Consider the following 99,219-nt stretch of genomic DNA (forward strand, 5'->3'; position numbering starts at 1 on the left):
GGGTCAGACCGCCCCACCCCCGGCGCCCCCGTCGCCGTCACCGGTGTACGCGCCCGCGCCGGGCGAACCGCAGCCGAAGGCCGGTGAACGATGACCCGCCGCAACGCCCGAATCGGCCTGGCCGCGTTGCTGGCGCTCGGCTTGCTCGCCGGCGTCGCGACGCTCTGGCACTCGTCGGCCGCGAGCCGCCGGACGACGGTCGTGGCCTACTTCACCAACAGCAACGGCATCTTCGTGGGCGACGAGGTGCGCATCCTGGGGGTTGCCGTCGGCCACATCAAGCAGATCGAGCCGCAACCGCGGCAGGTGAAGATCACCTTCTGGTACGAGTCCAGGTACCAGGTGCCCGCCGATGCCAAGGCCGTGATCCTGTCGCCATCGCTGGTCACCGCGCGGGCGATCCAGCTGACCCCGGCCTACACCGGTGGGCCACAGTTGCACGACGGCGCCGTGATCCCGCAGGCGCGCACCGCGGTCCCGGTGGAGTGGGACGATCTGCGTCAGGACCTGGAAAAGCTCACCGAGATGCTGCAGCCCACCCACGGCGGCCTGAGCCCGCTCGGCTCGCTCGTGACGACCGCCGCGAACAACCTGCGCGGCCAGGGGCCGAGTGTCCGCGACACCATTGTGAAGCTCTCCCAAGCGGTTTCAGCGCTGAGCGACCACGGCAACGACCTCTTCAGCACCGTGAAGAACCTGTCCATCCTGGTTTCGGCGCTGCAGAGCAGCGGTGACCTGGTCAGGCAGCTGAATCAGAATCTGGCCTCGGTCACCGGCCTGCTGACCAACGATCCCAACGAGGTCGCCGGCGCGGTCACCGCGCTGGCCGACGTCGTCGGCGACGTCCGGACCTTCGTGGCCGACAACCGCGAAGCGCTGGGCACGAGCTCGGACAGGCTCGCGTCGGTGTCGACGGCGCTGAACGCCGGCCTCGACGACATCAAGCAGGCCCTGCACATCGCCCCCACCGAACTGCAGAACTTCATGAACATCTACCAGCCCGCGCAGGGCACGCTGAGCGGCGCGCCGGCGTTCGCCAACTTCGCCAACCCGGTCGCCTTCCTGTGCGGGGCGATACAGGCGGCCTCGCGCCTGGGCTGGGACCAGTCGGCGAAGCTGTGCGTTCAGTACTTGGCGCCCATCATCAAGAACCGCCAGTACAACTTCCCGCCGCTGGGCGAGAACCTGGTGGTCGGCGCCACGGCACGCCCGAACGAGGTGACCTACAGCGAGGACTGGATGCGGCCGGATTACATTGCGCCGCAGCAGAATCCGACCGCTGCTCCGGGCCTGCCCGCGCCGCGCGAGGTGCGCTCAGTCAATCCCGCCGACGGCCTGCGCGGCCTGATGTTGCCGTCCGGGGGCGGATCGTGACGCGGCGCGCCGTGGCCGGCCTGTTGGCGGCCCTGGCGATCGCCACGGCCGGCTGCGGCTGGCGCGGCCTGAACTCGGTCGCCCTGCCGGGGACCGCGGGACGCGGACCCGGGTCGTTCACCATTCACGCGCAGCTGCCCGACGTGGGCACCCTGGAACAGAACTCACGAGTCCAGGTCGGCGACGTCACGGTGGGCAACGTCACCAGGATCGAGCGACAGGGCTGGCACGCGCTGCTGACGATCCGGCTCGACGGCGATGTCGAGCTGCCGGCCAATGCGACCGCAACCATCGGCCAATCGAGCCTGCTGGGTTCCCTGCATGTCGAGCTGGCCGCGCCCGCGGGCACCCCACCTCGGGGCAGGCTGAAGGAGGGGTCGCTGATCCCGCTGTCATCGGCCGGAAACTACCCCACGACGGAGCAGACACTGGCCGCAATCTCGTTGCTGCTCAACGGCGGCGGGATCGGGCAGATCCAAGACATCACCCAGTCGCTGAGCGCCGCGCTGGCCGGGCGAGCCGACGACCTGCGCAACCTGATCGCTCAGCTCGACATTTTCACCGGCCATGTCGGCGAACAAACGGGTGACATCATCGCCGCCACCGAGAGCCTCAACAACCTGGTCGGCCAGTTCGCCGACCAGAAGCCGGTGGTCGACAGGGCGCTGACGGCCATTCCGGCCGCGCTGCGAACCCTGGCCGACGAGCGGCAGACCCTGGTGGAGGCACTCGATCAGTTCGGCAAATTCAGTGCACTGGTTGCCGATTCGGCACGCCAGACCAAGGACACCCTGGTCAAGGAGCTCAACGACTTGGCGCCGGTGCTGGAATCGCTGGCCGACGCCGGCCCCGCCATGACCCGCGCGTTGAGCCTGCTCGCCACGTACCCCTTTCCGAAGGAGACCATCGGCAAGTGGGCTCGCGGCGACTACGCCAACCTGACCGCCATCATCGACCTGACCCTGAGCCGGCTCGACGCGTCGTTCCTGACCGGGACCCGGTTCGAGGGCAATCTGACCGAGCTGGAGCTGCAGTGGGGCCGCACGATCGGTCAGATGCCGAGCCCGTACACGGCCGGCAATCCGCTTGTCGCGCCGTATCACTGGGATCAGGGGCGCTGACATGCCGCCCCTGTCGAGGCGAATCCTCATCCAGCTGGCCGTCTTCGTGATCGTCGCGTTGGCCGGTGGCGCGGTGATGGCGTTCGGCTACATCCAGCTGCCGGCCATGTTCGGGGTCGGACGCTATCGAGTGACCGTCGAGCTGCCGCAGGCCGCCGGTTTGTACCCCAGCGGCAATGTCACCTATCGCGGAACCGAGGTCGGCCGGGTCGATAGTGTGCGGCTCACCGATACCGGTGTCGCGGCAGTGCTTTCGCTGAAATCGGGGATCGACATCCCGTCGGATCTCGATGCGCAGGTGCACAGCCAGTCGGCGGTGGGAGAGCAATACGTTGCGCTGCTGCCGCGCGCCGATTCACCGCCGCTGCGCGACGGCGACGTGATCCGCTCCGATCGCGTCTCGGTGCCGCCCGACCTGGACACCATGTTGGATGCCGCGAACCGGGGCTTGCAGTCGGTTCCACGCGAGGACCTCAAGACCGTCGTCGACGAGGCCTCCACCGCCTTCGGCGGGCTGGGGCCTGATCTCTCCCGGCTCGTGGCCGGCGCCACTTCGCTGTCCACCGATGCCCGGAAGAATCTCGGTGCGCTGCTCACCCTGATCGACGGTGCCAGGCCGGTGCTCGATGCGCAGTCCGGCGCACCGGACGCCGTACAGTCGTGGGCCGCGCACCTGGCCGACCTCACCGGCGGGGTGCGGAGGAGCGACACCGCCGTCCGGGCCGTGCTGGAGCAAGGCGGCCCCGCCGTCGGCGAAGTTCGTGAGCTCATGGACCGCGTCAATCCGACGCTGCCCGTCGTGCTGGCCAACCTGATCGGTGTCGGGCAGGTGGCGCTGACGTATCACGCCGGCCTCGAGCAGTTGCTGGTGCTGCTGCCCCAGGCGGTGGCGACGATTCAGGCGATCAACGTCCCGAACCGGAACACCAAGCAGGGTTACAAGGGCGCCTTCCTGAGCTTCAACCTGCGACTGAATTTGCCGCCGCCGTGTCTCACCGGGTTCCTGCCCGCCCAGCAGCAGCGGGTGCCGTCATGGGAGGACTACCCGGACCGGCCGGCGGGCGACCTGTACTGCCGGGTACCGCAGGACTCCGCGCAGAACGTCCGCGGCGTCCGCAACACCCCGTGCGTGGGCCGGCCGGGCAAACGCGCGCCGACGGTGCAGATGTGCGACGGCGACGAAAGCTACATACCGCTCAACGACGGATACAACTGGAAGGGCGACCCGAACGCCACGCTGTCGGGTCAGCCCGTCCCGCAGCCGCGCGCGCCGGCCAAGCCCGCGCCGCCCCCGGCACCGCCGCTGGCGGCCGCCGAGTACGACCCGGCCACCGGCACCTACGTCGGCCCGGACGGGCATGTCTACACGCAATCCGACCTGGCCGGTGGAAAGGAACGCACATGGCAGACGATGGTGCTACCGCCGAATTGACCGGTCGCTGCGCGGATGTCGACGACGCGTCCAAAGATCGGCCGCCGCTCGCTCCGGTCCGGCCGGCGCTGGTTACCGGGCTTGTCATCGTGGCCGCGCTGGCCGGGCTGGCCGGCTGGGCCGGTCTGCGCGCGTATCGGGCGCATGAAGCGCAGGAGCAGCGCGCGCTTTTCCTGCAGGCCGGTCGCCAGGGTGCGCTGAACCTCACCACCGTTGACTTCCGGGAAGCCGACGCGGACGTGCGGCGCATTCTGGCCGGGGCGACGGGCCAGCTCTACGACAATTTCTCTCAGCGCTCGCAGCCGTTCGTCGACGTGCTGCTGCGGACGCAGTCGAAGTCGGTCGGGACCGTGACGGAAGCGGGCATCGAATCGCAGGCCGGCGATCGGGCGGAAGTCCTTGTGGCGGTCACTGTTCGCACGTCGAACGCGGCGGCGGCCCAACAGGAGCCGCGCGCGTGGCGGATGCGGCTCTCGGTGCGGAAGGTCGACGGCGTGGTGAAGGTGTCGAACGTGGAGTTCGTGCCGTGACGAACAGACAGCTCCGCATCGCCCACCGCTTCAACTGGTCCCGGGTGCTGGCGTACGGTCTGATACCCGGGCTGGCGTTGTCGCTTGCGTCGGCGGCCGGCTTCCTGAAGTGGCAGGCTTCGTCGGTCGCCGATGCCGACCGGGGTCGCATCGAGGCTACGCAAGCGGCGCGGGAGGGTACGGCCGCCCTGCTGACCTACCGACCCGACACGGTCGAGCGCGACCTCGCCGCCGCGCGTGACCGGCTGACCGGGCGGTTCAAGGACGCCTACACGTCACTGACCCGCGACGTGGTCATCCCCGGTTCCCGGCAGCAGCACATCTGGGCGGTGGCGACCGTCCGGTCCGCGGCGTCGGTGTCGGCGGGACCCGACCACGGTGTCTTCCTGCTGTTCGTCAACCAGACGACGGTCGTCGGCGACGCCGCGCCCGCGTACACGGCGTCCAGCGTGCGGGTCACCATGGACAGGGTCGGCGGCCGCTGGCTGATATCGGGGTTCGACCCGGTCTGAGCCCGTCAATCCTTGTTCGCGGCAACCGTTCTGGCCGCATCCCACTGTCGCTGTACCGCGCGTTCGCTGACCGTGGGGACAAGTCCCGACGGCGCGAAGAACTTCGACGGCACCGGCTCGTCCTCGGTCAAGGGACGGCCGCCGCCGCGAATGGCGCGGTAGGCCACGGCGATTCCCACGATCACCATGATGACGACGACGAGTGCGAACACCACCGACAGGGTGCCCTGGATGAAGGTGTTCCTGATGACGTCGTCGAGCTGATGGGCGGTCCTGGCCGAACCGAACGACGTCTTGCCGGCGTTTCTGGCCGCGAGATACTGGAAGTGCTGCGTCCAGTAGCCGACATTGGGGTCCGCCGAGAAGACTTTCTGCCACGACGCGGTGAGCGTGACCGCCAGGTCCCACAGCAGCGGCAGCCCCGGAATCCACGCCCACTTCAGCAGGCCCTTCTTGATGACGATCACCGTGATGACGGTCAGCGCGACCGCCGCGAGCAGCTGGTTGGCGATCCCGAACAGCGGGAAGAGCGTGTTGATCCCGCCCAGCGGATCCGTCACGCCCATCAGCAGGATGCTGCCCCAGGCCGCGGCGACGGCCAGGCTGCAGAGCCAGACCCCCGGGCGCCAGCTCGGGTTGCGCAGCCTGGCCAGCGGGCCGCCGAGGTTGCCGAGCGCGTCGGACAGCATGAACCGCGCGACGCGGGTGCCCGCGTCGACGGCGGTCAGGATGAACAGCGCCTCGAACATGATCGCGAAGTGGTACCAGAACGCCTTGAGGCCCGCCCCGCCGAAGGCGCGCTGCAGCACCTCCGACATGCCGAACGCCAGGGTGGGCGCTCCGCCGGTGCGCGAGACGATGGACTTCTCGCCGACCCCGCGGGCGGCCGCGGTGAGTCGGTCGGCGGTCGTGGGGGTCCCCGACAGCCCGAGCCGGTTGACGTAGTCGGCGGCGGTGGCGGCGGTGCCGCCGGTTCGGGCGGGCGGGGCGTTGAGGACGAAGTACAGGTGCTGGTCCAGGATCGACGCGCTGATCAGGGCCATCACGGCGACGAACGATTCGGTGAGCATGCCGCCGTAGCCGATCAGCCGCATCTGGCTTTCCTTTTCCAGCAGCTTGGGCGTGGTCCCCGACGAGATCAGCGCGTGGAACCCCGACAGCGCGCCGCACGCGATCGTGATGAACAGGAACGGGAACAGCGAGCCAGGGAACACCGGCCCGTCCCCGCCGGCGGCGAACCGCGAGATCGCGGGCGCCTGCATGAGCGGCCGGGCCACGCAGATGCCGACCGCGAGCAGGGCGATGGCCCCGACCTTCATGAACGTGGAGAGATAGTCACGCGGCGCCAGCAGCAGCCACACCGGCAGCACCGACGCCACGAAACCGTAGCCGATGATCAGCCAGCACACCGTCACCGGTGAGATGTTCAACCACGTTGCGCCCCAGGACGTTTCACCGACCCAGTTGCCGGATGCCACCGCCGCCAGCAAGAGCGCGAAGCCGATGATCGACACCTCGGCCACCCGCCCCGGCCGCAGGAATCGCAGGTAACACCCCATGAACACCGCGATGGGGATGGTCATCGCGATGGAGAACACGCCCCACGGGCTCTGCGCCAGGCCGCGCACCACGACCAGCGCCAGCACCGCGATGATGATCACCATGATCACGAACGCCCCGACGAGGGCGGCCGCCCCGCCCGTCACGCCGAGTTCGTCGCGCGCCATCTGGCCCAGGGAGCGCCCCCGCCGCCGGGTGGAGATCCACAAGACCAGGTAATCCTGGACGCCGCCGGCGAACACGGCGCCGATGACGATCCAGATGCTGCAGGGCAGGTACCCCATCTGGGTGGCCAGCACCGGCCCGACCAGCGGTCCGGCCCCGGCGATAGCGGCGAAGTGATGACCGAACAGCACGCGCCGGTCGGTGGGCACGTAGTCGGTGCCGTCCTCGAACACCTCGGCCGGGGTGGCGTGGTCGTCGCGCGGGCGGACGATCTTCATCTCGATCAGCCGTGCGTAGAACCGGAAACCGATGACGTAGGTGCAGACCGCCGCGACCACGAACCAGACCGCGTTCACCGTCTCGCCGCGGGCGAAGGCGATGATGGCCCACGCGGCGGCACCGATCACGGCGACGACCGCGAAGACGATCTTGTGCCGGGCGGTGATGGGGGAGCGGTCGACGATCGCGACGGGCGGCAGCGCCTCGTCGGTGTGGATGTAGCTGACGTCCTCGCCGTGCCCGTGCAGTGTCACGGCCGAAAACCCTACGCGCGGGAACCGAACTCCGCCCGACTCAATACAGCGCGCGGACGGCGTCGATGGTGTCGGCCTCGGCCGGGCTCTTGTCGTCGCGGTAGCGCAGCACCCGCGCGAAGCGCAGCGCCACGCCACCGGGGTAGCGCGACGACTTCTGCACGCCGTCCAGGGCCACCTCGACCACCTGCTCGGGCCGGACCCGCACCACGTGGCCGTCCGTCCCGCCGACGGCGAGCTCGGTGAAGCGCACGGTCTGCCAGTCCAGCATGGCGTCGGTCATGCCCTTGAAAGTCTTTCCCACCATCACGAATTCGCCGGTGGCGGGATCGCGCGCGCCGAGGTGGATGTTGGACAGCTTGCCGCGCCGGCGGCCCGATCCCCACTCCACCGCGAGGACAACCAGGTCCAGCGTGTGCACCGGCTTGACCTTGAGCCAGCCCGCTCCGCGGCGGCCCGCATGGTATGGGGCCCCCGGAGCCTTGGCCAGCACGCCTTCGTGGCCGGCGGCGAGGGTCGCCTCCAGGAAACCCGTGGCGGCCGCGCGATCGGACGTGAGCAGCCGATCGACCCGCTGCGCAGGCGGCACCAGCGCGTCCAGGGCGGCCAGCCGCTCGGTGGTCGGCGCGTCCAGCAGGTCAGTGCCGTCGCGGTGCAGGATGTCGAAGAAGAACACCGAAAGTGGTTGCGTCGCACGGGCCGCCGCGACGTCGACCGATCGGCCGAAACGCGACGCGGTGACCTGAAAGCGGTGGGGTGAGTTATCCGGCCGCAGCGCGATCGCCTCGCCGTCGGCGATGAGGTCGCGCACCGGCAGGGCCAGCGCCGCGTCCACCACCTCGGGCAGGCGCGCGGTGACGTCGTCGAGGCTGCGGGTATAGACGGTGACCTCGTCCCCGGACCGGTGGATCTGCACCCGGGCGCCGTCCAGCTTCGCCTCGAAAATCGTTGTCCCGCCGTGCCGCTCCAGCGCATCGTGCACGCCGGGCGCCGTCTGGGCCAGCATCGGGCCGACCGGCCGGCCGACCCGCAGGGCGAAGGCGTCGAGCGCCGCGGTCCCGCCCAGGACGGCGGCCGCCACGGCAGGCAGGTCGCCGCCCAGCATCGCGGCCCGCTGCACCGACGCGACGGGGATGCCGGCGGCCCTGGCCACCGCGTCGGCCATGATCCCGGCCAGCGCCCCCTGCCGCAGCTCCCCGCCGAGCAGGCGCAGCAGGAAGGCCTGTTCCGTCTCGGTCGCGGCGGCGAACAGGCCCGTCACCAGCTCGGCGCGCCGCGCCTGTGACCCCTTGCCGGACACCGCCCCGATCGCCGAGAACCGGGCGTCCACGCCCGCGACGGTCAGGGTCGGGCGCGACGCCGGGGGCGGGCGCGACCGCAGCGATGCCCAGCCCACCCCGATCTGGCGCTGGCGCAGCTCACCGGAGAGCCAGGAGACCACGATCGCGACACCGTCGGGGTCGGCCGCCGCCCGGCCCAGCAGGGCGGCGATGTGGGCGACCTTGCTCAGCCGCGACGACGTGGCGGCCACGTCAAGCGAGGTGGTCGCCACGTCGAGAAGGAGCACGAAATCAGCTTGGCATGGCTCGCCGACAAGCCTCGGAAACCGACGCGCTAGCGTGCCTACGTAACGTTACAGATTGCAAGGGATCTGATAACCCAAAAGGAGAGGCCGGATGGAGATCAACGGAAAGAAGGTCGTCGTTATCGGCGGCGCATCGGGGATGGGTCGTGCCTCCGCGGAGCTGCTGGCCGAGCGCGGGGCCCAGGTGGCAATCTTCGACCGCGAGGGCTCCGACGGCAAGCAGGTGGCCGAGGGCATAGGCGGGACGTTCTATCCGGTCGACGTCACCGACTTCAAGGGCACCGAGGAGACGTTGCAGGCGGCGGTCGACAAGCTGGGCGGCCTGCACGTCACCGTCACCACCGCCGGCGGTGGCATCGCCAAGCGGACGCTGACCAAGTCCGGTCCCCACGACCTGGAATCGTTCCAATCGGTGATCGACCTGAACCTGATCGCCACGTTCAACATCAGCCGGCTGGCCGCCGCGCACATGGCCAAGAACGAGCCCGAGGACGAAGAGCGCGGCGTCATCATCAACACCGCATCGATCGCGGCCTTCGAGGGGCAGATCGGGCAGGTCGCCTACACCGCGGCCAAGGCGGCGATCGCCGGCATGTGCCTGACCATGGCCCGCGACCTGGGCTCGATGGGCATCCGGGTGCTGGCCATCGCCCCCAGCCTGTTCCTGACCGGGTTGACCTCGATGGTTCCCGACGAGATGGCCAACCAGCTGGTCAAGGACGCCGCCTTCCCCAAGCGGATGGGCCGGCCGATCGAGTACGCCAAGCTGGTGGCCGCGATCGTGGAGAACCCGATGCTCAACGGGCAGTGCCTGCGGCTGGACGCCGGGCAGCGGTTCGCGCCCAAGTAGCCACCCCCACGGGCCGCCCTCCTCGCATTAAGTACACTCTTTAGGCAGCCGCCCCGCTTCCCCTCGAAGCGGGGCAGGCTACCCAGCCGGTAGCGAGGAGGGCCCCTCATGGGTATCGCACTGACCGACGACCACCGCGAACTCGCCGAAGTCGCGCGCGGGTTCCTGACCTCGCAGAAGGCCCGCTGGGCGGCGCGGTCCCTGCTCGACGCGGCCGAGGAATCCCGGCCGCCGTTCTGGCAGAACCTGGTCGAGCTCGGCTGGCTCGGCCTGCACGTCGACGAAGAGCACGGTGGTTCCGGGTTTGGGCTGCCCGAGCTCGTGGTGGTGGTCGAGGAGCTCGGCCGCGCCGTGGCGCCGGGGCCGTTCGTGCCGACCGTGATCGCGTCGGCGGTGATCGCCAAAGACGGCAGCGCCGAACAGAAGTCGCGGCTGCTGCCCGGACTGATCGACGGCACCGTCACCGCGGGCATCGGCCTGGACGGCCAGGTGCGGCTCGAGGGCGGGGTCGCCGACGGTGACGCCGGAATCGTGCTGGGCGCCGGGCTGGCCGAGCTGCTGCTGATCGCTGCCGGCGAGGATGTGCTGCTGCTGGAGCGCGGCCGCGCCGGGGTGTCGGTTGAGGTGCCCAACAACTTCGACCCGACCCGGCGCTCCGGGCGGGTGCGCCTCGACAACGTCAGCGTCAGCGCCGACGACGTCCTGACGGGTGCGCGGGCGGCGGCGCTGGCCCGGGCGCGGACCCTGCTCGCCGCCGAGGCGGTGGGCGGAGCGACCGATTGCGTCGAGGCCGCCGTCGACTACGCCAAGGTGCGCCAGCAGTTCGGCCGGACCATCGCGACTTTCCAAGCGGTGAAACATCATTGCGCGAACATGCTGGTGGCTGCCGAGGCCGGGGTCGCCGCGGTATGGGACGCCTCGCGCGCGGCCGCCGAGGACGAGGACCAGTTCCAGCTGGCCGCCGCCGTGGCCGCGACCCTGGCGTTCCCGGCTTACGCGCGCAACGCCGAGCTGAACATTCAGGTGCACGGCGGCATCGGCTTCACCTGGGAGCACGACGCGCATCTGCACCTGCGCCGGGCGCTGGTGATCGCGGCGCTGTTCGGCGGTGACGGCCCGGCGCACGACGTCTTCGCGCGCACCGCCGCCGGCGGCAAACGGGAGAACAGTCTGGACCTGCCGCCCGAGGCCGAAGAACTGCGCACCCGGATCCGCGCGGACGCCGCCGAGATCGCCGCCCTGGACAAGGACGCGCAACGCGACAAGCTGATCGAGACGGGCTACGTCATGCCGCACTGGCCCAAGCCGTGGGGCCGCGCCGCCGACGCGGTGGAGCAGTTGGTGATCGAGGAGGAGTTCCGCGCGGCGGGCATCAAACGCCCCGACTACTCGATCACCGGGTGGGTCATCCTGACCCTGATCCAGCACGGAACCGATTGGCAGATCGAGAGATTCGTGGAGAAGGCGCTGCGCCAGGAGGAGATCTGGTGCCAGCTGTTCTCCGAGCCCGAGGCCGGCTCCGACGCGGCGTCGGTCAAGACCCGCGCCATCCGGGTGGACGGCGGCTGGAAGATCAACGGGCAGAAGGTCTGGACCAGCGGGGCGCAGTACTGCGCGCGGGGCCTGGCCACCGTGCGGACCGATCCCGAGGCCCCCAAGCACGCCGGCATCACCACCGTCATCATCGACATGAAGGGCCCGGGCGTCGAGGTGCGGCCGCTGCGGCAGATCACCGGCGGCTCGGAGTTCAACGAGGTGTTCTTCAACGACGTGTTCGTTCCCGACGAGGACGTCGTCGGCGCGCCCAACTCGGGGTGGACGGTCGCCCGCGCGACGCTGGGCAACGAGCGGGTCAGCATCGGAGGCAGCGGATCGTTTTACGAAGCCCTCGCGCCCACGCTGGTGCAGCTCGCTCAGCAGTCAGATCGCTTGGGCGGGGCGCCGGTTCGGATCGGGTCCTTCCTCGCCGACGACCACGCGCTGCGGTTGCTGAATCTGCGCCGCGCCGCGCGCAGCGTCGAGGGGGCGGGGCCCGGCCCGGAGGGCAACATCACCAAACTCAAGCTGGCCGAGCACATGGTGGACGGGGCCGCGATCTGGGCGGCGCTCGCGGGCCCGGAGGTCGCGCTGATGGACGGGCCCGGCGCGATCGTGGGCCGGCTGGCGATGGGGGCCCGCGGCATGGCGATCGCCGGCGGCACCTCGGAGGTCACCCGCAATCAGATCGCGGAGCGGATCCTCGGTATGCCGCGCGATCCGCTGATCAATTAGCGCACCGCGGCTCCGCGAGCAGACGCAAAATCGCACGAAGTCTCGGACTTCGATGCGATTTTGCGTCTGCTCGCGAGAGGCGCTCGCGAGAGGGTCAGGCGGGCGCGAATTGTGGCGCGCCGCCGCTGCCCCTTTCCGGGCGGATCTCGACGGGCATCCCGCAACTGACCGAATCGGGCTCGCAGCCGACGATATTGGCGGCCACCCGGAGGCCCTGCTGCTCGGCCAGCTCCACGATGGCGATCACGTACGGAATGGGGATCTCCGGGTTGTAGGGATGGTGGTTGACGGTGTAGGTGAACACCGTGCCCCGCCCCGACACCGGCCGCGCGACCAGCTTGCCGCAGCACGCCCGGCATTCGCCCGTCGCGGGATGCACCCAGCGCGCACAGTCGTCGCAGTATTCGATGAGCAGCGGCTCCTCCGGCACGACGAATACAGTACACTCAATTGGTTCAATGCGGGGCTGTGGGCTGACGGGCGGTGTGCATGACGCATTTCGAGAAGGACGCGATCCTGTCCGGCATCGGGATCTCCCGAATCGGGCGCCGCACCGGCATCGCGGGCCTGGACCTGACCATGGAGGCGGTGCGCGCCGCCATCGAGGACGCCGGGCTGGTCGCCTCCGACATCGACGGCATCGCGACGCTGGGCGACACCCCCGCCGGCGACGTCAATGCCCAACTGCGGATCGAGGCGGCCGACTGCGGATCGGGGTTCGGGACCGGCGGCCTGCTCAGCCCCGTGATGTCGGCGTGCCGAGCGGTCGCGGAGCGGCGCGCCCGCCACGTGCTGGTGTACCGGACCATCCAGATGCTGGGCGGCACCGTCCCGGTCAAGCCGCAGGAGAACGCGCCCGCGCCGCCGCTGGCGCGGATGTTCGAGGCGCCGGAGGGCGCCGAACGTCCCGCCGTCGGCGCGATGGACGACGTCAACGACCTGGTCGCGGCCAACGCGTACTCCGCCGCCAATTGGCTCGCGCTCAACTGCCGCCGTCATATGGAGCTGTACGGCACCACCAAAGAGCAGCTGGGCTGGGTGGCCCTCAACGGCAGGCGCAATGCCGCGCTCAATCCGCGCGCCGTGTACCGCGACCCGATGACGATGGCCGATTACCTCGGCGCGCGGCCGGTGTCCACCCCGTTCGGCCTGCTGGACTGCGACGTCCCGATCGACGGCTCGATCGCGGTGGTGGTCTCGCACGCCGAGTACGCCGGTGACTGCCCGCACCGCGCGGTGGCGGTGGAGGCGATCGGCGGGTCCGACGGCGCCGGCGGCTGGTTCCATCGCGACGACTACCCGAAGATGGCGATGTCGGACGCGGCCGCACAGATGTGGTCGCGCACGGACCTCAAACCGTCGGATCTCCAGGTCGCCGAGCTCTACGACGGTTTCACCTACCTGACCATCGCGTGGCTGGAGGCCCTGGGGGTCTGCGGCGACGGCGAGGCCGGGCCCTACGTCGAAGGCGGCGCCCGGATCGCCCGGGACGGTGCGCTTCCGCTGAACACCTACGGCGGTCAGCTGTCGGCCGGGCGGATGCACGGCTATTGGGCGCTGCACGAGGGCTGCCTGCAGCTGCGCGGCGAGGCGGGGGAGCGGCAGGTCTCGCGGCGCCCGGACGTCGGCGTCGTTTCCGTGGGCGGCGGGCCCGTCGCCGGCTGCATGCTGCTCACATGCTGAAAGCGCTTGCCGGACAGCATTCTTGGGCCTGACATGAGCACCGGGCCGCAGAACAAGCTGGCTGCCAGGATCGCGCGGGACCTCGAGGCTGAGATCGTCCGCCGCGGCTGGGCCACCGGCGAATCGCTGGGCTCCGAACCCGCGCTGCAAGAGCGCTTCGGGGTGAGCCGCTCGGTGCTGCGCGAGGCCGTACGGCTCGTCGAACACCATCAGGTGGCCCGGATGCGCCGCGGGCCGGGCGGCGGGCTGATCATCTGCGAGCCCGACGCGGGCCCCGCCACCCGCGCCGTCGTCATCTATCTCGAATACCTGGGCACGACGCTCGGCGACCTGCTCAACGCGCGCCTGGTGCTGGAACCGCTGGCGGCGTCGCTGGCCGCGGAACGGATCGACGAGGCGGGCATCGCTTCGCTGCGGGCGGTGCTGCGGGGCGAAGAACAGTGGAAGCCCGGACTGCCGACGCCGCGGGACGAGTTTCACATCGCCCTGGCGGAACAATCGAAAAACCCTGTGCTGCAACTGTTTATCGATGTCCTGATCCGGCTCACCGCCCGCTACGCCTTACAGTCGCGGACGGACACGGCCATCGAGGCCATCGAGGCCGTCGACCGCATGCACGTCGACCACTCCGAGATCGTCGCGGCCGTAACGTCCGGCGACTCGGCGCGGGCCAAGACGCTCAGCGAGCGGCACGTGGAGGCGGTGACCGCCTGGCTGCAGCATCACCACCCGGGCAACGTCATCCGGCGGCGCAAGCCGCGACCGCTCACCGTCGAGGCGCCCCGAGGCAAGCTGGCGGAGATGCTGGCGGCCACGATCGGCGACGACATCGCGGCCAGCGGCTGGCAGGTCGGTTCGGTCTTCGGCACCGAGACGGCCCTGCTGGAGCGGTACCGGGTGAGCCGCGCGGTATTCCGCGAAGCGGTGCGGCTGCTCGAATACCACTCGATCGCGCACATGCGCCGCGGGCCCGGCGGCGGCCTTGTCATCGCCAGACCCCAGGCGCAGGCGAGCATCGACACCATCGCGTTGTACCTGCAGTACCGCGACCCCAGCCGCGAAGACCTCCGTTGCGTGCGGGACGCCATCGAGATCGACAACGTCGCCAAGGTGGTCAAGCGGCGCGGCGAAGCCGAGGTGGCCGCCTTCCTGGCCGCCCACCGGTCCGAGGTCTCCGACGCGCCCCGCGACGTGGCCGACGCGGCCGTCGAGGAGTTCCGCTTCCACGTCGGCCTGGCCCGGTTGGCCGGCAACACGCTGCTCGACTTGTTCCTGCGCATCATCGTCGAGTTGTTCCGGCGGCACTGGACGAGCACCGGGCAGGAGCCGCCGAGCTGGGCGGATGTGCTGGCCGTCCACCACGCCCACCTGCGGATCGTGGACGCGATCAAGGCGGGCGACGAGAGCCTGGCCCGCTATCGCGTTCGTCGCCACCTCGACGCCGCCGCCTCCTGGTGGCTGTAGTTCTCAGATGTGATCTGCAGCGCGGTATAGCGGAGGCCCGCGGGGGGTACTGGGGAGGGAGGAAGTGAACGGCCGGTCCAGCAGGGGGTTGGCATTAGTGATTGAGAGCGAGAGTGCTGGAGTGACGGCGGGCACCGACATCGGACGGCTCGGCTTCGTTCACTCGGCACTCATCTACCAATCCCAGCAGGAGTACCTGGAGTCCGTGACGCGCTTCGTCAGCGACGGGCTGGCGATGGACGAGGCGGTGATGGTCGCCGTGCCGCCCGACAAGTTGGCGCTACTTCACGACGCGCTGGGCGCCGGCGGCGAGTCGCCGGAACGTCTGTGGATGGTGGACATCACCGAGGCCGCCCGCAACCCGAGCCGATTCATGGCGATGGAGGGTTGCTTCGTGGACGATCACCCCGAGCGGCGGGTGCGGGTCGTCAGCCAACTCGCCTGGCCCGGGCGCACCGAAGAAGAGTTGGTCGCTTGCGTGGAGCACGAGGCCTTGATCAACGGGGCGATGGACGGCTACCAGGTGACCGGCCTGTGCCTCTACGACGGAAGCCGGCTCGGCGAGGACATGCTGGCCGACGCCCGGGCGACGCACCCGCTGCTGTGGAACGACGACGCGCTGCGACGCAGCGCCGACTACGCGCCCGATGCCGCCCTGCAGCGTTGCAACCGGCCGCTGCCCGCCAACCCCGGGGCCGTCACCTATCTGGTCAAGAAGTCGACGGACCTCAGCCCGGCGCGGTCGTTCGCCACTAACTACGCCGGCTGGGTCGGGTTGTCCCCGGACGGGATCGAAGACCTGCAATTGGTCGCCACCGAGCTGGCGAGCAACAGCCTGATGTACACCGACGGCGCGTGCCAGCTCGCGTTCTGGCGCGACGACGGTTACCTGGTGTGCGAGGCGCGTGACACCGGATGCTTCGAGGATCCATTGGTGGGCCGCATGGACCCGGGGCCGTGCGGCCCCGCCAGCCGAGGCCTCTATCTGGTGAACGCCATCTCGGATCTCGTGCGCACCCACACCACGCCCAGCGGTACGACGATTCAGGCGTACCTGCGATTCGATCCGTCGGCCGGGCCGACGGGATAAACGCGAGCGACCCCCGGAACCGTCCCCACACTGCGGTCCCGAGGGTCGCTGTTCGCGGTCGGTTAGACGCAGATCCCAAGCGCGCTGACGACACAACCGCCGCCGGCAGCCCCGCCACCGACGAGTCCGCCGCTTCCGGCGGCGGATGAAGCGCATCCGGTGGGCAGTAACAACACCGCGGTCACCCCCGTAGCCGCCGCGGCAACTTTGAGGGTTTTCATGGTGCGTTCCTTCATGATGAGCCTTCTTTCATCATCTTCCGAGGGGTTGTTGCACAGCCGTTGAATGCTGTTGCCCTCGCCCCATACCCACTGTTAAACACGGGTAAACCACAATTCGGAAAAATTTCGCGACCGATCGGCTCGTAATGCCATCATGGCCCGAACTTGCACGTCAGGGCGGTATCCGGCTAGAGTCGGCGCTCGTGCCTCTTCTCGAACGAGCCGTAGTAGCTAGCACCCGCAGCGGGGTCTGACCTAGACCGACCCCCCGCTGTGGGTCGGAAGCTACTGCCGTCGGTCACTCCTTTCGACCGAAGAAGACCGGCAGCACCATGACTCTTCCCGAGCGCACCCTTCCCGAGCGGCTCGATCCGTCCAGCACCCCCGCCACGGCGTGGTTCGCCGAGCGGTTCGGCATCCCGTTGCCCCGGGGTCTGCGGGAGCGGGCCGCCGCGATGTCCTGGCAGCACTTCGCCGCGACCTACGCCCACTCGACCGGCCCCGTGCGCCTGCGCAACTGGGCGTGCACCGACGCCGACCGGCGGCTCGGGCAACAGGCCCGCGGCTTCCGGGCCACGATCGCCGTCGGCGACCGCATCAGCAGCTCAACCGTCGCTGCGGGCGGCCCGATCGCGGCGCTCAGCGCGATGCTGCACGACCACGGAGTCCCGGTGGAAATCCTCGAGTTCCATCAGCTGCGATCGGGCGGGGCCACCGCCACGTTCGTCCGCGGCACCAACGGCGCCCGCGACGAGTGGGCGATGGGGTGGTCGGACGATTCGACGCAGTCGGCGCTGCGCGCGGTGATCGCCTGCGCCAACCGGCTGATCGCCTAATTCAGGGTGCCGAGCAGACACAAAATCGCACGCCGAGCCACCGTACGACGCGATTTTGTGTCTGCTCGCGAGGAGTCAGAGGGGGCGCAACACGATCGGCATGCCATCCATCGGGATCGGCATGCCGCCGTAGTCCCAGTGCGGCGCATAGCCCGGCCGGGTCAGCTCCAGCCGGTAGCGGCGCAGCAGTCGGTGCACGACGGTCTTGACCTCCAGCTGGCCGAACACCATGCCGATGCACTTGTGCGCGCCGCCGCCGAACGGGGCGAAGGCGTACCGATGCTTCTTGTGTTCGGAGCGGGGCTCGGCGAAGCGTTCGGGGTCGAATTTGTCCGGGTCCGTCCACAATTCGGGCAGCCGGTGGTTCATGCCGGGCCAGATGGTGATGTTGGTTCCCGCGGGGATGTAGTGGCCGAGGAGCTCGGTGTCGCGAACGGCCTGCCGCATGTTGAACGGCAGCGGCGTCACCATGCGCAGCGACTCGTTCATGATCAATTCGAGCGTTTCCAGCTTCTCCAGCGCCTCGATGTCCAGCGGCCCGTCGCCGAGCCGGGCCGACTCCTCGCGCGCCCGCTCCTGCCAGTCCGGGTTGGCGGCCATGTTGTAGACCATCGTGGTGGTCGTCGACGTGGAGGTGTCGTGGGCGGCCATCATCAGGAAGATCATGTGGTTGACGATGTCCTCGTCGGTGAAGCTGTTGCCGTCGTCGTCCTCGGTGTGGCAGAGCACCGTAAGCATGTCGGTGCCGGTGGCGTTGCGGCGCTCCCGGACGCGCTCGATGAAGTAGTCCTCGAGCAGCTTGCGGGCCCGCAGCCCCCGCCACCACTTGAACGGCGGAACCGGTTGCCGGATGATCGCGCCGCCCGCGCGGGTCGTGATGGTGAACGCCTGATTGACCTTGGTGACCAGGTCGTGGTCGGTACCCGGCTCGTGCCCCATGAACACCAGGGACGCGATATCCAGCGTGAGTTCCTTCATCGCCGGGTGGAACAAGAACCGCGCGTCGTTCGTCGGCCAGTGCGCGACGATGTCGCTCGCCACCCGGTCGATGTGCTCGACGTAGCCCGTCAAACGGGTGCGTGTGAAGGCCTCCTGCATGATCCGCCGGTGGTACATGTGCTCGTCGAAGTCCAGCATCATCAGGCCGCGGTTGAAGAACGGCCCGATCACCGGGTGCCAGCCCCGCTGGGAGAAGTCTTTGTTCTTGTTCGAGAACACCGCCTGGGTGGCGTCGGGCCCCAGCGCGGTGACCGCCGGCATGATCGGCGAGTCGAGGAAGTGCAGGGGGCCGCGGGTGCGGTACAGGTGCAGCGCGTAATCCGGCCCGCCGCGGAACATCTCGATGATGTGCCCGAGAATCGGGAGGCCGGCATCGCCCAACACCGGCTTGAGGCCGCTGCCGGCGGGGGGGGCGGCCAGCACTTTGGTGTCCCAGTCGTGGGTGAGCAGACGCTTCTCGACCGCGCCCATCCCCGGGATCGTGTTCAGCGTCGGGGTGAACCGGCGCCGCGCCTGGTCCAGCAGGTATTGCGGGGTGCTGATCGTGGCGGTCATAGACGCTCCTTTGCGTGCCCTCCGAGGTGACAGCCGTCACTGTCTTATAACCTTCGGAAAAAACTTGACGGCTGTCAAGTTTGCTTTTTGACGGGCGTGGTGCAAGGTCAGGGAATGAGCAGCCACCCCGCCACCCCCGAGCCCGGCGGGCAGCGGCGCGGCGACAAACAGCGCCAGGCGATCCTGCAGGCGGTGCGGGAACTGCTGCAGGAGAAGCCCTTCGCGGAGCTTTCGGTCAGCACCATCAGCCTCCGGGCCGGGGTGGCCCGCTCCGGCTTCTACTTCTACTTCGACTCCAAGTACGCCGTACTGGCCCAGCTCATGGCCGAGGCCGCTCGGGAACTCGAAGAGCTGACCCAGGACTTCGCCCCGCGCCAGCCGGGCGAGTCGCCGGAGCAGTTCGCGCAACGCATGGTCGGCAGCGCGGCCGCCGTCTACGCGCACAACGACCCGGTGATGACCGCCTGCAACGAGGCCCGCAACACCGACGTCGAGATCCGCAACCTGATGGACCAGCAGTTCGAGGTGGTGCTGGGCCAGATCGTCGCCATCGTGGAGGCCGAGATGAAGGCCGGGACCGCCCACCCGATCAGCGACGACCTGCCCACCCTGATCCGCACCCTGGCCGGCACCACCGCCCTGATGCTGACCGGCGATCCGATCCTGGCCGGGCGTGACAGCGATCTCGACCGCCGCGTGCGCGTGCTGGAGCGGTTGTGGCTGCACGCGCTGTGGGGCGGACAAAGCTAGGGCGTTACCGCCGGTATCGTCACCGCAATGGGGCAGCAGGGGTACTACGCAGGCAAACGGTGTCTGGTCACCGGCGCGGCCAGCGGCATCGGCCGCGCCACCGCGTTGCGGCTGGCCGCCGACGGCGCCGAGCTCTATCTGACCGACCGCGACCGCGGCGGCCTCGAACTGACCGTGGCCGACGCCCGCGCGCTGGGCGCCCGGGTGCCCGCACATCGGGCCCTCGACATCGCCGACTACGACGCGGTGGCGGCCTTCGCCGCCGACATCCACCGCGACCATCCGAGCATGGACGTCGTGCTCAACATCGCCGGAGTCTCCGCCTGGGGCACCGTCGACCGGCTGACCCACGAGCAGTGGAACAAGATGATCGCGATCAACCTGATGGGTCCGATCCACGTCATCGAGACGTTCGTCCCGCCGATGGTGGCGGCCCGCAACGGCGGGCACCTGGTCAACGTGTCGTCGGCGGCCGGCCTGGTCGCGCTGCCCTGGCACGCGGCTTACAGCGCAAGCAAATACGGCCTGCGCGGGCTGTCCGAGGTGTTGCGCTTCGACCTGGCCCGGCACCGCATCGGGGTTTCGGTGGTGGTGCCGGGCGCGGTGAACACCCCGCTGGTGCAAACCGTCGAGATCGCCGGGGTGGACCGTGAAGACCCCAAGGTCGCGCGCTGGGTGAACCGGTTCAGCGGCCACGCCGTCTCGCCGGAGAAGGCGGCCGCGAAGATCTTGGCCGGGGTGGCCAAGAACCGCTACCTGATCTACACGTCGCCGGACATCCGCGCGCTGTACGCGTTCAAGCGGCTGGCCTGGTGGCCCTACAGCGTGGCGATGCGTCAGGTCAACGTCATCTTCACGCGCGCTCTGCGGCCGGCCCCGGCGCCGCTAGTCGCCCATGGCCAGTTCGAGCCGCACGCCGAGCAGCCGGACCGGACGGTCGAGCTCGAATAACCCCAGCACGCGCAGCGCCGCCTTGACGATGGTGTCCCGATCGGTGGTCGGTGCTTCCAGCTTGCGGATCTTGGTGCGCGTGTAGAAGGTCGCGGTCCGCACCGTGACCGCGACCCGCGTCACGATCCGGCCCGACGCGAGCACGTCGGCCAGCGCCTGCTCGGCCAATTGAGTTACCGACGAATCCATCTCGGCGCGGTCGGTGAGGTCGCGCGGGAACGTGACGACGTGGCTGCGGGAGCGCGGGATCCACGGCTCGGCGCTGACTTGCGCGTCGCCGCCCCCCTTGGCCAGCAGCAACAGCCACAGGCCGGTGCGCGGGCCGAACGCCGACGTCAGCAGCTCGGCTTCGCTGTGCGCGAGCTCCCGCACCGTCGTGATGCCCAGCGCGGCAAGCTTTTTCGTCGTCTTGGGGCCCACGCCCCACAGCGCGTCGACCGGGCGGTCGGCCATCAGGGTCATCCAGTTCGCGTCGGTGAGCGTGAAAATGCCCGCCGGCTTGGCGAAGCCGGTCGCGACCTTAGCGCGCTGTTTGTTGTCGCTGATGCCGACCGAGCAGGACAGCCCGGTTTCCGACGCGATGACCGTCCGGATCTCTTCGGCCACCCCGGTCGGATCGCCCGCCGCGACCCCGAGGTACGCCTCGTCCCAGCCCCACACCTCGACGGGGTGCCCCAAATCGCGCAACAAGCCCATCACCTGTTCGGACGCCGCGTCGTAGGCGGCGGAGTCCGACGGCAGAAACGTCGCCTCGGGGCAGCGCCGCGCGGCGGCCCGCAACGGCATGCCGGCGTGCACGCCGAACTCCCGGGCCTCATACGAGGCGCAGGTGACCACCTTGCGCGGTTCGGTCGGGTCGCCGTTGCCGCCGACGATCACCGGCAGCCCGGCCAGCTCCGGGTGGCGGCGCAACTCCACCGACGCCAGAAACTGGTCGAGATCGACGTGCAGCACCCAGGCGCTCATCACCGCCCACAAAGCTTGCGCGCCACGCTTTCCCACGCGTCACCCAACGTCTGCAGGGTGTGGCCGCGTTCGTTGAGTTGGTGTTCGACATAGTTCACGTGGAGGAGGGCCAGCAGGGCGTCGGTCTGAGCGTCGAGGTCGCCGGTCGTGTCCGCCGCCTGGAGCAAGACCCGGATGTGGGTGTGGTGCACCAATATGGGCGCGCTGTAGCGCGTCTGCGGATCGCGGTGGGCTTCCGAGAGCAGCTCGTGGTGGGCGTGGGCGAAACAGATGCGCTCCCGGCCGAACGCCACCAGGCGATACAGCGGGGGAGCATCGGGGCCCAGCGGCGGGGGGCCGAACAGGAACGCCTGCTGGCTGGCTCGCTCGTCCTCGTCCAGCAGCACCATCATCAGCCCGGCGCGGCTGCCGAACCGTCGGAACAGTGTGCCCTTGCCGACACCGGCGGCGGCGGCGACGTCGTCCATCGTGACCGCGTCCGCGCCGCGCTCCGCGATCAGGTTTCGGGCGGCCTGGAGCAAGAGCGCCCGGTTGCGCGCCGCATCGCCCCGCTCGTGGGGGACGACCTGCGGCGCCCACACCGGCAACGCGTCCAACCGCTCGCTCATGACTGCACTTTAGCGCCGCCGGAATAATTCGGACTGCAGTCCGGTTAGGCATGCCAGGAGGATGTAGACCAACGACCGAAGGGGACTTCAACAGTGGCAATCACAATCGTGGCGTTCGTGGGGAGCCTGCGGGCGGCGTCGGTGAACCGACAGATCGCCGAGCTGGCGGGCGAGGTCGCGCCGGACGACGTCACCGTCAGGATCTTCGAAGGGCTCAACGACCTGCCGTTCTACAACGAGGAGATCGATGACGCCATGGCCCCCGGGGCCGCGCCGCTGGAGCCGGTGGTTGCGCTGCGCTCCGCGGCGGCCGACGCCGACGCGGCGCTGGTGGTCACGCCCGAATACAACGGCAGCATCCCGGCCGTCATCAAGAATGCGATCGACTGGCTGTCCCGGCCGTTCGGCGACGGTGCGCTGAAGGGCAAGCCGCTGGCGGTCATCGGGGGCTCGTTCGGCCAGTACGGCGGGGTCTGGGCACACGACGAGACCCGGAAGTCGTTCGGGATCGCCGGGGCGCGGGTGGTCGAGTCGATCAAGCTCTCGGTGCCGTTCAAAACCCTGGAGGGCAAGGCCCCCGCGGAGCACGCGGAGCTCTCGGAGAACGTGCGCGACGTCGTCGAGAAGCTGGTGGCCGAGGTCGGCTGATTGGCGGAAGTGAACAAGCCCCTCGCCGGGTGACCAGCGAGGTTTGCAGTAACCGGCTAGCAGAAGCCGCCAGCCCCCGGCTGGCGGCTTTGCTGGTTGCCTACCCGGGCCGCCGTAGCGCCCCGCTCCGACCGGAGTTGTCGGTGGCCGGTGATACAACCATGCGCCTGGGCGGCTGCGGCGAAGAATGTGACCTGCGACACGCCGGGCGCGTGTCGTCCGGAGGGCTTACGACCAGCGAATTTCAGAAATGTTATTCCGAACATCTTGTATCTGGTCATGTTGTCAGCCACTAGGTGTAGTGTTTCGAGCACCGGCAGATCCCAGGTTCACCAGCCCGACCGGGGCCTGGTTCACCACCCGAAATCGGCTCGATGGGTCATCGACCCCCGACGGCCGCACGACGGGAATGTGGGAGCTTGGCGGGCCGCTGAACCACAGCGAAGACGTAGTACCGAGTAGTTGCCAGTCCGTAACAAGTCCCACCTTCCGCAAAGGAGCGGCTTTCATGAGCATCACCGTGTACACCAAGCCGGCATGCGTGCAGTGCAGCGCCACGTTCAAGGCCCTGGACAAGCAGGGCATCGGCTACGAGAAGGTCGACATCTCGCTGGACAACGAGGCGCGCGACTACGTGATGGCGCTGGGCTACCTGCAGGCCCCCGTGGTGGTGGCGGGCAACGACCACTGGTCGGGCTTCCGGCCGGACCGCATCAAGGCCCTCGCGGAATCGGCGCTCAGCGCGTAGAAGGACGTTAGCTAAGAAGGAGGTTGCGGTGCAGTCGCGCAGCCCAAGTTGGATGAGTGGCGACCCGCTTCGCCCGGCTTCGCCGCGTTTGCGATCGCCACTGGTCTATTTCTCCTCCGTGTCGGAAAACACTCATCGCTTCGTGGAGAAGCTGGGTGTTCCCGCCACGCGGATACCGCTGCACGGCCGCATCGAGGTGGACGAGCCGTACGTGCTGATCCTGCCCACGTACGGCGGCGGCCGGGCCACCCCGGACCTCAACGCCGGGGGCTATGTCCCCAAGCAGGTCATCGCATTCCTCAACAACGAGCACAACCGGTCGCTGATCCGCGGCGTCATCGCCGCGGGCAACAACAACTTCGGCGCCGAATTCGCCTACGCGGGCAACGTGATCGCACGCAAATGCGGCGTGCCCTACCTTTACCGCTTCGAACTGATGGGAACCCCGGACGACGTGGAAGCCGTCCGCGCGGGCTTGGAAGAATTCTGGAAGGAACAGACGTGCCACCAACCGTCACTGCAGAGCCTGTAACGTCCGGCGCCCACGCGTTGCCCGGTGAAACGGACTACCACGCGCTGAACGCCATGCTGAACCTGTACGACGCGGACGGCAAGATTCAGTTCGACAAGGACGTGCTGGCCGCGCGCCAGTACTTTCTGCAGCACGTCAACCAGAACACGGTCTTCTTCCACAATCAGGACGAGAAGCTCGACTACCTGATCCGCGAGAACTATTACGAGCGTGAGGTTCTCGACCAGTATTCGCGCAACTTCGTCAAGGAGCTGCTGGACCGCGCCTACGCCAAGAAGTTCCGGTTCCCGACGTTCCTGGGCGCGTTCAAGTACTACACCTCGTACACGCTGAAGACGTTCGACGGTAAGCGCTACCTGGAGCGCTTCGAGGACCGCGTGGTCATGGTGGCGCTGACCCTGGCCGCCGGCGACACCGCACTGGCCGAGAAGCTGGTCGACGAGATCATCGACGGCCGCTTCCAGCCCGCCACCCCCACATTCTTGAACTCGGGCAAGAAGCAGCGCGGCGAACCGGTGAGCTGCTTTCTGCTGCGCATCGAGGACAACATGGAGTCGATCGGGCGGTCGATCAACTCCGCCCTGCAGCTGTCCAAGCGCGGCGGGGGAGTTGCGTTGCTGCTGAGCAACATTCGCGAGCATGGCGCGCCGATCAAGAACATCGAGAACCAGTCCTCGGGCGTCATCCCGATCATGAAGCTGCTCGAGGACTCCTTCTCCTACGCCAACCAGCTGGGCGCGCGCCAGGGCGCCGGCGCCGTGTACCTGCACGCGCATCACCCCGACATCTACCGCTTCCTGGACACCAAGCGGGAGAACGCCGACGAGAAGATCCGGATCAAGACGCTGAGCCTGGGCGTGGTCATCCCCGACATCACCTTCGAGTTGGCCAAGAAGAACGAGGACATGTACCTGTTCTCGCCGTACGACGTCGAGCGGGTCTACAGCCTGCCGTTCGCCGACATCTCGGTGACCGAGAAGTACTACGAGATGGTCGACGACGCGCGCATCCGCAAGACCAAGATCAAGGCGCGGGAGTTCTTCCAGACGCTGGCCGAGCTGCAGTTCGAGTCCGGCTACCCCTACATCATGTTCGAGGACACGGTGAACCGGGCCAATCCCATCGAGGGCAAGATCACGCACTCGAACCTGTGCTCGGAGATCCTGCAAGTGTCCACGCCGTCGCTGTTCAACGACGACCTGTCGTATGCCAAAGTGGGCAAGGACATTTCGTGCAACCTGGGGTCGCTGAACATCGCCAAGACGATGGACTCGCCCGACTTCGCCCAGACGATCGAGGTGGCCATCCGCGCGCTGACCGCGGTGAGCGACCAGACCCACATCACCTCGGTGCCGTCAATCGAGCAGGGCAACAACGATTCCCACGCGATCGGGCTGGGACAGATGAACCTGCACGGCTACCTCGCCCGGGAGCACATCTTCTATGGCTCCGAGGAAGGCGTCGACTTCACCAACATCTACTTCTACACGGTGCTCTACCACGCGCTGCGGGCGTCCAACCGCATCGCCATCGAACGCGGTAGGGCGTTCGGCGGTTTCGAGCGGTCGAAGTACGCCTCGGGGGAGTTCTTCGACAAGTACACCGAGCAGGTGTGGGAACCGCAGACCGAGAAGGTGCGTCAGCTCTTCGCCGACGCGGACATCCGGATCCCGACCCAGGACGACTGGAAGCGGCTCAAAGAATCGGTGCGGGCGCACGGCATCTACAACCAGAACCTGCAGGCCGTTCCGCCGACGGGGTCGATCTCCTACATCAACCACTCGACCAGCTCGATCCACCCGATCGCCAGCAAGGTCGAGATCCGCAAGGAAGGCAAGATCGGCCGCGTCTACTACCCGGCGCCCTACATGACCAACGACAACCTGGAGTACTTCCAAGACGCGTACGAGATCGGCTACGAGAAGGTCATCGACACCTACGCCGCAGCCACCCAGCACGTGGACCAGGGGCTGAGCCTGACGTTGTTCTTCAAGGACACCGCCACCACCCGCGACGTCAACAAGGCGCAGATCTACGCCTGGCGCAAGGGCATCAAGACGCTCTACTACATCCGGCTGCGGCAGATGGCGCTGGAGGGAACCGAAGTCGAGGGCTGCGTGTCCTGCATGCTCTAGGACTTCGGGCCCTCACAGGTTGTCGGCGCCCCATTCGGCCAGCCGGCGTTCGCGCTCGGTGGCGTCGACGTCTTCGACCCGCGTCATGATCGACCATCGCTGCCCGAACGGGTCGGTGATGGACCCAAAGCGGTCGCCGGTGACGAAAGTCTGGGCCGCCTCCCGCAGCGTGGCGCCGGCTTTCGCCGCCCGCTCCAGCACGTCGTCGACGTCCGCGCAATACAACACGATGGAGTGGGTCACGCCCTGGGTGCGGCCGGGGGCCTCCAGCTGATAGCGAGGGTTGGGATCGGACAGCTGCAGCCTGCCGTGCCCGAAGTCCAGTTCGGCGTGGGCGACCGTGTCATCGGGCCCGGGCATCTTCTCGACGAGCACCGCACCGAAGACATCGGTGTAGAACTCGATGGCGGCCGCAGCGCCGTCGACGACCAGAAACGGGGTCAAACTCGTGTAGCCCATGGGGATCGGTTCGGGGATCATGTCGTTCAGCTTGGCTAGATTCGTCGCGTGGAGGCTTGGAAAAACGCGCCACCGTCAGCTGTGCCGGAGCCCGGAGTGGTCGGGCGCGCCACCACGGGGGCGGTGTTCGAGCTCGACCGCGCGGCGCCTTCGGAACGGACTGCCGAATTCGTCGAGCATTTCTGGTCGGTGCGCTGGGACCTGACCGGGCGGGCCCCGCAGCAAAGCCTGGTGATCACCTTCCCCTCGATCAACCTCACCCACGAGTGGGGCACCGATTCGCCGCGCCATGGGTTCACCTTGCCCGCGACCTTGGTGCACGGAGTGGTCCAGCGGATCTTCGCCATCGAGCTGTCGGGGCGCGGCGCGGTTGTCGGCGCCCGTTTCCGGCCCGGCGGGTTCACCGCACGGTTCGGGTGCGACGCCAGCGAGCTGACGGGCCGGATTATCTCCGTCGGCGATGACTTGTTCGGTGGCCCAGTTCATTTCGACGATGACGCCGACGCCGCGACCGCGCAATTGGACGCCCTTATCGGGGCGCGCCCCGTCGCCGACCCGACCTATGCGTCACTCACCGCGCTGCTGAACCGCATGCGTGACGACGACGCCTTGCTGCGAGTGCAGCACGTGATGGCGTGCTCGCCGTGGAGCGCGCGAACCACCCAGAGGGTGTTCCGCCGGTATGTCGGTGTGCCGGTGAAATGGGTCCTGTGCCGTTACCGACTGCAGCAGGCGGCGTTGGCCATCGAAACCGACCGGGGCGTCGACTTCGCCGATCTGGCGGTTCGCTTCGGCTGGTACGACCAGGCGCACTTCACCAACGACTTCCGGTCGATGCTGGGCTGCAGCCCCGGCGAGTACGCCCAGCGATACGCCTGAGCGCGCCGCGCGCGCCGGTCTGCGCAGGTCAGCCCCCACACCGGGGTATGGTGCTTGATGTGGTGAGAATGCCTCGACCCGCTCGACCCCATCCGAGCGCCAAGCCCGGGGCGAAGGTCGACGCGCGCAGCGAGCGCTGGCGCGAGCACCGCAAGAAGGTGCGCGGCGAAATCGTCGACGCGGCCTTCCGCGCCATCGACCGGCTGGGGCCCGAGCTGAGCGTGCGGGAGATCGCCGAGGAGGCCGGCACCGCCAAGCCCAAGATCTACCGGCATTTCCACGACAAGTCGGACCTGTTCCAGGCCATCGGGGAACGGCTGCGGGACATGTTGTGGGCGGCGATCTTCCCGTCCATCGACCTGAAGACGGATTCGTCCCGCGAGGTGATCCGGCGCGCGGTCGAGGAGTACGTCAACCTGGTCGACCAACACCCCAACGTGCTGCGGGTCTTCATCCAGGGCCGTTCCGCGGCGAGCCCCCAGATCCTCAACGAGGGCCGTGGGATCACCCTGGCCGTGGCCGACATGTTCGACAACGAGTTGCGCGAGATGGAACTCGACCACGCGGCGTTCGAACTGGCCGGGAATGCGGCCTTCGGGTCGGCGTCGTCGGCCACCGAATGGTGGCTGGGGCCCGACGCCGACAGCCCGCGCCGCATGCCGCGCGAGCAGTTCGTCGCCCACCTGACGACGATCATGGTCGGGGTCATCGTCGGCACCGCCGAGGCGCTCGGCATCCGCATGGACCCCGACCAGCCCATCCACAGCGTGGTGCCGGCCAACCGCGCCGCGGGCTGAGGACTTTCGGCACGTTGACATCGTTGCGGCGGTCGTCGACACTCGTGCCATCCGATACCCTGGGTACTGGGTATTTCGCGAGCTGACAGGAAGACCGACCCACCGTGACCGACGTCATCACACAAGCCGAGCCGACCAACGCGCACCAGCCCGTGCACGCGCGCGCCATCATCATCGGGACCGGGTTCTCCGGCCTGGGCATGGCGATCAAGCTGCAGCAGCAAGGCGTCGACTTCGTCATCCTGGAAAAGTTCGGCGACGTCGGCGGCACGTGGCGCGACAACAGCTACCCCGGCTGCGCCTGTGACATCCCGTCGCACCTGTACTCGTTCTCGTTCGAGCCCAAACCCGACTGGCACAACCCGTTCTCCTACCAACCCGAGATCTGGGACTACCTCAAGGGCGTCACCGAGAAATACGGGCTGCGCCGCTACATCCGGTTCAACTCGCACGTCGACCGCGCCCACTGGGACGACGAAGAGCAGCGCTGGCACGTCTTCACCGAGGACGGGCGCGAGTTCGTGGGGCAATTCTTGATCTCGGGCGCGGGCGCGCTGCACATCCCCGCCATGCCCGACATCGAGGGTCGCGACGAATTCCGCGGTCCCGCTTTCCATTCCGCCGAATGGGACCACAGCGTCGATCTGACCGGCAAGCGGGTCGCGATGATCGGCACCGGCGCCAGCGCGATCCAGATCGTCCCGGAGATCGTGGGGCAGGTCGCCGAACTGCAGCTCTACCAACGCACGCCGCCGTGGGTGGTGCCGCGCTCCAACCCCGAGATTCCGGTCGCCGTGCGCCGGGCCATGGCGAACGTCCCCGGGCTGCGCGCGCTGGTGCGTCTGGCGATTTATTGGGGGCAGGAGGCGCTGGCCTTCGGCATGACCAAGCACCCGAACGCGCTGAAGTTCATCGAGGCGTACGTCAAGTACAACATCCGCCGCTCGGTCAAGGACCGCGAGCTGCGCCGCAAGCTGACCCCGCACTACCGCATCGGGTGCAAGCGAATCCTGAACTCCTCCACCTATTACCCGGCGGTGGCGGACCCGAAGACCGAACTGATCACCGAACACATCGAGCGGATCACGCCCGGCGGGATCGTCACGGCCGACGGCAAGGAGCGCGAAGTCGACGTGATCGTGTACGGCACCGGCTTCCACGTCACCGACTCCTACACCTACGTCCAGATCAAGGGGCGCAACGGCGAAGACCTGGTGGACCGGTGGAACCGCGAGGGCATCGCCGCCCACCACGGCGTCACCGTCGCCGACATGCCCAACCTGTTCTTCCTGTTGGGGCCCAACACCGGCCTGGGGCACAACTCGGTGGTGTTCATGATCGAGTCCCAGATCCGCTACGTCGCCAGCGCGATCAAGGCCTGCGACAAGCGCGGCGCCCAGGCGCTGGCGCCGACGCGCGCCGCGCAGGACGCGTTCAACGACGAGCTGCAGCGCCGGCTGGGGCCGTCGGTGTGGAACAGCGGCGGGTGCAGCAGTTGGTATCTCGACGAGCACGGCAAGAACACCGTGCTCTGGGGCGGGTACACCTGGGAGTACTGGCGCGACACCCGGTCCATCAAGCCCGAGGAGTACCAGTTCTTCGGCAACGGCTCACGCGCCGACCGCCGCGCGGCGGCCGTTCGGGGCTGAGCTCTTAGCGAATGAGCGAAGGCTCAGGCGCACGATGCGATCCAGAACCCGGTCGGATACGACGCGGCTGACCCGCGTGAGGATCGCGGCGTCGCGACCAATGGTGTAGCGGGTCCGGGGACGGGACGCGGTGGCCGCCTTGACGATCACCTTGGCGGCGTATTCGGCCGACACGCCATCCTCGCCGAACGATCGGGCTTGTGCGGTGACGGCTGCTGCGAGGGCGTCGTAGCGTGCGAGCTGGGTAGGGGTCATGTCGGCCATCAGTGCCTCCGCGGTGGCGATTCCCCGCTCGGCCATTTCGGTTATGACCGCGCCGGGTTCGACGACGACAACCTTGACCCCGAGATCGCCGATCTCGCGGCGCAGGGCATCGCTGACCGCCTCGAGCGCGAACTTCGAACCGGCGTATGCGCCATAGGTGGGCAAGACGACCTTGCCGCCGACGGAACTTATGTTCACGACGGTGCCTTTGCTGCCTAACAGGGCCGGCAGCAGCGCCTGGGTCATCGCGATGTGTCCGAACAGGTTGACCTCGAACTGCGTGCGCCACTGCGCCATCGGCAACGTCTCCACCGGCGCGTTGATCGCGATCCCGGCGTTGTTGACCAGCGCGCGAAGGGGGCGGTGCAGTGGATCGTTCGCGACGCGGCCGGCGATTGCCGTGACGTCCGACTCGACCGTGATGTCCAGGATGTGCGGTTCGATACGATCCGCCCGCAGCGCGTCGGCGTCGACGTCGCGACGCACACCGGCGAGCACGTGAAAACCATTGCGGGCCAACAACTGTGCGGTAGCAGCGCCCATGCCTGTGGATGCACCGGTCACGACGATCAGCTGGTTGCGGTCGGTGGAATGCGGGGAACTCATGGTGGTCTCCAGGACGGTTTGAGTTGACGTTGTCATCTCAAACTAACAGCTTGGTTGACGTTGTCAACTGGAGCGCCGTCATATGCTCGGCGGGTGACGACACGTGCGGAGAGCGCGGCGGCCACTCGCCGTTCGCTACTCGAGGCCGCGGAGGTTCTGCTCGACCTCGGCGGAGTCGAGGCCGTGACGCTGCGAGAGGTGGGCGCCCGCAGCGGCGTGTCGCGCTCGGCCGCGTACCGCCACTTCGCCGATAAGCAATCGCTGCTCACCGTCCTCGCCACGAACGCGCTGAGCGAATTGGGCGATGCCCTCGAGGCGCTGACCGCCAGCGACGACCCGCCCGAGGTCACCTTGCGCTCCGGTCTGCTTTCGCTGATCGCCCTCGGCCGCGACCGGCCGCACCTTTATCGCCTGATGTTCACCCCGCCGCCGGGCGAACCCCCTGAGGCGGCCGTCCGGGCCGCCGAACGCACGCAGGACCTGTTCCTGGGCATCGTGGGTCGCATCACCGGGCCCCGGCGGGCACGCCTGTACGGCGCGCTGCTTCTCACGACCGCCCACGGCATCACCGGCTTGGACCTCAGCGGCCACCTCGATCTGGATAAGTGGCACACCGACGCCGAGGAACTCGTGGACACGATCATCGCCCTGTTGCCCAAGGGGAAGTAAGGCGGATCAGGCCCCGCGCCTGAGGAGTTCGGTAAAGGCTCGCGCGGCGGCGTCGACGCCGGCGACGTCATTGGTGGCGACCAGATCGAGCAGCAGGCCCCTGGTGACGGCCAGCCCGAGCCTTGCCATCGCGCCGTCGTAGGGGACGCCTGCGGTGGCCGTCTCGACCTCGCGCAGCCAGCCGTCGACGGCGCCGGGAACCATTTGCGTGAAAGGCTTTTCGCCCTGGGCCGCGCGCGCGTAGCACTCGAAGAAGAGCCGTTCCAGTTGGCGCAATTCGGGACGACGAAGGTCGGCCCACATCGCGGCGAAGCCCTCGGCCGGATCCTCCGGCAAGCCGGGAACCAGAGACATCTGGCGGCGCTCGGCCTCCTCGACGATCGCGATCAGCAGATCTTCGCGAGAGCCGAAGTGGTGCAACAGCATCCGGTGGCTGGTGCCGACCGCGGCGGCGACGTCGCGAAGCGAGCGGTTGCCGATCCCGTTCGCGGCGAACTCATCGAAGAGCGCATGCAGCAGTTCGCGGCGCCGTTCGGAATCAGTGCGCGCCATCGGCGCGGCTGAACTGTTCAGACCGGGCCTTGAGTCCCTGGGCCTCCAGTTCGAGGAAGCGCTTGGTCTTCTCGGCCATCAACCGGCCGACCAGCGCGCCGAGCACACCGCGCTGGTCCAGTTGCTGGCGCACCAGCGTGCGACCGCCGGGTTGCGCGATCACGTCGTGCCGGGCGCTCACCCGGACGCCGGGGGAGCGTTGCACCCAGGTCCACGACGTGCCGGGGGCGAGCTCGGTGACCTTCCAGATCAGCTTCGCCATGCCGGGCTGCTTGATCGCGAACCGCCTGCCGACCTCGAGCGCGGGCCCGTCGCGCCCGGTCAGCGAGGTCACCGAGGCGGTCCATTCGGGCCAGCGCTGCACCTCGCTGAAGACATCCCACACCAGCTGCGGCGGCGCATCGATCTCGATACTGTCTTCGGTAATCATGTACCAAATGGTACATCGGAACGGGTGGCCTTGGAATGGGGCTCCAGGGCTCGGAAATCGCGGAATACTGGGGTAGGTGCAATTGAATGCGGGGTTCGTCCACGACACGCAAACACAAGTTCTTGTGTTCCGCGGTGTTGTCGTACCCCAGGGGTAGTGTTTGGAGCCTGACGTCCCTCAGGCAAAACGGCGTGTGAAGTGGGGTTCTGGTGACCGAGAACATGAAGCTGATTGACCGCGTTTCGGCGATCAACTGGAACCGGCTGCAGGACGAGAAGGACGCCGAGGTCTGGGACCGGCTGACCGGTAACTTCTGGCTGCCCGAGAAGGTGCCGGTGTCCAACGACCTCCCGTCGTGGGCAACGTTGACGCCCGGTGAGAAGCAGCTGACCATGCGGGTGTTCACCGGGTTGACTTTGCTGGACACCATCCAGGGCACGGTGGGCGCGGTCAGCCTCATCCCCGACGCGCTGACCCCGCACGAGGAAGCCGTCTACACCAACATCGCGTTCATGGAGTCTGTGCACGCGCGCAGCTACAGCAACATCTTCTCCACGCTGTGCTCGACGGCCGAGATCGACGACGCGTTCCGCTGGTCGGAGGAGAACCCGAACCTGCAGCGCAAGGCCGAGATCGTCATGCAGTACTACAAGGGCAACGAGCCGCTGAAGCGCAAGGTCGCCTCGACGCTGCTGGAAAGCTTCCTGTTCTACTCCGGCTTCTACCTGCCGATGTACTGGTCGAGCAGGGCCAAGCTGACCAACACCGCCGACATGATCCGGCTGATCATCCGCGACGAGGCCGTGCACGGCTACTACATCGGCTACAAGTACCAGCGCGGGCTGGCGCTGGTCGACGAGGCCAAGCGCGCCGAGCTCAAGGACTACACCTACGAGCTGCTCTTCGAGCTCTACGACAACGAGGTGGAGTACACCCAGGACCTCTACGACGAGGTCGGGCTCACCGAGGACGTCAAGAAGTTCCTGCGCTACAACGCCAACAAGGCGCTGATGAACCTCGGCTACGAGGCGCTGTTCCCGCGCGACGAGACCGACGTGAACCCGGCGATTCTCTCGGCGCTGTCGCCCAACGCCGACGAGAACCACGACTTCTTCTCCGGGTCGGGCTCGAGCTACGTGATCGGCAAGGCCGTCGTCACCGAGGACGAGGACTGGGACTTCTGACACCGCAGACGGGTTGAGAATCGGGCCGGCCGCACCGTCGGGGGGGAGGGACTGGGGCCGGCCCGATCTCCTATTCCTACACCCGCGGCGCCGGATTTCTTCCCGTCGGGTTCTTATCGCTCCCCACGGGCGGCGGCACCCACGCCTGCAGGACCTTGCGGCCGATCAATTGGCAGCCGTGGGTGTGCGCCAATTGCCTTGCGGCCCTTGTGAATTCCCGATTGGTGACCACGATGCTCCTCGCGCACCCGTGGTGGCGCGCGCCGGAGACCACCTGCTGGACGGCCGCGACGCCCACCGACTTGCCGTAGCGCTTGCACTGGACCGCCACCGAGTGGCCGTCCTTCTCGGCGATCAGGTCGACGCCGTAGTCCCCGACCGGCGGGGTGAACGTCACGCGCCAGCCCGCGCGTCGCAGGCGGGCGGCCACATAGCCCTCGAACGCCAGTCCGTCCATGGCGTCGATCGCACGCATGCTGGCGTCTAACCGGCCGCCGCGCGGCCAGCGACGATTGGTCGACCAGCCGACGATCACCTCGAGCAACAGCGTCACGTAGCACGCCACGAACCCCATCCCCGGGCTGTGGTCGACGACGCCGACGAACAGCCCGCAGGCCAGGGGGATGACGACGAGCGCCGTGAGCACGCCTCGATCGTAGGGACGGGCGGCGACAAACGAGCCTTCGACATGTTCAGGCAGTGAACGACATGTGAATTGTGGGGACGGATCGACGCCTCGCTGGCGCCGGTGATGCCGCTGCCCGACACTGTTCTGGTGACGAAACCCGCCTCCCCCGAGAAGGATCACCGCCACCATTTCTGCCGTTCAGTGATTCGGTGGCTGCAGGTCGGCTACCCGAACGGCGTTCCCGGTCCGGACCGCGTGCCGTTGATGGCCTTGCTGCGCAGCACCCCGCTGACCGAAGACCAGATCCGCGACGTGGTGCGCGAAATCACCAAGGACGGATCCCCGGCGCTTGCTGACCATGTCATCGATCGCGACGAGATCGCCGAATTCATCTCCGACATGACCCAATTCGACGCCGGCAAGGAGAACATCATCCGGGTGGCCGCCACGCTGGCCGCGGCCGGCTGGCCGCTGGCCGGAATCGACGTCAGCGAAGTCGTTCCCGACGACGAGCACGCCGAGGCGGCCGAAGAAATCGCCCGCAGCTGCGCGCACGATGAGACGTCAGAGGTCGCCTCGTAGCCTCATAGCTTCGAGATGTCGATGACGAAGCGGTAGCGAACGTCGCTTGCCAGGACGCGCTCGTAGGCCTCGTTGATGTAATCCGGCTCGATCAGCTCGATTTCGGGCGTCACGTCGTGCTCGGCGCAGAAGTCCAGCATCTCCTGGGTTTCGGCGATCCCGCCGATGTTCGACCCGGAGAGGCTGCGGCGCGCCAGCGCCAGCGGGAACGCCCCCACCTCCATGGGGTGCTCGGGGATGCCGAGTTCGACCAGGGTGCCGTCGACGTCGAGCAGGCCGAGGTAGTCGTTGAGCTTCAGGTTCGCCGAGACAGTGTTCAGAATCAGGTCGAAGCCGTTACGCAACTTCTTGAACGTGTCGGGGTCGGCCGTGGCGTAGTAGTGCTTGGCGCCCAGCCGCAGCCCGTCTTCCATCTTCTTCAGCGACTGGGACAGCACGGTCACCTCGGCGCCCAGCGCGGCGCCCAGCTTGACCCCCATGTGCCCGAGGCCGCCCAGGCCGATGATCGCCAGACGGGTGCCCTCGCCGGCCTTCCAGTGCCGCAACGGCGAGAACAGCGTGATACCCGCGCACAACAGCGGCGCGGCCTTGTCCAGCGGCAGCGAGTCGGGGATGCGCACGACGAAGTTCTCGTCGACGACGACCGCCTGGCTGTAGCCGCCCTGCGTCGGCGTGCCGTCCTTGTCGATGGAGTTGTAGGTGAAGGTCGCGCCCGGCTTGCAGTACTGCTCGAGCCCGGCCCGGCAACTGCTGCACTGGCCGCAGGAGTTCACCATGCAGCCCACCCCGACGTGGTCGCCGACCTTGTACTTGGTGACCTCGGAGCCGACCTGGCTCACCACACCGGCGATCTCGTGGCCGGGCACCACGGGGTAGTTGGGCGTGCCCCATTCGGCCTTGACGGTGTGGATGTCGGAGTGGCAGATCCCGGCGAACTTGATGTCGATCGCTACGTCGTGCGGACCGGGTTCACGCCGCTCGATGGTGGTCTTGGTCAACGGTTCGGTCGCCGACGTGGCGGCGTACGCCGAAACAGTGCTCATGAATATCCCTCTTCGAAATGGTCGCGTCGTGAAAAAGTTTAGCTAAGGTAATGTTCCCGGGCCAACCGTGGCCGCTCGATATCACCTTAGGGCGCCGGGTGGCGGTCCGCCGTGGCGCTAGTTGATGGGGGCGTTGACCAGGCGGAGGTCGTCGACGATGCCGCGGGCGGCGATCAGGCCCTCGCCGGTCTGCCACACCTCGTCGTTGACGACGTAGACCCGGTTGTCGTGGTTGGCGGACAGCTTGCGCCACGGGTCGCTGTCCAGCACGGTGGCGGCGCGCTGGGCGGCGGCCGGTGACGCGCACGACAGGTAGACGACGTCGGCGTCGGCGGCGGAAAGGTCCGGGTTCTTGGCCAGGTCGGCGTCGGTGGCGCCGATCTCGAGGTACGGCTTGTCGGTGAACCGTTGGGACGCGGGCCGGTCCACCCCTACCGCGCCGAGCACGCTGGCCGGGAAGTTGTTGGCGCCGTAGACGCGGATCGTGTCGGTGGTCAGCTGCACGATGGAGGCCTGGAAGTGGGAGGCGTCGTGCCTGGCGCCGATGTCGCCGGCCCGCTGTGAAAAGCCGTTGAGCAGGGCGTCCGCCGCGGCGCCCCGCGCGGTGGCGGCGCCCACGCCGCGCAGGTTGTCCTGCCAGGCGGCGCCGGGGGCCGCGGTGAACACGGTCGGGGCGATCGCGGCCAACTGCGGATACAACGCGGGGGTCAGGCCCTGCGACCCCAGGATGAGGTCGGGATGGCTCGCCGCGATTGCGGCCAGGTCCGGTTTGCTGCGGGTCCCGACACCGGGCACGCCGCCCACCGCGCTGCCCAAATACGCGGGCTGGCTCGACGATCCGTCCGGCAGCGCCGCGCCGACCACCCGCGACTGCAGGCCCAACGCGCACAACGCGTCGAGCTGGTCACCGGACAGCACGACGATGCGCTGCGGCTCGTCGGGCACTTGCACCACGTCCGGGGTGACGCCGGCCGCGTTGCGCGCCTGCCGCGTCTTCGGCCCGGGATCGGCCGCCGCGGCATCCCGCGCGCATGACTCGTCCGGGTGACGGTCGTTTCCGAGCACGCCGGCACCGGCGATCTGCGTGGTGGGGGTGACCAGCGAGGGGGTCGCGGACTTGGCACCGGGTTTGCCCGATCCACAGCCGCTGCAGGTGACGGCGACGGCCGCCGCCAGCGCCGCGGCCGCGCACAGGGACGCGGGTCGAGTCATGCCGAAAAGCACGCGTCAGACGCTAACATCCGTGCGCTTCGCGCCCGGCGCGCCGAAACGACACGCCGCGCCGCCGACCCAATTACGACAGTTTGTAGGACCAGCCCTGACGTCGGCAGGATCGCCGGTTAAGATTCGTGTCAGCTCTGATTTTTGGGCCCCTGTCCTAATCCGATGTTTGGAGAAGCTGTTGACAGCCGAAGCGCCCCCCCTGGCAGAACTCGAGGCCGTTCGTCCCTACCCGGACCGGACCGGTCCCAAAGGGAACCTCATCTACAAACTGATCACCACCACCGATCACAAGCTGATCGGCATCATGTACACGGTCACCTGCTTCGTCTTCTTCTTCATCGGCGGACTGATGGCCCTGTTGATGCGCACCGAGCTGGCCGCGCCGGGGCTGCAGTTCCTGTCGAACGAGCAGTACAACCAGCTGTTCACCATGCACGGCACGATCATGCTGCTGCTGTACGCCACACCGGTGGTGTTCGGTCTGGCCAATCTGGTGCTGCCGCTGCAGATCGGTGCGCCCGACGTCGCGTTCCCGCGGCTGAACGCGTTCTCGTTCTGGCTGTTCCTGTTTGGCGGACTCACCGCGATGGGCGGCTTCATCGTCCCGGGCGGGGCGGCGGACTTCGGCTGGACGGCCTACACGCCGCTGTCGGACGCCGTGCACTCGCCCGGCGCCGGGGGAGACCTGTGGATCACCGGCCTGATCGTCGCCGGTCTGGGCACCATCCTGGGCGCGGTCAACATGATCACCACCGTGGTCTGCATGCGCGCGCCCGGCATGACGATGTTCCGGATGCCGATCTTCACCTGGAACATCCTGGTGACGTCGATCCTGATCCTGATCGCGTTCCCGATCCTGACCGCCGCGCTGTTCGGGCTGGCCGCCGACCGCCATCTCGGGGCGCACGTCTACGACGCGGCCAACGGCGGCGTCCTGCTGTGGCAGCACCTGTTCTGGTTCTTCGGCCATCCCGAGGTGTATATCGTCGCGCTGCCGTTCTTCGGCGTCGTCACCGAGATCATCCCGGTGTTCTCGCGCAAGCCGGTCTTCGGTTACACCACCCTGGTCTACGCGACGCTGTCGATCGCGGCGCTGTCGGTCGCGGTGTGGGCGCACCACATGTTCGCCACCGGTGCCGTCCTGCTGCCGTTCTTCTCGTTCATGACGTATTTGATCGCGGTGCCGACGGGGATCAAGTTCTTCAACTGGATCGGCACGATGTGGAAGGGCCAGATCACCTTCGAGACGCCGATGCTGTTCTCGGTGGGCTTCCTGGTCACCTTCCTGCTGGGCGGCCTCACCGGTGTCATGCTGGCCAGCCCGCCGCTGGACTTCCACGTCACCGACACGTACTTCGTGGTGGCGCACTTCCACTACGTGCTGTTCGGCACCATCGTGTTCGCCACCTATGCAGGCGTCTACTTCTGGTTCCCCAAGATGACCGGCCGACTGCTCGACGAACGGCTGGGCAAGTTGCACTTCTGGCTGACTTTCATCGGCTTCCACACCACCTTCCTGGTGCAACACTGGCTGGGTGACATGGGCATGCCGCGCCGCTACGCCGACTACCTGCCCTCCGACGGCTTCCAGCCGTACAACATCGTGTCCACGGTCGGCGCCTTCATCCTGGGCTTGTCGATGTTCCCGTTCGTCTGGAACGTCTTCAAGAGTTGGCGCTACGGCGAGGTGGTGACCGTCGACGACCCGTGGGGTTACGGCAACTCGCTGGAGTGGGCCACCAGCTGCCCGCCGCCGCGGCACAACTTCACCGAGCTGCCCCGAATCCGTTCGGAGCGCCCGGCATTCGAGCTGCACTACCCGCACATGGTGGAGCGGCTGCGCGCCGAGGCGCACGTGGGCCGCGCGCACGGGCCGACGGACAAGGACGTCACCAGGATGGACGACGTCCAGGTTCGCAGCTGATGGCCTGATCGGCGGCTGTCCCGCGTGAGCACAGCGAAGGTGTCGGTGCTGATCACCGTCACCGGAGTGGACCAACCGGGCGTCACGTCGGCCCTTTTCGAGGCGCTGTCCCGGCACGGTGTCGAGCTGCTCAACGTCGAACAGGTGGTGATTCGGCACCGGCTGACGCTCGGCGTGCTGGTGTGCTGTCCCGCGGACGTTGCCGACGGCCCCGACCTGCGCCGGGACGTTGAATCGGCGATCCGCGCGGTGGGCCTCGACGTGAGCATCGAGCGCAGTGACGACGTGCCGATCATCCGGGATCCCTCCACCCACACGATCTTCGTGCTGGGCCGGCCCATCACCGCCGGCGCGTTCGGCGCGGTGGCCCGGGCGGTGGCCGGGCTCGGGGTCAACATCGACCTGATCCGCGGGGTCTCCGACTACCCGGTGACCGGGCTGGAGCTGCGGGTCTCGGTGCCGCCCGGTGCGGATGCCGCGCTGCGGACCGCGCTGAACCAGGTGTCGGCCGAGGAGCGCGTCGACGTGGCGGTCGAGGACTACACGCTGGAACGGCGGGCCAAACGGCTGATCGTGTTCGACGTGGACTCGACGCTGGTACAGGGCGAGGTCATCGAGATGCTTGCCGCCCGGGCCGGAGCCGAGGGGAAGGTCGCCGCGATCACCGAGGCCGCCATGCGGGGCGAACTGGACTTCGCTCAGTCGCTCGAACAGCGGGTGGCGACCCTGGAGGGCCTGCCCGCCTCCGTGATCGGCGAGGTGGCCGAGCAGCTGGAGCTGATGCCGGGCGCCCGGACCACGCTGCGGACGTTGCGGCGCTTGGGTTTTCACTGTGGTGTGGTCTCGGGTGGCTTCCGGGGGATCATCGAGCCGTTGGCCGAGGAGCTGATGCTGGACTACGTCGCGGCCAATGAGCTGGAGATCGTCGACGGCAAGCTCACCGGGCGGGTTGTCGGCCCGATCGTCGATCGTGCCGGCAAGGCCACGGCGCTGCGGGACTTCGCGCAGCGGGCCGGGGTGCCGATGGCGCAGACCGTCGCCGTCGGCGACGGCGCCAACGACATCGACATGCTGGCCGCGGCCGGGCTGGGGGTGGCGTTCAACGCCAAGCCGGCGTTGCGCGAGGTCGCCGACGCCTCGTTGAGCCACCCGTACCTCGACACCGTGTTGTTTTTGCTCGGTGTGACGCGCGGCGAAATCGAGGCCGCCGACGCGGTGGACGGCGAGGTGCGCCGGGTGGAGATCCCCCCCGACTCGTAGCGGCCGGCTGCCCGTGAGCAGACACAAAATCGCACGATCTCCGCCAATCTCATGCGATTCTGCGTCTGGTCGCGGGGGCTGACGACCCGGCAGGTATCCGAGGTCCCCGGTACGGCACGATGGTCGGGTGCCGGAAAACGGAAGCCCGAGGTGAAACCCGAGGATTCGCGAGGATCCGAGGACGGCGCCGACCAGACGGATGAGGCAGCCGACCCCGATCTCCTGATCGACTTCAGGAACGTGTCGCTGCGCCGCGGCGGCAACGTCCTTGTCGGGCCGCTGGATTGGGCGGTCGAACTCGACGAGCGCTGGGTCATCGTCGGCCCCAACGGGGCGGGCAAGACGTCGCTGCTGCGCATCGCGGCGGCGGCCGAGCACCCCTCGTCGGGCGTCGCCTTCGTGCTGGGCGAGCGGCTGGGCCGGGTGGACGTGTCGGAGTTGCGTTCCCGGATCGGGCTCAGCTCCTCGGCGCTGGCGCAGCGCATCCCGACCGACGAGGTGGTGCGCGACCTGGTCGTCTCGGCCGGTTACGCGGTGCTGGGCCGTTGGCGGGAGCGCTACGAGGACGTCGACTACCGCCGGGCCATCGACATGCTGGAGAGCCTCGGCGCCGAGCACCTCGCGGACCGTAGCTACGGGACGCTGTCGGAGGGCGAACGCAAGCGAGTGTTGATCGCCCGCGCGCTGATGACCGACCCGGAACTGCTGCTGCTCGACGAGCCCGCCGCCGGCCTGGACCTGGGCGGCCGCGAGGAGCTGGTGGCGCGGCTGGCCGACCTCGCCGCCGACCCCGACGCCCCCGCGCTGGTCCTGGTCACCCACCACGTCGAGGAGATCCCACCCGGCTTCAGCCACTGCATGCTGCTGTCGGAAGGGCAAGTGGTGGCCGCGGGGCTGCTGACCGACGTGCTGACCGCCGAGAACCTGTCCACCGCGTTCGGACAGTCGATCGCCCTCGACGTCGTCGACGGGCGTTACTTCGCCCGACGCGTCCGCACCCGCGCAGCCCACCGGAGGCAGCTATGACGTCACCAACCGAGCCCCCGCTGGTCCCGCGCCCCGCGGCGACCGTGATGCTGGTCCGCGACGATCCCGGCGGGATCGCGGTGTTCCTGATGCGCCGGCACGCCAAGATGGAGTTCGCCGCCGGAACGATGGTCTTCCCGGGCGGCGGGGTCGACGACCGCGACCGCAACGCCGATATCGCCTGGGCCGGCCCACCGCCGCAGTGGTGGGCGGAGCGGTTCGGCATTGCTGCCGACCTGGCCGAGGCGCTGGTCTGCGCGGCGGCCCGGGAAACGTTCGAGGAATCGGGCGTGCTGTTCGCGGGGCCGGCCGGCGACCCGGACGGGATCGTCGGCGACGCCTCGGTGTACGCCGACGCCCGCCGCGCGCTCGCCGACGGGACGTTGTCGTTCGCGGATTTCCTGCGCCGCGAGAACCTGGAGCTGCGTTCCGACCTGCTCCGGCCGTGGGCCAACTGGGTCACCCCCGAAGCCGAGCGCACCCGCCGCTACGACACCTACTTCTTCGTGGGAGCCCTGCCGGCGGGGCAGCGGGCCGACGGTGAGAACACCGAATCCGATCGCGCCGGGTGGACCACTCCGCAGGCGGCCATCGAGGACTTCTCCGCCGGCCGCTGCTTCCTGTTGCCGCCGACGTGGACGCAGCTGGATTCGCTGGCGGGCCGGACCGTCGCCGAGGTCCTGGCGGTCGAGCGGCAGATCGTGCCGGTGCAGCCGCACCTGGAGATCCAGGGCGAGAACTGGGTGTTCGAGTTCTTCGACTCCGACCGCTACCACCAGGCACGCGAAGCCGGCGGGATGGGGTGGCGGCATTGAGGGAGTTCGTCAGCACGGTGGTCAGCGACGGCTCGCGGGACGCGGGCCTGGCCATGCTGCTGCTGTCGCGGCCGCCGACGAACGCGATGACGCGGCAGGTCTACCGGGAGATCGTGGCCGCGGCCGCCGAGTTGGCCGAGCGCGACGACGTCGCCGCGGTCATCCTGTTCGGGGGCCACGAGATCTTCTCGGCCGGCGACGACATGCCCGAGCTGCGGACGCTGACCGCCCCGGAGGCCGAGACGACGGCCCGGGCGCGGCAGCAGGCCATCGACGCCGTGGCGCAGATTCCTAAGCCGACCGTGGCCGCCATCACCGGATACGCGCTGGGCGCCGGGCTCACGCTGGCCCTGGCCGCCGATTGGCGCGTCAGCGGTGACAACGTGAAGTTCGGCGCCACCGAGATCCTGGCCGGGCTGATCCCCGGCGGCGACGGCATGGCCCGCCTGACCCGTGCGGCCGGGGCGAGCAGGGCCAAGGAACTGGTGTTCAGCGGCCGGTTCTTCGACGCCGAGGAGGCGCTGACGCTGGGCCTCATCGACGAGATGGTGGCCCCCGACGACGTGTACGACGCCGCAGCGGGGTGGGCACGCCGCTTCCTGGAAGGTCCGAGGCACGCGCTGGCCGCCGCCAAGGCCGGCATCAACGACGTGTTCGAGGCGGGCCCGGCCGAGCGGGTCGCCGCCGAGCGGCGCCGCTACGTCGACGTGTTCGCCGCAGGTCAGACCGGCGACGAGGACTCCGGCTCCCGCGCCCGTTAGGCTGCCCTTCATGACGACGAGTTCGACCGATGCCGTTCCCAACCCGCATGCCACAGCCGAGCAGGTGGAAGCGGCCCGGCATGACAGCAAGCTCGCCCAGGTCCTCTACCACGACTGGGAAGCCGAGTCCTACGACGAGAAGTGGTCGATCTCCTACGACCAGCGCTGCGTGGACTATGCCCGGGATTGCTTCGACGCCATCGTTCCCGACCAGGTGCAGCGTGAGCTGCCCTACGACCGAGCCCTCGAATTGGGCTGCGGCACGGGGTTTTTCCTGCTCAACCTGATCCAGTCCGGCGTGGCCCGGCGCGGGTCGGTCACCGACCTGTCGCCCGGGATGGTCAAGGTCGCCACCCGCAATGGACAGTCGCTGGGGCTCGACATCGACGGCCGGGTCGCCGATGCGGAGGGAATCCCCTACGAGGACAATACTTTTGACCTGGTGGTCGGCCATGCCGTGCTGCACCACATTCCCGATGTCGAGCTGGCGCTGCGGGAGGTCGTCCGCGTGCTGCGGCCCGGCGGCCGGTTCGTGTTCGCCGGCGAGCCGACCACCGTCGGCGATACCTACGCCCGCACGTTGTCGACCTTGACCTGGCGCGTCGCGACCAACGTCACCAAGTTGCCGGGCTTGGACGGCTGGCGGCGGCCGCAGGCCGAGCTCGACGAATCCTCCCGCGCGGCCGCGCTGGAGGCGGTCGTCGACCTGCACACCTTCACCCCAGGGGACCTGGAGCGGATCGCCGGCAACGCCGGCGCCGCCGAAGTGCGAACGGCCACCGTGGAATTCACCGCCGCGATGCTGGGCTGGCCGCTGCGCACGTTCGAATGCGCGGTGCCGCCGGGGCGGCTGGGCTGGGGCTGGGCGAAGTTCGCGTTCAACAGCTGGAAGGCGTTGAGCTGGCTGGACGCCAACGTGATGCGGCATGTCGCCCCGAAGGGCTGGTTCTACAACGTGATGATCACGGGGGTCAAGCCCTCCTGAGTGACGGCCTCGCCTTCGGAGCCGGGGACGTCCGTTATCTGCGGTCGGAGGCGGGCGCCGCGGCGCTGGCCACGGTGGCCGAGCTCGAGCTGACCGACGTCACCCGGGTCGCCGACATCGCCGCGGCGCGGGCGCGGTTCGGCGACCGGGCGGCGGTGTTGGTGGAGACGACGTTGCTGCGCCGGCGCGCCGCCGAGAAACTCGGCGGTCTGGGCGCCGAAATCCCGCCGACGGACTGGCTGTTCACCGACGAGGCGCTGCAGCAGGCCACCGCGGCCCCGGTGGCCGTGCACCGCGCGGAGCGGCTCGCCGAGGCGGGGGTCGTCGTGCACGACGCGACCTGTTCGATCGGCACCGAGTTGGCCGCGCTGCGCGGACTGGGGGTCCCGGCGGTGGGCAGCGACCTGGACGCGGTGCGGCTGGCGATGGCCCGGCACAACCTGGGGGAAGCCGCCGCGCTGTGCCGCGCGGACGCGCTGGCCCCGGTGACCCGCGGCACCGCGGTGCTCGTCGACCCCGCCCGGCGCGGCGGCGGCCGCCGCCGCTTTCACCCCGATGACTACCGGCCGGCCCTGGGCGCCGTGCTCGACACCTACCGCGGCCGCGAACTCGTTGTAAAGTGTTCTCCCGGAATAGATTTCGCTGAGATCGACCGACTCGGCTTCGCCGGCGAGATCGAGGTGACGTCGCATCGCGGCTCGGTGCGCGAAGCGTGCCTGTGGTCGGCCGGTCTGGCCCAGCGGGGTGTCCGCCGGCGTGCCAGCGTCCTCGATCGCGGCGAGCAGATCACCGACGCCGACCCCGACGACTGCCCGGTGCGGCCGGCCGGGCGATGGATCGTGGATCCCGACGGCGCGGTGGTGCGCGCCGCGCTGGTGCGTCACTACGGCGCGCGGCACCGGCTGTGGCAGCTCGACCCCGAGATCGCCTACCTGTCGGGGGACGCCCTGCCGCCCGCGGTTCGCGGCTTCGAGGTGCTCGAGCAGCTGGCGTTCGACGAGCGGAGGCTGCGACAGGCGTTGTCGGCGCTGGACTGCGGGTCGCTGGAGATTCTGGTGCGCGGCGTACGGGTGGACCCCGACGCGTTGCGGCGCCGGATGCGGCCGCGCGGTGGCCGGCCCCTGTCGGTGGTCATTACCCGCATCGGGTCACGGGCCGCCGCCCGCGCGACGGCCTTCGTCTGCCGTCCGTCACGGTAGCGCCGGGTAGGCTGGTGCGATCGCTTCGCCAGGCGCCCAGCCCTCGCCTAACCTGCAAGGACAATAAAAGAATGCGATATCTGATAGCGACCGTGCTGGTCGCGTCGGCGGCCCTGGTGGGTTGGCCGGCGGCCGCCGCGCCACCGACGTGTGCCAGCTTGGGCGGCACCATCGAGGACGGTCAGATGTGTCGCCTGCGGACCACCAGCCCCACCTACATGCTCAACATGGCGTTCCCCGCCGACTACCCCGACGAGCAGGCGCTGACCGACTACATCACCCAAAACCGCGACGGTTTCGTCGCCGTCGCACAGAGTTCCGGGCCCCGCGATCAGCCCTACCAGCTCGAGGCCACCACCGAACAGCGCAGCTCCGGTCAGCCGCCGCACAACACCCGCAGCGTGGTGCTCAAGTTCTTCCAGGACCTCGGCGGAACGCACCCCTCGATCTGGTACAAAGCGTTCAACTACAACCTCGGAACGAAGCAGCCGATCACGTTCGACAGCCTGTTCGCGCCGGGCACCGCGCCACTGGACAGCATCTTTCCGGTGGTGCAGCGCGACCTGGAACGTCAGACCCCGTTCGGCGCAGCCATTCCGCCTTCGACCGGGCATGACCCGACGCACTACCAGAACTTCGCCATCACCGACGACCAGCTGATCTTCTACTTCGCGCCGGGTGAGATGCTGCCGGCGTTCTCCGGGCCGGTCCAGGCCGAGGTGCCGCGCAACGCCATCCCGCCGCTGGCGCTGTGAGTGGCGATCGCAAGCGCGGCGTAGTCGGGCGAAGCGGGTCGCCACCGTCGGGTGAGTGGCGATCGCAAGCGCGGCGTAGTCGGGCGAAGCGGGTCGCCACCGTCATCAGGTCCTAGACGGGGCCGGCCAACGTCTCCATCGCCGCGGCGCCGACCGCCAGCGCCACCTGCGCGGCGCAACCGAGCAGCGGGACGAAGAAGGCGGTGCGGCGCCGGGTGAGGCGGCGGATCGCGACGATCAGGGTTGCGACGAAGACGACGGCACCACCGGCGATTCCGAGGAACATGGCGCGATCGATCCACGCCGGGTCGCCGCACTTCTGGTAGCCGCACGGGTCGGTGCCCATGACGAACAGGCTCAGCAGGCCTATCGTGACCGCGATCAGGAGCGCTTGGACGGCGAGCAGCACCACGGTCGCCGTGCGGTCCACAGCCAGGTTGCGCTCGCTTTTTTCGGAGTATGCGGCGACCGCGGCCCGCGTCTCGTCGTCATCGGTGGCCATGGGCTCAGTATGGCCCGGTCATGCCGGGGCGAAACCGTACACCTGGCCGTCGCTGGTCGCGGCCACCACCCGGCGGTCGGCGCCGACCGCGACCCCGACGGGATAGCCGGTGGCCGCGGGTAGGGGGTAGCTGCCCTGGGTGTGGCCGGTGGCCGGGTCGAAGACCAGCAGCGACATGCCCGGGGCGCCGTTCGCGGCCGGGGCGCTGATAACCGTGTAGCCGACGCCGGCGCCCGCCAGGCTCGACGACGACAGGGGGGCGAGGTCATCGCGGCGCCACGCCTGGTCCGCGTGGTCGCCCGCGTCCTTGAACGCCACCAACCGCGTGTCCGGCCCGCCGCCGGACACGATGAGCCCGGTCGGCGTGACCGCGGGCGGCGTCTGCGCCAGGAACCCCAGCGGCGCCGACCACTTCACCTTCCCGTCGGCGGTGTGCAGCGCCCACAGCCGTTGGTCGCGGCCGTTGACGTAGACGGTCGAGCCGTCGGCGGACAGCACCGGGCTGGCGATGACACCCGCCTGGATCGCGTCGCTCGTCCACTCCTTGGATAGCAGCGGTGTCTGACCGGGGTGATACTTCAGCCCGACCAGGCCCGCCGCCGGGGCGCCCGGCTGCCAGACCCCCAGCACCGCCGTCTGGCTGGCCGGCGAAAACGCGGGCGCGGCGGCCACCGGGCAGCCTTGCCGGGCCGGCGCGCAATCGGCCAGCCCGCGCGTCGCATCGGTGGGGTCGACGCCCTCCACCAGATCCATCGGGCTGCCGACCACCGCGCCGCGATGCGCCTCGAAAACCAGCACCTGGCCGAGGTGCGTCGCGACGAGCAGCTGCCCGTGCCCGAGAAAGCGTGGGGTGGCGGGCATTCCGATCACGGGCCGCCGCCACCGCGTCCACTGCGTGACCGGGAAGGAGACGAACGCACCCGGTTGGCCGACGTAGACGTTGTCGAACCCGTCGAGCAACGGGCCCGCAAAGCCACCGCCCTGCACCAGGCGGACACACCAGCGCTGCCGGCCGTTGTCGTCGTTCTCCCACTCCATCAGCGAACACCCGGTCGGGGTTTGCGCGTTGAGGACAAGGTAGCCGCGCGCGCTCAGCGCCGGCCCCGCCGCCAGGCTCCCTTTCACCGAGCGCGTCCACCGCAACGACAGCTTGGTGGCGCCGCCGGTGGCGGTGTAGCTGCTGTTGGCCGCGTCGGCGTACTGGGCGGGCCAGCCGGCGGCGGCCGACGCTTCCACCCACGAGTCGGTGTTGGCGCACCCGCCGAGGCCGGCGGTGATCCCGGCCGCCAGCAGCGCCGATGACCAACGCCGAAGCCCGCGCCGGAGATGTCGGTCAAGCACCTCGATTCCCAGATCCTTCCGCGGGACGTTCGGCGTGGGCGGCCGGTGAGTACAGGTGAGGGTAACCCGTGGCGGCCCGGCATCGGCGGATTGCCCGCGGTTCTCGGTGCACGATCACTCGCGCTAGGCTGTCCGGCCATGACGAGCATGTGGGGCGCGCCGGTCCATCGCCGCTGGCGTGGATCGAACTTGCGAGACCCGCGCCAGGCCAAATTTCTCACGCTGGACTCGCTGAAGTGGGTGCTGCGCAACCGCGCGTACACGCCCTGGTATTTGGTGCGGTACTGGCGATTGCTGAAGTTCAAGCTCGCCAACCCGCACATCATCACCCGCGGCATGGTCTTCCTGGGCAAGGACGTGGAAATCCACGCGACGCCCGAACTGGCGCAGCTGGAGATCGGCCGGTGGGTGCACATCGGCGACAAGAACACCATCCGCGCCCACGAGGGCTCGCTGCGGTTCGGCGACAAGGTGGTGCTCGGCCGCGACAACGTCATCAACGCCTATCTGGACATCGAGCTCGGCGATTCGGTCCTGATGGCCGACTGGTGCTACGTGTGCGACTTCGACCACCGCATGGACAACATCAACCTGCCGATCAAGGACCAGGGCATCGTGAAGTCGCCGGTGCGGATCGGGCCCGACACCTGGGTGGGGGTGAAGGTGACGGTGCTGCGCGGCACGGCCGTCGGCCGCGGCTGCGTGCTGGGGTCACACGCGGTGGTGCGCGGCGTGATCCCCGACTACTCGATCGCGGTCGGTGCGCCGGCCAAGGTGGTCAAGAACCGCCAGCTCGCCTGGGAGAGCACGGCCGCCCAGCGCGCGGAACTGGCGGCCGCGCTGGCCGACATCGAACGCAAGAAGGCCACTCGCTAGATCCTATCGCGGTCACCCGCCCCGCCCGGCTTCGCCGCGCTCGCGATCACCGCTAGCTCGGCCGACCGCTAGCTCGGCGGTTCGGCGTGATCGTCGACCTTGAAGTCGAAGCGCACATCGCCCGCGTCGACGTTGGTCACCGTCACGGCAATGCCGTATTTGTCGCTGCCGTCGACGAGCTGGCAGCGCAGCGTCGCGCCCTGAACGCCCTTCAGGTTGTCGGGGCACGTCACCGCGTCGGGCCGCCGGCCCACCTGCTGCGCCAGCTTGTTGCTGATGATCTTGGCGACCTGGTTCTTGTCGACCGTCTCCACCATGTCGAACTTGACGTCCTTGCCGTCCACACTGGTCACGGTCACGTTGACATTGAAGGTCTGGTTTTTGACCTTCATCTCGCAATTGAGTTGCGCCCCAACCTTGGCCGGCAGATCGTTCGGGCAGTTCACCGAGTCGGGCTTGTTGCCGGCGGCGTCGGTCATCTTGGCGGTGATCTGGCCGGCCACATCGCTCTTGCTGACCGTGTGCGACGAGCCGACGGAACACGAACAGGCGGTGACGGCGGCGAACAATCCCGCGGCGGCACCGGAGACCAGCAACGTCCGGGCGATGAAGGGTGTCATGGGTGCCTCCGAGCGGCTTGACAACTGTGAATCGGCTGATAATCGCATGCCGCACACCCTCGGGTAGGGGTTTGAGCAAACGTTCACGCACGCGACAATTCGTTGCTGAGCGAGGCGCTTCGGCGTCGGTCAGATGCTCTGGTAGCGCCGCAGGGCCTCGGCGCGCTCGGCGCCGTGGTCGACGATCGGGGCCGGGTAGCCGGCCGGCCGTTCGCCCTTGCGCAGGCGAGCATCGTCGACGGAGCGCAGCTCGGGCACCCACCGCCGGACGTATTCCCCGGACGGGTCGAACTTCGCGGCCTGGCTGGTCGGGTTGAACACCCGGAAGTACGGCGCGGCGTCGGTGCCGCAACCGGCGCACCACTGCCACCCGTGCTGATTGTTTGCCATGTCCCCGTCGACGAGCTGGTCGAGGAACCACTCGGCCCCCCACTGCCAGGGCAGGTGCAGGTCCTTGACCAAGAACGACGCGACGATCATTCGCACCCGGTTGTGCACGAAACCGGTCTCGCGCAGCTGACGCATCCCGGCGTCCACCAGCGGGAAGCCGGTCTCGCCCGCCTTCCACGACTCGAAGCGGCGTTTGGCTTCGGCGCCGGTGTCGGTGCGGATGCCGTCGAACTGGTGGTTCCAGTTGCGCCAGGCGCTGGCGGGCCAGTGGTGCAGAACGTCGGCGTAGAAATCGCGAAACGCCAACTCGCGCAGGTACGCCTGAGCTCCGCGGTGACGGAGGTCGAGGTCGGCGACCATCGTGCGGGGATGGATGCTGCCGAACTTCAGGTGGGCCGACATGCGGCTGGTGGCCTCGAGGTCGGGCCGGTCGCGGTCCTCGGCGTAACGCTCCAGTCCGTCGTTGACGAACGCCTCCCACTCGAACAGCGCGGCCCGCTCGCCGGCGGCGAGGTCAAGGGTGGCACCGGGATCGGGAATGTCGCACTGTCGGATCGCGACGTGGTCGGGATCGACCCAGTGCGCCGACTCGGCACCCGATTTTGCCGGCGACCGCCAGCCCACCTCGCGCCATTTCCGCAGGAACGGGGTGAACACCTGGTAGGGGGTGCCGTCCTGCTTGGTGACCCGACCGGGCGACACGAGATAGGGCGAGCCCGTCGCGACCAAGGGCACCGGGCCCAGAGCGGCGCGGACCCGGTCGTCGCGGCGCCGCCCGAACGGTGCGAAGTCGGTCGATATGTGCACCGACGAGGCGCCGACCTCCTTGACGATGCGGGGAATCTGCTCGTGGGGCAGTCCGCGGGTCACCAGCAGCCGGCCGTCCAGGTCGCTGCGCAGACGGCGCAGCGCGTCACCCAGGTACTGCAGGCGACGCTGGCCCGACGACGCCTCCAACCGCGGGTCCAACACGAAACACGCGAGCACCTGCTCGTTTTGGGCCGCGGCGACAAGGGCCGGGTGATCCCGCAACCGAAGGTCGCGACGCAGCCACAGCAATGCGAAAGTCATGGGCTCTCTCAGCGGTTGAGCCGCCAGACATGGGTGGCCAGCACGGTGGCGAACGAACACCACAGCGGGTACGCCGACAGCGCCAGCCCGGCCCGTGGGTCGGCCTGCCCGGCCCGCCGCGCGAGGTCGGCGCTGCTGGCCGTCAGCACGGCGGCACCGGCCGCCGACGCCCCGAGCTTGTGGAAACGAAAGAACAGCCAGCTCCATGCCGCGTTGAGCACCAGGTTTACCCCGAGGGCCGCGGCGTAGCGGCGCGCCTGGTCGTGTTGTCCGGCGGCCCGGAATCGGTCGATGACCACCGCGGACGTGACCGCGATGTCGCCGTAGAGCGTGGTCCATGCCACCGGAAAGGCGGCGTTGGGGGGCTGGTACGGCGGCTTGCGCAGCCGCGCGTACCAGGTGGGAATGGCCTTGGCGTTGGCGATGCTTCCGGTTCCGCCGGCGACGGCGACGGCCAGGCTCGTCGCGGCCAGGATCGACTTGTTCACGGGATGCTCCGTTCTTCTTGACGTTCTGCTTGCCCTGCAACGGCTTTCGTGTGCTGCGGCGCGGTCGGCCACCAGATGAGATCGCCGATGAGGGCGAACAACGCTGGAATGACCAGTGTGCGGACCACGAAGGTGTCCAGCAGGATTCCGAGGCCGACGATGATTCCCAGCTGGGTGAGCACGATCAACGGCAGGACGCCGAGCACGCAGAAGACGGCGGCCAAAACGATTCCCGCACTGGTGATCACGCCGCCGGTGGCCGAAACCGCCGCGACCATCCCGGCCCGCGCGCCGCGCTGCGCGGCCTCCTCGCGGGCCCGGGTGACCAAAAAGATGGTGTAGTCGACGCCGAGGGCGGCCAGAAAGAGGAAGGCGAACAGCGGCGTGCTGTTGTCCAGCGCCGGGAACCCGAAAACGTGGCTGCTGGCCCAGCCGCCCATGCCGAGGGCGGCGAGCGCTCCAAGGATCGTCGCCGCCAGCAGTGTGGGCGGTGCAAGTGCGGATCGCAGCAGGACATAGAGGACGGCGAGGATGACCGCGAGAATCGCCGGGATCAGCAGATGCCGGTCGTGGGTGGCCGCGTCGCGGACGTCGAGCGCTTGCGCGTCGGCCCCGCCCACCAGTGCCGCGGGACTGGCCGTCTTCGTCGTATCACGCAGTGCCGCAATGATCTTGAATGCGCGGGCGGAGGATGGGGGTGCATCTATCACCACCGACCACTTCGTCAACCCGGACGCGGAGCGGGCGGAATCGGTCGCCGACACCACGCCCGGTGTGGCCCTGATGACCTCCGGCACCCGCGAGAGGCTGGAGGCGATGACCAGCGTGGGATTGGTCAGGCCGGCCGGAAAATGTTTGGCCACAACCTCGTAACCGGTCACCGAGTCCGCTTGGACCCGGAACTGCTCGGTCTGCGACAGACCGATGCGCGTGCCCAGCAGGCCGGTGGCCAGCGCTGCCAGTCCGGCGACCGCCGCCACCGCGACCAGCGCCGGGCGGCGGTTCACCCAATCCCCGACGCGGTGCCAGACGCCGCGATCGACGCCGTCGGCGTCCCCGGGGCGGGGGATGAACGGCCAGAACAATCGCCGGCCGCACAGCGCGAGCACTGGCGGGAGTATCACCAGGGCGGACGCCGCGGCGACCACCAGCCCGCATGCCGCCAGCGCGCCCAGGCTGCGCGTGCTGGGCGTGGAGGCGAAGAGCAGGGTGAGCAATGCCAACACCACGGTGGCATTGCTGGCGACGATCGCCGGGCCGGCCATCCGCACCGCGCGGCGCAGCGCGTCCCGGTGCTCGTCATGGCGCCGAAGCTCCTGCCGATAGCGGGAGATCAGCAGCAGCGCGTAGTTGGTGCCCGCGCCGAAAACCAGCACGCTGGTGATCCCGGACGTCGCGCCGTCGAAGCTGAGCCCGGTCAGCGACGCCACGGCCGTGCCCACCGCCGCCGCGACCCGGTCGGCGAAGCCGATGACCAGCAGCGGCACCAGCCACAGCACCGGGGAGCGATAGGTGGCGATCAGCAGCAGCGCCACCACCGACGCCGTCACCGCGAGCAGGGTGACGTTCGCGTTGGTGAACGCGCCGGCGATGTCGGCGCCGAAGGCAGGACCGCCGGTGACGTGGGCCTGCAGCTCGGTGGGCAGCCCGGCGTGGGCCGCCTTGCGCAGGTTTCCGACGACATCGCTCAACGCGAGTCCGGACAGGTCGGCGCTGACGGGCACCACCCCGATGACGGCCTTGCCGTCGCCCGAGACCTGCGGAGGGGCAGAGCCCATGGCGCCGGCGGGCGGTGCGGCGGCCTGCGCGCGGTCGCGGGCCGCTTGGGCGGCGGACACATCGGCGGGGCTCAGCGCGGCGCCGTCGGCGCGGCTGACGACGACGAGCAAGGGAACGCGGTCCCCGCCGGGGAACTGGCGAGCCATGGCGTCGACCCGGGCGGAATCCGAGCCGGTCGGGACCGACAGCGGCGCCTGTCCCGCTGCTCCGTTGGCGCCGACGGCGGCCATGAAACCGACGCCGAGCAGGACGGCACCCAGGGGGAGCAGCCACGACCACCGTCCCGTCAGGGCTGCGGCCAAGCGATCCCACACCACGAATTGAAGTCTTTCAGTATGTTAAACATTAATCAACTGAAATTACGCATCGTCACGCATTGAGCGCCGACGGTACGCAACAAGGGGCACTATGGACATTATGGATGTGCGGGGCCGGGGACCGGTTGCGCCGGGGGTGGCTGGGGTGACGGTCGACGGCGGGCCCATGACGACCCGCAAGCGGCGACACATCGACGTGTGCCTGGGCGAGCAGGTCAACTACGAGCACCTCGGCACCGGGCTGGACCGCTACCAATTGCCCTACAACGCCCTGACCCAGACCAGCCTGGGCGACATCGACCTGTCCACGCAATTCTTCGGTGTGAACCTGCGGTCGCCGGTGCTGATCGGTGCGATGACCGGCGGTGCGGAATTGTCCGGCACGATCAACCGGAACCTGGCTTCGGCCGCTCAGCAACTCGGCGTCGGGATGATGCTCGGCTCGCAGCGCATCATGCTGGACAGCGCGCTGGGGGAGCGGGCCGCGGCCAGTTTCGCGGTCCGCGACCTCGCCCCGGATGTGTTGTTGTTCGGCAACATCGGGCTGGCCCAGCTCACCCGCGCCGCCGTGCCCGATCTTGCCAAGGCGCTCGACCGGGTGGGCGCCGACGCCCTCGCGGTGCACACCAATCCGTTGCAGGAGGCCATTCAGCGCAACGGGGACACCGACTTCTCCGGCTCGCTGGGCAGGCTGAGAGACGTTGCCGACGCGATCGAATGCCCGGTGCTGCTCAAGGAAGTCGGCCACGGGATCGGCGGCGCCGCGGCCGCGGAACTGGTTGGGGCCGAGGGAGAATTGCCGGTTTCCGGAATCGACGTCGCGGGTGCCGGCGGGACCTCGTGGTCGCGGGTCGAGCAGTTCGTCCGCTATGGCGAGCTGCGGTACCCGGACCTGGCCGATTGGGGCATCCCGACCGCGAGGGCGATCGTGGAGGTGCGCGAGGTGCTGCCCGGCATTCCGCTGGTGGCCTCCGGCGGCATCCGCACCGGCATGGACGCGGCCAAGGCGATCGCGTTGGGCGCCGACGTCGTGGCGGTGGCTCGCCCGCTGCTGCCCGCCGCGATCGAATCCGCAGCGGCCGTGGTCGATTGGCTGCAGCCGTTCGTCGACGAACTACGGGTTTGCCTGCACGGTTGCGGTGTCACGAACCTCGCGGGGCTGCGCGCCGTCGAACTGACGCCCGTCGCCTAGGTGCGTGCGCGATGGCGGTGATACTGGCCTACGGGTCGCCGGCGCTGGGGCATCTGTTGCCGGCCGGGGCGCTGCTGGCCGAGCTCGCCGGTCGCGGTCACGAGGTTCACGCCCGCACCATGGCGGACGGGGTCGCGACGATGCGCGCGGTCGGCGTGCACGCCGAACCGGTCGCCCCGGACATCGAGGCGATCGTCGGCGAGGATTGGCGGGCCCGAAACGCGCTGGGAGTGCTGAAGTCGACGATCGACGTGTTATGCCGGCGAGCTGTGCTCGAAGTCCAGGATTTGCGCCGCGCCGTGGATGCCGTCCGGCCGGACGCGATCATCGTGGACGCCAACTGCTGGGGGGCCATGTCGGCCGCGGACGCCGGGGATACCCCCTGGCTGGTGTTTTCACCGTTCACGCCGTACCTGCGGTCCCGCGGGGTGCCGCCCTTCGGTCCGGGGATGCGTCCGCTGCCGGGCGTCGTCGGTGAAGCCCGGGACGCCTCGGTCCGACCGATCGTCCGGTATCTCTTCGACCGGCCAATGTTGCCGCGGGTCAACGCCCTTCGCGCCGAACTGGGGGTGGCGCGGGTCGGTTCGGTCGACGACTTCATGCGGCGCGCGCCGCTGCTGCTGGCCGTCGGCGGTGAGCCCTTCGAATATCGGCACCCCGACTGGGCCGGTCTGGTTCACCACATCGGCGCGTGCGTATTCGAACCCGCGCAGACGGCCACGCCGGACTGGCTCGCCGCGATCGACCGCCCCGTGGTGCTGTTGAACACGTCCTCGATCAGGCAACCCGACGCCGCCCTGGGGCGGATCGCGTTGCGGGCGCTGGCGGACGAGCCCGTCCATGTGGTGGCGACGTTCCCGGCGGGCGTGCCCCCGGACCTCCCGCGGCCGGCCAACGCGACCATCCGCCGCTTCGTCCCCCACGGCGCCGTACTCGAACGGGCCACCTGCGCCGTCACCCACGGGGGGATGGGCACGACGCTCAAAGCCCTCGACCGCGGCGTGCCCGTGTGCGTCGTGCCGTTCGCCCGGGACCAGGCGGAGGTCGCCCGGCGCGTCGAGGTCGCCCGCTGCGGCACCCGGCTGGTGGCCAAAAACCTCACCCCGGCGCGGTTGAGGGCGAAGGTGCGCGCGGCGATGACGATGGTGGACGGCGCTCGTCGGGTGGCTGACGGGTTCGCCGCGACCGGAGGTGTGCAGCGCGGGGCGGACCTGATAGAGCAGCGGGTGCTCGGCTCCGCGACCCGGCGGCCGGTGGGCTAGGCCGGACGGTCGCCGGTCTTGCTCACCGCGCGGCGCCGGCCCTTGGCCGGCGCGCGTTTCCCGTCGGTCTCCGGCGCTTTGGCGGCGGCGTCGAGGCGCGTTTCGAAGGTGGACATCGCCTCCATCATCGCCAGGAATACCCGGTGCGCGGCCACCAGATCGCGATCGGGCACGCCGGCGAGGGCCGTGTGCAGTTCCGAACCGAGTGGGGTGAAGAAGGAGCGGGCCAACGCCATGCCGGATTCTTCGTAGCGGAGCAGCGTCTTGCGCCGGTCGTCCGGATCGGGCTCGCGCCGCAGGTGACCGGAGTCGATCATCCGGTCCACCAGGTAGGTGATCGCGGCGGGCGAGACGTCCAGCCGTTGGCGCAACTGCGCCGGTGTCAACGGCGTCCCGGCCGTTTCGGCGACCATGATGTGCAGCAGGGCGTGCAAGTCGGTGCCGCCGACCTCGTTTTGACGCGCGAAGTGCCGGCCGATGCGATCCGATTGCGCTGTGAGTGCGCGCATGTCGGCCGACATCAGCTTCTCGAGTTCGGCTCGGTCCAATCGCCGATCGGTGGCGCCGCGCTTGGTCACTTACCTGTGTCCTTCTGCAAGATTCGCCGACCAGCGTATCGGCGGCCGCCGCGCGCGGCCCGCTAGCCCCGGTAAGTGTCCCGTATTCGCATCCGTTTGGTCGGGGAATCGGAAGTCCGGGCGGGCGCACGTACCCGGTGATCAGGGCCATGGCCCAGTTCATCAGCGAGTAGCGCCAAGCGCTCCCGTCGATGTTGCCCCGAGGGCGTTGCGCCAGGGGGCGCTTGGCGTACCCGAGCACCTTGCGCTCTCCCGAAAGCGGTCCCAGGTGGTCTCCTCGTCATCGGTTGCCATCGGTCATCCCCACTCTCGTCGCGAGTCAGTCCGCGGGGCGCAGCGCGCCCGGTTTGTGCACCGCGTCCGCGCCGGTCTTGTCGCTACGTACCTTGTACTGAGGCTCGTCGTCGGACGCCCGCACGGCGCGCCCGGCCGCCTCGGTGTCGTGGGTGATTTTTCTTTCGACCGTGCCCCGGACGGTGCTGCCGTGGCTCTTCCACTCGACCTTGTCGCCTTGGTGAAATTCCCTGTCACTCATGTCGCTCCTTCGCTCAACAGTGGGAGGGGGTCGCCGCGCGAGTCGTCCCACCGCGTGCGGTAGCCGTGACATCGCGCGCGATGCCCCCGAACACCACATCGCGGTAGGGCGCCGACGCATTCCAAAAGAGCTGTCCCGCAAGCCCGTACGGCTGGAACAGCGCTCGCTGGCGGTACCAGGAGCCGCCGTCGGCGTCGGGGCTCGTCGACAGCTCCAGCCACAGCCGCCCGGGCAGCGGGATGTCGGCGCGCAACCGGAGCGAGCGGGGCGGGTCGATGCGCTCGACCCGCCACCAGTCCAGCGCCTCGCCTTCGTGCAACTGCGCTCGGTCGAGTGGCCGGCGCCGGGGCCGGACGGCGCCCAGCACACCATTGATCCAGCCGCGCAGGGGCCATTCCAGCGGAAGCGCCGACCAGTTCCGCTCGGTCACCGCGGTTTGGATGGCGCCCCAGAGCGTTTCGGCGTCCGCGCGGCTCTGCCGTTGGCGCACATCCTCATACAGCGAGCCGCCGGCCCACTGCGGGTCGGTGCGCAGGGGCTGCGACGGCGAACCGTTCGTGTCGGCCCGGGCCCAGCGGGTGCGCAAGTCCTTTTCCCGCACGTGCGCCAGGGCCAGCTCGACGGCCTCCTCGTAGTGCGTCAGCCCGCCGTCGGGATCCGGTATGTAGCGGGCGATGTCGTGATTGGCGCACACCACGTCGTTTTCCAGCGACTCCATCAGCGACATGGCGAGCTGGCGGGGCAGGGGAGTGAGCAGGTCGACCCACGGCGCCGAGAGCCGCGGGGTCAACAGGGGCACGGGCACCGTCGGCCGCCGCGGCAGGCCCGCGATCACGGAGTATTTGCGGATCATCTCGGTATAGGTGAAGCGGTCGGGCCCACCGATGTCGAACGGCCGGTTGACCCCGGCGGGCAGGTCGGCCGCGCGGACGAGGTAGTAGAGCACGTCGCGCACGGCGATGGGCTGGACGCAGGTGCGCAACCAGCGCGGGGCGACGATCAGCGGCAGCCGCTCGGTGAGGTACCGCAGCATCTCGAAGCTGGCCGAGCCCGCCCCGATGATGGCGGCAGCGCGCAACTCCACGGAGGGCACGCCCGAGATTCGGAACAGGCGCCCGACCTGCGCCCGCGAAGCCAGGTGATCGGAGAGCTTCTGCCCGTCGGGCGTGATGCCCCCGACGTAGACGATGCGCGACAGGCCGGCCTGCCCCGCGCGCTCGGCCACGTTGCGGGCGGCACGTTCGTCGAAGTCGACGAAGTCGGACCGCATCAGCGAATGCACGAGGTAATACAAGACTTGCTGACCGTGCAGCGCCCGCTGCACCGCGGTCGGGTCGATGACGTCGCCCTGCACGACGTCCACCTGGCCGCGCCAGGCGACGTCGTCGAGTTTCGCGGGATCCCGGGCCAGCACGCGCACCGTGTGGCCGTTGTCGAGCAGCTGGGGGATGAGCCGGGTGCCCAGGTATCCCGTGGCGCCGAATACGACGCAGTGCATCAATTCTCTCCTTTGCGGGTGGTCATCGGGGTGGCGGTGCGGGCGGGATGCCCTCCCCGGACTGCCGCTGTGGCATTCCCGCTGAGCCACCGGCCGAATCGTCCAGGGCGATCCCGGTCGGTTAACTGAATATTTAAGTTTTTCGCCGAACGGCGATGGCGATGTTGTGGCTCGCGCGTGAACGCGTGTCAATCAACGGCTTCGCGTGACGGAGGATCAGACCGCCCTGAGCTGTTTTTTGGTGGCCCTGCGCAGTTGGATGATCCGCGCGGCACCCACCAGCACCGTGGTGGTCGCGCCGGCCACCGCCGCCAACAGGTAGCCCACCCCCACGGGCAAGCTCCAATGGAACCCGAGGAAGTGCACGGTGATCGATTCGGTGTTCTGGGCGACGAAGATCAGCAGAACGATGAGGATGATCAGGCCGAAGACCAGGGCCCACCACGCGGCCGCCAGCCGGGTGAACGATCGAGAGGACGGCTCGGCGGAGCCGCGCGGCTTAGTGCTCATGCTGGTGACTAGCCCGCCGCGCGGAGGGCCAAACGGGCGACCCCCGGCGTTTAATCCGCCAGTTGTGGGGTAACTGGCTCGCAATGACTGTAAGGGAGATGCCGGAGCGTGTCTGGCGAGGCCGGCGCAAGGTGATGCGGCTGCAGCGAGACTTGTGGCTCGCGCAGCTGGCCCTGTGGCCGATGGTGATCCTGGTGGCCGTCGTGCTTTCGGCGGTCGCTTGGGCATTGTGGCAACGCAAATCCCGTCGGCGTCAACCCGAAGCGGTGCCGCCCCTCACGGATCCGTCATGGGGCGGCACGCCGCCCGATCGGGCCGGCCTGGGCGGCTGAGCGCGCCTCGCGAACACGCTCCAGGAGACGGCGGCGGACAGGAACGCGAAGGCCTGCGCGACGCCGACGCGGCCGGACGGGACGAAAAGGCCCGCGACATAACGGTCGACGAAGCCCGCGGTCGGCAGGGGATCCATCTCGGCGCGGCGCCGTGCCCACGATTCCAGCGCTGTCAGCGGGCAGGGCAACTCGAGCGCCACGACGGCGGCGCCCCACGCGACGGCCGCCCGGTGCAGCACGATGGTGCGCGGCCACCGCAGCGCGAGGAAGCCACCGGCCGGCACGTAGGCCAGGTAGGCCAGGTGCACGCCGACGGTCACCACGACGGCGGCGACGTACCCCTTGCGCATGGTCGAGCCGTCACCCGAGGCCGGCACGCACCTGGTAGCGCCGCTCGGCGTAGGCGAGGTCGTCGCGCCAGAGCCGGTTGGCCGCGAAGCGCATGAGCGGCGTGATCAGGGGTGCGGCCCGGGACGCCCGCCTGAACCCGGGACGGTCGGAATGCGCGATGGTGGCCTCCAGCACCGCGGTGCGGGGGTGGCCGTCGGGGCCGGAACCGATTGGCGTGGCATGGGTTTCGACGGTGCTGCCGGTTCCTTCGCCGTCCACGATGCGCATCACGATGGTGCGCGCCTCCGGGCAGCTGAATTCCGCCACGACGGGGACGCCCACGGGACCCATCCGGAAGGTCACCGCCACCAGGAAACGGTCGGCGTCTTCGGTTGGCGTGGTGAGCACTTCGAGCCGGGTGAAGGAATACGGGTGAAACCATGCGCCGTGCCAGGGGTCCAGCCGGTTGGCGATGATGTCGGCGGGCTCGCACACGCCCGCCATGCGGGCCACGGCGGCCACGGTCTCACCGACCGGCCGGGCCGGGATCACCGGCTTGTCCAGGGGGGCCTCCCCGCCCACGTGATCGAGCCGCACCCACGCCAGCGTGCCGTCGTCGTGGCTCGGCAGCGGGGTCCAGCCGAATTCCCGCGAGTGACCGTCCAGCGCCAGCCCGTGCCATCGGCAGATCAGGGTGCCGCCGTGTACGGTCCCGGTCGCCAGATCGGCCCCCAGGTGGGGGCAACTGCGGGGACCCACACAGAGCCGGCCCTGCTGGTCGCGCCAGGCGACGACCTCGACGCCGGCGACCCGCGCGCCGAACGGCCGCCCGGCGCGCACGGTCGCGCTGCCGGCGAACGCGAACCAGTTCCCGGTCGGCTTCTGCTGCGCCCGCCGCAGCGCGGCGTCGATGATGGCGGGTTGTGCGTCCCGATAGGTCGGGCGCTGCTCGGCCCACGACGTGCGCGGGATCACCTGCAGCGGCCAATCTTTGGGCCGAGCGGCCGGCCACAGGTGCTGCAGCTGTTCGCGGATCTTCATCGTTCGGCGGGTCCTTCACGGGTGGCGAGCCATCGCAACGCGGGTGACCGGCCGCGGGTGGGTACGGTGACCAACGGGTGCCCGGCCAACCCCCATCTTCTCAGCAAATGGTTCGCGGCGCACCAACCTGTGGTGGCCGCGCGCTCCATGAGTGCCACGGGCAGGTCGACGCGGACGGCGTCGCCGGCCAACAGCAGGCAGGGTTGCGGCGTGACCACTTTCGGCCGCCGCGCATAGGACCCGGGTGAGAACAGTGGGCAGTCGCTGCGGTGCAGCAACCGCTCGGAAACGATCTGCGCCGCCGCGGTTTCCGGGTATACCTTGTGCAGTTGGCGCAGGGCGGCCGCGCGGGACGGCGCGGCGTCGAGGGCGTAGGAGTGCAACTCGACGACGGACCCGTGGTGCGTGCGTGACCACTCGGCGGCCTCCCGTTCGTAGCGCTCCAGGACGCTGATGTTGTCCAGCGGTTCGTGTCCGGACGTACCCAGAAAGGCCGGGCGCCCGGCGGAGACGGGCCGGTCGAGCCACAACCGGTGCACGGCGAACGGCGGTGCGGTGCGCTGTTGCGCGATCTGTGCGCGCCAGTCGTCGGTGCCCAGCCCCGTCGATGCGCCCACGACGCGCTGCAAGCCGGCCACGTCGGTGGCCAGCACGACGGCGTCCGCCTCCGCGGCGTCACCCGAATCGGTGTGCACCCGAAACGGCTTCGTCGCTGCTACGTCGATGCGCGAAACGCCCGTGCCCAATCGGAAGTTCACGTCCCGCGCCTCGAGGTAGCGGCGCAGCGGCTGCCAGAGGGCGGTGTCGTAATTCGATGTGGGAACGTCGAAGATGAGGCCTTCGGACGACCCGAGGAAGTAGATGTGGAACATGGTGGCCAACTCGGCGGCGGACAGCTTGGCGGGGTCGGCGAAGAAGCTGCGGGAAAAGACCTCGAACGCCAGATGCCTTGCGGCCGCGGGAAAGCGAATGCTCTTCAGGAACGTCGCGGCGTCGAAGTGGTCGAGACGCTCGTAGATGCCGGGCACCGACACCGCGGCCAGCGGCGCGGCCGCGCGCGCGTCGATCGCAAGGAAGTCGCGAAGGCGAAACGTCGGGCTGCGTGCGGCGAAGGCCACCGCGTTCCACGGCGGGGTGCGCGGCAGACCCCGGAAGGTGTCGCGCCGGCCCGCCCCGTCGATGAGCGGATAGTCGTCGACGGGCGTGAGCATCCGCAAGTGCGGATCGATGCGCCCGAGCAGGGCTCGCAGGTTGTAGTACTGCCGGAAGAACGCGTGGAAGCCGCGATTCATCGCGAGATCCACCCCGTCCTGGCGTTCGGTCCAGCCGCCCACCCGCCCGCCGAGGTAGTCCTCGCGCTCGATCACCTCGACGGCGACGCCGCGTTCGGCCAGCCCGGTGGCGGCGGTCAGTCCCGCGATGCCGCCCCCGACGACGACCACCCGGGGGCGCGACCCCAAGGCGGCGGCATCTGGCAAACCGGTTGGCGCGGGCAGGGTTTCGCGCCGGCGGTCGGTCCCGAAGGCGTTCATGCCGGCGCGTCCGCCAGGAAGGTGTGCACGATGTTGGCCTCCCAGCCGGGCATCGTTTCGCTGTGCACCGCGGTGAAGCCCGCGTCGGCGAGGCGGGCGCGGAATCGGGTTGCGCCGTCGAACTCCAGCACGCTGCGCCACAGGTAGCGGTACAGCGCCGCGTCCCGGGTGCGCCACCAGCCGGCGGGAATGATGATCCCCCAGCACACGGCATGCCAGATGCGGGTGGCGGCGGCGGAGTCGCGCACCGAGTATTCGTGCACCGCCAGGGTGGCGCCGGGCCGCAGCAGGGTCCGGAGTTTCCGCAGTTGACCGTCCCGGTCGGCGAGGTTGCGGATCAGGTAGGCGGCCAGGATGCCGTCGAACGGTCCGGTGATGCCGTGCTCTGCCAGCTGCTCGACGGGGGTGTGCACGAAGTGCACCGAGGGCGGCCAGTCCTTCGCGGCCGCCGCGTCGAGCATCCCCCGCGAGGCGTCGACGGCGACGATCTCGGCCTCCGGGGCCACGGCCAGCAGCGCGGCCGTCGAGGCGCCGGTGCCGCACCCGGCGTCGAGCAGCCGTAGACCCTTGCCGCGGTCGCGGATTCGCATGCGGCGGGCGGAGAGCAGCAGTTGCTCATGGTAGCCGGGGCTGGCGCCCACCAGCCGGTCGTATTCCGTCGCACCCGCGTCGAAAGCGGCCGACAACCGGTCGGGGCTGGGTCCGGCTTCACCGACGCGCACGGTGACGTTCCCATCCCAGCAGCACCGCGGTGGCCAGTGCGAAGCCGAACAAGAAATCCTCGACGGGGATGTCGAACGGGAAGCGCAGGCCGCTGATCTGGCGGGGGGCGTAGCTGACGATGGGGGCGCTGAGTTTGGTCAGCCAGCCGTCGACCGGGATCTGGAAGCCGAGGACGATCAGCATGGACAGCCAGTAGGCCGGCCGGCGGAAGAGTCCGGTCCGCAGCACCGCCAATTCCACTGCGCAGACGGCGAAGACGGCCGCCACGGCCGGCACCGTGTAACCCAGGCCGGTCATCGGCGGTGGACCCTGTCCAGGATGGTGCTGACGGCGTTGTAGGTCAGCAGCGCGCAGATCGGGATGACGATGAAGAACAGCGCTTCTTCGATGGGCACCCCGAACGGGATCTCGAGGCCGGTGATGTAGGCGGGGTTGTAGGCCCACACGTGCGCGGCGATCGCGATCTCGTCCCAGATCAGGAAGACGGCGGCCACGGGCAGAACCGCCTTGGCGAGCCGCCGCCACTGCCGGTAGACGCCGGGGCCGAAGAGTTCCAGGGGCGCGGTGATCGCCAGACATGCGGCCAGAACCAGCAGGTATTGCCAGCGATCGGTCATGCGGCCCCCGGGCGATCCGAAACACCGGGCGAACTATTGCGCGCCCGCCACGAACGTAACAGCCCGATCCCGGCGACCTGCAGTCGTCGGGCCTTGCCGACGGTGGCCCGGTGATTGAACACCGCGAAGCCGCTTTCCTCGATGCGGTCCAGGATCTCCGAGTACAGGATGGCCGCGGCGCTCACACACGGTTGCGAGCGGGGGCTGAGCATGGCGATGCCCGCTTCGGCGAAGCGGTAAGTCTCGCGGGTGATTTCGTGTTGGGCGGACAACGCCTTGCGGACCCGCGGGTCGGTGCGGCGGTGCTGGTGACACCAGGTCAGCAGCTCGCGGTCGACGCCGTGGGCGGCGAGTTCGTCGGCGGGCAGGTACACGCGGTGCCGCAGCAGGTCCTCGTCGATGTCACGCAGGAAGTTGGTGAGCTGGAACGCCCTGCCCAGCGCGGCGGCGTAGGGCGCGGCCTCCTCGACCGGCACCACGGTTCCCAGCACCGGAAGCACCTGCAGGCCAATGGCTTCGGCGGATCCACGCATGTAGAGGTTGAGCGACTCGCGGTCGGGATAGTCGGTGACCGTCAGATCCATTCGCATCGACGCCAGGAAGTCGTCGAACAACTCGGTGCCGATCCGGTACCGGCGCGCGGTGTCGGTGACCGCGGCCAGCACGGGATCGTCGAGGTGGTCCCCGCCGGAGAAGAATCGGTCGGCCAATTCCTGCAGTCGCTGGGCACGGATGTCGGTGCGCAGGTGCGGGTCCAGGTCGTCGAGGATGTCGTCGGCATAGCGCGCGAAACCGTAGAGGGCGTGCACCGCCGGCCGTTGGTCGGGCGCCAGCAGCCGGGTGGCCAGGAAGAAGGTACGGCCGTGGGCGGCGTTGAGTTCGCGGCAGCGCCGGTACCCCTCGCGCAGGCGCGGGTCCTCGATTCCGGCCGCGTCCAGCTCACTGCGGATCATGTCAGCCCGGCTCCCATGTCGTGGTGCGTCGCCATCCGAGTGGCTCGGCCGGCGCCGGGGCCCGTGATGCGGTCGGCCGCCAACCGGCCCGAGATCAGCGTGGTGGGGACACCGACGCCGGGCACCGTCGACGACCCGGCGAGCACCGCGTTGTCGACGCCGCGGACCATGTTCGCGGGCCGGAACGGACCGGTCTGCCCGAACGTGTGGGCCAGCGCGAACGGGCTGCCCGCGGCCATGCCCTGCCGCGCCCAGTCGGCGGGCGTTACCACGTCCAATACCGTTGCGTCGTCGGGCAATCCGGGCAGCAGCCGTGCCGCTACATCGCCGATGAGGTCGTCGACGTAGCGGGCCGCGGCGCTGTCCCAGTCGACCCGCCCGCGGTCCAGATTCGGCGCCGGGGCGAGCACGTAGAGCAGGTCGCGCCCATTCGGGGCGAGTGCCGGGTCGCTCGCCGTCGGCCGGGTGACCAGCAGGGATGGATCCCGCATCAGCTGTCCGTCGCGGATGATGTCGGTGAACGTCTGGTCCCAGGACTCGCCGAACAGGATCGTGTGGTGCGCCGTGTCGGACGCGACGCGACGGCAGCCCAGGTGCGCCACGACCGCCGACGGTGCCGCCCGTAGCCGGACGGGGCGACGCGGTGCGCGGCCCAGCAATTCGTAGGTCTGCGGCAGTTCGGTGGTCAGCACCACCGCGTCGCAGGCGATGGGATCGAGGCGATCGGTTCGCACGGCGCTGACCCGCCCGCCGGCGCGGTCCAGCCCGGTGACCGTCGCGTCGTAACAGAATTGCACCCCCGCGTCCGCGGCCGCCTTGGCCAGCGCATCCGGGAGCGCGCGAACGCCACCGCGCGGAAAGAACACGCCCGCGATCGTGTCCATGTAGGCGATGACCGCATACACGGCCAGGGCGTCTCGCGGCGCCACGCCGGCGTACAGCGACTGGAACGTGAAGACGCGCTGCAGCCGCGGGTCGCTGAGGTGGCGTTTGACCATGCGGTCCCACTTGCGGAATCCGCCGATCGCGGCCAGGCGCGCCAGTTGCGGCGTGAGCAACGACAACGGCGAATCGAAATTGGCGGCGATGAACCCGTCGAATTCGATCCGGTACAACCGTGTCAGCCACTCCCGCAGCCGCCGGTAGCCCGCTGCCTGCCCGAAGCCAGCGAACTCTTCGATGGCGGTTGCCATCCGCTCGGCGTCGGTGTGCACGTCGAGCGCGCTGCCGTCGGCGAACATCGCCCGGTAGGCCGGGTCGAGCGGCAGCAGCTCCAGCCGGCCCGATCGGCTCTGGCCCACGGCCGCGAAAGTCTCGTCGATGATGTCGGGCATCGTCAGCACCGTCGGACCGGTGTCGATGCGATAGCCGTTGATGTCGAGCCGGCCCGCCCGTCCGCCCGGCCAGGGCTGGCGCTCGACCACGGTGACCGCGCGCCCGCGGCCGGCCAGGTGCAGTGCGGCCGACAGTCCGGCCAGTCCGGCTCCGATCACCACCACGCGGTCGCCGCGTCCTTCGATGGTCCGCATGTCAGCATGCTCCCAAACTTGTGGCGCTCATTCGGCGCGATCCGTGCAGGCAATCGCCATGTGGTCCAACGCCGCGCGGACCGGCTCGGCGATCGGCGCGTCGCCGAGGTGCTCGCGCGCGGCGGCGACGCGGTCGCTGATCATCTGTTCGATCATCTCGACGGCCCCGCTCGCCACGATCAACGCCTTCCACCGGCCGATCGCCTCGTCGTCGAGCGCACGGCCCGTCATCAGGGCGGTCAGTTCGGCGCGGGCCGGTGCATCGGCCAGCTGATGGGCGGTCACCACGAGGCTGGTCGCCTTGCGCTCCCGCAGATCTCCCGCGCACGGCTTGCCCGTGGTCGCCGGCGATCCGAAGACCCCGAGCACGTCGTCGCGGAGCTGGAACGCCTCTCCGACGGCGGCGCCGTAGCGGCCGAGCTGCGTCACCGTCCGGTCGTCGCAATCCGACATCGCCGCGCCGATTTCCAGCGGTCGCCGCACGGTGTAGTTGCCCGACTTGCGCCGCGCCACGTCCAGTACGGCCTCGAGCGAAGGCATCTGCCGGACATCGCTCGTCAAGTCCGCGAACTGACCCACGGCCAGCTCGGTGCGCATCGTGTCGTAGCGCGGCCACGCCCGGTGCAGGCGCGTGCTTTCGACCCCGCTCTCGCGCAGCATCTGCTCGGACCAGATCAGGCAGAGGTCGCCCAGCAGGACGGCCGCCGATTCGCCGAACCGCCGCGACGACCCGGACAGGCCGCGTTCGCGGTGCCAGTGGGCGAAACGCAGGTGCGCCGACGGGCGCCCGCGCCGCTCGGCCGAACCGTCCATGACATCGTCTTGCAGCAGCGCGAACACGTGCAGCAGTTCGAAACTGGCCGCCGCCCGCAACGCCGCCTCACCCGGCGCGGCACCGCAGAGCCATCCCAGGTACACGAAGGTCGACCGCAGGCACTTGCCGCCGGAAACGAAGGACATCAGGATGTCGCCGGCAGCATCGACGCGGGTGTCGTCCAGTTCGCGGCGGCGCGGCCCGACGAAGCCGACGAGTTGGGCGAGGATCCCGTGCCGCAGGCGGGAGCGCCACTCGTCGAAGTGGCCGATGTCCGGCCATTCCGCCGCGATTGCCGGCGACTCGGTGGCGGGTGTCAACGACAACGCACCCATCTTCGCCACGCGCTCCCTCCTGGACGGCTTGGCATTCCCAGGCTAGGACGGCGCAAACACGCTCGCCCGTCGCCGCCGCCCGGACGGGCAAAACGGCGCCGACGGCCGGCACGCCCGCACCGGCCAGCCCACCCTGAGATGCCACTATCTTCAATAACTTAAACATTAACTTACTGAACATCATCGCGCTTGGCCAGACCTGCGGGCGATTTCAGGGCGCCGCGACCGTCGTGGCCTCACGCCGGTATCACGAAGCGCCGCGCCGGTCGGTTCAGTCAATTAACCATTAACCAACTGAAAGATCCCAGGGTTCGGGGATATGCTCACATCGTTATGGAAGCTGATGGGCAGCGCCCGCGCCGTGCGGCGCTGGAATCGCTGATCTCGGCGGATCTGCGGGAGATAGCGACCGAATCCGATCAGATCGGCCGGTGGTTCGCGATGGACCATCGTCTGCGCCCCAACGACTTCCGGGCCTTGATGTACATCATGGTGGCAGAGACGGCGGGACGGCCGATGACCTCCGGCGACCTCAGTCAGCGGATGGGGCTGTCCGGTTCGGCCATCACCTACCTGGTGGACCGACTGATCGATTCCGGCCACATCCGCCGCGATTCACACCCCGACGATCGCCGTAAGGTGATCCTGCGGGCCGGTGAGTCCGGCCTGTCCACCGCCCGGTCGTTCTTCACCCCGCTGGGCGACCACACGCGGTTTGCCCTCGAGCAGCTGCCGGACGCCGACTTGGTCGCCGCCCACCGGGTGCTCGGCGCGGTGGTCCACGCGATGCAGCGGTTTCAGGGCGAGCTGGGCGGCGCCCGGCATTGATCGGCGGCCGTTGCCCGGCGCTACCCGCCCGTCATCGTGCGGGATTTTCGGCCCGTTTGGCGGCGTTGCGGCCGGGTACTCGCGGCGCAGTATCCGACAAGATCCCTCGGATGGACGTGCGGGGTGGTGGGGCCCAATGGAAGCGGTCAGCCGCCGGTGCGGTCGCCTGGCGATCGTCTTCGCGTTCGCGGTGTTGGCGGTCGCAGCCCCGGGCCGGGCGAGCGCCGACCCGGGCATCACGGTGTTTCCCGGTATGGAGATCCGTCAAGGCGCCACGGTCTGCATGGTGGGTTTGGTGGAGCCCCGGTTGCGGGTCGCGGTCACCAGCGGTCAGTGCGGGAGCGGGGAATCGGACGTCACCGACCATGACGGAAACCCGGTGGGCACGGTGGTGCTCGCCCGACGCCAGGCCGCCGACGACGCCGCGGCGGGCGGGGCGATGCTGCCGGTCGAGTACGAAGTCATCGCGCTGGCGCCCGCGGCGACCGCCTCCGATGTCCTGCCGACTGGCCGGCAACTGAGCTCGGCGCCGGGCCTGCGCGCGCAACCCGGCCTGCCCGTGTGTCAGTTCCGCAGGGCGGTCGGCCAGCGATGCGGCTCGATCGGCTCGGTCCGCGATGGCCGTTTCACCATCGCCGACGTGGCCGTGGACAGCCGCGACTTCGGCGGTCCCGTCTATGCGCTGACCGACGACAACGGGGCCGTGATCGTGGGGTTGTTCGAGGGCATGTGGGGAGCGGCGCCGGAGATGGAGTCGTGGCAGGCCGTGATGCAGCAGGTCTACATCGACGGTCGGTCGCGTGACCAGCAGCAGCGACCGCACGTGGAGGCGCGCATGATCGCCGCGCGGGTGCCCGCTTGACCGCCGCGGCGCGCTAGCTAGCGCGGTATCGGAGCCGCGGCATCGCGTTTCCCCCGCCCGGAAACGGGAATTCGCGGCCGGTGAGCGTTTCCGATCTCGTCGCGTTGCCCTTCCAGTGGGGCTCGGCAATCCGGGGCAAACGGTTGTTTCATCCCATCGGAGTGTTGGCGGAAGGATTCGTCGAACGTTCCGCCCCCGCAGCCGAGGGCCTGCCCATCTCGTCGTCCGGCGTTGTGGCCAGGATGTCGAAAGCCAGTGGCACCCCGGGGGCCTTGCCCGACTTCATCGGCCTGGCCTTCCGGGTGACACCGCCGCAGGGGAGGGGACCGTGGGACATTCTGGTGGTCTCCTCGGGTTCGGGGGTGCTCTCCCGAGCGCTGGCGCTGCGGCCCGCCCTGTCGTGGAGCGGGCAGGTGTTGACCACCTTGATGCCGTTGCACTATCAGGGCGACAACTGGTGGCTCAGGGCGCGGATCCTCAGCCAGATCGACGGCCTCGGCCTTTCGCTGGACAGTGTCCGCACGCGGCTGCAGGGCGACACGATCGAAGTGTCGCTCGATCAGGCTTGCGGCAGAGGCGATTTCACCCCTCTGGGTCGCCTCACGCTGACCCGCGTCCTCGATCCGGAGCGGGCGGGCGACGTGTCGTTCGACCCGGTGCTCAACACGGCGCCCGGACTGAGCCTGCACCCGCGGTGGCTCGCCGATCTGCGGGCCCGGGCCTACCGGCGGAGCCGGCACGGGCGAGACGCGGAGTAGGAGGGGTCGTCGTGTCCAAACGAATCGTCGTCACCGGGGCCAGCGGCAACGTGGGAACGGCGTTGCTGCGCCGGCTCGTCGGGGACGGTCACGACTATGACATCGTGGGTATCAGCCGGCGGCCACCACCGCAGGAGGGCGTGTACGCCCGTGCCGATTGGCACCAGGTGGACCTGGCCGAGCCGGGCGTGGAAATCCAGCTGCACAGGATCTTTCGCGGCGCCGCGGGTGTGGTCCATCTGGCCTGGGGGTTTCAGCCCACCCGTAACACCCGGTACCTGGATGCGGTCGCCATCAACGGCAGTTCTGCGGTGCTGAGCGCGGCCCACAACGCCAAAGTGCCCCATCTGGTGCACATGTCGTCGGTGGGCGCCTACGCACCCGGCCGCTACGGGGAGCGGGTCGACGAGACGTGGCCGACCGCCGGGATCAGGTCATCGGCCTACAGCAGGGCGAAATCCGCGGTGGAGAAGATGCTGGACGGCTACGAGGATCGCAATCCCGACGGTGTCGGCATCACCCGGATGCGGCCCGGCTTCATCGGGCAGCGCGACGCCGCGATGGGACTGCGGCGATACATTCTGCCGGCCTACGTCGATCCTCGATGGGTGCGGTGGCTACGGGTGCTGCCGCTCGACCGCGGCCTTGCGATTCCGATGGTGCACGCGGACGACGTCGCGGACGCGTGCGTGCGGGCCGTCGAGCGCTGCGCGCTCGGCCCGTTCAACCTTGCCGCCGAACCGCCGGTACACCGCGGGGAGCTCGCGGAAGCGTTGCGCGCCTGGCCCGTTCACGTCCCGGCGGCCTTGCTCGGGTTGCTGGCCGACGCGTCGTGGCGAACGCGGCTACAGCCCATCGATCGAGGCTGGCTGGACCTGATGTTCTCCGTGCCGTTGTTGGACACGCAGCGCGCGCGCACCGTGCTGGACTGGTCGCCGCGATGGCGGTCCGCCGAAGTCGTGGCCGACGTCATCGAAGGGTTCCTCAACACGTCCGGCACGGCGAGCCCGGTACTGGATTCGCGGTCGTTCGCCGACGCGGTCGCCCGTGACGCGTCCGCGGGGCCGCTCACCGTTCGGCCGGTGCCGTGAGGCGTCACGGCAGAGTGGTGATGGTGCCCGCCGTCTCGAGTTCGGTGTAATAGCTGCCGCCCGGGTAGAAATCGGGTGTGGTCGTTCCCGCGATCATGTCGGCGATCCAGCCTCGGGTCAGACCCCATACCGCCGCGACGTTGTCCGGTTTCGGACGTCCGCACACCAGGTTTTCGTAGCCGGGCGAGGAGGGGCCCAGCGCGTCACCGTGGGCCCCGGTCGTGAGGTTCACCCCGTGAAACGGCCGGTCCGACAGATACCGTTCGATCGCCTTGGTGCCGCGCCGGAAGTAGTTGCAAAGCAGATGCGGCGACGCCGTCGCGTAGATGGGCAGCGCGGTGGTCGCCAGGCCCGCCAGCGCCTCGTCGGTATTCGATCCGATGAACGATTTCACGCCGTCTTCGCTGACGATGCCGCGCAGTTGGGTGAAGGCTGCCGGGTAGCCGGTGTGCAGGCGCTCGGCGACGTATTCGACGGCCTCCGCCCCCGCCGAATGTCCCACGAATACCAGCCTGTCGGGTAGCGGGGTCACGGGCCGGCCTACGGTCTGTGCTGCGGCCGCGAAGGACGTCGCCAACGCGCCGTTCGGGTCTTCCCTGTGGGCGAAGACATCGGCGATATCGGCCAGGAAGCCTCTGTTGTCGACGAGGTGCTCGACGGTGCAGCCGAGCGGGCTGAGGGTGGACAGCGTGGTCGCCATCACCAGGTAACCGCTGTCGGCCAGTTCGGTGGCGAAGGCCGACCATACTTTCTTGCCTTCGACGAAGCCGTGCTGTAGCCAGATCAGTGCCGGCGGTGGCGTGTTCGGGAAGTACCAGGTCGTCGGTATCGCCCGGGTCGCGCCCGCGCACGCGACTTCGGTCGTGCTGTCGGCTTGAGTCGACTCGGCCCGGGCGGCGTGCGGGGCGAGCGACGTGGCGGCCACCGCAACGATGCCCAGCATGGCGGCACCGGCCCGACGGCCAAGCCGCACCAGCGCACCCGAGATCATTCAAAAATTGAACCATTTTGCGGTGAAGAACGGGCTTGATCAGCTCAAAGGCAAGACCGGATCTACCGATCCCGCTCCCGCCCCAGCAGGTGGCGAAGGGCCTGTTCCAGGTCGGGCTGGCGGAACCGATGCCCGGCCGCGGTGAGCTTCTGCGGGAGCACCCGCTGGCTGGCGCACGCGAGTTCGCGTGCGCCCTGCGCGCCGAGCAGCAGCGTGGGCCCCAGCGGCGGCACCGGCAACACCGCGGGCCGGTGCAGCACGCGAGCCAGTGTGGCGGTGTACTCGCTGTTGCGCACGGGTTGCGGGGCAACGGCATTCACCGCTCCCGACAGGGCTGGGTCCCACAGCGCGCGGTGATAGATGTCGATGAGGTCGTCGACCGAGATCCAGGACAGCCATTGCCGGCCGTCGCCGAGCCGCCCGCCCAGCCCCGCGCCGAACAACGGACGCATCAGCTTCAGCGTGCCGCCGCGCGGGGACTGCACGATGCCGGTGCGCACCCGCACGACCCGCAGCCCGGCCTGCTCGGCCGGCGTGGTCGCCGCCTCCCAGTCGGCGACCACGCCGGCGAGAAAACCGTCGCCGCGCTGGCTCTCCTCGGTCAGAAGATCGTCGCCGCGGTCGTACCCGTAGTAGCCGATCGCCGACGCGGAGACCAGCACCGATGGCCGGTGCGAGGCGCGGCCCAGCGCTTCGGCGAGTAACCGGGTCGGGCCGATCCTGCTGTCGCGGATGGCCTTTCGATGCTTCTGGGTGAACCGCCCCGCGATCGAGGCGCCCGCCAGATGGATGACCGCATCCACCCCGTCGAACAGGTCCGGCGCCGGGTCGTCGGGATTCCACTGCCGCTCGTTCTCGCCGCGCGGGTTGCGCCGGACCAGCCGGATGACGCGATGGCCGCCGGTGCTCAGGAACGCCGTCAACGCCGAACCCACCAGACCCGACGCTCCGGTGACGGCGACGGTCGCCGACGCCAGCCCGTTCTCGGCGGCCAGCCGGTGCGCGGCCAGATCGTCGGCCAGCTGCCGGTGCCGGTAGGTGAACATCGGGCGCAGCAACGACCCGGGCACCGGCGTGTCAACCCGGTCGATGACCCTGGTACGGCCGCCGCCGAGGTCTTCGAAATCGTGGGTGTGCCGCCAGCGCACGGCGGTTCGTGCCGGCAGCGCCGCGAGCCCGTCCCCGCCGATGGCGTCGACGAAGCGCCGCGGGGGGTCGTAGCCGTCCGCCTGGTGGACGGCGACCCAGCGCAGCCCGCCTGGTAACGCCAGCGTGGCCCGCCCGTCCTCGAGCGAGGCGGCCTCCGTGACCAGCCGCATGGGCTGCCACGGCGGCGACAGCCGGGCGAAGGCCCCCGGCCTGCCATGCCAGGCGAAGACGTCGGTGATCGGCGCGTCGACGACGCTCGAATATTCCAGCCCCATACTGCAGGTTAACGGTTGGGCAGGGCGTGCTCGATGATCGGCATCCGCGGCTGGGGCTGCCGCTCGCCGCGCTTGGCCGCCAGGTACACCTGCGCGGTCTCCGTGGCCACCGTCTTCCAGTCGAAGGCCGAGGTGAGCCGTTCGCGGGCGGCGCGGGCGCGCCGCTGCGCGGCGTGCGGATCGTCGAGCACGACCCGCACGGCGGACGCCAGCCCGGCGACGTCGCGGGGCGCACACGACACCCCGGTCTGGCCGTTGATCACCGCCTCGCCCAGCCCGCCGATGTTCGACGTCACCAGCGGCGTGCCCGCCGCGGCCGCCTCCAGCGCGACGATCCCGAACGGCTCGTAATGGCTGGGCAGCACCGCCGCATCGGCCCGATGCAGCACGGCGAGCAGCCCGGCGTGGTCGAGGTGCCCGACGAACCGAGTCGCCTTGAGCACCCGATGCTTTCGCGCCTGCTCGACGAGCCAGCCCTGCTGCGTGCCCTCCCCGGCGATCGTGAGCGTGGTCCCGGGATGGGTGCGCCTGATCTTCGGCAGGGCGGCGATGACGTCGTGCACGCCCTTTTCGTACTCCAGCCGCCCGAGGTAGAGCAATTCGGCGGGGCCGGAGCGCGGTCGCCGCTCCGCGAAGGGCCAACGGGCTGCGTCAATACCGTTGCGGATGACGGTGATTCCGGCCAGACCGGGACCGAAGAGTTCGGTGATCTCGTCGGCCATCGACGCCGAACACGTGATCAGCGAATCGGATTCGCGCACCAACCACGACTCGACGGCGTGCACCTGACGGCTGATCGCGCCGGAAACCCAGCCGGAGTGCCGTCCGGCCTCGGTGGCGTGGATGGTGGAAACCATTGGCACGTCGTAGAACTGGGCGAGCGCAATGGCCGGGTGGGCCACCAGCCAGTCGTGCGCATGCACCACGTCGGGACGCCACGGCCGGCTGGTGCCCCGCTTCTTCAGCGACAGCCCGGCGCGGATCATGGAATGGCCCATCGCCAGCGTCCACGCCATCATGTCGGCGGCGAAGGAGAATTCGTGCGGGTCTTGCGCGGCGGCGATCACCCGGACACCGTCGACCACCTCGTCGGACGACGGGTGCGTGCTGGGGTCGGTGCCCGACGGATGGCGCGACAACACGACGACCTCGTGACCCGCCGCGGCCAGCGCGGTGGACAGGTGGTGCACGTGCCGGCCCAGCCCGCCGATCACCACCGGCGGGTACTCCCAGGACACCATCAGGACCTTCATCGGCTATCCCTCTACCGGCGGCCGAGAGTCCCCAAAATGCCAGCCGCGGCGGCGTGTCGCCGTACAAACACGGTCGCTCGCGGGGGAAGCAACGCTCATCGCGGCAGCCTGCGCGCGTCCAGGGCGCCGAACAGGCCGTCGGCGCGGTTCCACCCGTCGGCCAGCCGCCCCGCGGCGTCGCGCCGCCCGGACGCCAGCGCCCCGGCGATCTCGCGGGTCGCGTGGGCGTGCAGGTGGGCGCGGTAGCGCGCGTAGTCGGCGGCCGAATCCTTGCTCACCATGAACGGCCAGTCGCTGGACACCGTGAGCAGGGTCTCGCGCAGGATCTGGTCGGCCACGTGATCGCGGGGCAGCGGCCCGTCCAGCGACGCCCGCTGCGCCAGCGCCTTGTCGACCGTGCTCAGCGCCGTGTCCACGACTTCGGTGTTGAGCTGGACGAGATCGGCCACCTTGTCGCCCGCCCACACCTGCCAGTCCTTGCCCGAGCCCCACGAGCTGGGCGGCAACGCCACCGCGGACCCGACGAACCCGTCGGCGATGGCGTCGGTCAACGTGCCCACCCGCACGCCCGCCGCGGGCAGCGCCCGCAGCACCCGCGCCAACCACGTCGGCCCCTCGTACCACCAGTGGCCGAACAGCTCCGTATCGAACGCGGCGACCACGTGCGCCGGCCGCCCGATCCGCTCGGATTCGCTCGCCAGCCGGTCGCGGACCACCCCCACGAAGTCGTCGACGTGCATGTCGACGGCGTGGTCGGCGCGCTCGGGATCGTAGGGCGCCTTGGCATCCGAGGGCACGTTGCGTCCGGTCACCCGCGCCGGCTTCAGCCCGGTGAGGTGGTCATAGGTGTGGAAGTCGCGGTAGGCGGCATGGCCGGGATAGCCCGACTTGGGCGACCAGACCCGATAGCTCACCTGGAGGTCGCGTCCGAAGGCGACCACGTCGGTGTCACCGACGGGCCGGCCCAGCGCGGTGTCGCCGTGCAACGACGGGCCGTCGACCATGAAGTGGCTGACGCCCGCGGCCGCGTAGTCGCGTTCCATGCCGGGGGCGTAGGCGCATTCGGGCGCCCAGATCCCGCCCGGGCGATGGGCGACCCGCTGCTGCGCGTCGGCCAGCCCCTCGCGCAGGGCGAACTCGCGAAGCCGCGGCGTGAGCAACGGCTGGAACGGGTGGGCGAGCGGACCGCCGAGCAATTCCACCGTGCCGGCGTCGATCAGGCGGCGCAACAGCGGACTACCGCCGTGCCGCCAGTGGGTGGCGAACTCGTCGAGCGCCTGATCGGCGTCCGCGCACTCGCGAATTCCCAAGGCGCGCAATGCCTCAGGCGTGCACGCCTGGTAGCCCGCCGACTTCGACCGGGGAACCGACCGCACGCTGGCGGCCTCGGCCGCACGCAGTCGCCAGTTAGCCAGCCAGTGGTGCATGCCGTCGAGGCAGTACGGGTCGTCGAGCTGCGCGTTCACCACGGGGGTGACACCCAGCGTGAGCAGCCCGTGACGGTCCTCGTCGGCCAGCGTGGTCAGCACCCGCATCAGCGGCAGGTAGGCCGCCGCCCAGGATTGGTAGAGCCACTCCTCGCCGACCGGCCAGCGACCATGATGGGCCAGCCACGGCAGGTGGGTGTGCAGCACCAAGGTGAACATGCCGGGCACCTGGTCGCGCGAATCGGTCACGGCGCCACCGCGATCGCGACCAGGTCCAGGCTGTCGTCGATGTCGCGCTCGCCGCTCGGCACGATCTCGAAGTCGGCACTGGTCACCGCGGCGACGTCCGCCGCCAGCTCGGGCGGCCAGGGCGCGTTGGCGACCGCGCGCTCGATCTGCGCGTCGATGATGGAGCCGCCGTGACGGGCGTCCATCTCGCGCAGCCGCGGACCGTGGAACAGCCCGCTGACCGAGACCTCGCGAAAGCCCGCGTCGACCAGCAAATCGGTCAGCTCGCCGGCGTTGAGTTCGCGGGTGTGGAACGGGTTGATCGGGGTGTCGCGGCCCGGGGAGAAGGTGATCCGGTTGGGTGTGGACACCATCAGCGACCCGCCGCGGCGCAGCACCCGCGCACACTCGGCCACGAATTGTGCCTGATCCCACAGGTGCTCGATGACTTGGAAGTTGACCACAACGTCCACCGACGCGTCGGGCAGCGGCAGCTCTGCCAGGTTCGCCCGCGTGATCTCCACGCGCGGGTAGCGGGCGCGCACGTGGGCCACGGCGGCCTCGTCGTAATCCACCGCCAGCACGCGGCGGGCGACGCCGGCGATCAGGTCGGCGCCGTACCCCTCGCCGCAGCCCGCCTCGAGCACCTCCCGGCCGGCGCACCGCGCGGCCAGGCGCTGGTAGACCACCTCGTGGCGGCGAAACCAGTAGTTTTCGATGTCCAGGCCGGGGATGGTGCGCTCGCCGGTCAGCGTCAGCACCGCGTCAGCCGTCGGCAAGGGATCGCCGTGGCTGTGCCGGGGGACGTCGGGGACGGTTGCGCTCATCGCATAGGCAGGCTAACGCGAAGTGTCGGATTCGCGAACCGCGAGCGGGGCGCCCGCGGTTGCCCAGGGTAGACGGCCCGCAAGAACGTGCACTACGACCAGCTATGGTGTGAAGGCAGACCGCACAAAGTTACCGAGTAGTAACACGGCTGTGCGTAGCTAATCGTGTACCGAGGTTTCGCAGTCGACGCTGCGGGACCCCTTCGAGGAGGACGAACCACACTCATGACGAACATCGTGGTCCTGATCAAGCAGGTCCCAGACACCTGGTCGGAGCGCAAGCTGAACGACGGCGATTACACGCTGGACCGCGAGGCCGCCGACGCGGTGCTGGACGAGATCAACGAGCGCGCCGTAGAAGAGGCCCTGCAGATCCGCGAGCGGGAGGGCGGCGAGGGTTCGGTGACCGTGTTGACCGCGGGTCCCGAGCGGGCGACCGAGGCGATCCGCAAGGCGCTGTCGATGGGCGCCGACAAGGCCGTCCACCTCAAGGACGACGGCATGCACGGCTCCTGCGTCGTGCAGACCGCCTGGGCGCTGGCGCGCGCGCTGGGCACGATCGAGGGCACCGAGCTCGTCATCGCCGGCAACGAGTCCACCGACGGCTCGGGCGGCGCGGTGCCGGCCATCATCGCCGAGTACCTGGGTCTGCCGCAGCTGACCCACCTGCGCAAGCTATCCCTCGAGGGCGGCAAGGTCACCGGTGAGCGCGAGACGGACGAGGGCGTGTTCACCCTCGAGGCGTCGCTGCCCGCGGTGGTGAGCGTGACCGAGAAGATCAACGAGCCGCGCTTCCCCTCCTTCAAGGGCATCATGGCCGCGAAGAAGAAAGAGGTGACGGTGCTGACCCTGGCCGAGATCGGCGTCGAAAGCGACGAGGTCGGGCTTCAGAACGCCGGGTCGACGGTGCTGTCGTCGACGCCGAAGCCGCCGAAGACCGCTGGTGAGAAGGTCACCGACGAGGGTGAGGGCGGCAGCCAGATCGCCCAGTACCTGGTCGGCCAGAAGATCATCTAAGACGAGCACATCCCACAGACGAGACGAGAAGAGCGATAAACCATGGCTGAAGTTTTGGTGCTCGTTGAGCACGCCGAAGGCGCACTGAAGAAGGTCACCTCCGAACTGATCACCGCCGCCCGCGCGCTGGGTGAGCCGGCCGCCGTCGTGGTCGGCAAGCCGGGAACGGCCGCGCCGCTGACCGACGGGTTGAAGGAAGCGGGCGCCGCCAAGATCTACGTCGCGGAGTCCGACGACGCCGAGAAGTACCTGGTCACCCCGGTGGTCGACGTGCTGGCATCGCTGGCCGAGTCGAACGCGCCCGCCGCCGTGCTGTTGTCCGCCAACGCCGACGGCAAAGAGGTCGCGGGCCGGCTCGCCGCCCGGATCGGATCCGGCCTGCTGGTCGACGTGGTGGGCGTCCAGGACGGCAACAAGTTCGTGCACTCCATCTTCGGTGGCGCGTTCACCGTCGAGGCGCAGGCCAACGGCGACACCCCGGTCGTCACCGTGCGCGGTGGCGCGATCGACGCCGAGCCGCAGGCCGGCGCCGGCGAGCAGGTCACCGTGGAGGTGCCGGCGGCCGCCGAGAACGCCACCAAGATCACCGCGCGCGAGCCGGCGGTCGCCGGAGACCGCCCGGAGCTCACCGAGGCCACCATCGTGGTGTCCGGCGGTCGGGGTGTGGGCAGCGCGGACAACTTCCACGTGGTCGAGGAACTGGCCGACTCGCTCGGCGGCGCCGTCGGTGCGTCGCGCGCCGCCGTCGACTCCGGCTACTACCCGGGCCAGTTCCAGGTCGGTCAGACCGGCAAGACGGTGTCGCCGCAGCTGTACATCGCGCTGGGCATCTCCGGCGCGATCCAGCACCGCGCCGGCATGCAGACCTCGAAGACGATCGTCGCCGTCAACAAGGACGAGGAGGCGCCGATCTTCGAGATCGCCGACTACGGCGTGGTCGGCGACCTGTTCAAGGTCGCCCCGCAGCTGACCGACGCCATCAAGCAGCGCAAGGGCTGAGTTCGTCTCGGTTCAGCGGCCCCCGGCACCCCGGTGCCGGGGGCTCTTGCGTGTTCAACCGGTCCGAATGCGTGTTCAACCGGTCCGAAGCGGCCGTCGATGTGGAAGTCGCGGCGTGGTTGCGGGCTACCGCGCCCCGGTCAGCATCGCGTCGATGCGCCGTAAGGCCGCCGCGCAGACCGTCAGGTACGGCGCGGCCCACCACGGAGTGGCCATGCCGACTCGCGCCCCGTCGCCGACGGGGTCGACCCAGTGACGGGTCGCGGGAACACCGGCCACCTCCCATGCCCATCGACGCCCCGGCTCGAACTCGGTGACGACGAACGGCACCGCTACCAGCAGCGCCGTCTGGACCACCCCGGTCGCTCCCAGCGCCAGTTCGGTGTGGGGTTCGTCGAGCCGTGCTCCCCGGATCGTCGGACCCCACTTCGGCCAGGCATCCAGGTCGACCAGCAGGTCCCAGACCGCCGCCGGGGGCGCGCCGACCGCGCGGTCCACGGTGAGCATCGTTCCTCCTCCCATCGGGAAATGGGTGTCAATCGGGCGTCGAGCGCCGCGCCGACGCTGGCCCGCCGCCGTCGCGGACGCTCGAATGGGCAAGGGCGGCACGGGCTTTCGATGCCTCGTCGCAGGTGGCGTGCGCGCGTTCCCGGGCGAGGCGCGCGGTTTTGCGCGCCTCCCTCGCGCGTGCGATGGCGTCTCCCAGTCCGGGCGCGGCCACCGTCTCGTCGGCGGCGCGGCGTCGTGCGCGTGCGCGGTGGGATTTCTGCCGGCAGGCCGCGCTGCAGTAGCGCGCGTCCGCGCGGCCGTAGAACGCAGTGCCGCACTCCCAGCACTGCAATCGGCGGGCGACCATAACGACATGTTACGCCTATTCGTAACGCATAGCAACCATGACGCTTTCCCGTCTTCTCGCTGCTAGAGTGGCATTCACCGGCGAAATCAGGAGAACTCCCGACTGGGATTCGACCAATGCAGCAAACAATTTGGAGCGGCTCGGAGTCGGCCGTCCGGACGCCGGGCATTGGTCGGGAAGGTCGGGACATGCGCGAAAACCCGGATAAGTCGGTTTTCGGGCTGCGTCAACCCGACTTCCTGAGCCGGATGCACGAGCAACTCGACGAGTTGGTTGCCGAACGTCAGCAGATGGGACAACTGCTGCAGGTGGCGATCGAGATCGGCTCCGACCTCGACCTGGACGCGATCCTGCACCGCATCGTGGCCGCCGCGATCGGCATGACGGGTGCCCGCTACGGGGCCATCGGCGTATGGGGGCCGGAAGGAACCTTGACCTCCTTCGTGCACAGCGGAATGGATCCCGGCACGGTGGCGCTCGTCGGCCATCTGCCGGTGGGCAAAGGGGTGCTGGGCGCGCTGCGCGACCGCACCGAGCCCCTGCGCCTGAGCCGGCTCACCGACCACCCGAGCGCTGTCGGGTTTCCGGAGCACCACCCGCCGATGCAGGCCTTCCTCGGCATGCCCGTGATCGTCCGCGGTGCGGTGTACGGCAGCCTCTATGTCACCGACGACCGGCCCGGGAGCGGCTTCTGCGAGGCCGACGAGATCACCGTCCAGGCGCTGGCGTCGGCGGCATCGGTGGCCATCGACAACGCCAGGCTGTTCGACCGGGTGCGTGCCGGCGCCCGATGGACCGACGCCAGCCGCGAGATCAGCACCGCCCTGCTCTCCGAGTCGTACCCGGATGTGCGACCGCTGCAGTTGATCGCCGAACGCGCGGCGGAGCTGACGGGCGCCGAGCAGGCGATCGTCCTGGTCCCCGTCGACCCCGACCAACCCAGCGGTGACGTGGACCGCCTGGTGGTGTCCGCGGCCGTCGGTCTGCACGCCGACAAGGTTCTCGGGCACGAGGTTCCCGTGCAGGGATCCACCACCGGCGAGGTGTTCCGGTCCGGCCGGCCGTTGCTCACCGAGACGTTTCGCCGCCCCATCCCCGCGTTCACCGATCTGGGCGAGCGACCCGCGATCCTGATGCCGCTGACGTCCGGCCAGCACACGCTCGGCGTGATCGTGGTGGCCCGCAACACCGACGCCAGCCCGTTCGACGAAGAGCATCTGGACCTCGTTCGCGACTTCGCCGACCACGCCGCGATCGCCCTCACCCTGGCCACCGAGCGACGGAACGCGCGGGACATGAGCGTGTTGGTCGACCGGGAACGCATCGCCCGCGACCTGCACGACCAGGTGATCAGCCGGGTCTTCGCCGTCGGCATGGATCTGCAAGGCGTCCTCGCCCGCCTCCGCTCACCGGAACTCGCGGCGCGGCTCACTCAATCCGTGACCGAACTGCAGGCCGTCATCGAGGACATCCGGCGCACCGTCTTCGACCTGCAGCGGCCGGCGTGCCGGCGACGCAGTTTCGCCGAACGCGTCCAGGACGCGATCGCCCGCCTCACCGACGACGGCAACGAGGGCACGACCCTGCGCATGGCGGGGACAATGACCGCGGTGGGCGACGAACTCGCCGAGCAGGCCGAGGCCGTCGTCAGCGAAGCGCTCGGCAATGCGGTGCGGCACTCGCGCGCGGCGACGATCGCCGTCGAGGTCACCGTCACCGATGAGCTGCTCATCGAGATCACCGACGACGGGTGCGGGGTCGTGCCCGACCACCGGCGTCGCGGCGGCCTGGACCAGATCGTGCGGCGGGCCAAAGACCTGGGCGGCGACTGCGCGATCACCAGTCCGCCCGGCGGCGGCACCCGCGTCCGGTGGAGCGCGCCGCTGCAGAATTCCTGACCCGGGCCCTGGAGGGGGAGCCCGGGTCACCCCACAACGACATTTCGTCACCTGACGTGCACGGACACGTCACAGCCACGATGCCGACTCGCTCATCGACTACGCAACGTTGGTTGACATGAGCATTGCTTCTGTCCTGATTCCCAGCGACAAGCCCGGCGAAGCGACGACGGCGTCGTCCGCCGGGCCCCGCTACTCGCTCCTGCTGTCCACCGACGCCGGCATGATCGAGGCGGCTCAGCGGCTCCGCTACGACGTCTTCTCCTGCACGCCCGGCTTCGCCCTGGCGGCGAACGACCACGAACGACGCGACGCCGACAGGTTCGACGAGTACTGCGACCACCTGCTGGTCCGCGACGACGACACCGGTGAACTGGTGGGTTGCTACCGCATGCTGGCCCCGGCGGGCGCCATCGCGGCCGGGGGCCTCTACACCGCGACGGAGTTCGACATCCGCGCCTTCGACGCGCTCAGGCCGTCGCTGGTCGAGATGGGACGCGCGGTGGTGCGCGACGGCCACCGCAACGGCGGCGTGGTGCTGCTGATGTGGGCGGGCATCCTGGCCTACCTCGACCGCTACGGCTACGACTACGTGACCGGCTGCGTCTCGGTCCCCATCGGCGGGGAGGCCGGCGACCCGCAAAGCCGGGTGCCGGGCCGGCAGCTGCGCGGCGTCCGCGACTTCATCCTCGGCCGTCACGCCGCCCCGCCGCAGTACCGGGTGCGACCGCACCGGCCGGTGGTCATCGACGGGATGGCCCTCGACGACATTCCCGCCCCCGCACGGCCGTCCGTCCCGGCCCTGATGCGCGGCTACCTGCGGCTGGGCGCGCAGGTGTGCGGTGAGCCCGCCCACGATCCCGACTTCGGGGTGGGCGATTTCTGCGTGCTGCTGGACAAGGGGCGCGCCGATACCCGATATCTCAAGCGACTCCGGTCCGTATCGGCGGCGTCCCAGATGGCCGGTGACCAATGAACGCGCCCGCGCACCCCTGGCTACCCCGTGCATCGTGCGACGCCGGCTGCGTAGGCCGCGGCGACGCCGCGTCGTCGCCGCCGTTGCTGGTGGCGCTGCGGGTAACGCTTCGCGTGCTGCTGGCGCTGCTGCTGGCGCCCGGGGTGGCGCTGCTCGCGGTGCCGCTGCCGGGCCGGACGCGCGTGCAGCGCATCTATTGCCGGATGGTGTTGCGCTGCTTCGGAATTCGGATCACGGTGACGGGCAGCCCGATCCGTAACCTGAGCGGGGTCCTGGTGGTCAGCCCGCACACGTCCTGGCTCGACGTCTTCGCGATCGGTTCGGTGCTGCCCGGCTCGTTCGTCGCCCGGGCCGACATGTTCACCGGGCCCGCCACCGGGATCGTGGCCCGCATCCTCAAGATCATCCCGATCGAGCGGTCCAGCCTGCGGCGGCTGCCCGCCGTGGTGGACGCGGTGGCGCGCCGGCTGCACGACGGCCAAACGGTCGTGTGCTTCCCGGAGGGCACCACCTGGTGCGGTTCGCCCGGCGACGATGCCGGCCGGGTAGCGGCCGGGGCTGGGGGCACCCCCTGCCGCGACGCGGCGAGGGGGAGAGCCGGGCAATCGCACCGAGGCCGCGGGGCGTTCTACCCGGCGATGTTCCAGGCCGCGATCGACGCCGGACGTCCGGTCCAGCCGCTTCGGCTGACCTACCACCACGCCGACGGCAGCGTTTCGACGGCGCCGGCCTTCGTCGGCGACGAGACGCTGCTGGGCTCCATCCGCAGGCTGCTCACCGTGCGGCGCACGCTGGCGCGGGTGCACGTCGAATCCCTGCAGCTGCCGGGGACCGATCGGCGAGCCCTGGCCAGCCGCTGCCAGGTCGTACTTGGCGCCGGGACGGGCCGGCCCGCAGCTCATGGGTCCGTGCTGGTGGCCTCCTAGGACTGGAGGCCCTCCACCTGCCGGTATCGTGGGTCGGGTCATGGTCTACCTGGATCACGCCGCTACCACGCCGATGCACCCCGCCGCCGTCGAGTCGATGACGGCGGTGCTGAGCACCGTCGGCAACGCCTCCTCGCTGCACACCAGTGGCCGGACGGCGCGGCGGCGCATCGAGGAATCCCGCGAGCTGATCGCCGACCGGCTGGGCGCCCGTCCGTCCGAGATCATCTTCACCGCGGGCGGGACCGAGAGTGACAACCTGGCGGTCAAGGGCATCTACTGGGCCCGCCGTGACGCCGAACCGCGCCACCGGCGCATCGTCACCAGCGAGGTGGAGCACCACGCGGTGCTGGACTCGGTGAACTGGCTGGTCGAACACGAAGGCGCCGAGGTGACCTGGCTGCCGACCGAGGCCGACGGGTCGGTGTCGGTGACCGCGCTGCGCGAGGCGCTGTCCAGCCACGACGATGTCGCCCTGGTGTCGGTGATGTGGGCCAACAACGAGGTCGGCACCGTCATGCCGGCCGCCGAGCTCGCCGACGTCGCGGCCGAATACGGGGTCCCGATGCACAGCGACGCCGTGCAGGCGGTGGGCCAGCTGCCGGTGGACTTCGCCGCCAGCGGGCTGTCCGCGATGAGCGTGGCCGCGCACAAGTTCGGCGGACCTCCCGGTGTGGGCGCATTGCTGCTGCGCCGCGACGTGACATGCGTGCCGTTGTTGCACGGGGGCGGGCAAGAGCGTGACATTCGCTCCGGGACGGCCGACGTCGCCGGCGCGGTCGGCATGGCGGCCGCGGCCCGCATCGCGGTGGACGGGATCGAGGCGAACGGCGCGCGGCTGAGGGCGTTGCGGGATCGATTGATCGACGGGGTGCTGTCCGGCATCGAGGACGTCGGCCTCAACGGCGCCCGCGGCACGTCCCCCGCAAGCGGGAGGTACCCCCAGCGGTTGCCCGGCAACGCGCACTTCACCTTCCGCGGCTGCGAAGGCGACGCGCTGCTGATGCTGTTGGACGCCAACGGGATCGAGTGTTCGACCGGGTCGGCGTGCACCGCCGGTGTGGCGCAACCGTCGCACGTGTTGCTCGCGATGGGTGCAGACCCGACCAGCGCGCGCGGGTCCTTGCGAATGTCGTTGGGGCACACCAGTGTCGACGCCGACGTCGACGCGGTGCTGCGGGTGCTGCCCGCGGCGGTGGACCGTGCCCGCCGCGCCGCGCTGGCCGCCGCGGGGGCCCCCTGAATGAAGGTTCTCGCCGCGATGAGCGGGGGCGTCGACTCGTCGGTCGCCGCCGCCCGCATGGTCGACGCGGGACACGACGTCGTCGGCGTGCACCTGGCGTTGTCGACCGCGCCCGGCACCCTGCGCACCGGCTCGCGCGGGTGCTGCTCCAAGGAAGACGCCTCGGACGCGAGCCGCGTCGCCGATGTGCTCGGAATCCCCTTCTACGTCTGGGATTTCGCGGAGAGGTTCCAAGCGGACGTGATCGACGATTTTGTGTCGTCGTACGCGCGCGGCGAGACGCCCAATCCCTGCGTGCGGTGCAACCAGCGGATCAAGTTCTCGGCGTTGTCGGCGAAGGCCCTCGCGCTGGGGTTTGACACGGTCGCCACCGGCCACTACGCCCGGCTGTCCGGTGGGCGGCTGCGCCGCGCCGTCGACCACGACAAGGACCAGTCCTACGTGCTGGCCGTGCTGACCGCCGAGCAGCTACGCCACGCCACCTTCCCGATCGGGGACACCCCCAAGGCGCAGATTCGCGCCGAAGCCGCCCGCCGCGGCCTCGCGGTCGCGGACAAGCCGGACAGTCACGACATCTGCTTCATCCCGTCCGGCAACACGCGGGCCTTCCTGGGCGAGCGCATCGCGGTCCGCCCCGGCACCGTGGTCGGCGCCGACGGCGCGGTGCTCGCCGAACACGACGGGGTGCACGGCTTCACCATCGGCCAGCGCAAGGGCCTGGGCATCGCGGGGCCGGGACCCGACGGCCGGCCGCGCTACGTGACCGAGATCGACGCCGACACCGCGACCGTCAGGGTGGGGGAGGCGGCCGACCTCGACGTGCTCGAGTTGCGTGGTCGAGAGCCGGTCTTCACCGCGGGACGACCGCCATCGGGCCTCATCGAGTGCGCGGTCCAAGTGCGGGCGCACGGCGAAACCGCCCCTGCCGTGGCGGAATTGGTCGGCGACGAGTTGGTCGTGCGACTGCGCGCCCCGCAGCGCGGTGTCGCGCGCGGCCAGACGCTGGCGCTGTACCGGCCCGACCCGGACGGCGACGAGGTGCTCGGCAGCGCGACGATCGCCGGCACCGCGCGTGTGAAGAACAGCTAGGCCGGCATGTTCGCGACGATGTTCGTCATCACGATGTCGGACACCGATTGCGCAAAGCCGCAAAAGGTGACCTCCAGGATGGCCACCGACCGCAGCCGGTAGTCGCGGCCGCAGCCACCCGGCCGCAGGTGCAGCGTTCCGGCGTCGGCCGCCCAGTCGCCGACGTACTGCCGGCCGTCCGGTGCGTTCGCGCAATCCCCGACCGCCCGCACCAACGCGGCGAACGCGCGCCGCGCCGTGTCGACGTCCCGGTAGGCGGCCGCCCCTTCGGAGATCAGCGCGCCGTCGGGCGGGTCTTGGAACGTCGTCTTGTGGAACTCTTCGACATCGGGGCCGAACGTCGCCGTCTCGGCGTAGATGAACCGGCATTCGCGCGGCGCGGTGCCCGCGAGCGAGTCGATGTCGACCGGGCTGGTGCCGTCCATCGACGGGATGATCGTCAGGTGCTCGCCGGCGCCGGTGATCGCGCGCATCCGCGACTGGTCCAGCAAGATCGTGTCGACGTTGACGCCTTGCACGTCCCGGCGCGGGGAACCGAAGCCCGCCACGCCCGCGCCGTCCACCACCCGGGTACATGCCGCAGCCAGCACCACCGCCCCGCACAACAGCAGCGGCCGTGCCAATCTGATCATCCGCGACACGTTTCGCACCCTTCTTGCGCCGAACTTACCCGTGCGCTCGCGCGGCTGACACCCCTGGCCAGCACCGGGTCAGGCACCGTCGAATACGGTTTGGCCGGTGAATGTTTTCGCGAGGGCCAGCGGCGTCGGCTCGTGGCCCGGCATCAAGGCGCGGGAGGCGGCCGAGGTCGTCGTCGGGGAGTTGGCCGGCGCGCTGGCCCACATCGTCGAGCTGCCTGCCCGGGGCGTGGGCGCCGACATGCTCGGCCGGGCCGGCGCGCTGTTGGTCGATGTGGCCATCGACACCGTGCCCCGGGGCTATCGCGTCGCCGCCCGGCCCGGCGCGGTCACCCGCCGCGCCGTTAGCCTGCTGGACGAGGACATGGACGCGCTGGAGGAGGCCTGGGAGGTCGCGGGCCTGCGCGGTGGCGACCGCGCGGTCAAGGTGCAGGCCGCCGGGCCGGTCACGCTGGCGGCCGGGCTCGAGCTGGCCAACGGCCATCGGGCCATCACCGACTCCGGCGCCGTGCGCGATCTGGCGGCCTCGTTGGCCGAAGGCGTGGCCGCCCACCGGGCGGCGTTGGAGCGCCGGCTGCAGACCCCGGTGGTGGTGCAGTTCGACGAGCCGTCGCTGCCGCTGGCATTGGGCGGACGACTGACCGGGGTGACCGCCCTGAGCCCGGTGGCACCGATCGACGAGGCCGTGGCCGTCGCCCTGCTCGACGCCTGTGTCGCCACGGTCGGCGGGGATGTCCTGGTGCACAGTTGCGCCCCGGATCTGCCGTGGAAGATGTTGCAGGACAGCAGATTTAGTGCGGTATCGGTTGACGCGAGCACCCTTGCCGCGGCGGATCTCGACGGTGTCGCCGCGTTCGTCGAATCGGGCCGCGCCGTCATGCTGGGCGTGGTGCCCGGCAGCGCACCTCAGCGGCGCCCTTCCGTCGGGGAGGCGGCCGGCGCGCTGGTTGCGGTGACGGATCGCCTCGGCTTCGGGCGTTCGGCGCTGCGCGACCGCATCGGCGTCACCCCGGCCTGTGGCCTGGCCGGTGCGACCCCCGAATGGGCGCGCACCGCGATCGAGCTCGCCCGCAAGACGGCCGAGGCGTTCGCCGAGGACCCCGACGCCATCTAGCTACGCCCCGGCGTGGTGTCGGCGTCCTCCGATAGCCTGCGAGGGTGAGCTCAGCAGAAGCTGATCCGGTGTCGCCCGAGGTCCGGCGGCAGTGGCAGGAACTGGCGGACGAAGTCCGCGAGCACCAGTTCCGCTACTACGTCAAGGACGCGCCGATCGTCTCCGACGCCGAATTCGACACGATGTTCAACGACCTCCTCGCGCTGGAAGACCGCTACCCGGAACTGCGCGTTCCGGATTCGCCGACGCAGCTGGTCGGCGGGGCGGGGTTTGCCACCGACTTCACCGAGGCCGAGCACCTCGAGCGGATGCTGAGCCTCGACGACGTGTTCGACCGCGACGAGCTGGTCGCCTGGAACAACCGTGTCGAGAACGAGGTCGGTCGCGACCCCTACTACCTGTGCGAACTCAAGATCGACGGGGTGGCGTTGTCGCTGGTCTACCGCGACGGCCGGCTGGAACGGGCCGCCACCCGCGGCGACGGCCGCGTCGGCGAGGACGTGACGCTCAACGCGCGCACCATCGACGACGTGCCCGAGCGCCTCACTCCCGCTGCCGATTTGCCGATTCCCGCCGTGCTCGAGGTGCGGGGCGAGGTGTTCTTCATGCTCGCCGACTTCGAGACCCTCAACGCCAGCCTGGTCGAGGACGGCAAGGCGCCGTTCGCCAATCCGCGCAACAGCGCTGCCGGTTCGCTGCGCCAGAAGAATCCGGCGGTCACCGCGCGGCGCAAGCTGCGGATGATCTGCCACGGCATCGGCCGCACCGACGGGTTCGCGCCCGCGTCGTTGCACGACGCCTACACGGCGCTGAAAGCCTGGGGACTGCCGGTGGCCGACCAGACCGCGCGCGTGCGTGGCCTCACCGCCGTGGAGGACCGGATCGGGTACTGGGGCGAGCACCGCTACGAGATCGATCACGAAATCGACGGCGTGGTGGTCAAAGTCGACGACTTCGCGCTGCAGCGCCGGCTGGGCACCACCTCGCGGGCGCCCCGGTGGGCGGTCGCGTACAAGTACCCGCCGCAGGAAGCGCAGACCAAGTTGCTCGATATCCGGGTCAACGTCGGGCGCACCGGGCGCGTCACGCCGTTCGCGTTCATGACGCCGGTGAAGGTGGCCGGATCGACCGTCGGGCTGGCCACGCTGCACAACGCCGCCGAGGTCAAGCGCAAGGGCGTGCTGATCGGTGACACCGTGATGATCCGCAAGGCCGGCGACGTGATCCCGGAGGTGCTGGGTCCCGTCGTCGACCTGCGCGACGGCTCGGAACGCGAATTCGTCATGCCCACAACGTGTCCCGAGTGCGGCACCACGCTGGCCCCCGCCAAGGAGGGCGACGCGGACATCCGCTGTCCCAATGCCCGGTCCTGCCCGGCGCAGCTGCGAGAGCGCGTCTTCCACGTCGCCGGTCGCGGGGCGCTCGACATCGAAGGGCTCGGCTACGAGGCGGCCACCGCGCTGCTGAAGGCCGGCGTGATCGCCGACGAGGGCGACCTGTTCACCCTCACCGAGGACGACCTGTTGCGCACCGACCTCTTCCGGACCAAGGCCGGCACGTTGTCCGCCAACGGCAGGCGGTTGCTCGACAACCTGGACAAGGCCAAGACGGTCGCGCTGTGGCGGGTGCTGGTGGCGCTGTCGATCCGGCATGTCGGACCGACCGCCGCGCGCGCCCTGGCCACCGAATTCGGCAGCCTGGACGCCATCATGGCGGCGTCGACCGAACGCTTGGCCGCGGTCGAGGGCGTCGGACCGACGATCGCCGCCGCGCTCACCGAGTGGTTCACCGTCGACTGGCACCGCGCCATCGTCGACAAGTGGCGCGCGGCGGGGGTGCGGATGGCCGACGAGCGCGATGCCAGCGTGCCCCGCACCCTGGAAGGGCTGACGGTCGTCGTCACCGGTTCGCTGGCCGGCTTTTCCCGCGACGACGCCAAGGAGGCGATCATCGCGCGCGGGGGGAAGGCCGCGGGCTCGGTGTCGAAGAAGACCGACTACGTCGTCGCCGGCGACGCCCCGGGCTCCAAGTACGACAAGGCGGTCGAGCTCGGAGTTCCGGTCCTCGACGAGGACGGTTTCCGGAAGCTGTTGGCCGAGGGCCCGTCGGACACTCCGGCGCACTAGGCGCTCACGGGCTCGCCCGAAATTGGGGCGCGCAGTCCAAGCCGCTCTATCGTGGTCGTTATGACTCAGACGGCCGAGGAGTGCACGCAGGCGTCGCCGTGGTCGCCCCGGGAGGCCGAGATACTGGCGGTGACCCTGCGGCTGTTGCAAGAACACGGCTATGACCAGCTGACCGTCGAAGCCGTGGCCGGCGCCGCCCACGCCAGCAAGGCCACGGTGTACCGGCGGTGGCCCTCGAAGGCCGAACTGGTGCTGGCGGCCTTCATCGAAGGCGTCCGCCAGGTCGCGCTTCCGCCGAACACCGGCACTTTGCGAGGCGACCTGTTGAGCCTGGGGGAGACGTGCGGTCAGCACGGCGCCGAGCACGCCAGCACCATTCGCGCGGTGATGGTCGAGGTGTCGCGGCACCCGGCGCTCAACGACGCTTTGCAGGAGCAATTCCTCAAGCAGCGCAAGGCGCTGATCCAGCATGTGCTGCGCCAGGCCGTCGACCGCGGAGAGATCAGCGAGGACGTCGTCACCGACGAACTCTGGGACCTGCTGCCCGGGTACCTCATCTTCCGGTCCATCATCCCCGGCCGGCCACCCACCCGCCGCACCGTGCAAGCGCTCGTCGACGGGTTCCTCATCCCGGGTTTGACCAGAACCACCGCGTAACGCCGGGCTGATCCGCCGGGACGGAATGTGTACGCGCGCGTCTCTTGTACAGTACGGTCCCGTACCGTACTGTCATACCTGTCGATCACGCCCGTCCCGCCGGCAGTCGCCGTCGATTCGGGGGTGATGGTGTCGCCCGACGATCGAAAGGCGAACGGGTGAAGGGGATTTCGTTGGCAGCCGTCGTCAAACGCGGGTGGATGGTGATCGTTGCGGCGCTGGTCGTCGTGCTCGCCGGATTCGCCATCTATCGCCTGCACGGAATCTTCGGCTCCCAGAGCAACACCTTCTCCGACAGCGGCCTGGCCAACGAGATCGTCCCGTTCAACCCCAAACACGTGGTGCTCGAGGTCTTTGGCCGGCCGGGCGCGACCGCGACCATCAACTACCTTGATGTCAACGCCCAGCCGCAGCAAGTCAAGGACGCCCCGTTGCCGTGGTCGTTCACGATCACCACGACAGAGCCCGCCGTCATCGGCAACGTCGTCGCGCAGGGCAACGGCGACAGCCTCGGCTGCCGCATCACCGTCAACGGGGAAGTGAAAGACCAACGCACCGTCGACAAGGCCGACGCCTATACCTTCTGCCTGGACAAGTCTGGATGAATCCCCGATGAGCAACCACGAACGGTCGCGGGCTTTCGTCCCGCGCGCCATCCGCCGGCTTGCATTGCCCATCCTGCTGTTCTGGGTGGCTCTGGCCGCGATCACCAACATCGCGGTGCCGCAGTTGGAAGAGGTCGGCAAGACGCACAATGTGGCGCTGAACTCGCCCGACGCGCCGTCACTCAAGGCCATCAAGCGCATCGGTGAGAAGTTCGGAGAGTTCGACACCGACAGCTCGGCCATGATCGTGCTGGAGGGCGACAAGCCGCTCGGCGCGGACGCGCACCGTTTCTACGACGAGATGATCCGCAGGCTCGAGCAGGACAAGAAGCACGTCGAGCATGTCCAGGACTACTGGGGCGACACCCTGACCGCGGCGGGGTCGCAGAGCAGCGACGGCAAGGCCGCCTACGTACAGGTGAACCTCGCCGGCAATCAGGGTTCGGCGTTGGCGAACGAGGGCGTCGGGGCGCTGCGCGACATCGTCGAGCGCATGAAGCCGCCGCCCGGCGTCAGGGCCTACGTGACCGGCGCGGCGCCACTGATCTCCGACCAGTTCGACGTCGGCAGCAAGGGCACCGCGAAGGTCACCGCGATCACCATCGGCGTGATCGCCCTGATGCTGTTCTTCGTCTACCGGTCGGTGCTCACCACGCTGCTGGTGCTCGCCACGGTCCTGATCGAGATGTCGGCCGCGCGGGGCCTGGTCGCGTTTCTCGGCAACGCCGGGGTCATCGGGTTGTCGACGTATGCGACGAACCTGTTGACGCTGTTGGTGATTGCCGCGGGCACCGACTACGCGATTTTCTTCGTGGGCCGCTACCAGGAAGCGCGCGGGACCGGTGAAGATCGCGAAAGAGCTTTCTACACCATGTATCACGGCACGACGCACATCGTGCTGGGTTCCGGGCTGACCGTGGCCGGCGCGGTCGCCTGTCTGAGCTTCACCCGGCTGCCCTACTTCCAGAGTTTGGGTATTCCGGCCGCGCTGGGCATCCTCGTCGCGCTGTGCGCCGCGCTCACCCTGGGGCCCGCGATCCTCACCCTGGGCGCCAGGGTGGGCATCTTCGACCCCAAGCGGGCGGTCAGAACCCGCGGCTGGCGGCGGATCGGCACCGCCATCGTGCGCTGGCCAGGGGCCGTTCTCGCCGCGGCCTGCGCGCTGGCCCTGGTGGGTCTGATCGCCTTGCCCGGATACAAGACCAGTTATGACACCCGGCCCTACATGCCCGCCAGCGCGCCGGCCAACGTCGGTTACACCGCGGCCGAGCGCCATTTCTCGCGGGCCCGGCTGGAGCCCGAGTTGCTCATGGTCGAAACCGATCACGACATGCGCAACCCGGAAAGCATGCTCATCCTGGACAAGGTGGCCAAGGCGGTATTTCACGTTCCCGGCGTCGCGCAGGTGCAGACCATCACCCGTCCCCTGGGCACCCCGCTGGTCCACAGCTCGCTCGCGTTCGTGGTCAGCAATTCCAGCGCGGCGCAGCAGGAAAACCTGACCTATCAACGAGATCGGGCCGACGATGCCCTCAAGCAGGCCAACGAATTGAACAAGACGATCAACATCCTGAGGCAGCAGTACGTCTTGCAGCAGCAGCTGGCCACCACCACCCACGACGAGACGCAAAGCTTCCACGACACCCTCGGCACCATTCAGGATCTGCGCGACAAGGTCGCCAACTTCGACGACTTCTTCCGGCCGGTCCGCAGCTACTTCTACTGGGAAAGGCATTGCTTCGACATTCCCGCCTGCTTCGCTTTCCGGTCACTCTTCGACGCGCTCGACGGCATCGATCAGCTCACGGAAAAGTTCGAAGGGCTCACCGCTTCGCTCGACAAACTCGACGCGCTGCAGCCGAAACTGGTGGCGCTCATACCTCCGCAAATCGACAGCCAGCAGACCAACCGCGATCTGACGTTGGCCAATTACGCCACGCTGTCGGGCATTTACGCGCAGACCGCGGCCGCGATCGACAATGCGACGGCGTTGGGGCGGGCGTTCGACGCCGCCAAGAACGACGACACTTTCTACCTGCCGCCCGACGTCTTCAACAACCCCGACTTCAAGCGCGGGCTGAAGCTGTTCCTGTCGCCCGACGGCAAGGCCGCCCGGATGATCGTCACCCATGAAGGCGATCCCGCGACGCCCGAGGGCATTTCGCACATCGATCCGATGGCGAAGGCCGCGCGCGAGGCGCTGAAAGGCACGCCCATGGCGGGGGCGGGGATCTACCTCGGTGGAACCGCCTCGACGTACAAGGACATACAGGACGGTGCCAAATACGACCTGATGATCGTGGCGTTCGCCGCGCTGAGCCTCATCCTGCTGATCATGATGATCATCACGCGCAGCCTGATCGCCGCGCTTGTCATCGTGGGCACCGTCGCCCTGTCGCTGGGCGCCTCGTTCGGGTTGTCGGTTCTGGTGTGGCAGTACCTGTTCGGCATCCAGCTGTATTGGGTCGTGCTTGCGCTTGCCGTGATCCTGCTGCTGGCGGTCGGATCCGACTACAACCTGCTCTTGATCTCGCGGTTCAAGGAAGAAATCCACGCCGGGGTGAACACCGGAATCATCCGCGCGATGGCGGGCTCGGGATCGGTGGTCACCTCGGCGGGCATCGTCTTCGCCGTCACCATGTGTGCGTTCGTGTTCAGCGGTTTTCAGGTTCTCGGTCAGATCGGCACGACGATCGGTCTCGGTTTGCTGTTCGACACGCTGATCGTGCGCTCGTTCATGACACCCTCCGTCGCGAAAATCCTCGGGCGGTGGTTCTGGTGGCCGCAGCGGGTGCGCCCGCGTCCGGCGAGCACGATGTTGCGGCCCTACGGTCCGCGGCCGGCCGTCCGGCAGCTGCTGCTCTGGGACGACGACGACCATGCGGTGCTGGCGGGATCGAACTCGCAGCCGCACTGATCCAGCGCCGGCGTCATGATCCCGGCGCCACACCCTGCGGGTGGCGTCGCGGCAGACAGTAGGATGCGTCCGACGGCCGCTTGGCCTCCCTCGTGCAGAGCGGGCGGGGCGATCGCAGGTTGCCGACCACATCCGATGGGCAACCGTCACCCGACTCGGTTTTCGTGAGGTTATCCATGCATGTCGCACTCTTCACCGATCTTCACCCCGCCGGCCTCGGAGGGACGCAAGTTTCGGTGGCCACTCAGCGTCGTGCGCTCGAGCAGTGCGGGCACCGGGTCACGGTCTTCACGGCACCGATGCCCGGCGCGGTCGACCCCGACCCCTGCGTCGTCGAATTGAAGCCGGTACCCGTCGTCGACGCGATCATGCGCAAACTTGGCAGGCATGAGGACTTTGTTCTCGTATGGCCTTCCAAGACGAATCGCGCGATCGTCGACGAGGCGTTCGACAGCCGAGGGCCCATTGACATCGTGCACACTCAGGGTGACCTGGGGGTGGCGATAGCCGGCGCGGAAGCCGCTCGCCGGCATGGCATTCCGGTGGTTCAGACCAAGCACACCCGCTACGACACGTACTTCGAGCAAGCCACCCCCGCCCCGCTGTTCCTGGCGATATTGGTCAGCCAGGTGCAGAAACGCTATCTCGCACAGAAATTTCACCTGACGCCCGAAAAGGAAAGTGCGGCTTCGCGACTGGCGTGGCAGTTCATGGTGGCGAATGCGCAAGCCGTGGACCACCAGATCACACCGACGAGGCATTTCGCCCGTTCGCTGGTCAGGCGCGGGGTTACCCGTCCAATCTCGGCGATTTCCAACGGTTTTGACGATGACGTCGTCGACCGGGCCCGGACGGCCGTGGTTGCCGCCTCGTCTGACGACAAGCCGTTGCGACTCGTCTGGTGTGGGCGCCTCTCGTCGGAGAAGCGGGCCCTCGAAGCGATCGAGGCCGTTGCGCAAGTCGACAACTGCACGCTCGACATCTATGGCCAGGGTCACCTGGAGGCGGCGATGAGGAAACTCATCCGCTCCGCCGGACTTTCGCAACGAGTCCGCCTGCACGGTCGGGTCGACCGCGAAGCCTGTTTGGTCGCGATGGGATCGAGCGATGCCCTGCTGTTCACCTCTTACGATTTCGACACCCAGGGGCTCGTCCTGCTGGAGGCGGTGGCGATGTCGTCGCCCGTCATCTACTGCGACCCCGCGCTGAGCGAAACCGTTCCCGAAGGCGGGGGCATCCTCGCCGCCGACCCGTCCCCGTCCGCGCTGGCGGCGGCGATTCGTGTGCTCGCCGCGGACCGCGACAGATTGCGGGAGATGTCCGACGTCGCCGCCCAACACCGCGACAGCGGTCGGCAATCCGTGCAAACCGAGAAGATCATCGCCATCTACAACAGCCTGCTGGACCGGGTGCCCGCTTAGCCGGCCCTAACGCAGCATCGTGGCCACGATCCCGGCCAGATAGCCCAGCCGCGCCACCTCCGAGGGCCGGAATTCCGGGCCCGGGCGGCCCAGCACCACCGCCGTGTGCGGATCGCCCAGCGGGGCGGCGACCATCGTGGTGTCCATGTCGCGCCACGCCTGGGGCACCCAGTCGCCGGTGCTGTCCAGCGCCGCGGCCCGCTCGATCGGCAGCCACGGGGCGGAATCCGCCCGCGTCTCCGGCGCACCGCGGCTGGAGGCCAGGCGCTGCAGCTCACCGGCCGCACTGCGCAGCACGGTGCACCAGCTGACACGCAGCACCCGGGGCGCCTCGTTGGCCAGGACCTGAAGCCGGGACGGCTTGTCGGCGGCGGCGGCGACGTGGTCGAGCAGCTCCAATTCGCGATGCGCTTCCAACAGCCCGGTGTGCGGGCGCACGCTGTCCACCCGGACACCGGGAAGCGACTCCGCGGCCGTGATCAGCGTGTCCGGCATCGCTCCCAGTGGCAGCTCGATGACCAGGTCGTCGATCGCATACCCCGAGCTGCGCTCCACCACGTCCAGCGACAGAATGTCGGCGCCCACCGAACCGAGCGCCACGGCCAGCGACCCCAGGCTGCCCGGGCGGTCGACCAGCTCGATGCGCAACAGATAGGACGGCACGGCCAACACTGTTGCACAGCGATGCGGGGACTGCATTTCTGCGGATAACCGGCGGGCCTGAACCCGCCCGCAGGCCCGCGGCTAGGCTTTCGTGTCGTGTCTCAGATCTCCCGCGACGAGGTGGCGCACCTGGCCCGGCTGTCCCGGCTGGCGTTGACCGATGCCGAGCTGGACAGCTTCGCCGGCCAGCTCGACGCCATCCTGACCCACGTCAGCCAGGTGCGGGCCGTCGACGTCACCGGCGTCGAAGCGACCGACAACCCCCTCAAGGACGTGAACGTCACCCGCCCGGACGAGCCGACCCCCTGCCTTACCCAGGCCGAAGCGCTGGCCGAGGCGCCCGCGGCCGCCGATGGCCGCTTCGCGGTGCCGCAGATCCTGGGGGACAGCGAGTGAACGAGATCATCCGGTCCGACGCCGCGAGCCTGGCCGCCCGGATCGCCGCCAAGGAGCTGTCGTCCGTCGAGGTCACCCGCGCGTGCCTGGACCAGATCGCGGCGACCGACGAGCGGTATCACGCCTTCCTGCACGTGGCCGCCGACGAGGCGCTGGGGGCGGCGGCCGTCGTCGACGAGGCGGTCGCCGCGGGGGAGCGGCTGCCGTCGCCGCTCGCCGGGGTGCCGCTGGCGCTCAAGGACGTGTTCACCACCGTCGACATGCCCACCACCTGCGGCTCCAAGATCCTCGAAGGCTGGCGTTCGCCCTACGACGCCACCGTCACCACGCGGCTGCGCGCCGCGGGCATCCCGATCCTGGGCAAGACCAACATGGACGAGTTCGCGATGGGCTCGTCGACGGAGAACTCCGCCTACGGGCCCACCCGTAACCCGTGGGACCTCGACCGGGTGCCCGGCGGTTCCGGCGGCGGCAGCGCGGCGGCGCTGGCCGCCTTCCAGGCGCCGCTGGCCATCGGATCCGATACTGGCGGCTCGATCCGGCAGCCGGCCGCACTGACCGCGACGGTCGGTGTCAAACCGACCTACGGCACCGTGTCGCGCTACGGGCTGGTGGCCTGCGCGTCGTCGTTGGATCAGGGCGGTCCGTGCGCGCGGACCGTGCTGGACACCGCGCTGCTGCATCAGGTGATCGCCGGGCACGACACCCGCGACTCGACGTCCGTCGACGCGGCGGTGCCCGACGTCGTCGCCGCCGCCAAAGCCGGCGCGGCCGGTGACCTCAAGGGCGTGCGCGTCGGGGTCGTGAAGCAGCTGCGCGGCGAGGGCTATCAGCCCGGAGTGCTGGCCTCGTTCGAGGCCGCCGTCGGGCGGCTGACCGAACTGGGCGCCGAGGTGAGCGAAGTCGACTGCCCGCACTTCGAATACGCGCTCGCCGCCTACTACCTGATCTTGCCGTCGGAGGTGTCGAGCAACCTGGCCCGCTTCGACGCCATGCGGTACGGCCTGCGCGTCGGCGACGACGGCACGCACAGCGCCGAGGAAGTCATGGCGCTGACCCGGGCCGCGGGATTCGGGCCGGAAGTCAAGCGGCGCATCATGATCGGCACCTACGCGCTGTCGGCCGGTTACTACGATGCGTATTACAACCAGGCGCAGAAGGTACGCACCCTGATCGCCCGCGATCTCGACAGGGCGTACGAGTCCGTCGACGTGGTCGTCTCGCCCGCGACTCCGACCACCGCCTTCCCCTTGGGCGAGAAGGTCGACGACCCACTCGCGATGTACCTGTTCGACCTGTGCACGCTGCCGCTGAACCTGGCCGGCCACTGCGGCATGTCGGTGCCCGCGGGGCTGTCGCCGGACGACGGCCTGCCGGTCGGTCTGCAGATCATGGCGCCGGCGCTGGCCGACGACCGCCTCTACCGGGTGGGTGCCGCCTACGAGACCGCCCGCGGCCCGCTGCCGAGCGCGATCTAGCGCCGAGCTGGGGTACCGCCCGCTCGCGCCGAGCTAGGGGTACCGCCCGCTTGCGCCGAGCAGACGCAAAATCGCATCGCTTGCGGCACTTCGGTGCGATTCTGCGTCTGCTCGCGCCATCTAGCTCGGCCGCAGGGCAAGATAAGGGCATGCGGATCGGAGTTCTCACCGGAGGCGGCGACTGCCCAGGGCTGAACGCCGTCATTCGGGCGGTGGTACGCACCTGCGACGCGCGGTATGGCTCCTCGGTGGTCGGCTTCCAGGACGGGTGGCGCGGGTTGCTGGAAAACCGGCGCATACAACTGCAGAACGATGACCGCAACGACCGGCTGTTGGCCAAGGGCGGCACCATGCTCGGGACGGCCCGCGTGCATCCGGACAAGCTGCGCGCCGGGCTGGACCAGATCAAGCAGACACTGGACGACAACGGCATCGACGTGCTCATCCCGATCGGAGGGGAAGGCACCCTGACGGCCGCGCATTGGCTGTCCGAGGAAAACGTTCCCGTCGTCGGGGTGCCGAAGACCATCGACAACGACATCGATTGCACCGACGTCACTTTCGGCCATGACACCGCGCTGACGGTGGCCACCGAGGCCATCGACCGGTTGCACAGCACGGCCGAGTCCCACCAGCGGGTCATGCTGGTGGAGGTGATGGGCCGGCACGCCGGCTGGATCGCGCTCAATGCCGGTCTAGCCTCCGGCGCGCACATGACACTGATTCCCGAGCAGCCCTTCGACATCGAGGAGGTGTGCCGGCTGGTCAAACGCCGTTTCCAGCGCGGGGATTCGCACTTCATCTGTGTGGTCGCCGAGGGCGCGAAACCCGTCGCGGGCTCGATCTCGTTGCGCGAGGGCGGGCTTGACGAGTTCGGCCACGAAAAGTTCACCGGTGTCGCCGCCCAGCTGGGCGCCGAAGTGGAAAAGCGAATCAACAAGGACGTCCGGGTGACCGTGCTGGGCCATGTCCAGCGCGGCGGGACCCCCACCGCCTACGACCGGGTACTGGCCACCCGGTTCGGCGTCAACGCGGCCGACGCCGCACACGCGGGGGAATACGGCCAGATGGTGTCGCTGCGGGGGCAGGACATCGGTCGCGTGGCGCTGGCCGACGCGGTGCGCCAGCTCAAGCTGGTGCCCGAAAGCCGCTACGACGACGCCGCCGCCTTCTTCGGCTGATCACACGAATTCGGCAAACGGCGGGTTGCCCCGGACTGACGGCGGCCTGAATTTGCCCGGCGATTGGCCAGCGTAAAGCCCATCGGTGCAAATTCGTGGTTTCCGGACTGGTTCCGAACGGTTATACCGGGGGTGTGAGCAACCGCGGTTCGATTCGCGGAGTCGTTCAGCACCCCGCGGCGTCGGCTGGGCCACCGGGCCCGCCGGTGAATACGCCACGGCCACCCGCTTGGCGCAATGATGCCGATCCGGCGGCCGCCACGGTGCCACAGCCCCCTCGTTCGGAACCATCCATCCGCCGGCCGCCGGCCGGGATGCCTTCGCCCGGGCCCGCCCCGGCTTCGCGGGCCCGGGC

General features: G+C 69.3%; 96 protein-coding genes. 54 read left to right on the forward strand and 42 right to left on the reverse strand.

Annotated elements, in window-relative coordinates:
- The first annotated feature begins 90 nt into the window (after positions 1 to 90).
- Genes BST44_RS14540 through BST44_RS14560 form a run of 5 tightly spaced genes read left to right on the forward strand, consistent with a single transcriptional unit; the run spans position 91 to position 4,969 of the window.
- Positions 91 to 1,374, forward strand: a complete 1,284-nt coding sequence (locus tag BST44_RS14540) for an MCE family protein (protein WP_083177814.1) — start codon at positions 91 to 93, stop codon at positions 1,372 to 1,374.
- Positions 1,371 to 2,495 (forward strand): virulence factor Mce family protein, encoded by a 1,125-nt coding sequence (locus BST44_RS14545; RefSeq protein ID WP_279628978.1) that lies wholly within the window; start codon positions 1,371 to 1,373, stop codon positions 2,493 to 2,495. Before BST44_RS14540 ends, BST44_RS14545 begins: the two co-directional genes overlap by 4 nt.
- Position 2,496: 1 nt before the next feature.
- Positions 2,497 to 3,927 carry an MCE family protein gene (locus BST44_RS14550; RefSeq protein WP_083177815.1) on the forward strand — a complete coding sequence of 477 codons (1,431 nt, stop codon included), beginning with the start codon at positions 2,497 to 2,499 and terminating at the stop codon, positions 3,925 to 3,927.
- On the forward strand, positions 3,924 to 4,457 hold the full coding sequence (locus BST44_RS14555; RefSeq protein ID WP_341865316.1) for an Rv1363c family protein: 534 nt from the start codon (positions 3,924 to 3,926) through the stop codon (positions 4,455 to 4,457). Before BST44_RS14550 ends, BST44_RS14555 begins: the two co-directional genes overlap by 4 nt.
- Positions 4,454 to 4,969, forward strand: coding sequence for a hypothetical protein (locus tag BST44_RS14560; protein WP_083177817.1), 516 nt, complete (start codon positions 4,454 to 4,456; stop codon positions 4,967 to 4,969). The genes BST44_RS14555 and BST44_RS14560 overlap by 4 nt, the downstream gene beginning before the upstream one ends.
- A gap of 5 nt (positions 4,970 to 4,974) precedes the next feature.
- On the opposite strand, the gene BST44_RS14565 is transcribed toward BST44_RS14560, so the two are convergent.
- Together BST44_RS14565 and BST44_RS14570 are read right to left on the reverse strand one after the other, a co-directional pair.
- Positions 4,975 to 7,227 (reverse strand): carbon starvation CstA family protein, encoded by a 2,253-nt coding sequence (locus BST44_RS14565; protein ID WP_083177818.1) that lies wholly within the window; start codon positions 7,225 to 7,227, stop codon positions 4,975 to 4,977.
- A 40-nt stretch (positions 7,228 to 7,267) separates the two neighbouring features.
- Positions 7,268 to 8,794, reverse strand: coding sequence for an ATP-dependent DNA ligase (locus BST44_RS14570; protein WP_083177819.1), 1,527 nt, complete (start codon positions 8,792 to 8,794; stop codon positions 7,268 to 7,270).
- 109 nt (positions 8,795 to 8,903) lie between these two features.
- Here BST44_RS14570 and BST44_RS14575 point away from each other — a divergent pair, with 109 nt between their 5' ends.
- Both BST44_RS14575 and BST44_RS14580 read left to right on the forward strand, forming a co-directional pair.
- Positions 8,904 to 9,662 (forward strand): SDR family NAD(P)-dependent oxidoreductase, encoded by a 759-nt coding sequence (locus BST44_RS14575; protein ID WP_083177820.1) that lies wholly within the window; start codon positions 8,904 to 8,906, stop codon positions 9,660 to 9,662.
- Between the two features lie 108 nt (positions 9,663 to 9,770).
- Positions 9,771 to 11,933, forward strand: a complete 2,163-nt coding sequence (locus BST44_RS14580) for an acyl-CoA dehydrogenase family protein (protein ID WP_083177821.1) — start codon at positions 9,771 to 9,773, stop codon at positions 11,931 to 11,933.
- 94 nt (positions 11,934 to 12,027) lie between these two features.
- Here BST44_RS14580 and BST44_RS14585 read toward each other — a convergent pair whose 3' ends face one another.
- A complete protein-coding gene (locus BST44_RS14585) occupies positions 12,028 to 12,363 on the reverse strand; it encodes a Zn-ribbon domain-containing OB-fold protein (RefSeq protein ID WP_083177822.1) in 336 nt (111 codons plus the stop codon).
- 59 nt (positions 12,364 to 12,422) lie between these two features.
- Between BST44_RS14585 and BST44_RS14590 the strand changes: the two genes are divergently transcribed.
- The 3 genes from BST44_RS14590 to BST44_RS14600 all read left to right on the forward strand — a co-directional run bounded on the left by BST44_RS14590 (position 12,423) and on the right by BST44_RS14600 (position 16,170).
- Positions 12,423 to 13,616 carry a thiolase family protein gene (locus tag BST44_RS14590; protein WP_083177823.1) on the forward strand — a complete coding sequence of 398 codons (1,194 nt, stop codon included), beginning with the start codon at positions 12,423 to 12,425 and terminating at the stop codon, positions 13,614 to 13,616.
- A gap of 33 nt (positions 13,617 to 13,649) precedes the next feature.
- The gene (locus BST44_RS14595) at positions 13,650 to 15,080 is read left to right on the forward strand and encodes a FadR/GntR family transcriptional regulator (RefSeq protein WP_083177824.1); all 1,431 of its coding nucleotides are present in this window, start codon (positions 13,650 to 13,652) and stop codon (positions 15,078 to 15,080) included.
- Between the two features lie 97 nt (positions 15,081 to 15,177).
- Positions 15,178 to 16,170, forward strand: a complete 993-nt coding sequence (locus tag BST44_RS14600; protein ID WP_083177825.1) for a sensor histidine kinase — start codon at positions 15,178 to 15,180, stop codon at positions 16,168 to 16,170.
- Between the two features lie 62 nt (positions 16,171 to 16,232).
- Here BST44_RS14600 and BST44_RS30425 read toward each other — a convergent pair whose 3' ends face one another.
- A complete protein-coding gene (locus BST44_RS30425) occupies positions 16,233 to 16,406 on the reverse strand; it encodes a hypothetical protein (protein ID WP_167380205.1) in 174 nt (57 codons plus the stop codon).
- A 317-nt stretch (positions 16,407 to 16,723) separates the two neighbouring features.
- Between BST44_RS30425 and BST44_RS14605 the strand changes: the two genes are divergently transcribed.
- The gene (locus tag BST44_RS14605) at positions 16,724 to 17,227 is read left to right on the forward strand and encodes a 2-isopropylmalate synthase (protein ID WP_083177826.1); all 504 of its coding nucleotides are present in this window, start codon (positions 16,724 to 16,726) and stop codon (positions 17,225 to 17,227) included.
- Positions 17,228 to 17,302: 75 nt separating this feature from the next.
- Here the strand turns inward: BST44_RS14605 and BST44_RS14610 are convergent, their stop codons facing one another.
- Complete coding sequence (locus tag BST44_RS14610) at positions 17,303 to 18,781, reverse strand: cytochrome P450 (RefSeq protein WP_083177827.1); 1,479 nt, start codon at positions 18,779 to 18,781, stop codon at positions 17,303 to 17,305.
- Between the two features lie 114 nt (positions 18,782 to 18,895).
- Between BST44_RS14610 and BST44_RS14615 the strand changes: the two genes are divergently transcribed.
- Together BST44_RS14615 and BST44_RS14620 are read left to right on the forward strand one after the other, a co-directional pair.
- Positions 18,896 to 19,531, forward strand: a complete 636-nt coding sequence (locus BST44_RS14615; protein ID WP_083177828.1) for a TetR/AcrR family transcriptional regulator — start codon at positions 18,896 to 18,898, stop codon at positions 19,529 to 19,531.
- Positions 19,532 to 19,558: 27 nt separating this feature from the next.
- On the forward strand, positions 19,559 to 20,482 hold the full coding sequence (locus tag BST44_RS14620; protein WP_083177829.1) for an SDR family oxidoreductase: 924 nt from the start codon (positions 19,559 to 19,561) through the stop codon (positions 20,480 to 20,482).
- Here BST44_RS14620 and BST44_RS14625 read toward each other — a convergent pair.
- Together BST44_RS14625 and BST44_RS14630 are read right to left on the reverse strand one after the other, a co-directional pair.
- The gene (locus BST44_RS14625; protein WP_083177830.1) at positions 20,417 to 21,448 is read right to left on the reverse strand and encodes a DNA polymerase IV; all 1,032 of its coding nucleotides are present in this window, start codon (positions 21,446 to 21,448) and stop codon (positions 20,417 to 20,419) included. The genes BST44_RS14620 and BST44_RS14625 overlap by 66 nt on opposite strands.
- Entirely contained in the window at positions 21,448 to 22,056 is a 609-nt protein-coding gene (locus tag BST44_RS14630; protein WP_083177831.1) for a TetR/AcrR family transcriptional regulator, read from the reverse strand. The genes BST44_RS14625 and BST44_RS14630 overlap by 1 nt, the downstream gene beginning before the upstream one ends.
- A 93-nt stretch (positions 22,057 to 22,149) precedes the next feature.
- On the opposite strand from BST44_RS14630, the gene BST44_RS14635 reads away from it, so the two are divergent.
- From BST44_RS14635 to nrdE, 4 genes are all read left to right on the forward strand, one after another.
- The gene (locus BST44_RS14635; protein ID WP_083177832.1) at positions 22,150 to 22,704 is read left to right on the forward strand and encodes an NAD(P)H-dependent oxidoreductase; all 555 of its coding nucleotides are present in this window, start codon (positions 22,150 to 22,152) and stop codon (positions 22,702 to 22,704) included.
- A 508-nt stretch (positions 22,705 to 23,212) separates the two neighbouring features.
- Complete coding sequence (locus tag BST44_RS14640; RefSeq protein ID WP_007171236.1) at positions 23,213 to 23,452, forward strand: redoxin NrdH; 240 nt, start codon at positions 23,213 to 23,215, stop codon at positions 23,450 to 23,452.
- A gap of 52 nt (positions 23,453 to 23,504) precedes the next feature.
- Entirely contained in the window at positions 23,505 to 23,984 is a 480-nt protein-coding gene (gene nrdI, locus BST44_RS14645) for a class Ib ribonucleoside-diphosphate reductase assembly flavoprotein NrdI (RefSeq protein WP_083177833.1), read from the forward strand.
- Positions 23,954 to 26,119 carry a class 1b ribonucleoside-diphosphate reductase subunit alpha gene (gene nrdE, locus BST44_RS14650; RefSeq protein ID WP_083177834.1) on the forward strand — a complete coding sequence of 722 codons (2,166 nt, stop codon included), beginning with the start codon at positions 23,954 to 23,956 and terminating at the stop codon, positions 26,117 to 26,119. Before nrdI ends, nrdE begins: the two co-directional genes overlap by 31 nt.
- A 12-nt stretch (positions 26,120 to 26,131) precedes the next feature.
- Here the strand turns inward: nrdE and BST44_RS14655 are convergent, their stop codons facing one another.
- Positions 26,132 to 26,599, reverse strand: a complete 468-nt coding sequence (locus tag BST44_RS14655) for a VOC family protein (protein WP_083177835.1) — start codon at positions 26,597 to 26,599, stop codon at positions 26,132 to 26,134.
- A 27-nt stretch (positions 26,600 to 26,626) separates the two neighbouring features.
- Between BST44_RS14655 and BST44_RS14660 the strand changes: the two genes are divergently transcribed.
- The 3 genes from BST44_RS14660 to BST44_RS14670 all read left to right on the forward strand — a co-directional run bounded on the left by BST44_RS14660 (position 26,627) and on the right by BST44_RS14670 (position 29,903).
- Positions 26,627 to 27,457, forward strand: coding sequence for an AraC family transcriptional regulator (locus BST44_RS14660; protein ID WP_083177836.1), 831 nt, complete (start codon positions 26,627 to 26,629; stop codon positions 27,455 to 27,457).
- Between the two features lie 68 nt (positions 27,458 to 27,525).
- Positions 27,526 to 28,254 (forward strand): TetR/AcrR family transcriptional regulator, encoded by a 729-nt coding sequence (locus BST44_RS14665; protein WP_439330725.1) that lies wholly within the window; start codon positions 27,526 to 27,528, stop codon positions 28,252 to 28,254.
- A gap of 104 nt (positions 28,255 to 28,358) precedes the next feature.
- Positions 28,359 to 29,903, forward strand: a complete 1,545-nt coding sequence (locus BST44_RS14670) for a flavin-containing monooxygenase (RefSeq protein WP_083177837.1) — start codon at positions 28,359 to 28,361, stop codon at positions 29,901 to 29,903.
- Here the strand turns inward: BST44_RS14670 and BST44_RS14675 are convergent.
- Entirely contained in the window at positions 29,865 to 30,731 is an 867-nt protein-coding gene (locus BST44_RS14675) for an SDR family NAD(P)-dependent oxidoreductase (RefSeq protein WP_244184820.1), read from the reverse strand. The two genes, BST44_RS14670 and BST44_RS14675, sit on opposite strands and share 39 nt — an antisense overlap.
- A 135-nt stretch (positions 30,732 to 30,866) precedes the next feature.
- On the opposite strand from BST44_RS14675, the gene BST44_RS14680 reads away from it, so the two are divergent.
- The gene (locus tag BST44_RS14680; protein ID WP_083177839.1) at positions 30,867 to 31,442 is read left to right on the forward strand and encodes a TetR/AcrR family transcriptional regulator; all 576 of its coding nucleotides are present in this window, start codon (positions 30,867 to 30,869) and stop codon (positions 31,440 to 31,442) included.
- Positions 31,443 to 31,448: 6 nt separating this feature from the next.
- Here BST44_RS14680 and BST44_RS14685 read toward each other — a convergent pair whose 3' ends face one another.
- Both BST44_RS14685 and BST44_RS14690 read right to left on the reverse strand, forming a co-directional pair.
- Positions 31,449 to 31,994 carry a TetR/AcrR family transcriptional regulator gene (locus BST44_RS14685; RefSeq protein WP_083177840.1) on the reverse strand — a complete coding sequence of 182 codons (546 nt, stop codon included), beginning with the start codon at positions 31,992 to 31,994 and terminating at the stop codon, positions 31,449 to 31,451.
- Entirely contained in the window at positions 31,981 to 32,424 is a 444-nt protein-coding gene (locus tag BST44_RS14690; protein ID WP_083177841.1) for an SRPBCC family protein, read from the reverse strand. Before BST44_RS14690 ends, BST44_RS14685 begins: the two co-directional genes overlap by 14 nt.
- 209 nt (positions 32,425 to 32,633) lie before the next feature.
- On the opposite strand from BST44_RS14690, the gene nrdF reads away from it, so the two are divergent.
- Positions 32,634 to 33,608, forward strand: coding sequence for a class 1b ribonucleoside-diphosphate reductase subunit beta (gene nrdF / locus BST44_RS14695; RefSeq protein WP_208619798.1), 975 nt, complete (start codon positions 32,634 to 32,636; stop codon positions 33,606 to 33,608).
- A 76-nt stretch (positions 33,609 to 33,684) separates the two neighbouring features.
- Here the strand turns inward: nrdF and BST44_RS14700 are convergent, their stop codons facing one another.
- The gene (locus tag BST44_RS14700) at positions 33,685 to 34,254 is read right to left on the reverse strand and encodes a restriction endonuclease (RefSeq protein WP_244184821.1); all 570 of its coding nucleotides are present in this window, start codon (positions 34,252 to 34,254) and stop codon (positions 33,685 to 33,687) included.
- Positions 34,255 to 34,383: 129 nt separating this feature from the next.
- On the opposite strand from BST44_RS14700, the gene BST44_RS14705 reads away from it, so the two are divergent.
- Positions 34,384 to 34,818, forward strand: coding sequence for a DUF3349 domain-containing protein (locus BST44_RS14705; RefSeq protein WP_244184822.1), 435 nt, complete (start codon positions 34,384 to 34,386; stop codon positions 34,816 to 34,818).
- Between the two features lie 2 nt (positions 34,819 to 34,820).
- Here BST44_RS14705 and BST44_RS14710 read toward each other — a convergent pair whose 3' ends face one another.
- Both BST44_RS14710 and BST44_RS14715 read right to left on the reverse strand, forming a co-directional pair.
- Positions 34,821 to 35,861, reverse strand: a complete 1,041-nt coding sequence (locus BST44_RS14710; RefSeq protein ID WP_083177842.1) for an NAD(P)-dependent alcohol dehydrogenase — start codon at positions 35,859 to 35,861, stop codon at positions 34,821 to 34,823.
- Between the two features lie 117 nt (positions 35,862 to 35,978).
- On the reverse strand, positions 35,979 to 37,073 hold the full coding sequence (locus tag BST44_RS14715) for an iron-siderophore ABC transporter substrate-binding protein (protein ID WP_142274499.1): 1,095 nt from the start codon (positions 37,071 to 37,073) through the stop codon (positions 35,979 to 35,981).
- Positions 37,074 to 37,263: 190 nt separating this feature from the next.
- Here BST44_RS14715 and ctaD point away from each other — a divergent pair, with 190 nt between their 5' ends.
- The 8 genes from ctaD to BST44_RS14755 all read left to right on the forward strand — a co-directional run bounded on the left by ctaD (position 37,264) and on the right by BST44_RS14755 (position 45,810).
- Entirely contained in the window at positions 37,264 to 39,009 is a 1,746-nt protein-coding gene (gene ctaD / locus BST44_RS14720) for an aa3-type cytochrome oxidase subunit I (protein WP_083177899.1), read from the forward strand.
- 24 nt (positions 39,010 to 39,033) lie between these two features.
- Positions 39,034 to 40,269, forward strand: coding sequence for a phosphoserine phosphatase SerB (gene serB, locus BST44_RS14725; protein WP_083177844.1), 1,236 nt, complete (start codon positions 39,034 to 39,036; stop codon positions 40,267 to 40,269).
- Positions 40,270 to 40,419: 150 nt separating this feature from the next.
- Positions 40,420 to 41,295 carry an ABC transporter ATP-binding protein gene (locus tag BST44_RS14730; RefSeq protein ID WP_083177901.1) on the forward strand — a complete coding sequence of 292 codons (876 nt, stop codon included), beginning with the start codon at positions 40,420 to 40,422 and terminating at the stop codon, positions 41,293 to 41,295.
- A complete protein-coding gene (locus BST44_RS14735) occupies positions 41,292 to 42,110 on the forward strand; it encodes an NUDIX hydrolase (RefSeq protein WP_083177845.1) in 819 nt (272 codons plus the stop codon). Before BST44_RS14730 ends, BST44_RS14735 begins: the two co-directional genes overlap by 4 nt.
- Positions 42,107 to 42,871, forward strand: a complete 765-nt coding sequence (locus BST44_RS14740; protein ID WP_142274500.1) for an enoyl-CoA hydratase — start codon at positions 42,107 to 42,109, stop codon at positions 42,869 to 42,871. The genes BST44_RS14735 and BST44_RS14740 overlap by 4 nt, the downstream gene beginning before the upstream one ends.
- Before the next feature lie 10 nt (positions 42,872 to 42,881).
- Positions 42,882 to 43,856 (forward strand): class I SAM-dependent methyltransferase, encoded by a 975-nt coding sequence (locus BST44_RS14745; protein ID WP_083177847.1) that lies wholly within the window; start codon positions 42,882 to 42,884, stop codon positions 43,854 to 43,856.
- Positions 43,853 to 45,055, forward strand: coding sequence for a THUMP-like domain-containing protein (locus BST44_RS14750; RefSeq protein WP_208619803.1), 1,203 nt, complete (start codon positions 43,853 to 43,855; stop codon positions 45,053 to 45,055). Before BST44_RS14745 ends, BST44_RS14750 begins: the two co-directional genes overlap by 4 nt.
- Before the next feature lie 71 nt (positions 45,056 to 45,126).
- Positions 45,127 to 45,810 carry an esterase gene (locus BST44_RS14755; protein ID WP_083177848.1) on the forward strand — a complete coding sequence of 228 codons (684 nt, stop codon included), beginning with the start codon at positions 45,127 to 45,129 and terminating at the stop codon, positions 45,808 to 45,810.
- A gap of 112 nt (positions 45,811 to 45,922) precedes the next feature.
- Here the strand turns inward: BST44_RS14755 and BST44_RS14760 are convergent, their stop codons facing one another.
- Positions 45,923 to 46,312 (reverse strand): DUF6264 family protein, encoded by a 390-nt coding sequence (locus BST44_RS14760; protein ID WP_083177849.1) that lies wholly within the window; start codon positions 46,310 to 46,312, stop codon positions 45,923 to 45,925.
- 18 nt (positions 46,313 to 46,330) lie between these two features.
- Positions 46,331 to 47,659 carry an outer membrane protein assembly factor BamB family protein gene (locus BST44_RS14765; RefSeq protein WP_083177850.1) on the reverse strand — a complete coding sequence of 443 codons (1,329 nt, stop codon included), beginning with the start codon at positions 47,657 to 47,659 and terminating at the stop codon, positions 46,331 to 46,333.
- A gap of 132 nt (positions 47,660 to 47,791) precedes the next feature.
- Here BST44_RS14765 and BST44_RS14770 point away from each other — a divergent pair, with 132 nt between their 5' ends.
- Complete coding sequence (locus BST44_RS14770) at positions 47,792 to 48,529, forward strand: acyltransferase (protein ID WP_083177851.1); 738 nt, start codon at positions 47,792 to 47,794, stop codon at positions 48,527 to 48,529.
- 68 nt (positions 48,530 to 48,597) lie between these two features.
- Here BST44_RS14770 and BST44_RS14775 read toward each other — a convergent pair whose 3' ends face one another.
- The 4 genes from BST44_RS14775 to BST44_RS14790 all read right to left on the reverse strand — a co-directional run bounded on the left by BST44_RS14775 (position 48,598) and on the right by BST44_RS14790 (position 53,194).
- Positions 48,598 to 49,149, reverse strand: a complete 552-nt coding sequence (locus BST44_RS14775; RefSeq protein WP_083177852.1) for an anti-apoptotic protein — start codon at positions 49,147 to 49,149, stop codon at positions 48,598 to 48,600.
- A gap of 129 nt (positions 49,150 to 49,278) precedes the next feature.
- Positions 49,279 to 50,610: a cryptochrome/photolyase family protein gene (locus tag BST44_RS14780; protein WP_083177853.1), complete on the reverse strand. Its 1,332-nt coding sequence runs from the start codon at positions 50,608 to 50,610 to the stop codon at positions 49,279 to 49,281.
- Positions 50,611 to 50,618: 8 nt separating this feature from the next.
- Positions 50,619 to 51,098: a TspO/MBR family protein gene (locus tag BST44_RS14785; protein ID WP_083177854.1), complete on the reverse strand. Its 480-nt coding sequence runs from the start codon at positions 51,096 to 51,098 to the stop codon at positions 50,619 to 50,621.
- Positions 51,095 to 53,194 carry an MMPL family transporter gene (locus tag BST44_RS14790; RefSeq protein WP_083177855.1) on the reverse strand — a complete coding sequence of 700 codons (2,100 nt, stop codon included), beginning with the start codon at positions 53,192 to 53,194 and terminating at the stop codon, positions 51,095 to 51,097. Before BST44_RS14790 ends, BST44_RS14785 begins: the two co-directional genes overlap by 4 nt.
- A gap of 166 nt (positions 53,195 to 53,360) precedes the next feature.
- On the opposite strand from BST44_RS14790, the gene fni reads away from it, so the two are divergent.
- Positions 53,361 to 54,386 carry a type 2 isopentenyl-diphosphate Delta-isomerase gene (gene fni, locus BST44_RS14795; RefSeq protein ID WP_142274502.1) on the forward strand — a complete coding sequence of 342 codons (1,026 nt, stop codon included), beginning with the start codon at positions 53,361 to 53,363 and terminating at the stop codon, positions 54,384 to 54,386.
- A gap of 11 nt (positions 54,387 to 54,397) precedes the next feature.
- Positions 54,398 to 55,648, forward strand: coding sequence for a glycosyltransferase (locus BST44_RS14800; RefSeq protein WP_083177857.1), 1,251 nt, complete (start codon positions 54,398 to 54,400; stop codon positions 55,646 to 55,648).
- Here BST44_RS14800 and BST44_RS14805 read toward each other — a convergent pair.
- The 13 genes from BST44_RS14805 to BST44_RS14870 all read right to left on the reverse strand — a co-directional run bounded on the left by BST44_RS14805 (position 55,645) and on the right by BST44_RS14870 (position 66,975).
- On the reverse strand, positions 55,645 to 56,226 hold the full coding sequence (locus BST44_RS14805; RefSeq protein WP_083177858.1) for a MarR family winged helix-turn-helix transcriptional regulator: 582 nt from the start codon (positions 56,224 to 56,226) through the stop codon (positions 55,645 to 55,647). The genes BST44_RS14800 and BST44_RS14805 overlap by 4 nt on opposite strands.
- Positions 56,227 to 56,545: 319 nt before the next feature.
- On the reverse strand, positions 56,546 to 56,761 hold the full coding sequence (locus BST44_RS14815; protein WP_083177859.1) for a hypervirulence associated TUDOR domain-containing protein: 216 nt from the start codon (positions 56,759 to 56,761) through the stop codon (positions 56,546 to 56,548).
- Between the two features lie 13 nt (positions 56,762 to 56,774).
- The gene (locus tag BST44_RS14820; RefSeq protein ID WP_083177860.1) at positions 56,775 to 58,259 is read right to left on the reverse strand and encodes an SDR family oxidoreductase; all 1,485 of its coding nucleotides are present in this window, start codon (positions 58,257 to 58,259) and stop codon (positions 56,775 to 56,777) included.
- Between the two features lie 216 nt (positions 58,260 to 58,475).
- Positions 58,476 to 58,769, reverse strand: coding sequence for a LapA family protein (locus tag BST44_RS14825; protein ID WP_083177861.1), 294 nt, complete (start codon positions 58,767 to 58,769; stop codon positions 58,476 to 58,478).
- A 253-nt stretch (positions 58,770 to 59,022) separates the two neighbouring features.
- A complete protein-coding gene (locus tag BST44_RS14830; protein WP_083177902.1) occupies positions 59,023 to 59,451 on the reverse strand; it encodes a DUF2784 domain-containing protein in 429 nt (142 codons plus the stop codon).
- A 10-nt stretch (positions 59,452 to 59,461) separates the two neighbouring features.
- Entirely contained in the window at positions 59,462 to 60,472 is a 1,011-nt protein-coding gene (locus BST44_RS14835) for a Rieske (2Fe-2S) protein (RefSeq protein WP_083177862.1), read from the reverse strand.
- Entirely contained in the window at positions 60,469 to 62,004 is a 1,536-nt protein-coding gene (locus BST44_RS14840) for an FAD-dependent oxidoreductase (protein WP_083177863.1), read from the reverse strand. Before BST44_RS14840 ends, BST44_RS14835 begins: the two co-directional genes overlap by 4 nt.
- Positions 62,001 to 62,726, reverse strand: a complete 726-nt coding sequence (locus tag BST44_RS14845) for a class I SAM-dependent methyltransferase (RefSeq protein WP_083177864.1) — start codon at positions 62,724 to 62,726, stop codon at positions 62,001 to 62,003. Before BST44_RS14845 ends, BST44_RS14840 begins: the two co-directional genes overlap by 4 nt.
- Positions 62,713 to 63,024, reverse strand: a complete 312-nt coding sequence (locus tag BST44_RS14850) for a lycopene cyclase domain-containing protein (protein WP_083177865.1) — start codon at positions 63,022 to 63,024, stop codon at positions 62,713 to 62,715. The genes BST44_RS14845 and BST44_RS14850 overlap by 14 nt, the downstream gene beginning before the upstream one ends.
- A complete protein-coding gene (locus tag BST44_RS14855) occupies positions 63,021 to 63,344 on the reverse strand; it encodes a lycopene cyclase domain-containing protein (RefSeq protein WP_083177866.1) in 324 nt (107 codons plus the stop codon). Before BST44_RS14855 ends, BST44_RS14850 begins: the two co-directional genes overlap by 4 nt.
- Positions 63,341 to 64,297 (reverse strand): phytoene/squalene synthase family protein, encoded by a 957-nt coding sequence (locus BST44_RS14860; protein ID WP_083177867.1) that lies wholly within the window; start codon positions 64,295 to 64,297, stop codon positions 63,341 to 63,343. Before BST44_RS14860 ends, BST44_RS14855 begins: the two co-directional genes overlap by 4 nt.
- Positions 64,294 to 65,826 (reverse strand): phytoene desaturase family protein, encoded by a 1,533-nt coding sequence (gene crtI, locus BST44_RS14865; RefSeq protein ID WP_083177868.1) that lies wholly within the window; start codon positions 65,824 to 65,826, stop codon positions 64,294 to 64,296. Before crtI ends, BST44_RS14860 begins: the two co-directional genes overlap by 4 nt.
- 27 nt (positions 65,827 to 65,853) lie before the next feature.
- Positions 65,854 to 66,975 (reverse strand): polyprenyl synthetase family protein, encoded by a 1,122-nt coding sequence (locus tag BST44_RS14870; protein WP_083177903.1) that lies wholly within the window; start codon positions 66,973 to 66,975, stop codon positions 65,854 to 65,856.
- 333 nt (positions 66,976 to 67,308) lie between these two features.
- Between BST44_RS14870 and BST44_RS14875 the strand changes: the two genes are divergently transcribed.
- The 4 genes from BST44_RS14875 to BST44_RS14890 all read left to right on the forward strand — a co-directional run bounded on the left by BST44_RS14875 (position 67,309) and on the right by BST44_RS14890 (position 70,514).
- Positions 67,309 to 67,803, forward strand: a complete 495-nt coding sequence (locus tag BST44_RS14875; protein ID WP_083177869.1) for a MarR family winged helix-turn-helix transcriptional regulator — start codon at positions 67,309 to 67,311, stop codon at positions 67,801 to 67,803.
- 136 nt (positions 67,804 to 67,939) lie between these two features.
- Positions 67,940 to 68,665 (forward strand): Rv1815 family serine proteinase, encoded by a 726-nt coding sequence (locus tag BST44_RS14880; protein ID WP_083177870.1) that lies wholly within the window; start codon positions 67,940 to 67,942, stop codon positions 68,663 to 68,665.
- Between the two features lie 80 nt (positions 68,666 to 68,745).
- A complete protein-coding gene (locus tag BST44_RS14885; protein ID WP_083177871.1) occupies positions 68,746 to 69,423 on the forward strand; it encodes a phosphodiesterase in 678 nt (225 codons plus the stop codon).
- Positions 69,424 to 69,434: 11 nt separating this feature from the next.
- The gene (locus BST44_RS14890; RefSeq protein WP_083177872.1) at positions 69,435 to 70,514 is read left to right on the forward strand and encodes an NAD-dependent epimerase/dehydratase family protein; all 1,080 of its coding nucleotides are present in this window, start codon (positions 69,435 to 69,437) and stop codon (positions 70,512 to 70,514) included.
- A 4-nt stretch (positions 70,515 to 70,518) separates the two neighbouring features.
- Here BST44_RS14890 and BST44_RS14895 read toward each other — a convergent pair whose 3' ends face one another.
- From BST44_RS14895 to BST44_RS14915, 5 genes are all read right to left on the reverse strand, one after another.
- Entirely contained in the window at positions 70,519 to 71,505 is a 987-nt protein-coding gene (locus tag BST44_RS14895; RefSeq protein WP_083177873.1) for a hypothetical protein, read from the reverse strand.
- Positions 71,506 to 71,567: 62 nt separating this feature from the next.
- Entirely contained in the window at positions 71,568 to 72,929 is a 1,362-nt protein-coding gene (locus BST44_RS14900) for a TIGR01777 family oxidoreductase (RefSeq protein WP_083177874.1), read from the reverse strand.
- Positions 72,930 to 72,937: 8 nt separating this feature from the next.
- Positions 72,938 to 74,182 carry a glycosyltransferase family 4 protein gene (locus tag BST44_RS14905; RefSeq protein ID WP_083177875.1) on the reverse strand — a complete coding sequence of 415 codons (1,245 nt, stop codon included), beginning with the start codon at positions 74,180 to 74,182 and terminating at the stop codon, positions 72,938 to 72,940.
- A gap of 95 nt (positions 74,183 to 74,277) precedes the next feature.
- Positions 74,278 to 75,828: a 1,4-alpha-glucan branching protein domain-containing protein gene (locus BST44_RS14910; RefSeq protein ID WP_083177904.1), complete on the reverse strand. Its 1,551-nt coding sequence runs from the start codon at positions 75,826 to 75,828 to the stop codon at positions 74,278 to 74,280.
- 26 nt (positions 75,829 to 75,854) lie between these two features.
- Complete coding sequence (locus BST44_RS14915) at positions 75,855 to 76,664, reverse strand: class I SAM-dependent methyltransferase (protein WP_083177876.1); 810 nt, start codon at positions 76,662 to 76,664, stop codon at positions 75,855 to 75,857.
- 225 nt (positions 76,665 to 76,889) lie between these two features.
- Here BST44_RS14915 and BST44_RS14920 point away from each other — a divergent pair, with 225 nt between their 5' ends.
- Both BST44_RS14920 and BST44_RS14925 read left to right on the forward strand, forming a co-directional pair.
- A complete protein-coding gene (locus tag BST44_RS14920) occupies positions 76,890 to 77,681 on the forward strand; it encodes an electron transfer flavoprotein subunit beta/FixA family protein (protein WP_083177877.1) in 792 nt (263 codons plus the stop codon).
- A gap of 42 nt (positions 77,682 to 77,723) precedes the next feature.
- On the forward strand, positions 77,724 to 78,680 hold the full coding sequence (locus tag BST44_RS14925; RefSeq protein ID WP_083177878.1) for an electron transfer flavoprotein subunit alpha/FixB family protein: 957 nt from the start codon (positions 77,724 to 77,726) through the stop codon (positions 78,678 to 78,680).
- Between the two features lie 126 nt (positions 78,681 to 78,806).
- Here BST44_RS14925 and BST44_RS14930 read toward each other — a convergent pair whose 3' ends face one another.
- Both BST44_RS14930 and BST44_RS14935 read right to left on the reverse strand, forming a co-directional pair.
- Positions 78,807 to 79,187 (reverse strand): SRPBCC family protein, encoded by a 381-nt coding sequence (locus BST44_RS14930; protein WP_208619799.1) that lies wholly within the window; start codon positions 79,185 to 79,187, stop codon positions 78,807 to 78,809.
- 28 nt (positions 79,188 to 79,215) lie between these two features.
- Positions 79,216 to 79,536 carry a hypothetical protein gene (locus BST44_RS14935; RefSeq protein WP_083177880.1) on the reverse strand — a complete coding sequence of 107 codons (321 nt, stop codon included), beginning with the start codon at positions 79,534 to 79,536 and terminating at the stop codon, positions 79,216 to 79,218.
- A gap of 248 nt (positions 79,537 to 79,784) precedes the next feature.
- Between BST44_RS14935 and BST44_RS14940 the strand changes: the two genes are divergently transcribed.
- From BST44_RS14940 to mnmA, 5 genes are all read left to right on the forward strand, one after another.
- On the forward strand, positions 79,785 to 81,434 hold the full coding sequence (locus BST44_RS14940; RefSeq protein WP_142274507.1) for a GAF domain-containing sensor histidine kinase: 1,650 nt from the start codon (positions 79,785 to 79,787) through the stop codon (positions 81,432 to 81,434).
- 118 nt (positions 81,435 to 81,552) lie between these two features.
- Positions 81,553 to 82,410: a GNAT family N-acetyltransferase gene (locus BST44_RS14945; RefSeq protein ID WP_083177882.1), complete on the forward strand. Its 858-nt coding sequence runs from the start codon at positions 81,553 to 81,555 to the stop codon at positions 82,408 to 82,410.
- On the forward strand, positions 82,407 to 83,336 hold the full coding sequence (locus tag BST44_RS14950) for a lysophospholipid acyltransferase family protein (RefSeq protein WP_083177883.1): 930 nt from the start codon (positions 82,407 to 82,409) through the stop codon (positions 83,334 to 83,336). Before BST44_RS14945 ends, BST44_RS14950 begins: the two co-directional genes overlap by 4 nt.
- A 40-nt stretch (positions 83,337 to 83,376) precedes the next feature.
- Positions 83,377 to 84,579: a cysteine desulfurase family protein gene (locus tag BST44_RS14955; RefSeq protein WP_083177884.1), complete on the forward strand. Its 1,203-nt coding sequence runs from the start codon at positions 83,377 to 83,379 to the stop codon at positions 84,577 to 84,579.
- Entirely contained in the window at positions 84,580 to 85,668 is a 1,089-nt protein-coding gene (gene mnmA, locus BST44_RS14960) for a tRNA 2-thiouridine(34) synthase MnmA (protein ID WP_083177885.1), read from the forward strand. It abuts the gene before it with no gap.
- Here mnmA and BST44_RS14965 read toward each other — a convergent pair.
- Positions 85,665 to 86,300: a sensor domain-containing protein gene (locus BST44_RS14965; RefSeq protein WP_083177886.1), complete on the reverse strand. Its 636-nt coding sequence runs from the start codon at positions 86,298 to 86,300 to the stop codon at positions 85,665 to 85,667. The two genes, mnmA and BST44_RS14965, sit on opposite strands and share 4 nt — an antisense overlap.
- A gap of 106 nt (positions 86,301 to 86,406) precedes the next feature.
- On the opposite strand from BST44_RS14965, the gene BST44_RS14970 reads away from it, so the two are divergent.
- The 6 genes from BST44_RS14970 (at position 86,407) to BST44_RS14995 (ending at position 95,146) form a co-directional block, all read left to right on the forward strand.
- Positions 86,407 to 87,420 carry a uroporphyrinogen decarboxylase/cobalamine-independent methonine synthase family protein gene (locus BST44_RS14970; protein ID WP_083177887.1) on the forward strand — a complete coding sequence of 338 codons (1,014 nt, stop codon included), beginning with the start codon at positions 86,407 to 86,409 and terminating at the stop codon, positions 87,418 to 87,420.
- Between the two features lie 44 nt (positions 87,421 to 87,464).
- On the forward strand, positions 87,465 to 89,546 hold the full coding sequence (ligA, locus tag BST44_RS14975) for an NAD-dependent DNA ligase LigA (RefSeq protein ID WP_083177888.1): 2,082 nt from the start codon (positions 87,465 to 87,467) through the stop codon (positions 89,544 to 89,546).
- A gap of 60 nt (positions 89,547 to 89,606) precedes the next feature.
- A complete protein-coding gene (locus tag BST44_RS14980; RefSeq protein WP_065470824.1) occupies positions 89,607 to 90,203 on the forward strand; it encodes a TetR/AcrR family transcriptional regulator in 597 nt (198 codons plus the stop codon).
- A 158-nt stretch (positions 90,204 to 90,361) separates the two neighbouring features.
- Entirely contained in the window at positions 90,362 to 90,808 is a 447-nt protein-coding gene (locus tag BST44_RS14985) for an MmpS family transport accessory protein (RefSeq protein ID WP_208619800.1), read from the forward strand.
- 7 nt (positions 90,809 to 90,815) lie between these two features.
- Positions 90,816 to 93,725, forward strand: a complete 2,910-nt coding sequence (locus BST44_RS14990) for an MMPL/RND family transporter (RefSeq protein ID WP_083177889.1) — start codon at positions 90,816 to 90,818, stop codon at positions 93,723 to 93,725.
- Positions 93,726 to 93,901: 176 nt separating this feature from the next.
- Positions 93,902 to 95,146: a glycosyltransferase gene (locus tag BST44_RS14995; protein WP_083177890.1), complete on the forward strand. Its 1,245-nt coding sequence runs from the start codon at positions 93,902 to 93,904 to the stop codon at positions 95,144 to 95,146.
- A gap of 6 nt (positions 95,147 to 95,152) precedes the next feature.
- Here the strand turns inward: BST44_RS14995 and BST44_RS15000 are convergent, their stop codons facing one another.
- Positions 95,153 to 95,809, reverse strand: a complete 657-nt coding sequence (locus BST44_RS15000) for an ACT domain-containing protein (RefSeq protein ID WP_142274504.1) — start codon at positions 95,807 to 95,809, stop codon at positions 95,153 to 95,155.
- Between the two features lie 96 nt (positions 95,810 to 95,905).
- Between BST44_RS15000 and gatC the strand changes: the two genes are divergently transcribed.
- The 3 genes from gatC to BST44_RS15015 all read left to right on the forward strand — a co-directional run bounded on the left by gatC (position 95,906) and on the right by BST44_RS15015 (position 98,864).
- Positions 95,906 to 96,205, forward strand: a complete 300-nt coding sequence (gene gatC, locus BST44_RS15005) for an Asp-tRNA(Asn)/Glu-tRNA(Gln) amidotransferase subunit GatC (protein ID WP_083177892.1) — start codon at positions 95,906 to 95,908, stop codon at positions 96,203 to 96,205.
- Complete coding sequence (gene gatA, locus BST44_RS15010; protein WP_083177893.1) at positions 96,202 to 97,683, forward strand: Asp-tRNA(Asn)/Glu-tRNA(Gln) amidotransferase subunit GatA; 1,482 nt, start codon at positions 96,202 to 96,204, stop codon at positions 97,681 to 97,683. Before gatC ends, gatA begins: the two co-directional genes overlap by 4 nt.
- A 149-nt stretch (positions 97,684 to 97,832) precedes the next feature.
- Positions 97,833 to 98,864 (forward strand): ATP-dependent 6-phosphofructokinase, encoded by a 1,032-nt coding sequence (locus BST44_RS15015; RefSeq protein ID WP_007171308.1) that lies wholly within the window; start codon positions 97,833 to 97,835, stop codon positions 98,862 to 98,864.
- Positions 98,865 to 99,219: the final 355 nt, after the last annotated feature.

This window comes from Mycobacterium scrofulaceum, from assembly GCF_002086735.1.
Lineage (GTDB): Bacteria > Actinomycetota > Actinomycetes > Mycobacteriales > Mycobacteriaceae > Mycobacterium > Mycobacterium scrofulaceum.

What these genes read in the sequence shown, in the direction of transcription:
- BST44_RS14905 (WP_083177875.1), bottom strand. Translation starts at nt 74,182, where the DNA reads ATGAAGGTCCTGATGGTGTCCTGGGAGTACCCGCCGGTGGTGATCGGC.
- BST44_RS14595 (WP_083177824.1), top strand. Translation starts at nt 13,650, where the DNA reads ATGAGCACCGGGCCGCAGAACAAGCTGGCTGCCAGGATCGCGCGGGAC.
- BST44_RS14625 (WP_083177830.1), bottom strand. Translation starts at nt 21,448, where the DNA reads ATGAGCGCCTGGGTGCTGCACGTCGATCTCGACCAGTTTCTGGCGTCG.
- BST44_RS14780 (WP_083177853.1), bottom strand. Translation starts at nt 50,610, where the DNA reads ATGACTTTCGCATTGCTGTGGCTGCGTCGCGACCTTCGGTTGCGGGAT.
- mnmA (WP_083177885.1), top strand. Translation starts at nt 84,580, where the DNA reads ATGAAGGTTCTCGCCGCGATGAGCGGGGGCGTCGACTCGTCGGTCGCC.
- BST44_RS14955 (WP_083177884.1), top strand. Translation starts at nt 83,377, where the DNA reads ATGGTCTACCTGGATCACGCCGCTACCACGCCGATGCACCCCGCCGCC.
- BST44_RS14770 (WP_083177851.1), top strand. Translation starts at nt 47,792, where the DNA reads ATGACGAGCATGTGGGGCGCGCCGGTCCATCGCCGCTGGCGTGGATCG.
- BST44_RS14575 (WP_083177820.1), top strand. Translation starts at nt 8,904, where the DNA reads ATGGAGATCAACGGAAAGAAGGTCGTCGTTATCGGCGGCGCATCGGGG.
- crtI (WP_083177868.1), bottom strand. Translation starts at nt 65,826, where the DNA reads ATGCGGACCATCGAAGGACGCGGCGACCGCGTGGTGGTGATCGGAGCC.
- BST44_RS14615 (WP_083177828.1), top strand. Translation starts at nt 18,896, where the DNA reads ATGAGCAGCCACCCCGCCACCCCCGAGCCCGGCGGGCAGCGGCGCGGC.
- BST44_RS14630 (WP_083177831.1), bottom strand. Translation starts at nt 22,056, where the DNA reads ATGAGCGAGCGGTTGGACGCGTTGCCGGTGTGGGCGCCGCAGGTCGTC.
- BST44_RS14775 (WP_083177852.1), bottom strand. Translation starts at nt 49,149, where the DNA reads ATGACACCCTTCATCGCCCGGACGTTGCTGGTCTCCGGTGCCGCCGCG.
- BST44_RS14840 (WP_083177863.1), bottom strand. Translation starts at nt 62,004, where the DNA reads ATGAACGCCTTCGGGACCGACCGCCGGCGCGAAACCCTGCCCGCGCCA.
- BST44_RS30425 (WP_167380205.1), bottom strand. Translation starts at nt 16,406, where the DNA reads ATGAAGGAACGCACCATGAAAACCCTCAAAGTTGCCGCGGCGGCTACG.
- BST44_RS14850 (WP_083177865.1), bottom strand. Translation starts at nt 63,024, where the DNA reads ATGACCGGCCTGGGTTACACGGTGCCGGCCGTGGCGGCCGTCTTCGCC.
- BST44_RS14540 (WP_083177814.1), top strand. Translation starts at nt 91, where the DNA reads ATGACCCGCCGCAACGCCCGAATCGGCCTGGCCGCGTTGCTGGCGCTC.
- BST44_RS14855 (WP_083177866.1), bottom strand. Translation starts at nt 63,344, where the DNA reads ATGACCGATCGCTGGCAATACCTGCTGGTTCTGGCCGCATGTCTGGCG.
- BST44_RS14830 (WP_083177902.1), bottom strand. Translation starts at nt 59,451, where the DNA reads ATGCGCAAGGGGTACGTCGCCGCCGTCGTGGTGACCGTCGGCGTGCAC.
- BST44_RS14925 (WP_083177878.1), top strand. Translation starts at nt 77,724, where the DNA reads ATGGCTGAAGTTTTGGTGCTCGTTGAGCACGCCGAAGGCGCACTGAAG.
- BST44_RS14910 (WP_083177904.1), bottom strand. Translation starts at nt 75,828, where the DNA reads ATGTTCACCTTGGTGCTGCACACCCACCTGCCGTGGCTGGCCCATCAT.
- BST44_RS14800 (WP_083177857.1), top strand. Translation starts at nt 54,398, where the DNA reads ATGGCGGTGATACTGGCCTACGGGTCGCCGGCGCTGGGGCATCTGTTG.
- BST44_RS14685 (WP_083177840.1), bottom strand. Translation starts at nt 31,994, where the DNA reads ATGGCGCGCACTGATTCCGAACGGCGCCGCGAACTGCTGCATGCGCTC.
- BST44_RS14995 (WP_083177890.1), top strand. Translation starts at nt 93,902, where the DNA reads ATGCATGTCGCACTCTTCACCGATCTTCACCCCGCCGGCCTCGGAGGG.
- BST44_RS14640 (WP_007171236.1), top strand. Translation starts at nt 23,213, where the DNA reads ATGAGCATCACCGTGTACACCAAGCCGGCATGCGTGCAGTGCAGCGCC.
- fni (WP_142274502.1), top strand. Translation starts at nt 53,361, where the DNA reads ATGACGACCCGCAAGCGGCGACACATCGACGTGTGCCTGGGCGAGCAG.
- BST44_RS14900 (WP_083177874.1), bottom strand. Translation starts at nt 72,929, where the DNA reads ATGGGGCTGGAATATTCGAGCGTCGTCGACGCGCCGATCACCGACGTC.
- BST44_RS14590 (WP_083177823.1), top strand. Translation starts at nt 12,423, where the DNA reads ATGACGCATTTCGAGAAGGACGCGATCCTGTCCGGCATCGGGATCTCC.
- BST44_RS14860 (WP_083177867.1), bottom strand. Translation starts at nt 64,297, where the DNA reads ATGATCCGCAGTGAGCTGGACGCGGCCGGAATCGAGGACCCGCGCCTG.
- BST44_RS15015 (WP_007171308.1), top strand. Translation starts at nt 97,833, where the DNA reads ATGCGGATCGGAGTTCTCACCGGAGGCGGCGACTGCCCAGGGCTGAAC.
- BST44_RS14655 (WP_083177835.1), bottom strand. Translation starts at nt 26,599, where the DNA reads ATGATCCCCGAACCGATCCCCATGGGCTACACGAGTTTGACCCCGTTT.
- BST44_RS14610 (WP_083177827.1), bottom strand. Translation starts at nt 18,781, where the DNA reads ATGACCGCCACGATCAGCACCCCGCAATACCTGCTGGACCAGGCGCGG.
- BST44_RS14980 (WP_065470824.1), top strand. Translation starts at nt 89,607, where the DNA reads ATGACTCAGACGGCCGAGGAGTGCACGCAGGCGTCGCCGTGGTCGCCC.
- BST44_RS14605 (WP_083177826.1), top strand. Translation starts at nt 16,724, where the DNA reads ATGACTCTTCCCGAGCGCACCCTTCCCGAGCGGCTCGATCCGTCCAGC.
- BST44_RS14965 (WP_083177886.1), bottom strand. Translation starts at nt 86,300, where the DNA reads ATGATCAGATTGGCACGGCCGCTGCTGTTGTGCGGGGCGGTGGTGCTG.
- BST44_RS14815 (WP_083177859.1), bottom strand. Translation starts at nt 56,761, where the DNA reads ATGAGTGACAGGGAATTTCACCAAGGCGACAAGGTCGAGTGGAAGAGC.
- BST44_RS14580 (WP_083177821.1), top strand. Translation starts at nt 9,771, where the DNA reads ATGGGTATCGCACTGACCGACGACCACCGCGAACTCGCCGAAGTCGCG.
- BST44_RS14880 (WP_083177870.1), top strand. Translation starts at nt 67,940, where the DNA reads ATGGAAGCGGTCAGCCGCCGGTGCGGTCGCCTGGCGATCGTCTTCGCG.
- nrdI (WP_083177833.1), top strand. Translation starts at nt 23,505, where the DNA reads ATGAGTGGCGACCCGCTTCGCCCGGCTTCGCCGCGTTTGCGATCGCCA.
- BST44_RS14755 (WP_083177848.1), top strand. Translation starts at nt 45,127, where the DNA reads ATGCGATATCTGATAGCGACCGTGCTGGTCGCGTCGGCGGCCCTGGTG.
- BST44_RS14735 (WP_083177845.1), top strand. Translation starts at nt 41,292, where the DNA reads ATGACGTCACCAACCGAGCCCCCGCTGGTCCCGCGCCCCGCGGCGACC.
- BST44_RS14745 (WP_083177847.1), top strand. Translation starts at nt 42,882, where the DNA reads ATGACGACGAGTTCGACCGATGCCGTTCCCAACCCGCATGCCACAGCC.
- BST44_RS14935 (WP_083177880.1), bottom strand. Translation starts at nt 79,536, where the DNA reads ATGGTCGCCCGCCGATTGCAGTGCTGGGAGTGCGGCACTGCGTTCTAC.
- BST44_RS14760 (WP_083177849.1), bottom strand. Translation starts at nt 46,312, where the DNA reads ATGGCCACCGATGACGACGAGACGCGGGCCGCGGTCGCCGCATACTCC.
- BST44_RS14835 (WP_083177862.1), bottom strand. Translation starts at nt 60,472, where the DNA reads ATGAAGATCCGCGAACAGCTGCAGCACCTGTGGCCGGCCGCTCGGCCC.
- BST44_RS14825 (WP_083177861.1), bottom strand. Translation starts at nt 58,769, where the DNA reads ATGAGCACTAAGCCGCGCGGCTCCGCCGAGCCGTCCTCTCGATCGTTC.
- BST44_RS14620 (WP_083177829.1), top strand. Translation starts at nt 19,559, where the DNA reads ATGGGGCAGCAGGGGTACTACGCAGGCAAACGGTGTCTGGTCACCGGC.
- BST44_RS14665 (WP_439330725.1), top strand. Translation starts at nt 27,526, where the DNA reads ATGCCTCGACCCGCTCGACCCCATCCGAGCGCCAAGCCCGGGGCGAAG.
- BST44_RS14690 (WP_083177841.1), bottom strand. Translation starts at nt 32,424, where the DNA reads ATGATTACCGAAGACAGTATCGAGATCGATGCGCCGCCGCAGCTGGTG.
- BST44_RS14945 (WP_083177882.1), top strand. Translation starts at nt 81,553, where the DNA reads ATGAGCATTGCTTCTGTCCTGATTCCCAGCGACAAGCCCGGCGAAGCG.
- BST44_RS14550 (WP_083177815.1), top strand. Translation starts at nt 2,497, where the DNA reads ATGCCGCCCCTGTCGAGGCGAATCCTCATCCAGCTGGCCGTCTTCGTG.
- BST44_RS14950 (WP_083177883.1), top strand. Translation starts at nt 82,407, where the DNA reads ATGAACGCGCCCGCGCACCCCTGGCTACCCCGTGCATCGTGCGACGCC.
- BST44_RS14915 (WP_083177876.1), bottom strand. Translation starts at nt 76,664, where the DNA reads ATGAGCGCAACCGTCCCCGACGTCCCCCGGCACAGCCACGGCGATCCC.
- BST44_RS14990 (WP_083177889.1), top strand. Translation starts at nt 90,816, where the DNA reads ATGAGCAACCACGAACGGTCGCGGGCTTTCGTCCCGCGCGCCATCCGC.
- BST44_RS14875 (WP_083177869.1), top strand. Translation starts at nt 67,309, where the DNA reads ATGGAAGCTGATGGGCAGCGCCCGCGCCGTGCGGCGCTGGAATCGCTG.
- BST44_RS14820 (WP_083177860.1), bottom strand. Translation starts at nt 58,259, where the DNA reads ATGCACTGCGTCGTATTCGGCGCCACGGGATACCTGGGCACCCGGCTC.
- BST44_RS14895 (WP_083177873.1), bottom strand. Translation starts at nt 71,505, where the DNA reads ATGATCTCGGGTGCGCTGGTGCGGCTTGGCCGTCGGGCCGGTGCCGCC.
- BST44_RS14710 (WP_083177842.1), bottom strand. Translation starts at nt 35,861, where the DNA reads ATGAGCACTGTTTCGGCGTACGCCGCCACGTCGGCGACCGAACCGTTG.
- BST44_RS14930 (WP_208619799.1), bottom strand. Translation starts at nt 79,187, where the DNA reads ATGCTCACCGTGGACCGCGCGGTCGGCGCGCCCCCGGCGGCGGTCTGG.
- BST44_RS14920 (WP_083177877.1), top strand. Translation starts at nt 76,890, where the DNA reads ATGACGAACATCGTGGTCCTGATCAAGCAGGTCCCAGACACCTGGTCG.
- BST44_RS14940 (WP_142274507.1), top strand. Translation starts at nt 79,785, where the DNA reads ATGCACGAGCAACTCGACGAGTTGGTTGCCGAACGTCAGCAGATGGGA.
- BST44_RS14715 (WP_142274499.1), bottom strand. Translation starts at nt 37,073, where the DNA reads ATGACTCGACCCGCGTCCCTGTGCGCGGCCGCGGCGCTGGCGGCGGCC.
- BST44_RS14870 (WP_083177903.1), bottom strand. Translation starts at nt 66,975, where the DNA reads ATGGGTGCGTTGTCGTTGACACCCGCCACCGAGTCGCCGGCAATCGCG.